A 115,343-nucleotide genomic window follows, 5' to 3' on the forward strand; every position below is an offset into this window, starting at 1 on the left:
AAAATCGTTCACATCAACCGATTCGGTCGGCTGCACCGCCATGGTGTCCTGAACCTGTTGCGCCATTTTCGGCGCCACCCGATAACCGGAGCGGGGATAAGACACCACCCAGCCCTGGCTTTCCAGCACCTGATAAGCCTGCAAGACAGTCATCAGGCTCATCCCGGCATGTTCGGCCTGTTTGCGCAGCGACGGCAGCTTATCCCCCGCCAGCCAGACGCCGGTATGGATTTGCTGCTGGATCTGGCTGACCAGTTGTTCATATTTCGCCATGACAGGATTTCCTCGCACAGTGGGCTACAGGGGCAGGCAACAAAAATATAACAAACCATAACACAGATCTGTTATAGATAAAGCGTCCCATTCTGTATCTATGCCAAACATGTGCTACAGCCTAATATCCCGGCATCATCAATCACAATCGCAGGTCGTCTTATGTTCGATGTTGATGCGTTTATGCTGGCCCGTGTCCAGTTTGCTTTCACGGTATCATTCCACATTATTTTCCCCGCCATCACCATAGGCCTCGCCAGCTACCTGGCGGTACTGGAAGGACTCTGGCTCAAAACCCGCAATCCCGATTACAAAGCCCTCTATCAATTCTGGTCGAAAATCTTCGCCGTCAACTTCGGAATGGGCGTCGTTTCCGGCCTGGTCATGGCTTATCAGTTCGGCACCAACTGGAGCGGTTTCTCGGAATTTGCCGGGAGCATTACCGGGCCGCTGCTGACCTATGAGGTGCTGACCGCCTTCTTCCTCGAAGCCGGGTTCCTCGGCGTGATGTTATTCGGCTGGCACCGGGTCGGCGATCGACTTCACTTTTTTGCCACCTGTATGGTCGCGCTCGGCACTCTGATTTCCACCTTCTGGATCCTGGCCTCGAACAGCTGGATGCACACCCCGCAGGGCCACGAGATCATCAACGGCCAGGTGGTGCCGGTGGACTGGCTGGCGGTGATTTTCAACCCGTCCTTCCCGTACCGCTTGTTCCACATGGTCGTCGCGGCATTCCTGAGCAGCGCGCTGTTTGTCGGCGCCTCCGCAGCCTGGCATTTGCTCAAGGGCAACCGGAGTTCTGCCATCAAGCGGATGTTTTCCATGTCGCTGTGGATGCTGGCCATCACCGCACCAATCCAGGCGGTGATCGGCGATCTGCACGGGCTCAATACCCTGGTTTACCAGCCTGCCAAAATCGCAGCGATTGAGGGGCACTGGGACAACAGCGACGGCGAGCCGACACCGTTGATCCTGTTCGGGATGCCGAACATGGACACCGAGCAGACCGACTACAAAATCGAAATCCCCTATCTGGCCAGCCTGATCCTGACCCACAGCTGGGACCAGCAGATCCCGGCCCTGAGAGACTTTGCCCCCGAAGATCGGCCGAACGCCCCGGTGGTGTTCTGGTCATTCCGCATCATGGTCGCGCTGGGGCTGCTGATGATCCTGCAGGGCCTGATCGGCCTCTGGCTGCGCCGCAAAGGGACGCTTTATCACAATCAGACCTTCCTCAAATTTGTCCTGCTGATGGGCCCCTCCGGCCTCATCGCCATCCTGGCCGGGTGGGTGACCACCGAAGTCGGCCGCCAGCCCTGGGTGGTCCACGGGTTGCAACGCACCAAGGATGCGGTATCGGCCCACAGCGAGCTGCACATGAGCATCAGCCTGCTGACTTTCTTCGTGGTCTATTCCCTGGTGTTCGGGATCGGGTATGTCTATCTCATTCACCAAATCAAACAAGGCCCGGATCACAACGGTGACGCCGAACCCGGTGATGCCCTCCCTGACCACGAACCGCTGTCGATTTCCGGCCGCGTGTAACACCCGGCTTATTTGAGAAGGAGAACCCCATGGGTATTGAACTTGCCGTGATCTGGTTCGGCATTATTATTTTCGCCACCCTGATGTATATCACCATGGACGGCTTTGATTTGGGCATCGGGATCCTGATGCCGCTGGTCCGCGACAAAGACGATCGGGACTTGATGGTCAACACCGTCGCCCCGGTCTGGGACGGCAATGAGACCTGGCTGGTGCTCGGCGGCGCCGGGCTGTTCGGTGCATTCCCGCTGGCTTACGCGGTGATCGTCGACGCCCTGACCATCCCGCTTTCCATCATGCTGATTGCCCTGATCTTCCGAGGTGTGGCCTTTGAGTTTCGTTTCAAGGCGCTGCCAAACCACCGCGCCTTCTGGGACAAAGCGTTTATCATCGGCTCGATCGTCGCCACCTTCTGCCAGGGCGTGACCGTCGGCGCGGTAATCCAGGGCTTCCCGGTCGTCGGACGCAGTTTTGCCGGCGGCGCGTTTGACTGGCTGACACCGTTCACGCTCTTTTGCGGCCTGGGGCTCGTGGTGACTTACGCCCTGCTGGGCGCCACCTGGCTGATCAAAAAAACTGAAGGCGACCTCCAGCGCCGGATGTATCAGGCCACCACGCCGCTGCTGGCCGCCTTTGCGATTGCCATAGTTGTCGTCAGCCTGTGGACGCCGCTGGCCTATCCGCAGATTGCCGAGCGGTGGTTCAGCCTGCCGAACCTGTACTTCCTGGCACCGGTACCGCTGCTTTCCCTGTTCTGCCTGTGGCGGATCACCACGGCGGTGAAACGCGGCGGACAAACCAGCCCATTCGTGATGGCGCTGCTGCTGACATTCCTCGGGTTCAGCGGCTTAGGGATCAGCCTGTGGCCGAATATCATTCCGCCGGAAATCAGCATCTGGGAAGCTGCCGCACCACCACAAAGCCTGGGATTCATGCTAGTCGGGGCCCTGTTCATCATCCCGTTTATTCTGGTGTACACCTACTGGAGCTACTCCGTATTCAGCGGCAAGGTGAAAGCCGGGGAAGCCTATCACTGATGCGCTTCGTCCACAGCACCGCCTGATATGACAATGTAATTGCAGAAAAGGAGGAATTATGGAGAAAGTGACCACCCCAAAACCGGGCATGAAGCAACCGTTGAAGCAGTGGTCCTGGCTGATCTTGATTTGGGTGGGGAGTGTCGCCTCACTGGCGCTGGTATCCTTCGGATTCCGCGCCCTGATGCAAGCCGCCGGATTTAAGTCCTGAGGGATCCGCAGGAGTGACGACGCCAGTAGGTTGGTCTGCTTGGGTCGTCACTCACCGCTGGAGAATTCTCATTTTCAGAGCATTAAATCACGACAAGTGCTTATGAGTGTCTACTGGGGCGCTATTCGCTTTTCAGTGCGGCTGTCACAATGACCTCAAACTTGAGTTCTGGACTGGCAAGCTTTGCTTCACCACAGGCTCTAGCGGGAGCTGATCCGGGTTCAAACCAGTTGTCCCAAACATCATTCATGGCAGAAAAGTCATCCATATCTGAGAGCCAGACAATGGCTTGAAGGATGTGCTTTCTATCACTGCCAGCTTCTTCAAGAAGTCTATCAACTCGTGTCAGCGCTTCACGAGTTTGCGCTTCGATAGTGTCACCACGATTGCCAACCTGGCCACACAAATAAACGGTGTTGTTGTGAGTGACAATTTTGCTCATGCGGTCATTGATATGCTTGCGGATAATATGAGTCATAATCAGTTTCCTTTTGATGTTCAATTTATTAATTGGCCAAAAATTGTTTTCTTGCTCGACGGATGAAGGGCAGTAGCCAAATTAGAATAGCGAGCCATATACCAATCATTGAGATCAACATGTCAGAGTTTAAGTGTTCCTTAAACACAAGATAACCAATCGCAAAATGCAAGGTCGGCTCGATATATTGAATGATACCAATTTGCTGAAGAGGGACACGATTGACCGCCAAAGTAAGCAGCAACACTGGCACCACTTGAATACCCGTGACAATAACCGCCGTTGATTGCAGATCTAAAAGTGACTCGACTGTCCAATCTGGGTAAAAAACCAAAATACACGGAACCAAGATTAGCTGTGCCAAATGCTCAACAGCGATTGATCGGCTACCATGTAATTCAGATTTTTTCCGTAGTACGTAATAAGATGCAAAAGCGACAGCAATCATCATCGGTAACCACAAGTTTGAAGCGTTATTGATCACCAACCACAGCAACGCCAGTAACATGACACTGATTGCCAACTTTTGTGTTCGTGACAGAGGTTCAGAAAAAAACAACGCAGATACGGCAATCACCAATAACGGGCAGATGAAGTACGCCAGACTTGAACTGAGTACTAAGTTATTTGTTAGCGCATAGATAAATCCATACCACGAAATGTTGAGCACCAACCCAGCCAGAGCGGTATACCCCAGAGAAGGTAATGAAATCCGATTTAATTGACCAAAATTAAAGCCACTTAGCTTTAATGCCCCTAAAACAAAACCACATTGCCACAGGATACGTAGGGCCATCATGTGCATGATGCTGTCTATTTCGACATAGTGAAAATAGAGTGGAGCGATCCCCCACAATATAAATGCACCGATAACGAGAAACTGCCCAAGCATTTAAAACCTCTCTAGTGAATACGCTTTGCCCAGATCTTTATCTGCATTGCCTCGAATCATCTCTTTTATAAACTGACCGGAAAATGCGGCCATTGTGAGCCCGAGATGCCCATGACCGAAACATACACTCACGCGCTGCATACTCGGGAGGCGACTAATGACAGGGATACCATCCGGTGACGAGTGACGAACCCCCATCCACTTTGAACGTGTCTTCGCATCTTGAGTAAACAATGCTTTGCTCCACACCTCTAACAATTGATGGTGTTGGTGCCTTGTCTTTCGAGCACGGTCGGCAAACTCTGTGGTTCCCGCCAGGCGAATCGCATCAGACATTGGGGTTGCAAAGAAATACTTGCCCTGCCATCCAATGGGGCGATTAATTTGGAGCTCAGTAGCATCCAATTCAATGTGGTAGCCACGCTCACTCACAACCGGAATTTGGACTCCATAAGTGTCCAATAATTGATTTGTCCCGATTCCGGCACAGAGCACCAGCTCGTCGCCTTTGATTTGCTGGCTGTTTGTTTTCACCCAGACAGATTGACCGTCTTGCTCAAACGCCAATACGGCTTCGTCAATATACTTAAAACCAGAGTGTAAATTTAATCTTCTAAATAGCGCTTCAGCGTGTTTTTCTGGGCTCAACAGGCTGCGAGTCTTAGGGTAAAAAATGCCGCCGGTTACACCATCCAGGTTAACGTTTGGCTCTAATGAGTGAACCGTCTCTTTAGAGACGAATTCACAGTCGATATCAAACTTTTTCTTTTGTGCCACTATTTCTGTAAGGTCGGCTTCGGTTTCAGGACTGTTTTTGTAAAGATGAAGGCACCCGTTTTCAAGCACCAAATCCTTTAAATGAAGGCGATCTATCTGGTCAATATGAGCTTGCAACGACAAAGATAGCGTTTTTGAAAGCGTCTCTTGATTGCGCGCGAAGTTGTCACTTAATGCCGCTTGGACAAACTTCATTCCATAATGCATTAACTTGTGGGTGTCTCTGATATCGAGGCTAACACCACTGTGTTTATTCGATAGAAGAGAAGGAAGTTTACGCAGTGTATCCATGTTCGCCAGGGGTGAGTTCGCATAATCAGCGATTAACCCAGCGTTGCCAAATGAGGTTTGGCTGCCTGGGACATTTTCATCAATTAATATAATGCCGTGTCCATCTTGAATTAACGCTTCACACACCGACAACCCAATAACACCTGAACCAACAACAATAACGGTACTCATGTGAACGTCCTATATCTGAAAGGGAAGGCGCGCAACCGGTACGTTGCGCGCAAGAGATTAGTTTTCTTTGTAAAACTTGATGGCTTTCACTGCGATATAGAACACGGTTACCATAGAGATGACCACTGAACCATAAACAGCTAAGTTAAATAACATCATGACGTTTCTCCTTACTTAACGTTGCTCGCCATTAGGGTCGGTTTCTGACTGAATAGTTTTCGTGATGTAATGAAGACCGAAATGTTAGCAACGACACCTGCAATAAGCGCTGACAGTCCGGTGATACCTTGAAGATCCCAAGGACCCCACTTCCAGCATGACGTCACGACAGCGCCGGCTAGAATGGCCAGGATGGCGGAACGGTTGCACTTAATGTCCAACAGCACACCGGCCATAAAAGGAATCAAGATGGTTGGCGCCCAAAGTGCGTAACTCATGAGTAGCGCATCAATGATATCGGTCGCCATCAGCGCAAATGCGATAGCACCAAGACCAATGACAAGGTTTACCCCACGCTCTAGTTTCAGTTTTTTCTCTTCAGGGCAGTTTGGTTCATAAAAGCGGGTGTAGATGTCTTTTACAAAAACGACCGATGCTGAGTTGAGGTAAGAGTCGGCAGTCGACATCACAACAGCCAGTAAGGAAGCCAGTACTAAACCAGTAAGACCTACAGGCAGCGCATTACGAATCAGTGTCGGAAGTGCTTGGTCTGGTGAGGTATCTGGATACAAGACAAAAGATATGATGCCGATCGTTGAACTGACAAAACAAAACAGAACACCAAATGCGCCAGCAACGGTATAGCCAATCTTAGCATTGCGTGAGTCTGGCGCCGCTAATGCGCGCTGAGTATACGGTGGAACCAAAGTCTCGCCGAGAAGGAAAGCAATAAAGATAGAAAGAAAAACGCCCCAGCTGTATTCCCCCATCACAGAAAAGTGCAGTTCAGGAATACTTGCGACTAAGTTACCTGGTCCTCCGACCAACTCTATGCCAATGTACATCGTTAGTGGTAAGAAAAAGCCAAGCATCACGAATTGGATAACATCCGTTTGTATAACCGCCCACATTCCCCCCATGGTGGAGTACACAAGCACCACAACCATCCCAATGACAATACCTGTCACGACGTCGACACCCAGTAAAATGTTAAATACCGTGCCAATGGCAAGGGCTTGAGCACCTAAAATACCGACACAGAATAAAAGTGAGAAAACACCGGTAAAGATTCGTGCAGGCACGCCGTAGTGATACTCCATAATGTCACCGACGGTATGAGCATCTTTATATTTCTTCAATTTGGGCGCAATGAAAACGCCAACAATCATGGTAGCGATTGGGAAAGCCATCGCGGCAAACATGAATGCATAGCCATGATCAAATGTTTGACCTGCACGGCCCATCGATGCCCCTCCGCCAAGAAATGATGCGGCAAGCGTCGCGAATAGTATTGGCCAAGTGATTTTGTTTCCAGCGACAGCAAAGTCGTTGCTGCTTTGTACTTTTTTAGAGCTGCGGTAGCCGATATATAACATCGCAATGAAGTATATGGCGATACCTGCCAAATCGAGGATATGCACACTGATCTCCTTTCTGTGTCGTATTGAGTGAACGCATGTTTATGCTGGAGAGCAGTATTGATTATTTAACATGTAACAACAATGGTGTAACATTTATATCTACATAAATACATCTTATACCCTACTTTGGTACTACAATGAGAAGTCAGACAAAGAATTTAAGAAAGTATGAGATATTCAAAGAAGTACTCAATGCCGGAAGTTTGTCGCTAGCAGCCTTGCGATTACAACTGACCCAGCCAGCAGTGACGTCTGCGATCACAAAACTTGAAGAAGAGCTCGGTTTCTCACTGTTCAAACGCTCTCATACAGGAATCTCTCTGACTGCTGAAGCGGAATTTATGTTACCCGCTGTTGAGCGCCTACTTGCATCGGCAAACCATCTTGAAGATGTTGCCGCTGAGTTGAAATGCGGTAGAGCGGGAAAAATTCATATCGCATGTATGCCAGGGTTTCCCTCTTCAGTCGCCCCCAAAGTGATCGCGCGCGTATTGAAAGACAACCCAATGCTCAACGTTGCATTTAAAGTTGCCCCCTCAATTCAAGTACAAGATGGTGTCAGAACAGGGTTATACGATTTAGGCATCGCGGAGTCCCCTTCAAACACAAATGAATTGGTTGCAGACCGCTTAGATTTTGAGTTAGTGGGAATTTATCCTAAGGGCCACAAGTTTGAAAATATCGATATCCTTAGTTTGCAGGACTTTCATGATGAGCCGTTTATTACACTCGACCAACATCACCACATAACGCACACTTTGGAATCTCTGTGCGCACAGCAGTCGGTAAGCCTTAATGCCGTAGCTGAGGCACACTTGTTCCCGTCGATCGCAGCGATGGTCAGTGAAGGCTTAGGTGTCTCTTTAGTCGATGTGGTTACTGCACGAAAGTTTGTCACAGACACATCCGGACAAATCGGATTTGCTCCCATCGACTTCAGTATTCCCTTGTCGATATCGTTATTAACGGCAAAATCCAAACATGTTTCGCGCAGTATTCACTTGCTGAAAGGGCCACTTTGGGACGAGCTCACTCGATTACAACAAGAGTAGAGAGAAGGAGGAGTAAACTCATTCGATGTCTGCCTTCTCTCTTAACTCAAAAGACAGGGCTGTTCTTGTTCAATTATAGAATTGAAGCAGTCCAGCCATATTTTAATCAACAATTCGTTGGTTCTAGATGGTTTTACGGCAACGCAGTAGTCTATGCTGTTATTTAGCTCTTGAGGCTTCAATGCTTTCATTCGGCCTGCATCAACCCATTGCTTCGCATAAAAACTAGGAAGAAAACCAGTGAACTCGTCAGTGAGAATCAAAAATGCTGTTGCTTCTTTATCATCAGTGGTTGCTTTTGTATTGTATTTATCCCAATTGACGCAATATGAATATGAGGACTGAACAGTCGGCAGTTGCATGATCTCAGCTGTACTTAGATCAATGTGACTTCGCCTGAAGATGTGGTGGTGACTTGAGGCGTATAGATATTCTTTTTCTTTGTATAACTCAGTATAAATTAAACCTGTATCCATCGACGTTTTTTGCATGACGGTGATGTCGACTTCATCATTAACAAGTTTCTCTTTTGCCTTGGTGCTGCACCCCATAGCGAGGTAAATATTAATATTTGGAAACTTCTGACTAAGCTTTTTTAGAGTGTCGGTAATGCGCATCTTTTGATGGTTAATAAAGTTATCATCTATATAGATACTTAGCGATCCATGCGTCGATTCATCTATCGAATTAACGGCGTTAGTGAAGTTAATAATACTGTCATGTAGAGAAAGATAAGAGCGAAATACAACCTCCCCTTCCGGCGTTAGTTTAAACCCAGCTCGCCCTCGTTGACAAAGTGAAAAACCAAGCCTTGTTTCAAGATCAGATAAGGCAATACTGATGGTAGCCTTGTTCTTGCTGAGTATCTCTTGAGCGGAAGTTATTCCGTTGTTCTCCGCGACGACTTTGAAGATGTTTAACAGCCGTAATTCGGAGTGAGACAAGTGATTAATCGTCTTCTTAGCCATTGCTACCTCTGATTTGTTTGAAATATACAAACTAATGTTTCGATAAACGCAATTTAAGCTTATGAATTCTGATTGTAAAGTAAATGTTACTGTATGTTTGTATTTTTGTGGTCTTTGTCCGCGGTACCCATGTAAACAATTAAAAGGAAAAGTTGCATGAACGGAACACTAACCTCAGATAAGCTCAGCGCTTATTGGATGCCATTTACTGCTAATCGGGAATTCAAAAAAAGCCCACGTATCATTACTTCCGCCTCTGGGTGTTATTTCAAAGATGATAAGGGTAGAGATATTTATGATTCTTTATCTGGTCTTTGGACCTGTGGTTTAGGTCATAATAATAAGTATATTAACAAGGCTATTACAAAACAACTTAATACCTTGGATTATGCACCTTCATTCCAGTTCAGTCACAGCTACGCGTTCGATCTAGCAGAGAGAATCGCTAGTCTAATGCCTCATAGACTAGACAAAGTCTTCTTTACCAATGACGGTTCTGAGTCTGTAGATACTGCGCTGAAAATGGCTCGTGCTTACTGGCGTAAGAAGGGGATGGCGAGTAAAACAAAATATATTGGCCGTATCAAAGGATACCACGGTGTCAACTTTGGCGGCGTCAGTGTCGGCGGTATCGTTGGTAACCGCTCTCTATATGGCCAAGGTATCGATTCCGATCATTTATCCCACACTCTCCTCAAAGGTAACGAATTCCAAAAAGGGTTACCTCTCGAAGGTGCCTACTTAGCGGAGGAGTTAAACGATCTGATAGCTCTTCACGATGCGTCAAATATTGCAGCGGTCATCATTGAGCCTGTTGCGGGCTCGGCAGGCGTTCTTCCACCTCCTGTCGGTTACCTGGAGAAAGTGAGAGAAATTTGTACTAAGAACAATATTCTTCTTATTTTTGATGAGGTTATTTGTGCATTTGGTCGTATGGGCTCGTACAGCGCCGCTGAGAAATTTGATGTTACACCGGATATTATGACGACGGCCAAACAGCTTACCAACGGCATCATTCCTATGGGTGCGGTGATCAGCCAGTCTGAAATTTACGACACGTTTATGGAAAACAGTGGTGATGAAGGTGTGATCGAGTTTCCACATGGCTATACATACTCAGCGTCACCTGTCGCTTGTGCTGCAGCAATGGCAACACTCGATGAGATCGAACGCCAAGGCATCATGGAGCGTGTGAATAATTTATCTCCGCTATTCGAAGAGTCCGTCCATTCGCTAAAAGGCTTGCCTTTTGTAAACGATATTCGTAATTACGGTCTGGCTGCAGGGATTACTTTAGAGCACAAAGACAACACTCCTATGAAGCGCCCTTATGACATAGCGATGAGCATGTGGGAGAAAGGTTTTTATGTTCGTTTTGGCGGCGATACCGTTCAGCTTGGGGTTCCATTTATCACCACACCAAAAGAAGTGGATCTCTTAGTGAACGCACTTGGCGAAAGTATTGAAAATAGTTAATAGAAAGGAAGTAACAATGAATATTATAGGTCACTACATCAATGGTCGCGTGGTCGAAACCGGCGAGAATTTTCTGGACGTTGATTGCCCTTCAACAGGTGAAATCGAATCGAAACTTGCTATGGCTGATAAGGCGTTAGTTTATGAAGTTATTAATGTTGCTCAAAAAGCACAAGAAGACTGGCGTAAAACTCCCCCGGCTAAGCGCGCTCAAATCTTTGCCAGATTCAAAACTCTGGTTGAAAACAACTCAGAAAAACTTTGTGAATTAATTGGTAAAGAACACGGTAAGATCAGCCATGACGCTATGGGTGAATTGATTCGTGGTATCGAGAACATTGAATATGCTGCGGGTATTCCAGAGCTTTTGAAAGGGGAATTCACGAAAGATGTAGGAGGTAAAATTGACTCTTGGAGTCAGTTTGAGCCATTAGGTGTCGTGGTTGGTATCACGCCATTTAACTTCCCAGCCATGGTACCACTGTGGATGTACCCGATGGCGATTGCTTGTGGGAACAGTTTCATCCTGAAACCTTCAGAGCGCGTGCCATCTGCACAGCTGTTTCTTGCTGGCCTCTTGCAAAAAGCTGGTTTACCCGATGGTGTATTCAACATTATTAATGGTGATAAAGAAGTAGTTGATGCGCTTCTTCAAGACGACCGAGTGGAAGCAGTAAGTTTTGTCGGTTCAACACCTATCGCACAGTATGTCTACCAAGAGGCTGCACGATACGGTAAGCGCTGTCAGGCGTTAGGTGGTGCGAAGAACCACGCTATTGTAATGCCTGACGCAGATTTAGATAACGCGGTGGATCAACTGATTGGTGCTGCATTTGGCTCATCTGGCGAGCGCTGTATGGCACTTTCTGTTGCAGTCGCTGTGGGCGATGATGTCGCAGATGCGCTGATTGCTAAGCTAACCGAGCAAATGAAATCCATTAAGGTTGGTCACTACTCAGACAAAGCTAATAGCTTTGGTGCCGTTATCAGCCAAGAGCATAAAGAGCGTATTGAGGCTCACATCTCTTCAGCGGTAGAGCAGGGAGCTCGTCTTGTTGTTGATGGCCGCGATATCCAAGTTCCACCATCCTGCGAGAACGGCTACTACATTGGTGCAACACTGATCGATAACGTAACGGCGGAAATGACCAGCTACCAAGCAGAGATCTTTGGTCCAGTACTACAAGTTGTTCGCGTCGATTCCATGGAAGAAGCTGTCACTCTGATTAACGACAACATGTACGGTAATGGTACTTGTCTATTTACTCGTGATGGTGAAGCAGCGCGTTACTTTAGCGATGAGATCAAAGTCGGCATGGTCGGTATCAACATTCCTCTACCAGTACCTGTCGCTTACCACAGCTTTGGTGGTTGGAAACAATCTCGTTTTGGTGACCTTTGTATTTACGGGCCAGATGCCGTTCGTTTCTACACAGACCGTAAAACAATCACTCAACGTTGGCCATCATCTGGTGTGCGTGAAGGTATCAAGTACTCTTTCCCTAGTTAATGGCTTCTAAGCGTTATTCTCTTTCCGAATAAAACTATCAACGGCTTAGCCATCTGTTAAGCCGTTTGCTAAACAAGGAAGAAAAACATGGAAATAAATCAACTAATAAAAGCAGTTGTCCTCACATCGGTCAGTTCTTGCGTTGCATTCAATGCGGCAGCAGAGCGCTTTATCTTAGCGCAAGCATACCCAACGGATCATGTCTTTAACTTTGCTGCAGAAACTTTTATGGGGGAACTTGAGGCGACTGGATCGGAATATATTCCTCAATACCATTCAGGTGGTGATCTGGGTGATTGGCAATCTCAATTTGAGCAAGCAGTGGATGGCGTAATTCCAGTTACTATTTCGTTTGGAGCTTCAGAATTTGACAAGCGCCTTGATCTGACTTGGTTAGGTTATGTTGCTGACGATTGGGATAGTGCAAAAGAAATATATGGTCAAGAAGGTGGAATGCTCGACATCTATAACGATATCTTTGAAGATATCGGTCTTCACGCGTTGGGCATTGTACCAACAGGCTTCGGTTCAATGGCAATTCGAAAAGGTGTGGGCAAAGTACCAGTTGCATTCCCAGAAGATACGAAAGGTCTAAAAATTCGTACGGTCGATGTGCCCATCGCGGTAGAGCGTTTTTCCGACTGGGGCTTCTCAGCAGTCCCTATGCCATATGGTGAGCTATATACATCTCTACAACTCGGCGTAATCGATGGTCGGGGGTTTGGTCCTTCAATCGAAATCTGGCAGATGCGTGACGTTCTTGAAACTTACATCCTAACCAAAGATTACTTTGAACAGGGATATTTCCTGGTGAACAAAGAGTGGTGGGAGGATCTACCTGCTGAAGAGCGTGTGAAAATGCAAGAAGCTGCAAAAAATACGATGCGAATCGTTTGGGAAAAAGCAGAAAATATAGATGCTGATTATCTAGAAAAAGTAAAAGATGCAGGTATTAACGTCGTATCTCTTAGTGATGATCAAATGGATAAAGCGAAAGCAAGCATCTATGCCAACGAGTGGCCAAACATGGAAAAGACGGTTGGTAAAGACATTATGGATCAAGTTTACACTGTTTCTGGTGTGAAGAAGCAGTAGTGAGGTAATTATGAATGACTCTCTTGTGCATCATGATGCGCCCGCTTTTTATAGTGTGTGTGACTTTCTAGAAATTCTGCTTCGATTTGTAATGATTAGCTCAGTAATATCGCTTTCATTATTGATGTTCTTTCAAGTTATTTTGAGGTATGTGTTCGATTCACCTTTTACCGGTATAGAAGAAGTAGCATTGTTGCTCGGAGTGTGGGTTTACTTTTCAGGTATGGCTTATGTGACAAAAACCAAGGAACATATCACAGGAGGAGTTATTCACCTTTTAGTGAAGAAACAAAAGCATATTGAATATATCAAGTTGTTTGGTTATGTTGTCTCTTTGGTTGCCCTTTTGTTCTTCTCTTACTTAGCCATTGAATATGTATTGAAAATATATGATAGAGGTAGATTAAGTACTAATCTTGGTTGGCCTCGTTGGGTCTGGTTTTCCTCAATGATCTTCGGGTTTATCATTTCATCATTGTATTTAACGTTGGATATTTTTAGAGACCTACGAGAAGTATATAAACAGGAGGATAAATAATGGGACCCTGTAAATAATTCTGTGTAACTGCTCTGGGTTACAAGTATTCAGTTAATCGGTCTTCGAACATAATCATAAAGCGGTTCAGGGCTTGCCGCCAGTTTCTAATTGGCATCGTCCATTTCTTGGAGGCATCCTGGATCGCCAGATAGATAACTTTTCTCGCTGATTCATCGGTCGGGAACAACTTGCGCTTTTTAATCGCTTTCCTGATGACGCTGTTGAGTGATTCAATCGCGTTGGTCGTATAAATCGCTTTTCGTATGTCCTGTGGATAGTTGAACAGAGTATTCAGGTTATCCCAATGAGCTGTCCAAGAACGGCTGATTTGAGGGTATTTGGCGTCCCATTTATCAGAGAAACGCTCAAGCGCTAATAAGGCTTCATCCTCGGTTGCTGACTGGTAGATTTGCTTAAGGTCAGCCGTCACTGCTTTGTAGTCCTTCCACGGTACGTATTTAACCGAATTTCGTACCATGTGCACGATGCATAGCTGGATTTGGGTTTCAGGGAACACGGAGTTGATGGCATCGGGAAAGCCCTTCAAGCCATCGACACAAGCGATAAGGATGTCTTTGACTCCGCGGTTTTGCAGCTCAGTCAGGACATTGAGCCAGAATTTGGCACCTTCAGTTTCGGAGAGCCACATCCCCAGCAACTCTTTCTGGCCCTCTAAATTGACGCCTAGAGCGAGGTACACGGACTTGTTTATTACCTGCTTATCCTGACGAACTTTGACCACGATACAGTCCAGATAAACGATAGGATAAACCTCATCGAGAGGGCGAGATTGCCACTCGACAACTTGTTCTAAGACAGCATCAGTGACCTTGGAAATGAGTGTTGGCGAGACGTCGGCGTCATACATTTCTTTGAAAGTGGCGACAATTTCGCGTGTCGTCATCCCCTTGGCGTACAGGCTTAAAATCTTGTCATCCATTGACTGAAAGCGGGTTTGATGCTTTTTAACGAGCTTGGGTTCAAAGCTGGCGTGACGGTCACGTGGCGTATCGATTGAGACCTGGCCGTCATCAGTAATGAGCGTTTTGCTGGAGTAGCCATTACGACAGTTTGTCGACGGGTGTTCAGCGTTTTTGTCATAACCAAGGTGCTCGTCTAATTCAGCATTGAGCGCAGTTTCAACGGTCACCTTGGTTAGCATTTGGCGAAAGTCGTTGAGGTCACTTTCCGTCTTGATGGACTTCGCTGCTTCACGAGCAAGCGCTTCGAGTTGTTTTTTATCCATGAGCCTATCCTTAGCCATTACTGGCTTTAATAATAGGCAATTACACGAAGTTATTTACAGTCTCGATCAATTATCGCGGTTCTGTTCTTTCTATTTGTGATGAGCCGGGCGATGGTATTTCAACAAATACCGAACCAAATTGCTGACGTACTACTACAGATCAGTGAAGATAAACTTGTTTTACTGCTTCTCATTAATCTTCTATTAGTGTTGATTGGGATGATTGTTGATGATATATCAGGCAGTATTCTGGCTGCCGTAATATTCTTACCAATAATAAAAGCATTAGGAGTAGATCCTATTCACTTTGCTGCGATTGTTGGTGTGAACTTAGGGCTTGGTAATATTTCTCCTCCTTGTGCCCCAATGCTATTTATGGCCGGTGGCGTTGCTAAGTTGCCATTAGATAAATATATCAAGCCAACGATGAAGCTCATCTTGTGTGGTCACCTCCCAATGGTTCTGATAGTGACATTTATTCCTCAACTATCACTTTATTTACCTAACTTATTATTATCATAGATCAGATTGACCGTTTTTGCGTAAATCGAACCTTAGAGAATATAATTCGAGTTTCATTTGGTACAGAGAACACGTCTTGTAAACTGCCCCTAACTTGCTACACACATAATGCCAGGTATTCCCATGGCGTTCCAACTCGAAAACCCTGTTATCGCGCTTAGTACCGCTCGCTTAACAGCGAGTGGTTCTTTTTCGATGAGGGTTACGGGCAGGGCGACCACATGAGTTAATTTTTTGTTTCGGTCGCGGTAGGATTACCATTCTTGTTGCTTCAGATAAGGTGTGGTATTCAAAACCACACCTTATCGCCCAACATTGCATTCCATAAAGCGCAGACGCTGCCTTGGCTGCCAATGACGCTCGTGTTGCCTTGCTAGGCCGTGGACCGGGTTGCGGACAAGTCAAATCTGCAGCGCCATTCGACGCCGGCCAGAACGGTGACGAATAAAGCCTCAGACAAAATGAACAAAATACCGAGCAGACTTGCACTATCCATGAATCGATAAACGAGGAATAAACAAGTCAACGCCCAAAAACAATTGCCGAATACCAGTACCTGAATCTTTCGTAGCGAGACTTTCCGGCTCATCGCAAGGCTCGACGAATAGAGACCATAGAGTAAATTCGCGCTCGCCAGAAAGAGCACAACCTTTTCCGGCATGCTGTAAATTTCACCAACAAACGAATGAAAGCTGATTAATATAGACCCGACAAACAGCGCGGCAAGGCCATCGATCCATAAGACTTTATCCATCCACTTCACTGGGTGTTCTCCTCTGTCAGCCGAATGAGGCGGACTCTCCGCATCACACATTTCAAACAATCAACCCAGCCCTGCTTTCGCTCGGGCAATAGCCGCTGTAATGGCTGCCTTGGCTTGGGGGCTATTCTTCCAGCACGTGGTTCGCAGCATGGAAGCCACCATTTCAGCAATGTCATCCGCCTGATACGTGGCTAAATCAGACAAGGTGTCGATGCCAATTTCCTCGAACCTTTTCAGGACGGTAGGGCCCACCCCTTTCACTGCCAGCAGTGCTTCTCTTTCGGAATCCGAAAACGCCATTTTTCCTCCTTAAAAAACTGATCAAGTGACAAGCGCCATGCGATCAGATGTTGCCGCACCGGATCTGCCAGACGGTGGTTGAACGCCACTGCATCCTGGCATCATCTTTCATTGACTTTAATTTAGCCAGATCGGGGTTCAACATCTGCGGTATCGATCGCCAAGGCAAGGCCTTGGTCCACAAGTATCCACACGATCAAAATCCTGCAAAGTTTTGTCGACATCCGACCTTACGGCCATGTGGTCTCGTGCAGCCAGTCCGTTCTTTCACCAAACCTTCGTCAATAACCGAATCAACCAACCCATTCGGATGCTGATTCAGATTCACGATTAAAAACATAAGACAGCCCATCGATGATGCCCCCCCGCCAACATAAGCGTTCATGGCCGCCATCAAAGACTCTGTATTGAATTCGGTGTTGCTGCGAGACCAGCTGGTTGTACATATCCCGACTCAGGTCGATCATGATGTCTTCACCACTCCCCACTTCTAAAAAGAGGTTTAAGCGCACGTTCGCGCCAAGCCCAACGTGTACCTGACGACTCATGTCGCTGATTAAATCAGAGGGGTAAGGGGGAGAATAATCGCTCGGCAGTTTCACCAGAGAAAAGTCAGGCCACCAGAATGAGCCCGACTGGCACACAACGGCACCAAAGCGCTCCGGCCAGTGAAGCGCGGCGTACATGGCCGCTAATCCACCCAGGCTCTGCCCGACAATGGCGGTTTGCCTGGGATCTTGAGTCACCGGAAAATAGTCAGAAACCCGCGGCAGCAGTTCAGTGATCACCGCCTGCCAGAATATGGGATTACAACTTAAATCCTCACTGCGCTGACGGACATTGACTTCATCGACCAGCACATAAATTGCTTCGGGCAATTTTCCATGTTGCGTAGCCTGTGACAGCGCATCATAGATCGGTAACGATTGAGACCAAAAACGGCCATCAAGGATCAGCACCAGAGGCAAATGACGGCACGCTGTTGTTAAATTCGTAGAATAAAGCCATATCTCGCGGGTGCTGTTTAATCGTTGGCTCTGCCAACGGAATGTGAGATCGGCACTGGCCCGGCATTGCCCGCACAAACCATCAAAGCTTTGCCATTCGGGTTGCGGCAGGGCATTTGGCATCTGTAAAGGGGTCTTATTTTTCCCCCACTCGCAGTTGTTTAAATTTTTCCGGCTGAATTCATCACGACAACTTAGTGGAAAAATCGTCCGCAGCCATTGCCGGTGCTGGACTCTCTTCGCTTCAGCACTTCCTGTGTATTTCGGCTGCACCTGCTGCAACGTAACCGGAATAAATGAATAGCCCCCACGCCAGGTTGGTTTGATGTTGTTGACATAAAACCAGACGTCCGTCCCTTCTAAACGGGTCAGTTTGGCCATATCAAAACTGTGGTGATCGGTCACGCCATTAATGTCGATATAAACTTCTTTGATAGAACACTCATGATTAATCGGAATCTCCCGCCAAAGAAACAGCACCTCACGGTATTCCCCATCATGGGTGAGAATTAATGGCAAACCTTCCGATCGAATCTTTCCCCACCATTGTTCATCACCCACACAACAGTTTTTACGGGCAAGAAAAGAAAGTATTCCTGAAAGGGATTTATCGGTTTGCATTAGGCTTTTTCCAGTAAATATCATGATTCTGGCTCATTGAACGCGTGCTCATTTTCAAAAATGGAAATCAGTTAACATAAAATCCCCCGAACTTAGTTGCAAATAAAAATAATTATCATTAGCATCATCGTCGCGTTAAATTTTGCATAACTGTGACTACAACTTCAAATGTTTTTCTTCATTTTGTAATTAAGGATTTATTCGGTCATGAAGCCCATGGATTTAAGCAGTCGTATTTCTATCAGTCATACCCACAAAACCAAACTTGCCACACTCATCAGCATTATTTGTCTCGGCACCAGCATGTCTGCCTCTGCCAGTGAGCAAGACAACAATAAGAACATGGAAACGATTGTTGTGACCGGTGAAAGGCTGGGGGGCACGCTCGCGGAAAATACCAGCTCGGTGACCGTATTCACGGAAGAAGCGGATAATGGTGAAGACCGAACCTACTACGACTTGCTGGATCGCGTCCCGAATGTCCTGAATGCCCCTTCGGGGATCCCGCATATTCGGGGTGTCGACGGACGCGGTGCGGGTGAAGGATTCCTGAGCTATATGACCGGTGCAACGCCCCGTGTGAACACAACGGTGGATGGTGTTGCCGAGTCCTGGACCGGTGAGGCCTTCGGCAAAGCCGGGCTTTGGGACACTGAGCAAGTCGAAATTTATAAAGGCCCTCAGTCAACGAACCAGGGTCGGAACAGTATTAGTGGTGCCGTGGTCATCAAGACCAAGGATCCAACCTTCTACACCGAAAGCAAAGTTCGCGCCGGCTATGAAAATGAAGATGATAAATACCATCTGGCAGGCATGGTTTCAGCTCCGATTGTCGACGAGAAACTCGCTTTCCGCCTGGCCGCGGAAGGAACCAAGGGCAACACCCCGATAAAATACTCGTTGCCGAACAACGACCAGTATCCTTGGGATCCGTCTGACATTGAATCCTACAATGTTCGAGGCAAGTTGTTATTGAGACCTTGGGGGAATGACAAGCTCACCGCAAAACTGACACTCGGCAGCCGAAATGAAGAAGGCCAGTATACCAATCTGGTATCAGCGAAAGACTCTTTAGAATATACCGACAAAAATGGTACACGTCGTCAGGAAACCAATAGTTGGAACATCAATTTCGATGTCGCTTACCTGATTAACGACGAGCTGGCTTTGGATGTATTGCTGGCCAAACGTTATTACTCAACCGAATTTGAGTCATACCCACTGGTGGACTGGTGGGGTGACGTCGACGAAGACAATTATACCGCTGAAGCCAAGCTTTCGTATGACTCGCTCGATGACAAATACAAAGTCGTTGTCGGCATCAGCAGCTTCTTCAAAGATCAGGATACCCAAACGGACTCATTAACGCGTAAAGACGAAGTACAGACTCACGCGATCTACTTTGATTCTAAAGTCAAACTCACCGACCGTTGGGGGCTCTTGCTTGGCGCGCGTTATGAGCATGATGAACTCAAACGTGATTTCGACCATGTAAACCCCTCGCTCGATTTTAACGCAGATGAAGACAATAACATTCTGCTGCCGAAAGTCGGGGTGACGTATGACATCTCTGACACGTCAATGCTTGGCTTAACGGCACGTAAGGGGTATAACGCCGGCGGCCTGGGTTATAACAGATTCAAAGAAGAGGTGTTTGTCTTTGAGCAAGAAGAAGTGTGGACCTATGAGCTCAGCTCCCGCTCAACCTTCATGAACAATAAACTAGGGCTCACCGCCAACATCTTCTATAACGACTATGAAAACTACCAAACCGTCGTTGATGGTGACAGTGGTGAGCGTGGAGATACTTTCATTGCCAACATTCCGGAAGGCCAGACTTACGGTACAGAAGTCGAAACGACGTACTGGTTTGATTCCGGCCTGGATATTTTTGCCTTTGTCGGTCTGTTAAAAACCGAAATCAACGAAAGTCCAGCAAGAACCCTTGGGGATCTCAAAGGCAACGAGTTTAGCTATGCGCCGAAACTTTCTGCCGGACTTGGCTTCACCCAACACTTCGATTCCGGTCTGTTCTTCGGCGCGCGTGCCAATCACGTAACGGACTACTATACGGATCTGGAGAATGATGAAAGCAAGACCGCAGGCGATTATACGGTGCTCAACCTCAACGCGGGTTATGCCGGTGATAACCTGACGGTTCGCGCATACGTTAAGAATGCTGCGGATACCGATTACGTCCTTCGTCAAAAGCACCGCATGTTTGAAGTTGGCGGACCACGGACCATGGGTATCGTTGCTGATTATCAATTTTAACCCACTTTTACCTGGCACCGACTTATTGCCAGGCAATGGTTTCAGTTAAAATCAATCAGGGCAATTTTATCTTCCTCGAAGACCCGGTTATGAATGGGATTCGTTGAAATAAAATTGCCCTGTTCTTCACTCACTCAAAATACGGTTGTCAATCGCTACTTATTCCGCCATTCAATAAGCGGCCAACGTGGTTCAAAATGACAGAAAATAATTGTGTAAGCGCCGCTAAAGTACATTCAATGTGGCCTTAACACGGTCCAGCACCACAATGGTTCTAAACCATTTCACATTCGCATTACTGTGAAACAAATTATCGCAAATCTCCTGAAAACGCTGCATATTCGGCACCAGCAGCACCAGCATGAAATCTGCCTCGCCCGTGACATAGTAGCATTGCTGAATTTCCGGCCCAGAGAAGCTTTCTTTTAAGGCCTGAAGATCGTGTATGTGCGTTTTCTCGGCCTGAACTTCCACCAGGACAGTGATGACCTGATCAAGCTTATTCGGATCCAGAACCGCAACGTTCGCTTGAATATAACCGTTCTCTTTGAGTTTTTGGATGCGCCGCTGCACTGAGGCGGTCGACAGGTGAACAGCTTCAGCGAGTTCGCGTAAGGGCGTCTGGCAGTTCTGCTGCAACAACTCCAACAGGGCGTAATCATATTTATCCAGTGACATATGCAGTCCGTGCGAGAAATTTTCTCGCTTACCGTATGTTTTTAGAGCACCTTTATCAAGGGATACGCAATAAAATACTGTCATCTAAACATTTACTTTATATAAACGTATGCAGACTCGCGCTAATACTACTGTCGGCGTCACTCTCAATGTGATTGCTTCGGCACTTTTTGCCCTCATGTTCGCCTATACCTCACTGTTGAACGAGCTCAAAGGGCTGGAGATTTATGGCTGGCGTATCTTTCTTACCTTCCCGCTTTTAACATTATTTATTGTCATCAAGGGTTACTGGCCGCAAGTTCAAATCATTTTTCAACGATTGCGACATGAGCGCTATTTTGGCCTGACCCGTATCGTCTCATCCTTTCTGATCGGGATTCAATTGTGGCTGTTCCTGTGGGCTCCCGGCAATGGCTACGGCCTTGCCGTCTCCCTTGGCTACTTTATGATGCCCATCACCATGGTGGCTGTCGGGCGATTTGTCTTTCAAGATCGGATGTCCCGGCTCCAGCAGCTCGCTTGTTTATTTGCGGTGCTTGGTGTGTTGAATCAACTTGCGATCTCCCAAACTCTGGCGTGGCCAACCTTGGTCGTCTGTTTGGGTTATCCGATCTATTTTGCGCTACGACATAAAACAGACACCAACAATATCGGTGGCGTCTGGTTTGATATGATGCTCAGCCTACCTTTCAGCCTCTACTTTATCCTGCAGAGTGGCTACGTACTCGATGAACTTCAGGTGAGTTTCGACTTACTGTGGTTGGTGACAGGCTTAGGGGTGATCAGTGCCCTGGCTCTCGCGTTTCAGTCTCTTTCCGCTCCACATCTCAATCTGAGTCTTTTTGGCTTACTCGTTTATGTTGAACCCGTCTTGCTCCTCGTGGTAGCCCTTCTGTTCGGTGAAACGATCAGCGCAAAAGAATGGCCAACTTATATTGCGATTTGGCTGGCAGTTGCGGTCCTCATGCTGGAAGGTGCCAGAAGCCTGAAAAGATCAAAACACTAGCTGGGACTTCTTTCTGAACGTTCCAAAAAATCAAAGCCTGACCGGCGTCAGGCTTTGATTCTTATTACCGGCACCACAAGGATGCATCAGAGAATTTTCGACAAGAACTGCTGCAGTCGCGGATGCTTGGGGGAGTCAAAAATATTCGCCGGGGTATCCCCCACCAGCAGCTCACCATCTTCCATGAATAGCACCCGGTCGGCCACTTCGCGGGCAAAGCCCATTTCGTGCGTCACCACCACCATGGTCATCCCTTCCGCGGCCAGATCTTTCATCACGTCCAGCACCTCGCCGACCATTTCCGGGTCGAGCGCCGAAGTCGGCTCATCAAACAGCATCACATCCGGCTGCATCGCCAGTGCCCTCGCAATCGCTACCCGCTGCTGCTGGCCGCCGGAGAGCTGCGACGGGTAGACATCCATTTTCTCGGTCAGTCCGACCCGCTTGAGCAGTGCCTCAGCTTCCGGCTCCAATTCAGTCCGGCTGCGGCCCAGCACTTTCTCCGGCGCCAGTATCACATTGCCCTTCACGGTTTTGTGCGGGAACAGGTTGAACGACTGGAACACCATACCAACATTGGCGCGCAGATCATTGATATTGGTCGACTTGGCATACATGTCCATGCCGTCAATCTGGATCGATCCGGAGCTGATCACTTCCAGCTGGTTCAGGGTTCGCAAAAAGGTCGACTTGCCGGACCCGGACGGGCCGATAATCACCACCACTTCGCCGCGCTTGACCGTGGCGCTGACATCTTTCAGCGCATGGCACTGGTTGGGATACACTTTGTTGACATCGGTTGCGACAATCATCTCATCGCCTTCATACGCTCTAGTCACTGCTCGCCATCCTCTTTTCAATCCGCTGAACACCCCACGACAGGCTCGTGGTCAACACCAGGTACAGACCGGCCACCACGAACCAGACTTCGAACGTGGCAAAGCTGCCGCTGATCACTTCCCGTCCGGCTTTAGTCAGATCGGTAATGGAAATCACCGACACCAAAGACGAGTCCTTAATCAGAGTAATTAGCTGCCCGGCCATCGGCGGTAGGGTGCGCTTAAATGCCTGCGGCAAAATCACATAGACCATGGCTTTGGGATAACTCATCCCCAGCGAGCGCGCGGCTTCCATCTGGCCCGGCGGAATCGACTGAATCCCCGAACGGATGATCTCCGCAATATAAGCCCCGGTGAAAATTGACAGTGCCACCACCCCTGCGGTAAAGCGCTCCAGCTCAAAAATAGTGCCGAGGAAAAAGTAGACGATAAAAATCTGTACCAGCAGCGGCGTGCCTCGGATCAGTTCGACATACAGCAGCGACAGGTTCCGGCTGATCGGGTTGTGGGAGATCCGCATCAATCCGGCCACCAGCCCGAGCATAATGGCAAAGCACAACGACAGCACTGAGATTTTCAACGTCACCCACAGCCCTAACGTCACCGGACCTATGGTCCACTGGTCACTGCGGGCAATCACGTCGCCCTCAAAGACCAAATCACCGGGTTGGACCAGCCGCTCGTCATAATCACTGATCTGCTGCGGGGTGTCGTTGTAGTCAAGCAGGATAGTCAGGCTGTTGTCGGCATTGATCACCACAGTACCATCGCCCTGGGCCCGGATTTCCTGCGGTGAGGTGTCGACAATAAACGGCAGCACCCGTTGCCACTGCCAGTTATAATTAATGGATTTGGAGGCCTGATAAAGGCCCAGCATCAGCGCCCCGACAATGGCCACAGAAGCCAGGTGCCAGAGCCAGCGGTGAGTCGTCCTAATCATACTTCTTCCTTAGGCGTACGGTAGAGTCACAATCAACAGCGGCCGCTCGCGCAGCCGCTGTTCAAACGGCTTATTGCACCTGGCTCAGCCAGCTGTCGCTCTTGAACCACTTGTCGTAGATCCGATCGTACGTGCCGTCACCTTTGACCTGGCGCAGGAAGTTATTGAGGAAATTCAGCATATCCATATCGCCCTGAGCGACAGCCCAGCCCAGCGGCTCATAGGTGAACGGCTGCTCCAGGTGCACCACTTTACCGGCATTCTGCGCGGCATAAATCGCATTGAACGGCATGTCATACACCAGGGCATCGGCTTTGCCGTTGGCCACTTCCAGTGCGGCATCAGCCTGAGTTTCAAACACATTCATCTTGGCGCTGCTGATCATCCGCTTGCTCGCCTGCTCCCCGGTCGTGCCGAGTTTGGTGGCAATGGTGTACTTGCTGTTGTTCAGATCGCGGTAACTGGTGACTTCGCCTTTCAGCTTTGGATTGAGCAAAATACTCTGGCCGATCACGATGTACGGGTCGGAAAAGTTCACCCGCATGTTGCGCTGGGCATTGATCGTCATCCCGGCATTGATCATGTGGCACTTGCCGGTCAGCAAGGTCGGGATGATCCCGTCCCATGCTGTGTTTACCGGCACGTATTTCACCCCCATCTGGCGGGCCATCAGCTTGCCGAGATCGATATCAAACCCGATATAGGCGCCGTTTTTGCTCTTCATCTCAAACGGCATGTACCCAGCATCAAAACAGACGCGCAACTCACCCGACTCAACGATATCATCCAGAATTGGCCCAGCCATTGCTGTTGTTGACACCCCAACCAATGCACACGTCGCAATCATGCTTTTCACAAACTTTCGTATAGACATCCTTGTACCCTTTGTTATGAATAAAAATATACTTCTTCTGCGCGATACAACTAGGTTATAGCAAAGATAATATTGTGAACTCAAACCGGGCCGAATAGAAAACAATCAACCCAGTCCCCTGAAACACATACGATAAAGGGATAAAACACCACCTAAGAGCAAGTTATTAGAACATTAATGCAATCTATACATATAACACCAGACACAAAGACCAAAAAGAATAACAATTCACAATTTATGATTTTTTAGTTTATTATTTGAGAATATTGCCACGTATTAACCAAATCAACCAAAACCGGGCCTCCTGCCGAAATCGACTTTGGTCCTGCACAGTTCCTGAACAAATCCTGAACAGTTCCCGAATAGCTTTTGCCCACGGCTCGACCTCGTCTCGCACCGTAATTGGCAGATTGATCGTACGTCGGGCCATAAAATATGACACCGATGCAAATGATAATAATTGCCATTTGTATTAATACCGTTATTATTTCTGGCATGGCGTGTTCTGAGTCTGGCGTGTGTACTGCAATCTCTGCGAGAAACTTTCTGCCCGCTGACCAGAACACAAATGGATACTGCATAAAGGAACTGGCGATCACGCCCTCTGCTTTATCTCCCCCGATCACAAGGTACGAAACATGTCGGAAAACACCCTGAACTGGATGCCACTTACCCTGCCACAACTGGACTTCTGGGAAGAATTTGCCTGTCATCCGGATGAACCCCTGTCCACCGTTGCCCATTACATCGACATCCGCGGTGCCATTGATGAGCAGGCCCTCAGCCAGGCGGTTGAGCAAGCCGTGCGGGAAACCGATGTTCTGTCGCTGCGTTTTCGCCTCCGTGAAGACGGCCACACGCCGGAGCAAGCGCGGGATCCGCAGCGGCTGCCGCAACTCCAGCTGATTGATCTGCAAAGCAGCGCGAACCCGGAGCAGGAAGCCAAAGCCCTGATGCAGGCCGATGTCGACGCCCCATTGAATCTGCTCAACCAGCCCCTTTCCGCGCAATGGCTGATCAAACTCGATGCAACTCGCTACCTCTGGTATATCCGGGCTCACCATATCGTGATGGACGGCTTCGGCATGACACTGCTGGAGCAGCGCTGTGCCACCCTGTATTCCCACTTCCTGGGCAAAGGGGAAGCTGGCGCGCCGTTCAACGCCTTCGCCAGTTTCCTTGACGAAGAACAGAGCTATCGTAGCAGCCGCCGTTTCGAGCAGGATAAAGCCTTCTGGCAGGACTACCTGGCGAGCAGCAGCGATCTGACGGTGCTGAATAAAGAGGATGATTACGGCGACGAAACGCTGCATTTCAGTTGCGAACTCTCCCCGGCCCTGAGCGGGCAGCTCAAGGCAGTGGCAGGCGAATTGAAAATGGGCTGGCCGGATCTGCTGGTCAACCTTTCCGGCCTGTACCTGTTCCGTTTCCTGGGCCAGCCAGGCGACCAACCGCGTACCGCGATACCACTGTGGGTCCCGTTCATGAGCCGCTGGGGCAGCGTCGGTGCCTACATGCCGGCTTTGCTGGTCAACATTCTACCGCTCCATGTCACCGTCAACCCGGATGACACCCTGGCCCAGTACCTGACCACCAGCGGCAAATCGCTGCGTCAGCTCTACAGCCGTGGACGTTACCGGATCGAGCAGATTGCCGCCGATCAGGGACTGACCGCCAACAGCCGTTATTTCTTCTCACCGTTTGTCAATGTACTACCGTTCGATCCACCGGAATTTGAAGGGTGTGAAGTCAAACACCAGGTGATCACCAGCGGTCCGGCGGATGGCTTCAATATTACCTTCCGGGGCCGGACCAACGCCGATGCACTTACCCTGAGTCTGGATGCCGATCCCCTGGCACACCCACGGGAAGAGTTTGAGCAGCACCAGCGCCGTCTGCTGCAGTTCTTGGAAGCCGTGTTAACACCCGGCAGCCTGCAACTGCCGATCAACGCGCTGTATCAGCGCTTTGAGCGCGATAGTGCATCAACATCATAATTATTATTTTTATTTTTTAGCCCGTTCAGAAAGACCTGTCTCGTGAGGGGGACACATGCAAATGCTCCGAAAAGTGATGCGCTCAACTGCCGTTGAGCCACTACCGTATGTTGAAGATCTCCAGGGCGATATCGCCCTGGATCACAGCAGCGAACAACTGATCGCCGAGAAAAGACAAGCCATCAGCAACGTCCTGCGTGGCGACGATAACCGCCTGATGCTGATCGTCGGCCCGTGCTCGATCCACGACCCGGTAGCCGGGCTTGAGTATGCAGCCCGGCTGGCCGAGCTTCAGCACGACTATCACGATCAGCTGCTGATCGTTATGCGAACCTATTTTGAAAAACCAAGAACAAGAGTGGGCTGGAAGGGGCTGGTGGTAGATCCGGATCTCGACGGCAGCCATAACATGGCCAAAGGGCTTCGGATCGCCCGCCAGTTTCTGCGTGATGTGATCCAGCTGGAGCTGGCCACCGCAACCGAGTTTCTTGATACCACGGTGTATCCGTATATCAGTGATCTGATTTGCTGGGGCGCCATCGGCGCACGTACCACTGAATCGCAAATTCACCGCCAGATGGCCTCCGGGCTGCCGTGTCCGGTTGGATTTAAAAACGGCACCGACGGCAATGTCAATATTGCCATTGATGCGATCCACGCCGCCAGCGCGTCGCATCATCTGTGTGTCTCCGGGCTGCGCAATGGTCCGCAGATGGTGATGACCGGGGGCAACCCGGACGGGCATGTGATTTTACGCGGCGGTAAAACCCCGAACTACAGCTCTGAGGATGTGGTTACCGTAACCCAACAGCTCGAAGCCAGCCAGCTCTCCCCCCGCCTGGTTGTCGACTGTAGTCACGGCAACAGCCTGAAGGTAGCGTTAAACCAGCTCAGTGTCGCCGACAATCTGGCCCGGCAACTCATTGACGGTGAACAGTATATCGCCGGGGTGATGGCAGAAAGCTTTCTGGTCGGCGAAAGCCAGAAACTCGGCGGGCAACCGCTGCGCTTCGGGCAGTCGATCACCGACGCCTGCCTCGGCTGGGACGATACCCGCAAGCTGATCGATACCCTGGCCAATGCCAAGGAAATCGCGCTGAGCCGGCAGTTTTCAACCGTCGCCTGAGGCTGTGCTTGAACCTTGAGACAGCCGATAAAAACGCCGGTTCGGAATCCCCGAGCCGGCGTTTTGCTGCACTTTTCATTGATCAAGCGTGATTCATACCAATCGTAGTCAATAAGGGGTCGTCCTAGCTTGTTAAAACGCTCGATAACTGCGTTAGATTTTTTGATTGTAGAATAATTAATTATCCAGGGTCGCCCCGCCGTCGACCCGCAAATCATGCATGGTGATATGATTGGCCGCTTCGGAGAGCAAAAACAGCACAGTATTGGCGATATCTTCCGGCTCGGCAATTTTCTGCAGCGGGATACCCAGCCGGTACTGCGCCGTATCCCCGGCAATCACCTGCGATTCGCCGTAACTTTCGGTCCAGAGCTGCTGCTGCATCTCGGTCCGGGTCGAGCCCGGGCTGACGAGATTACAGCGAATCCCATGCGGTGCCAGTTCAATCCCGATACTTTTGACCATCATATGCAACGCAGCTTTCGACGCCGGATAGGCGCCCATATTCGGCCGCGGGGTATTGGCAGCATTCGAGCCCACCACCACCATCGCACCGCGCCCGGCCTGTTTCATCGACCCGCTCAAGGCCTGCATCACCGCCAGCGCGCCGAATGCATTGACCATGAAAGTATCCTGCACCGCGGTAAAGTCCATCTCACTCAAGCTGCCTAAATGCAGGATCCCGGCGCAACTGGCCAGATCTGTGATGGGGCCATACTTGTCATTGAGTGAAGCAATCACTGCGGGAATGGTTTGCGGCGATTTCAGATCCAGCCGATCGCATTGCAGCTGTGCCGGGTGTTGCGCTTGCAGTGCCTCTGTATTGGCCAGCAATAAGTCCAAGTTCACATCCGTGGCGATCACGTTCGCCCCGGCTCCCAACAGCGTTTGGGTCACGCTCAGGCCAATGCCCCGTGCCGCGCCGGTCACCAATACCGTTTGCCCGATAAGTGACAACTTCATCTTTATAACCTCATGATTTATATGTTCTTAGTTGGGCTCACTGCATGAGATTCAACCAATGGATGAAAAAAGTGTGAGCTTACATCAAAAATAGCGATATTTATCAAACACCAATGATAACCATTCGCATTTTTATTATTATCAATGTAATCTGAGTCACACAATTTCGCAATAGATCGCGTTTGATATTCAAGAGGGAACACCATGCAACGTGAAGTCATCGGCTATTCTAAAATGGCCCAAGAGCTCATCGAGCAGCAGCTGACCACGTCACCTTTCTTTTTTGCTTCACCGTCCAACACCCTGTTCGGCGCTGGTGTGGCACAGGAATTTCACCAGCCAATCCCATTTGCCGACCTGGCGAACCAGGCCACGACAATGCTTCAGGCTGCTAAAAAAGACGATGCCGATAATCCGCTCCTGTTCGGAATAGTCCCGTTCAGTGACGATAACCCGACCCGGTTTGTGATCCCGGAAAAACTGTATGTCTCCAGCAGTACGCGCGGTAACCAGCCCCGCCCGAACATGGTGTCGCAAGCCAAACTGATTTCATCCCCGTCAGGTCAGCAATATCGCCAGGGCGTGGAAGATCTGCTGGAAATGTTTGCAACCACAGGACTGTCGAAAGCAGTGCTCTCTCGCGCCGTGGAAGTGGCGACCCACGAAGATATTCCACTCCAGAATCTGCTCAACAACCTGCTGGCTATCAACAGCCGGGGGTATACGTTTGCTGCCAATACCCAGGACGGCGCCAAACTGATGGGCGCCAGTCCTGAATTGCTGGTGGCCAAAAAAGGCAGCCACCTGATCTCCAACCCGCTGGCCGGCTCACGACCGCGTTCGGAGTCCGAAGCGCTCAACGAGGCATCCCGCCTGTCGTTGCTCAATACCCAGAAAGATCTGCACGAGCATGGCCTGGTGGTCGAAGAAGTCGAGCGTGTCCTGAGTCGCTACTGCCATAACCTCTACACCCCGATGGTGCCGTCGGTGATCGAAACCCAGACCATGCTGCACCTGTCGACGGTGCTGGAAGGCCAGGTGAGCGATCCGCACCTGAACGTGCTGCAAATTGCCGCAGATCTGCACCCGACCCCAGCCGTGTGTGGCTATCCGCGCGAAGATGCCTATCAGGCCATCCGCAAAATTGAACAGTTTGATCGCGGCTACTTCACCGGCATGGTCGGCTGGTGCGATGCCCGCGGTAATGGCGAATGGGTGGTTACCATCCGCTGCGCCGAAGTTCAGAAACGGCAGATGAAAGTCTATGCCGGGGCCGGCATTGTCAACGAGTCTGTACCGCAAAGTGAGCTCGATGAAACCGGCGCCAAAATGGGCACCATCCTCTCCGCCGCCGGAATCCAACTCAACGACTTGCTGACAGCCTAGGAGCGACCATGAACCACAACACCGATCTGACCGTCTGGCCTGACGCGCAAGCCAGCCAATACCGCGAACTTGGCTACTGGCAGGATCGAACCCTGCTGGATTACTTCCGCCAGACCGCGGCGCAGTATCCTGAGCAACCGGCCGTCATTTGTCAGGACCGCACCTTCACCTATCGCGACATGGATCAGCACATTGGCCGCCTCGCTGCCGGATTTAAAGCCCTGGGCCTGATGCCGGGCGATAATGTCGTACTGCAGATGACCAATGTCGCGGAATTCTACACCTGCTTCTTTGCCCTGTTGCAACTGGGCGTTCGTCCGGTGCTGGCGCTGCCGGCCCACCGCCAGGCCGAGATCACCTATTTCTGTGATCATGCCGAGGCCAAGGCCTATCTCATTGACGGAGCTAGCGCCGCATTCGATTACCAGGCGCTGGCCCGCGACGTTGCCGCCAACTGTCCGGGCCTCCAGCATGTGATTGTGCGCGGTGAGCTGGCACCAACGGACGATCCGCGTTTCATTCGCCTCGCCGACTGCGAGCAAGTGCCCGACACCGCGCAAAACGCCAATCCCTCGGATATCGCTTTCTTCCAGCTCTCCGGCGGCACTACTGGCACGCCGAAACTGATCCCCCGCACTCACAACGACTACGCCTACAGCGTCACCGGCAGTGTGGACATTTGCCAGTTCAGCCCCGAAACCCGTTATCTGTGCGCCCTACCGGTCGCCCATAACTTCCCGCTCAGCTCTCCCGGCGCCCTGGGCGTGTTCTGGGCCGGTGGCTGCGTGGTGCTGACCCAGAACCCAGCGCCTCAAGCCGCCTTTGAGCTGATTGAAAAACACCGGGTGACGGTCTCGGCCCTGGTCCCGCCGCTGGCACTGCTGTGGATGGATCACGTCGATAACACCCGACACGACCTGTCGAGCCTTAAGCTCATCCAAGTCGGTGGGGCTAAGTTCAGCGAAACCGCGGCCAAAGCACTGCCGGGCAAGCTCAACTGTCAACTCCAGCAGGTATTCGGCATGGCCGAAGGGCTGGTCAATTACACCCGCCTCGACGACCCGATTGAGGTGATCACCCAGACCCAGGGCCGACCGATCTCCCCTCATGATCAGATCCGTGTCGTGGATGATGCCGGCCAGGATGTCGCTATTGGCGAAGAGGGCTTCCTGCTGACCCAAGGGCCTTACACCATTCGTGGTTACTACCGGGCCCCGGCCCATAACGAGCGCTCCTTCAACCAGGACGGCTTCTACCGGACCGGCGACATCGTCAAGCGCACCGCTGAAGGAAATTTGATCGTTACCGGGCGGGATAAAGATCAGATCAACCGCGGCGGCGAGAAGATCGCAGCGGAAGAGATCGAAAACCAGCTGCTGCGCCACGAAGGGATCCATGATGCGGCCCTAATCGCGATCCCGGATGAATACCTCGGTGAGCGAAGCTGCGCAGTGATCGTAACCCGGCCGGGCATTGAACTGCGCCCGATCGCGCTCAAACGGTTTCTGCGCGACTTAGGGATCGCCGATTACAAGATCCCGGATAAGATCGCCTTCAGTGAAGCGCTGCCGAAAACCTCGGTCGGAAAAATCGACAAGAAAGTGCTGCGCGCAACCTACGCCTGAACCGCTTGAAGCACCAGCCGCGCAATAAAAAGCCCGAGGCGTTCCTCGGGCTTTTTTCAATCTCTTGGGCTACAAGCAAGGTGTTAAGCCATAGCCGGCTCCGCTTGTGCCACGGCTTGCGGGGCCGCCATCAGTTCATACCATTCACGCAGGGTCACTTTTTCCATCAGCTGGGCAAAGGTGACACTCGCCCCCTGCTTGTTCCACTGCTCCAGCAGCACCATGGCCCGAATTGAATCCAGTCCCAGGAACATCAGGTTTTCATCGGCATCGACCTCTTCCAGATCCAGTTCCAGCGCTTCAGCCACATCCTGCTGCATCGCTTCCAGGGTCAACGCCGGCTTTGCAGCCTTCTCCATCGCCATCAGCGCCACAGACAACGGCTGAATGTTCCCGGCACGGCCAGCCAGGTAGCTCATCGCAAACTGGTGATCGGCCAGCGAGAAATCAGCGATCGCATCGCCAATCACAAACGGCTTGATGTCCAGCATGAAAGCGTCCAGCGCCGTCGACAAAATGCCAATATGGCCGTAAATACCGCATATAATCAGCTGATCTTTGCCCTGCTCCCGCATGTAGTCCAGCAACGGGGTCTTTTTAAACGCGCTGTAGCGCCATTTCACATACTGCAGATCGTCACTTTCCGGGGCGAGCTCAGCAATAATGGCCGTCTCTTCCTTCAGCCCCGTTCCCCAGAAGTCGGTCAGCAAGGCGCGATCTTCAGGGGCCTGGTTCGCTGGCTGCGCCGTATACACCACCGGGATTCCAGCTTTCTTGGCCGCCGCTTTCAGGGTCTGAATATTTTGTCTGAGCTCCTTCATCGGCGACTGATCCGCGGGGTAGAAGTTGACAAAATACTCCTGCATATCGTGGATCAGCAGCACCGCTTTGGCCGGGTCAATTTGCCAATCCGTTTTATTCTTCGGGTAGCTTTCAGTTGCAGGGAGTGCATAACTCTCGATGCTTGGAATCGCCATTGTTGCTTGATCCTTATTGTTCTTCTTCCAATCGTGATCGGCTGTGTTGTCCATCTTCCTCCCCATACAATCGTAATGACAGGAAGCCATTTTGAACCCTGACCGCGCAATTGGCTGCCAGGCACAGGCCGACCTAAAACAAACATAAATGATATTTATTATCATTGCTTTTTACAATAATAAACCAGGTACTTTTTGAAGCAAGAACGAAGATTGACAAAAAAGTCACAAACGCAATGGACAGCAAGCCCTTCATAAACAGCAGGAAATGCCACGCCACCCGAACAATTGACATACCTTATTGGTATAAAGGGTTAATTAAACCAAGTTCATATGAATCAATCTATGCTAGATTTTCAGAAGATGTACGGTTTTCTGCGCGGTTGCGTCAAGCGTTTCAAGCACTCGGTACACATGCCGTTTCACACCGATGCCGGCCAGGCGGCAACCCAGTCGCGAAGACCCCTTCTCAAAGGCTTAGCAGGATGCAGGAGCGAGACTATGTGGACCTCAAGCAAACATTTCCTGATGATTTTTGCCCTGTGCGTCGTCTCCACCGCAGGGAATGCCGCGCCCCTGGTGCAGCCACAAGATACCGTGGTGCTGACTATCCGAGGTCAGATCGAACACACCAACCAACCGAATCAGGCGCTTTTTGACCGCCAGATGTTACTGCAACTGCCCCAGGCAACGGTAACCACCCAAACCCCCTGGACTGACTCTGCACATACCTACGAAGGGGTGTTATTGCAGGACCTCCTGCATTACGTCGGTGCCCACGGTCGCACCCTCTCGGCCACCGCCCTGAACGATTACCAAACCCAAATTGACCTGAGCACGATTGAAAAATACCCTATTTTGCTGGCTCTAAAAGATAATGGTCGTCTGATGCGAGTCAGGGACAAAGGTCCAATCTGGATCATCTATCCCCTTTCTGAGCATACCGAGCTGGATCAACCGCAGCACCATGAAGATATGATCTGGCAACTCCGTACGCTGGACATTCTGCCATGAGAAGAGTGAAGTTGCTCATATTGGCCTGCGTGGTGCTGCTGTTTGCCATCAGCTCCGTGGTCAGCACCCAGCGCAATCACCAGGTCTCAGGCCTGATTTCCCAGTCCATCAAAACGATCAGCTGGTCATCTTCAGAGCTGGAAATGGAAACCCTCAAGTTCATGCAAGCGCTACGGCGACTCGCCCTGAACGATCTCAGTCGGGATGAACTCCTGCTCCGCTTTGATTTACTCTGGAGCCGCATTGATGTGCTCGCCACCGGCGAAGAGTCCCGTCCCTTTCGCGACTATCCCGGTGCAACTGAGCTGTTACAACGCTTTAAGCTACACATGATCGCCATAGAACCAGACATCCTTAGCCTGAGGCCGGGCGATCAAGCAGCAATCGCGTTGGAACAGTCTCTCACTCCGTTGCAGCAGCAAGTCCGGCTCCTCAATGTCCAGACCGCGGCCGGTGAAAAAAGCTGGCGCAAGCTGCGGCAAATTTCAGGTCTGCAGGACGAAGCCAACCTTTATTTACTTGGGCTGTTGTTGAGCGGTAGTATCCTGATTTTTCTGTTGATCCGTGAAAGTACCACGAATCTCACGCAGGCTATGCATGACAGCCTGACGGGCCTTGCCAACCGCCATGCATTTCACCTCAAACTCAAGCAGACCATCAATAGCAACCGCAAACGCCATATGGTGGCTTTCATGCTCGATATGAATAACTTTAAATACGTCAACGATCAACTCGGCCATGCGATTGGCGACCAATTGCTGCAGGCGATAGCCGCGCAACTGCAAACCACCTTTGGCCCCAAAAGTACCATTGCCCGACTGGGCGGCGATGAGTTTGGCATCTTTATCGAGGGGAACCATACGCCAGCAGCTTGTCACCAGCTGGTACGTCAGTTGCACTCAGAGTTCAACCAGGGGCTCACCATTCAGGGGCATCGACTCTACCCACAGCTCAGTATCGGGAGTAGTGTTTTCCCGGAAGATGCAACAGAGCCGGATCTTCTGATGCGCAACGCCGATCTGGCCATGTATTATGCCAAGCATGATCCCAAAGCCAATTACTATGCGTTTGAGCAGCCCATGGAAGACAAGCGCCAGCGGTATCACACCCTGGCAGAAGATCTGGTTTCAGCGCTGGCCAACAATCAGATCCGGCAAGTCTACCAGCCGGTTGTCTGTCTCAAGACCCGGCGGATTGTGCTAGCGGAAGCCCTGTTGCGCTGGCACCATGCGCAATACGGGGACATATCGCCTTTAGAGGTCGTTACCGTGGCTGAACGTGCCGGTCTGGCGGAACAACTGAATGCCTGGGTCCTGACCACCGCCAGCAGCCAAAACATGGCCTGGCGCAAAGCCGGGCTGCCCGCCATCAAAACTTCCGTGAATATCTCGCCCGCGATGTACACCCGCTACGATTTGGCCGGGATGCTGACGCGAACCCTGGCACAAACCGGCCTTCCGGCCGATCAACTGGTGCTGGAGATCACCGAGGACACCACCATGCAGGATATCGACAGCTCTCCGCAGATCCTCAGTCAGCTGCGCCGCCTGGGAGTCGAGTTGGCCTTGGATGACTTTGGCACTGGCTACTCCTCCCTCAGCCACCTCAAATCCATGCCGTTTCAGAAAATTAAAATTGATAAAAGCTTCATCCAGGCATGTTCTTCGGCGCCTCAGCGGGCACACAGTGTTCTCCGGACCATTATTCACCTGGGCCAAAGCCTGGGAATGCAGGTGGTTGCCGAAGGCATTGAAACAAGGGCACAATACGAACATCTGTTCGCCGAAGGCTGCCAATTCGGCCAGGGCTTCTGGTTCCACCGCCCCATGTCCGGCGATGAGCTTGCCGGTCTCCTCCACAAGCACCTGCAACAGGATAATGTCAGTTACCTGAGCGACAAGGCAGCGATGGAGCGGCAGGTGTGAGGTGCCGCGCTGCAAAATACAGACAGAAGCAACCTCACGCTTATACTAATCACAGCCACGGAAACCTGATAGAATACAAGCATCGGTCTAAAGACTGCGTTCGCTGTTAGGCAGGGTTGGCGGCGACGACATTGTTGTCGCCGCCAACCCATGATACTCCGGCCCTGCTATGGCTTTCTATTATTAAGTACATTGAGGACCAAGGATGCAACAAACAACACAATGAATATGTAGAATAATAATTGTGCAATGCCTGCCGCAGTACCGGCAATCCCTCCAAAACCTAACACTCCTGAAATTAAAGCTATCACTAAAAATATAACAATCCATCTAATCATACTAAGCCTCAACTGTATTCGACAATTGACCTTATTTTACTCACTCGTCTTTAAATTATTCACAACCTCTTTTACATCAGACACCTTCTTAGCTACTTCTTCTGCCAAATCTTTTTCCGCACTGTTCTGAACCCGACCGAGTAAAGTCACGATGCCGTTATTCACCTCAACATTAATATCCGTCCCACTGACATCGGGCTCAGCCAATAGTTGTGTTTTCACCACAGAGGCTATCTTTGTATCAATCAATCCAGAAACTACTGCTTCCTCAATATTTTCATTGATAATTACCAGATTGTTCTGCACGCTTTTAACACCATCAATATTCATCACCAACTCTTCGGCTAGTGACTTCTCGACACTGCTATTGACATCCCCAGTTAATATAACAACACCATCTCTGACATCTGTATTAATATCAAAGGAATTTAAATTCGTATTTAATAGCAATGTTGCTTCTGCTTTACCATCGATCCAGGCATCACTCGCCTCTTTTTCCCACCGGTCACTAGCATATACACCAGATGTTGCAGTCAGTGATGTGGTTAAAATAATCATTGCATAAGGTTTCATTTCAGCCTCCGTTTTTTCTAATGATGATAACTCACCCAAGAAGCAAGTTTCATATTATCAAGGAACAGCATGAACCAATTGAACATATTAACATATAGTTGAGATTATACTTTTTTCAATCATGGCGAATTTTATTCCATAGCGTACTCCGGAGCACAAAAGCTATGGGTTATTGTTTCAGTTATGTTTTTCATTCCCTCTATCATTTCAATATTAAATTCAAAGAGCACTCTAGAAATTTCATCATTAGATAATTTTAGATATTTCCATGATAAACCAGAAAGTAATTCTGAAAGCAATCAGACTTAATATGAGATTTCAGCAATGTCTATTATCCGAATAATGGCGGTATTTGTTTAATCAAATGTCCCCAAGCATTCAATTTTAAATAGCTGCCTAAAGCATCCGGAGAGCGTGCAGAGCGGCCTTAGCTCCTTCTGCGATTTTTCGTATCAACTCGAACAGTTACGCAGCTTTGGATTATCAGTGAGATATTCAACAAACTCGACTTCAAAACCTGCGAATCAACAAAGTAAACATTTTCGATAGGTTTCATCCGCACTTGGTTTTGCAATGGGAGAGCCGGCATCAACCAGCCGGCCGATCATAGCGTTAATGCTATGGGCCACATAAGCTAAATGAGCAAGGCTAACCTAATGATCCGGGAAATCTTTCACGACTAGATTCACACGCTCAAGTTGGATCATTGCTCTCTCCTTCTGAGTTGCCGGGCCAACGAAGACCATGCTAAAACTTCAACTTAAGCATAAGGTAAAGCGTTCCTTAAATTTTAATACTAATTACCGTAAGTAAGTGCTCAGTAACAGCACAGGAAAAAGCTTGAGAACAAGGCAGAATTCTTCAATAAGTAGTTACTCTGCAATCAAAATTTCTAACGCAGTTATCGAGCGTTTTAACAAGCTAGGATGACCAGTTATTTACTACGATTGGTATTGGCAGTAACGAGAACATCCCGGTTGGCTTTTGACTAAAGTCTTGAATACGACGGGCCGCTTCTGGTGTGGCGGTTTTCAGACGTAGAAACTGTTTCTACGTCTGAAAATAAAAAAAGCAGTGCCGAAACAAGGGATTCGAATGTGGCGAAACGCTGTGGGTATAGGAGGATTTTTCAAATCCCGACACCCGGCACATCAGCTGAAACGAACAAAGCCCTGTCTAACGACAGGGCTTTGTAATGTGGCGGAGAGATAGGGATTTGAACCCTAGATACGCTATTAACGTATGCCGGTTTTCAAGACCGGTGCTTTCAACCACTCAGCCATCTCTCCGTAAGTGCGGCGTATAATACGCAAGGCAGAGGCAGCTGTAAACCCCTGAAAAACTCAAACGTTTATCTTTTCGCCAACCGGGCCGACTGCGGCGACACTTTCAGCAAAATGGCAGGAAAAAGCCGGTAATAATCCACTACTCCGGGCTTGATTTGGTCGTGGCAGCGGATTTTTCCACAATGTGGGTCTCAAACCCGTTCAGGCTGATCTGGTTACGTTGTTCCCGGTAGGCTTCTATACCCGCCGGCCCTTTCTTCTCGGCCCAGACTTTCAAGCTATCCCGCTCCCCGACATAGTCAAACAGCGGCACCGACATTCCGCACGATGATTGCACCTGGTCGATATCAAGTAAAAACAGCTGGCGGGTGCCCGGTAACTCGTTAAATAAACCGATGTCGTTCTGCCAGACCGGATCGCCGCGGTGAATTGCCGTGGCCTGACCATACAAACGGAGGATTTCCGGCGCACCGTGAAAGGCGCAGAACATCACCGTCATCCGTGAATTTTGCTGGACATGGGCCGCGGTTATAAAAATACGCCCATCACTTTGCCGATAAGATTGTGCTGTTTACAGTGTAAAGCGGCGGATCAAAACAGGAGGAAAACCTGGCTAAGAACCGCCCATTCAGGTGAATCACGCTTAAAAAAGCAGCGCAATGACCGAGCTATTACAGCGCGATCACCGACCCGTTTAGCCCGAGAGACATGATGTGCCAGCTCGGGCAAGTGTTATCCAAATGTCACAATCGCCCCTTAGATTGATGAGGAGACACAGATAACGAGCTTATTCACGATGATCAATATCGAACGTGCGGTAAATGAGAAGTTTCCATCTTTCTCCCAGAAACCAAACCTGATCCGCAAACCTACCCTCAGCATACTGCGTAAACTGGTCAATGAATCAGAAATCAATCGCTTTCTCGATCAGCATCAAGATACGCTGGGGATCGACTTTATCGATGCCGTGTTTGATTACTTCAACTTCAGCTACGCGGCCTCCAGTCGCGACAAGGAAAATATTCCGGCCCATGGTCGGGTCGTGATTATTGCCAACCACCCGCTGGGCTCGCTCGATGGCCTGGCCCTGCTCAAGCTGATCAGTGAAGTGCGCCGCGATGTCCGCATTGTCGCCAATGACTTGCTGACCAACTTTGACCAACTTGAATCGCTGTTCATCCCGCTCGATAACATGACCAGCACCAGCTTTCGCCGCAGCTACAAAGAAGTGATCAACGCGCTGGAAAATGACGAGGCCGTGATCATCTTTCCGGCCGGTGAGGTTTCTCGGACCAGCCCGACCGGGATCAAAGATGGCAAATGGCGCGGCGGTTTCCTCAATTTCGCCCGCAAAACCCGGTCGCCGGTACTGCCGATCCATATCAACGGCAAAAACTCAGCCCTGTTTTACAGCGCTTCTCTGCTGGCCAAACCGCTCTCCACCGCCATGCTGGCCGGTGAAATGTTCAAGCAACGCAACGGCACCCTGCTGTTTCGCATCGGCGAAATGATCCCCGCCAGCGAGCTGCACTCCGATCAGGTGGCAGACAAAGCACTGCTCAAGCGGCTGAAAAAGCATCTCTATAACCTGGGTAAAGCCCGTAAGCCCTTTCGCAAGCGAGCGTTTGTGACGGAAAAAACCGTCGCCCACCCGGAAGATCGCCAGGAAATCCGGCTCGAGCTGAAAGCCTCGCAACTGCTGGGGGAGACCCGGGACAGCAACCGGATCCAACTCTGTGATTTCGACCAGGCCCCGGTGGTGATGCGGGAAATCGGCCGATTGCGAGAGCTGACCTTCCGCAAAGTCGGCGAAGGCACCGGGTCGAAACGGGATCTGGATAAATACGATCGCTACTACCAGCACCTGATTCTGTGGGATGAAAACCAACTCGAAATTGCGGGCGCTTACCGCCTGGGCCGTGGTCGCGAGATCCTCAAGCAATACGGTCGCCAGGGGCTCTACACCGACGAGCTGTTTCACTACACCAACGCCATCACCCCGTATCTGCCAGCCACGGTCGAGTTGGGCCGCAGCTTCGTCAATCCGACCTACTGGGGCAAAGCAAGCCTGGATTATCTTTGGCAGGGGATCGGCGCTTACCTGCGCCATAACCCGGACGTCCGCTACCTGATTGGCCCGGTGACCATGAGTAATGAATTCCCGCCAGCCTTGCAGGCGATGCTGGTGTACTACTACACCCGTTACTACCGCGGTGACGCGCAGCTGGCCGAAGCCAAGCGCCCCTATCCGTTAGATCCGGACACCGAGCAACAACTGGACACCCAGTTCACCGGGCTGGATCGCCAAGCCGGATTCGAGCTGCTGCAACAAGCCTTCACGGCACAGAACTGTAAGGTGCCGGTGCTGTTCAAGCAGTACGCGTCGCTGTTTGAAGAAGGCGGCTTCCAGCTGATCACCTTCAGCGTCGACCCCGATTTCGGCAACTGCATCGACGGCTTGTTTATGGCGGATCTCACCCAAATGAAACCGTCCAAACGCAAGCGCTACCTGGGCGAATAACCCGCCGCATCAAGCGTTTCCACAGCGATTCGGGCAGCGTTCGATGATCGTTCGCTGCCCGCGTTATTTCGGGTCTTTATCATACGGTTTATCTGACTTGTTGTTCTTCTAAGCACGCCCATACCGGCAGAATGCCCTGTCATCAAAGCTTCTCAACCCTGTCACGGCGCTGCCATGTCAAAAATCCACACTGCTGTTATAAGGGCAGCGGATCGGATACGGTCGCGCCTTGAGAGGAGATGCTATGCACTACAACACAATATGGCTGTCAGACATTCACTTGGGGTTTCGCGATTGCAAGGCGGAGTATTTGTTGGATCTGCTGAGCAACACCCGCTGTGATACCTTGTATCTGGTGGGAGATATTATCGATATCTGGGCGATGAACCGCTCGTTTCACTGGCCGCAGTCGCACCAGGAGGTGCTGAAAAAACTGATTGAAATTGCCAGCGGCGAGACCCGGGTGATCTATATTCCCGGCAACCATGACTACCAGCTCCGGGAAATCATCGGCTCCATTCTGCTCAATGTGGAAATTCAGTCCCGCCAAGTCCACACCACCGCTGCCGGCAAACAATTTCTCATCACCCACGGCGATGAGTTCGACCATGCCGTCATGTGCAGCAATCTACTCAAAACCATCGGCGATGCCTCTTACTACCAGCTGCTCCGCCTCAACCGGGCGATTAACCGGCTCAGAAAATGCTTTGGTCTGCCGTACTGGTCGCTGGCGTACTATGTCAAAAACCGGGTTGGCAATGCCCGCAAGGCAATTGAGCATTACGAGGAAGCCGCTGCCAAGGAAGCGGCCAAACTGGAGTTGGACGGCATCATTTGCGGCCACCTCCACCAGCCGGAGCTACGCGCCATCAACGGCGTCCTCTATTGCAATGACGGCGACTGGGTCGAAAGCTGTACCGCCCTGGTCGAGCACCAGGAGGGCCGGCTGGAGTTGGTGCACTGGGCCGATCTGAAGCAGCCGATCAAATGCGACCAGGCGGCCAATGACAAAGCATTTTGCGCGCCCTACCCGCTACCAGGGCTACAAAGCCGGCAAAATCTGCTCAGCAGCGAGTAACCCAATCACGACGTCACTTCCGCCCTCCCCCCGCAGTCAACCAAAGACCCGGGCACGCCGGGTCTTCTCTTTCACGTTGTCGTCATGATGGGCGGTTTTACATCGGACTCTGCACGAGGTTTTAAGCAACCGAGTATAACGCTGCCTGGCATTAACGCTGCATCGTCTGGTAAATCACCTCGGTCAGCTCACCGTCAGCATCCCCCGACAGCTCCCAGGTAAATACCCCGGCCAGCCCCTTCTGCCTGGCCCATTCAGTTTTGGCCTGGACCGAGCGCTTGTCGTCAAACGAGATATACACCTGCTTTTGCGGATGCCAGAGGAAAGGGGCCTGCGATGCCTGATCGTAGCCGTACTGATAGCCCTGTTCAGCGGTATAGTTGCGCTTCAGATCCCAGTACATAAAGTAGCCAGGCTCGGCGCTGTCGGTGCCGAAACTGGCGCCTTTTTCCGAAGACAGGTTGGCAGTCGGCAGCTTGCCGTCAAAGCCCTGGGTGCCTTCCCAGCCACGCCCGTAATAGGTCGCGCCGAGCACCAGTTTCTCTGCCGGAACGCCCAGCTCAATCATCTGGTCGATATACACATCCGCTCCCATGCCCCACCAACTGCGATCCGTCGCGTGCAGGTTGGTCAGGTGACCGGTTTGCGACCCCCAGCCGCCGAGAAAGTCGTAGGTCATGGCGAACATGTTATCCATGTACGGGGCGGCTGATTGCCAGTCGATTTGTGCCGCTTTCGTTCCGACCCCAATTGCCGAAGAGAGCTCATAATAACTACCCGTGGTGGCCGCGAGTTTGTTCAGCTCCAGCCGGATTTTCTTAACCAGATACGAAAACGCATCGCGTTCCGCTGCTTTTTGTGCTTCGCTCAACTTGGTGTTCGGATCCCAGGGCGACGTGGTTAAGCCGCCACCGCCCGGATATTCCCAGTCGAGATCAATGCCGTCGAAGAAATCATACTGAGCGATCAGGGCCACCGCTGTTGTGGCAAACTGATCCATATGCTTGGGATCTTTCGCCATGGCATGAAACGGCTCCGACATCGTCCAGCCGCCAAAAGAAGGCAGGATCTTCAGATCCGGATACTGTTTTTTCAGTGCAGACAGCTGGGCAAAGTGGCCCTTGTAAGGCACATCGGTGCTGACGGCGCCAAAGTCCACCTCCAGTGCCGCTTTGCGATCCACGACAATTGCGCTAAACGGCGCCTTCCCTTCGCACGCCTGGGCGACTTGCCGGCGAACTTTTTCACTCGCCCCCTCATGCGGCCCACACATACTGAGGAAGGCATAAATGACATGGGTCAGCTTGTCTGCCGGAATATCTGCAACCGTGTAGGGGTTGGCGGCATTCTCATACTGCCAATCGGCAAAATAGCCCGCCACCACCGGCGGCTGAGCCATTACCGGTGCCGCCATCAGGCTACCTGCCAGCGCGCCAAGTACTAACTTTTTCATATCCACTCCTTGTCTGTCTGTTTGGCCTCATTATTGATGCAATTGAGCCACAAGGGCAGACAAGGTGATGACAAAGTAAACAATTCTCGAGTCACTTCATGGAAATACGCCGCAGCGACATGCCGGGTCATCAAAACAAGCGAGCCCGATACGAATGCATAAATGGCACAGCAACTCAGGCTCAATACATTACACTTGCAGAAGGACCGCGAGAAGATCACAACGTCGCGTATTCATCATGGAACGCTCGGGGGGGGAGATTATGTTCAAAACAATTATGGTACCCGTGGATCTCAGGCACGAAGAGAATCTCAGACACTCACTGGATGTGGTCGGGCACCTGGCCAAAGCCGATAACGCCAAGGTAGTCTTCGTTGGCGTCTCACTTTCCGCACCGACTGAGATTGCCCATAATCCCAAGGAATTCAAAGCCAAGCTGGCCTATTTCACCCGGGAGCAGAGTCGCCATTACGGCTTTGAGGCCGAGTGTCACCCGGTGTTCAGTGTTGATCCGACTGCCGAACTGAACAAGAAACTGCTTCAAACCATTCAGGAAGTCGGTGCAGATCTGGTGCTCATGGCCACTCATATTCCCAACGTCAGCGACTATCTCTTTGCCAATCACGGCAGCTATATTGCGACCCACTGCAAAACTTCGGTATTCTTAGTCCGCGCGCCCTGAAGCTGGTGCGCCGCTTACCCCGGCCCAGTTCAAAGAACATACCGCCCTGTTTCGCAGCCTGGAGCAGATCATGCGCGAACATCAGGGCGTCGGGATCGTCTTTCTCGACCGGGCCGACAGCCGGGACTACGCCACGGAAGCGCAATATCGCAAGCAGATTATGGCAACCGACTCAGGACTTGATCGCTAACCGATTGGATTTCATTGATAAAAACGATTTGCATTGTGATAAATCTCTCATCATTTCGCCATGAGACTGTCATATTCGGCCGCCACAATGCCCGACATCCAACAGTAACAATTGTTGTCCGACGTAAGGCTGTAGAAGAAATGCAAACTGTGAAACGCTCCGAGGTCAATCCGGCGCCCGCAAAGCAACAACGCCCTATGGGATTCAGTGAGTTCAACCACTGCGTTGATGTGCTGCTCGGCAGATCACCAGGAACAGGCCACGCGACCCAGACGACAGCAGCCAAACTTGATCGAGCACCTTCCCCGGCCAGCGCTTGCTGGGAACACAACCGCTATTTTTCCGGCCAGCAGGCTGCCTGAGCGCCCTGCTCCGCGGTTTGGATTTGTTCACTTGATTTATTATCGTTAGCCCTTCAGCAACCATCCTGCCACCAGAGCAAGAGCCAGCCACGCCAGGGGCCTTGGGGCAACACGCCCTCGCCTATCTTCTATGAGCCCGGTTTATCCTCTCGCGCTAACTGCTGCGCCAGTTGACGCGCCACGAACTCCGGACTATGCGTGCGGCGGGCCAGCAAGCTGTAGACCACCGGGATCACCAGCAGGGTAAACACGGTCGCCACCGTAATCCCGACCATCACCACAATCCCGATCACCAGCCGGGTTTCCGCCCCGGCCCCGGTGGCAAGGATCAGCGGCACCGCACCGGCAGCTGTGGTGATCGCCGTCATCAGGATCGGACGCAGCCGCGCCGCTGCCGCATCAATGATTGCCTGTTCAAAGGCTTCGCCCTGATCCCGGAGCTGGTTGGCAAACTCAACAATCAGGATCCCGTTCTTCGCCGCCAGCCCCACCAGCATGATGATCCCGATCTGTGAATAAATATTCAGACTCTGATCGGTGAAGTAGAGCCCGAGCAAGGCGCCGAACGTCGCAAGCGGCACCGTCAGCATGATCACAAACGGGTGAATGTAGCTCTCAAATTGGGCGGCCAGCACCAGGAACACCACCACCAGCGCCAGCAAAAAGACAAACAGTACCGAAGTGCTCGAGTCCTGATAATCCTGGGACGGCCCCTTGTAGTTCACCACGGCGTCAGGCGGCAACAGCTGCCGGGTCAGGGCGTTTAAATAATCGAGCCCTTCGCCCAGGGTGTAGTCATCGGCCAGGTTGGCCTCAATGGTAATCGCCCTGACCCGGTTGTAGCGGTTGAGCTGCGGCGCATCGGCAAACTCGGTCACGCTGATCAGGCTCGACAGCGGGATCAGCTCGCCGCTGCGATCGGAGCGGACATAGAGGTTGCTCATATCCGCCGCGGTATTCTGCCGCTCGCGCTGGCCTTCAATCACTACGTCATACTCTTCGCCTCGCCACTGATAGGTGGTGACCAGCCGGGAGCCGAGCATCGACTCCAGCGTGCGGCCGACATCGCGCAGCGACACCCCGAGATCGCCGGCCCGATTGCGATCAATTGCCACCCGGAACTGCGGTTTGGTCTCTTTGTAGTCGTGATCCAACCCGGTCAGGCCGGGATTGTTGCCGGCCTCTTCCAGCAGGATATCCCGCCACCGGGCCAGCTCTTCGTAGCTGCCGCCACCGAGCACAAACTGCAACGGTTTACCGACCCCGCGGCCGAACGGCTGGCGCATCACCGCAAAAGCCCGCACCCCAACCAGATCGCCCAGTCGCTGCTGAATGTCGCGGGTGATGGCGCCGGCACTACGGCGCTGGGCCCAGTCTTCCAGTACCACAATCGCAAACCCGTTGGAGAAATCCTCAATCCGTCCCCAACCCCGGGGCGCCCGGACCAGCAGGCGCTTAATTTCCCCGGCGTCCACCAACGGCATCAGCCGGTGCTCGATTTCATTCATGTAAGGTTGCATAAACTCAAAGCTGGCCCCCTGCGGGCCGTTGATGATGATAAACATCGCCCCGCGATCTTCTCTGGGGGCAAATTCGGAGGGGATCCGGCTCGCCAGCCAGCCACTGCCGGCCAGCGCCACCACAATGATCCCAACCACCCAGACAGGCCGGCGGATCCACTGCCCCAGCGCACGGCGATACGCTTCCGTCGCCCGGGCCAGCAAGCCGGTCATCACCTTCACCAGCCACGGCTCAGATGAGACCGGACGCATCAGTTTCGAGCCCATCATCGGGCTCAGCGTCAGCGCAACCAACGAGGACAAGATCACTGCCGCACTGATGGCAATAGAGAACTCACGAAACAGCTTGCCCAAATCCCCCTGGAGAAAGCCGATCGGCAGGAACACCGATACCAGCACCACGGTGGTGGCAATGATGGCGAAACTGACCTGGCGTGCGCCGAGAAACGCCGCCTTGAGCGGCGGCTCCCCCAGCTCGATCCGGCGGTGAATGTTCTCCAGCATCACTATCGCATCGTCAACCACGATCCCGATCGCCAGCAACAAGGCCAGCAGAGTGAGCAGGTTGATGGTATAGCCGAGCGCGAACAGGACAATAAAACTGCCGATCAGCGAGACCGGCAACGTCAGGGCCGGGATCAGCATCGCCCGAACACTGCCGAGAAACAGGTAAATCACCAGCACCACCAGGCTCAGGGCAATCAGCAGGGTTTTGTAGACTTCATCAATGGAGGCCTGGATAAACACCGAGGAGTCATAGGAGCGCTTGATCTCCATCCCTTCCGGCAATGTCGGATTGAGTTGATCTACCAGGGCATTGGCGGCATTGGCAACGGCCAGGGTGTTGGCCGTCGACTGGCGGGTGATACCTATCCCGATCATATCCTGGGTATTGCCGCGGAAAGTGATCCGCTCTTCTTCGGCCGCCAGCGACACCCGGGCCACATCCCCCAGCCGGATCAGGTAACCGTCATCACCGGCGCCGACCACCAGCTGGGCAAAGTCTTCCGGGGCCACAAAACTACGCTGGGTGCGGATGGAAAACTGACGATGCCGGGACTCCAGCGAGCCGGCCGGCAGCTCGACATTGTCCGAGCGCAGGGCATCTTCCACATCGGCCACTGTCAGGCCGCGGGCCGCCAACTTCTGGCGGTCGAGCCAAATACGCAACGCGTACTGCTTGCCGCCACCGATGCGGATATTAGCCACCCCGTCGATCACCGAAAAACGATCCACCAGGTAGCGCTGGGCATAATCGGTCAGCTCGAGGGTGTTGAGGCGATCGGAGACCAGGTTAAGCCACATGATCACCTCTGAGCTGCCAGCCGCTTTTTCCACTTCCGGCGGATCCGCCTCTTCCGGCAAGCGATTGAGCAAACCGGCGATCCGATCCCGGACATCATTGGCCGCGGCATCAATATCCCGCCCGATCCCGAATTCCAGGGTGACGCTCGAGCGCCCGTCGCTGCTCTGGGAGCTGATATTGCGGATCCCGGCGAGGCCCGAAACCTGATCCTCCACCACCTGGGTGATCCGGCTCTCGACGATCGCCGCCGAAGCCCCGCGGTAATTGGTCGAAACGGTAACTACCGGCGGATCAATGTTGGGATATTCCCGTAAAGGCAATTGCTGGTAGGCCACCAAGCCAAAAGTGATCAGCAGCAAACTGATCACCGAGCCCAGCACCGGCCGCTTAACGGCAAGATCGGTCAGCAGCATCAGCCGGCCTCCTGGTAGGTGAAGCGCTCAGCAGCGCGCGTCTCGACTGTTTGTCCCGGCCGGACCCGCTCAATACCTCGGGTAATGATTTGCTCGCCTTCTGCGACCCCACTGACAATCTCCGCGCGGCCGCGACTGCGGTAACCAACCTCAACCAGGCGCTGCTCCACCATCTTGTCCGGCGTTACCACAAACAGGTAATGCGATTGCTGCCGGGCTACCAAGGCCTCTTCCGGCACCACCAGACCAGCATGCTGATCCACAATCAGCTGCAGCGTCATCAGCATGCCGGGACGCAGCAGCAACTGAGGATTGGCAATTTCAGCCCGGACCACGATCGCCCGGGTTAGTGGATTCACCCGGCTGTCGACCCCGCTCACCCGGCCGGTAAAGCGTTGCTCCGGAAAAGCCGCCACACGGCCTTCAATGGCAGAGCCGACGCTCAACTGGCCGATATACTGCTCAGAGACGGCAAAGTCGAGTTTGACGATTGCCAGATCATCGAGTGTGCTGATCACAGTGCCCGGCGTTACCAGGGCGCCGGGGCTAATCTGGCGAAACCCCAGCAATCCGGCAAAAGGCGCGTGAATAAAACGGGCCTCCAGCTCCGCCTGGTTCTGAGCCAGCACTGCCCGGGCCACTTCGATATCCGTCTGGAGCCGATCCAGCTCGGAACGGGCAATGGTGTTGCGCCGCACCAGCCCTTCAATACGCCGGTATTCCCGCTCCTGCTCCCGGAGGTTAGCCCGGGCCGCCCGCACCTTGGCCTGCTGCTCCCCCGCACGCAGGGTCACCAACAGCTCACCCCGGCGCACCTGCTGGCCGTCACTGAAGTGGACCTGCTCGACTTTTTCGGTCACTTTGGCCGACAGTACCACAGATTCGCGAGATTTCACCGTACCGAGCGCTTCCACTTCTCGTCGCACAGATTCACGTCGTACGCTGGCCACCACCACACTGGGCACCCTGGCGGAATATACCGCCCCCTGACTGCCACCGAGCTCTTTGTACCACACCCCAACCGCCAGAGCGGCCAGAACAATCACGCCAATAATCAAGGTCGATTTCATGATCCCTGCCTGATACCTGCGCCACAGCATCGTCAATAAAAAGGCTTACTGTCTCCGCTACGCCTGTTCCGGCGACGGAGATCATTATTGAATTGGTATAAGTATAGGCAGCAGGAAACCCCGGGAGGCCGGGTAAATCAAACGACGGGGGTAAACGACAGGCAAAAAAAAGCGAGCCGCAGGGGCTCGCAAAAACTCATATATGCTTTTCGAAGGGTGGCAGATGAATGACTCCGACAACCATTTCAGGTCTTTCATCGCATTTCGAAAGGGACAAAGGTTATATCACGATCAAGTATGCCGGATAACGCGACTGTCATGTCAGGGTTATGTCAGAACTCTGTTCGAGTTTTGTCAGCCCCTGAAAATTGGACTCAATATCACGGTATAATTTAAATTCCGCGCGCCATATCATCCAGCGCCGTCATCACCTGCTCATTCATATGGCCCTGATGAACCAATTTACATACCTTACGCCGTACCGCCAGGCCAGAGATCAGGCGCTCAATTGACAGATGACGTTCTTCCTGCTGGGTATTGTAGAGCTCAATGGTCTGACTGAGCGTTTCGTACGGCACCACCTCTTCACCGACGCGTAGCCAGTCAAGCTTCTCCAGAAGCCCGTGGCACTCTTCAGAGATTGAGGCGGCAGAATGCCCAGTCATCGCCGATAGCGCCGTGATACTGCGCTGGAGCGCCTCTGAGGAGGTATATTTAGACAGGATGATGGTCAGCTCGTCGGCATTGATCTCCACCAGATGCTTTCTCAGTTTCACCCTGCGGCCGAGACGGCCCTTGCTACGGCCCTCCTTGCGCTGGATCGGCTCAAACTCACCGTCGATGATCTCGGAAAGCTGATCAAGTTCCTGTTTGGGCAATATTTCATTGCGCAGCGGGTTCGGCATGGTCGGGGCCATGGTCCGCTTGCCCTCATTGGTGGTTTTGGCGCGGGAGTAACGGATCACCTCATCAGCATCGCAGCGGATATCGATCCGGTAATCACAGTAGCGCTTCTCCTGATCCTCGGGGCTGATCGTCAAGTGGTATCCCCACAGGTTCACCGCAAACACGTGATCGGTGATCTTCCCTTCCGCCAGCTTGCGCAGCTCGCGGATCAAATCGGTGGAAAAGCGCCGCCACTCGATATTGCGCGCCAGTTTCTGATTCAGCTCGCTCAACAGCATTGAATCATTGGCCCGGCGCGACATCCGGCTTCTGAAGAACGAATACAGCTGGAACACCAGGGTATGCTGGCGCAGGATTTCCGGCGGGAACAAGAAGAAATAATCCCGGGTCAGCAGCTCATCAAAAAACGACGGCTCCCAAACCAGGATGTAAAGGTTCGGTTTGATCCGGATCTCGCCGTCTTCCCCTTCCTGCGGGGCTTCTTCGGAAGCGGTGATTGTTCTCGCCAGGAAGCGGAAGCGATCACTCTTAAAGCCTTCCGGCATGTTCTCGCTCAGCCAGCGGCCGGTCAGCTCATGAAGCTGGAAATCGGTAAATTCAATCCGATCAATACTTTCGCGGATTGAATCCCGGGCCGGACCGCTGTCTTTCTTGCCACGCAGCGCCAGGATATCTGTAATGTAAATTGGGGTTTTATTGGCCATATGCCGAGACTGCAACTCATAGTCCGGCAAATGATGATCATGATATTGCACCGTCAGGGTAAACAACGCGAACAAGGTCATCAGATCATCGACGGTCATGATCGACTTGGCAGATCGGGTTTCGATGATCGCCTTGGTACCGCTGATCGCGACCATCGACTTTTGGTAACTTTTCTTGGTTCGCGGCGGTGCCAGGGCCTGATCGATGATCCCAGCCCAGCTGGTGGGCGAAACCACGATCTGATCCGCTTCATCCGGCATCGCCGGTGGCGTCCCAAGGCCGTGCTCAGTCAGCAGGCGCCGGTTGACCTGGTTCTGAGCCAGGGCTTTGGATCGTTTCTGTTTTTCCTTGACCTTGCTCTGTTCGGAATTGAGGCTGCCGGCTCCGAGCTGGGCAATCAGGGATGCCGGATTGATGAAGTGGTGCAGCATGGTTTTGCCGGCCAGACCTTCTTCAAAACGAACCGGTTGTTGGGTAAACAGGCCAATATTGACCGCCGCACGAAGTCGTTGCTGTACGGCTGCTCGCGTTAATTGCCCCTCGGTTGCTTCAACCAGTTCAGTGGTGGAAACCATGCCGTCCCGGCTGGACAAGCCTCGCAGGGAAATCAGATTCAGTAATTCGATGATGCTTTTGGTGACGCCTTTGAAATGCTGATACTGCGGTAACCAGTCCACCAGGGCTTCCGGGATCGCAAACAAGTGGCCGTCTTTATGGGATCGTGGCGCGGGGATCAGGATCTTTTCGTTGTGTTTATTCTCGTGGTGATCTGGAGCGTTCATCTCTCAATAGCCGTAGAATCATCATCTTTCCGGAAAGAGTAATCGAAAAAAAACAAGAAAGAAAGTTCTTTTTATTGAATCAGTTAAATACTGATCTTTTTTGATTTAGATGATTTAAATGATGAAGTGATCTTATGATCCGGCATCGATTTTCTTTGTAACTCAATGAAAAATAAAGACTTTAAAATCACCCATGACGGAACGATGATCAATGCGGGAGCGGAACGTTGATCAATAGTGACTTGAAACGATGATCAAATACAACTCGCAACAATGATCATCGGATCCTCGCATTCATGATCATCATCTCCCTGAAACCATGATCATGAATTGATCACCGCTTATCCACAGGGTTATCCCGCTTGATCGGGGGCAATCTATGTTTTGCTCCGATCAGACGGTCCAATCGACCCGATTTTGAACCGGAACAATGATCATGTTGGGGGGGGTTCAACATCCTGGCGGCGAATCGTTCATCGTTACGGTGGGAATGTCAGCAAAGTTGAAATGACATTGCCCGTAACAGACCGGTGCCTTTGCATCTATCCGGCGTCACACCTGAGCGGAAGACAAACTACGTCAATCCGGAAAAATGATCAAGTGGTGAACGCTGCATTTCAATTTTATTTCAAATGGGTATCACGAGGGGCGATTCTTGCCCTATCATGCTCCGATTGATGAGCATGGAGCCAGATACAGCCTGCATTCGCCGTAATTTGGCCGGGATTTTCCATGCTTCCGGGACAGATCCGGATTGGGTGGCGGTCCTGATCGCTTACTTGATCATTTTTCCGGATCTTGCAGGCAGGCGATCCGGGTTGTGTCAGTCCAATTCCGGGGGATTGAAGCCCTTGATCATCGTTTCAGATCCGGGCTCAAGGCTTGGAAGGATGATCAAGAGAGTGACTTGTGACCCGCTTGGTATTCGGATCAGAGCGGCGCTTGGAAGCAACCAATTTCAGTCTGATCGCTATTGTTTGATGAAATAAGTTGATTTCATGGTTTAAATGATGGGTTTTCTTATTACAAGGGCTGAGAGTGATTTTAAGTTGAAATGACAGTGACCGTAATCTTGCCATACGATAATACGCTTCCGGCGTAGGTCCGGCTGGTTCCTAATTTACATTGTAAAATAGTGACGCCGTAACACTTTTATTCTGCGTTTTATAGCTTGCCATTGTCGGCTTATTTTTTCGGTTTTAGCGCGCTGCCGTGCGTGGTTTTTGCCTGAAAAACCGGATTTTTACTTGAGACTAACATCACACAACCCTGTTCAGCTTTTTATTGTATGAGGTGTATATTGCTGTACAATAAGGCAAAATACTAATCATGGCGAATAATACGAATGAATAGGGAACAGACGATTCAAAACTTGCTGCATATTGCAGAGCAGACGAAGCAGGTTCAGGCGGACCGGATCGAGATTGTCCTCGAAGAGCGTCGCGAAGAGCTTTTTCCGCCGATGTCAAAAGCATTAATGGAAACCCGCTCTGGCCTGACCCGCCGTAAACTCGATGATGCGATTGCACGAATGGAAGCGAACGGTCATCAGTTCACCAAAAACAATGCCAACCACTACTCGATCACCCTGGAAGAAGCGCACCAGTTGATGACTGCGGCCAAGAAGCCGGCGTTTCATGAACGCGAAGGAGCTGGCCGCAAGCCCTGGATTGTCAATGTGCAAAACCAGAAAGGCGGGACCGGTAAATCGATGACCGCTGTTCATCTGGCTGCATGCCTGGCGCTGGATTTGGATAAACGCTACCGGATTTGTTTGATTGACCTTGATCCCCAGGGCTCATTGCGGTTGTTCTTGAATCCGCAGATCAGCGTCGGCGATCAAGAAACCATTTATTCTGCGGTTGATGTGATGCTGGGGAATGTGCCGGAAGGCCAGGCGCTCGATAAGCCATTCATGATGGAAAATGTGGTGATGCCAACCCAGTATCCGAACCTGAAGACCATCGCTGCGTTTCCGGAAGATGCGATGTTTAACGCCGATGCCTGGCAGGATCTGGCGGTGAATCAGGATCTCGATATTGTTCGTTTACTCAAAGAGCGGGTGATTGATCCGATTGCCGATGAGTTTGACATCATTATGATTGATACCGGCCCGCACATCGATCCCCTGGTGTGGAATGCGATGTATGCGTCAAATGCACTACTCATCCCATGTGCCGCAAAACGTCTGGACTGGGCATCCACCGTGAATTTTTTCCAGCATCTGCCGACGGTGTACGAGATGTTCCCGGAGAAGTGGCATGGGCTGGAGTTTATTCGCCTGGTGCCAACCATGTTTGAAGATGATAACAAGAAGCAGGTCTCGGTGCTGACCGAGATGAATTATCTGATGCGGGATCAGGTGATGATGGCGACAGTGCCGCGTAGCCGGGCGTTTGAAACCTGCGCTGATACCTACAGCACCGTGTTTGACTTAACCGCGGCTGAGTTTGAAGGTGGCAAGAAGACATTATCTACGGCTCAGGAGGCGATTCAGCGGGTCGGGTTAGAGCTGGAACGTGTCATGCACAGCCATTGGGCGAATTTGAATCAGGAGTAATTTAGCAGATGGCAATTAAAACCACAGATCTCAATGCGCGTCTGTTCGGTAAGGCGGATAAACGCCGGGCAACGACCCCGGCGGAGGCGCAAACGGCGGCCCGTGACAAAGCGGCAGTGATTGAACTGGCGGTTGCCGGGGAACAAACTGTTGCTTTTGAACTGGTCAAAATTAATGCCGCGGAAGTTGCAGCAAAAACTCAGGTGTTTGCAGAAAATGCGCGTGAGCAGGCATTTCTGACTGAGCATGCGCTGGCGGATATCTTAAATACCCTGAAAGAGCGTGGCCAGCAATATCCGGCCGTTGGTCGCTGGCTGGATGACGGGCGCATCGAGGTCCTTGATGGTAGCCGTCGCCGGATGTCGTGTATTCTGGCGGAAAGAGATTTTCTCATTTATGTTGCCAAAGGGATCAACGGCGAACATGCCAAGTTCCTGTCTGATGTGGCCAACGCCCATAAACCGCTGTCGTTGTATGAGCGCGGTAAAGAGATGCAACTGTTGTTGAGTTCCGGTAAAGTTGCGGATCAGAAAGAGTTGGCAAAGTATTGCCAGTGCAGTGAAGCCCTGGTCAGTGGCGCCTTGAAAGCCGCGAGCTTGCCGATGGAACTGCTGATGGCATATCCGAGTGTCGGGGAGCTTGGGCGACCGACGATTGTGAAACTTCATCGTCTTTACTTTGGGCTGGATGAAACCCAACGCGAACAGCTGCTCAGCCAGATCAACCACGGTGGTGAAGCGTTGTGGAAATCGATTGATGCCCAGGGGATCACCCGGATCACCCGTGAGGTGACGCAGCAGCTGGAGGAACTTGGCGAGACTTTTAAGCCAAAGGTTGAAGCTGAGAAGCCCAAGCCGCAAGAGCTGATCAAGGGAAAAGTAAGCTATACCCGTGATGGTGACAAACTGCAGCTGAAACTGAAAAGGCTGACGGAGCGCCAAAGCGACGAAATTCTGGCTTACCTGGCCGACTACCTCAAGTAGCGCCAAGCCGATAAAGACCGCAAACCACGCCCGGTAGCAATGCTCGGCGTGGTTTTTTTGTGCCTTTTGATTGGCGCCTGAGCTTGTGTCTTTGTGCTGCTTAGCGCTCTAATTTATCCATGCTATGATCAGTTGCGATTTTCATCATCGAGTAAAAGCATGTTAGATCTGACCGACTATGCCACGGCACTTTATCTGCAGGCGAAGCAGGCCAATGTTCGTTACCTGGTGGCTATTCAGGGCGACTGGCAGTGGAGCGAGCCGTTAGCCCGCCAACTGTACCGGTTGTATGACGATGTATTGTGGGCCGGGGAGCAGGCTCCGGTCGGGATACAGGCATTACCGCAAAAAAAAGCGCGGCAGTGGCTGGGGCAGGAGTGTGAGTGCTTGGTGTTTAATGCGCACCAGGCGTTGTTGCCTGATGCACTCGGCGCACTTTCAGGTACAGTGACCGGTGGCGGGATATTGATTTTGCTGTTACCCCGGAGTTGGGGTCATGCCCAGGCGCGGCCTTCTCACCAACGATTGAATCGTTTGTTGCAAACGCCGGACGTGATTTATCTGCGCCAAGGCCAACCACTGCCGCCGTTACCTGCTGCTTGCCCGCCATCGGCTGTGTATGCGGATCCGGAGTTTGGTTGTTTGAGCGCTGAGCAGACTGAGGCCGTTCATGCCATTCGCCGGGTCGTCACGGGTCATCGCAAGCGGCCGTTGGTGCTGACGGCAGATCGCGGTCGCGGTAAATCCGCCGCACTTGGCATTGCCGCGGCCAGCCTGATGCGGGAGCGGCCACTGCGGATTGTGGTAACAGCCCCTTCTTTTGCCTGTGCCGGAACCCTGTTCCGCCATGCTGCCCGATGTCTTGATCTGGCGTATCAGCAGCAAAGGTCTCTCGATTATCTGCACAGCTCAATCGAGTTTATGGCGCCGGATGCGCTCCTCAGCGATGCGCCGGTTGTCGATTTTCTGATTGTTGATGAAGCCGCAGCGATTCCGGCCCAGTTGCTTCAGCGGGTACTGGCCCGTTACAACCGGATTGCGTTTGCCAGCACCATTCATGGCTATGAAGGAACAGGGCGGGGCTTTGCGATTAAGTTTCGTCAGCAGCTCGATATCATGATGCCGCAATGGCGCGCCCTGAAGTTATCGGCGCCCATTCGTTGGGCCGAAGGCGATCCGCTGGAAGGCTGGATCTACCGGGCATTATTGCTCGATGCTGAATATCCGGATTTGGTGAGCTCTCGGCAAAAGGTGACTTATCGTGCGGTGGCCGCGTCAGAATTACTCAATGGTGAGTCATCATTGTCTGCGCTGTTCGGGTTATTGGTGCATGCCCATTATCAAACCTCGCCTGCTGATCTGAGCCAGATACTTGATGATGAGTCTGTCCAGGTGATTGTTGCTGAAGCTGAGCAGCAGGTGATCGGGTGTGTACTCCTCTCACTTGAAGGTGGCTTTAGCGAGAGTCTGGCCGCGCAGGTTGTGCTGGGGAAACGTCGTCCGCGGGGCCATTTATTGGCACAGTCGATTGCCGCGCACTTGGGGATTGCGAGTGGTGCAGAGCAGCGGTGTGGCCGGATTATGCGCATTGCCGTTCATCCGAATTGCCAGCAACAGGGGGTTGGCCGTGGTTTGTTGGACTATTGCCGACAATGGGCTCAAGCTCAAGAACTGGATTATCTTGGGACAAGTTTTGGTTTAGTCCCGGAACTGTTCGACTTTTGGCGGCGCGCCGGTTACCAGCCGATCCGGTTAGGGATCACGAAAGATGCCGCCAGTGGGGCACGTTCTTTGCTGACTGTGCTGCCGCTCTCGGATGATGCGCAGTGTTGGTATACCCAGGCAAGATCTGTCTTTGCCGCAAATTTTTTAGCCCAGCGAGTAGAACAATTTCGTGATTTGGAGACGGACCTGTTTTGTCAGCTTTATCGCAATGTACTTCTCAATTTGCCGAGCCCCCCGCCGGTTCCAACAGCCGTAGTTGAGCATCAGTTACAGATCTACGCTCAGGGAGGTCTGGGGTATGACTTGATTATCGCCGTGTTGGAGTATTGGATTTCTGCGCGGTTAATGCAATCGGAGACTATCGAGCCCTACGTACAGATGGCGGCTGCTAAAGTGTTGCAGCGTCAGTCCTGGGAACAGGTCATTCAGGAATTCGGCCTGAGCGGCAAGAAACAGGCTGAGGCGATCCTGCGCCAACTGGTCGCCGAATCACTTGAATAGTGCTTTGTTCTTATCTTTACACTGTAAATTCTTGATGAATGGATCAGAGACGCGCTTAGTTTACATTGTAAATCCTTTCTGAAATCTTCAACGATGAACGGTCGCACAAAAGAGCACGCCATAATGAAACGATGTTTTATTATGGCGTGCTTTCATCATTTATTGAAGCCTGGACCTGCATTGTTGAAAAATAGTCTAAAGTTAGAGAAGGAAGGAAGACTTTTTTGCGGATAAATTTGCCCATCTGTGGCACTGGACTGGAATCGGGGGAAAGAGATGAGTTTTGTCAAAGTTCATAGCAAGACCTTGGAAAAGTTGACGTTGCCCGTATTTCACCCAGTACAGCCCGATCTTTTTTACTCTCCGGGTAAGGGCGGGTTAGCTGCACGGCTGTATAAACATTCGATAGCTGCCGATGATCAGCTGTTTGATATGGGATGTCGGATCAGCGTGGCACGGTTGAGTAAGCGAAGCCTGTATCTACGAGCAGCCTCCCCTTTGGAAATGACCGCTGTGTATGAGTTGGCGTTACCGGGAATGCATGCCTTGGCCGGGTATTTGACCCCTGTTGAGCGAGGTGATAGCCAAGGTCGCGGATGCCAGTATCAGTTTCATTTAAATCATTGGCTGACTGACGAACAGCTGATGTATTTAGTCGTCGATCTGGATTAAAAAAAGCCCCGGGCAAGCCGGGGCAAATCAGGACGCTTGATACACTGCGAACTTGGGGGAACGCAGTACGGGATGTATGCCGTCCAATTGTTTCAATCGTCATCGCGACCGAATGGTTGCCATATCGGTAGTGCGAGTTTTGTGCCAATCTGTCTGCACTAGGACTATTTTTATTTATTGTTCTAAAACAATTGGTTATGTTAGTCCCTTCTGGGCCGCTCTATTGCGTAGAATTGTCCGGCGGGTGGAATACTACCCGTGTGGAAACGCGGAGTGGGTCAGATCTTACCCGAAAATATCATCGCAATATCTCAAACCGTGGTCCTCACATCACTCTGATGTCTGCTTTATTTGCTCTAATGAGTGGTAAATCTGCGAGGTTTCTTTTATCAATAAAGTTGCAAATAGAAGTGTGACTGGGGCGCGATCCACCTCATTGTGGCAGAGGTAAGATGAGTGGTAGGGTGTCTATTGAACGTATTTTTTATAATGCATATTCAGATACTGAATCGCTGGTGTCAGAGGTAATTCATGCCCCTTCTTCAATTATCACAAGATGGCTGTTCGCTTTCTCTGATCACAAACTCAGGTCAGTGCCAATATGATGTGCCGATCACGCGTGAGTTGATCGATACCCAGCTGCATGAATTGGGTGTCGAGAATTTTTATCGGTTTGAACCTGCGATCACGGAAGCACTCGAGCTGTTAAATGTTGCGGTATCGAATGAAGAGCAAGACAGTGATGTTGCCGTTGAAATCCGCCAAATCGTTATCGCTGAACGTCGGGATGCCGGTTTATTGGTGAAGACCGAGCCTGATTTGATGACGGCATCGGTCACCGTCACCGGTGCTTTTGGTGGTGCGCAAGTAACCGGCCAACAATTGATTACGGCTTTACAAGAAAATCATATTGTAAAAGGGATCAGCAAAGCTGTACTTCAGGAATTGCTGGTGCAGGCGCAGCAATTGGCGCCGGGAGAAAAATTAACCATGGGGGTGGCATTTGGTCGCGAGCCGCAGCATGGTCGGGAAACTTGGTTTGAGCCTCTGGTTGCGGATGCCAGCCAGCGGATCCTGTGTCCTCAGGCGACGGAGGATGGCAAAGTGGACATGCTGGATCTGGGCGCTTTGATCACTGTTGAGGCCGGGCAAGCGGTCATGAAACGACATCCACCAACCCAGGGCGTGGATGGGTTTAATGTGCTCGGTAAGCTGATCTCTGCGCTCCCGGGTGAGGAGAGGCCCTTTGAACCCGGTGACGGCACTGCAATTGATGAATCGGATGACAGTCTGTTGATTGCAGTGAAATCCGGAATTCCGCGCCGCATGCCGTGCGGAGCCCAAGTCGATGATGCGTTAACCCTGGCTGGCGTGGATGTTTCGACGGGGCATATTCAGTTTGACGGCAGTGTTGTGATTGAAGGGGATGTGAAGCCTGGAATGAAAGTCTCGGCAACGGGCAATATTACTGTCAGTGGTTTTGTCGAACTTGCCACGTTGGAAGCCGGCGGTGATATATTCGTGGCGCAGGGCATTATTGGCCGCCAGCAGGAGAATAAAACCTTACCGTGCCGTATCCAGGCCAAAGGCAAAGTGGTTAGTAAATTTGCTCAATATGCCGAAATTGTCGCGCATGAATCTGTATCCTGTACCCTGCATGTCCTGCACTGCCAGATCAAAACTTCCGGCTTAGTTTCTGTGATGGATCAGTCCCGGCGGCAAGGGACCCTAAGCGGTGGTACGGTTGATGCTGGCCAGGGGGTGATTGCGGTCAATATTGGTGCTGCGGCCGGAGTGACAACGGAGATTGTTGTCTTCAGTCACTATCAGCAATGGCGTGATCGGCTCGGTGAACTTTATCAAAAAATCGAGCATGAACGCCGCAATGGCCGGAAGTTGAAGCAGGCCAAGTTGAAGTTACTGAAAGTTACGGCAGCGAAGCGGCCGCCGGAGTTGATTGAAAAGCTAAAAGCCGCATCGGCGTCTCACCAGCAAACAATGGCTGATTTGAAGCACCGCTATCAAGTATTGCGGCAGCGCTATGATCAGACACTTAAGAATGCAAAAATCACTGCGACTACTCATTTTTACGCCCATATTCGCTGTCAAATTGAAAAGGAATTCATGATGGTGGATGAGGAACACGGACCGAGTGTCGTTTGTTATGATGAGCGGCGCTTACAGCGTTTAGCTTATCATGCCTGAAAATTTACACTGTAAATATCCTTCCCATACTGAGTCTGTTGCGCCACTGGTATCCCGTCCTACTAAAAGTCTCTCCGGATCTTCAATTTACACTGTAAATATTTGCCGTTATGAGCTGAGCATGATTTGCGATGGCTTCGAAAAACGTCGTTGCGGTTGAGTAATAAAGCCCTGGAAGCCGTCGACAAAAAGCTCGGATAATCGCTCAAGCTGAGTTTCCGTTTCGACGCGCGTGGCGATGGTCATGATATCAAGGCTGTGCGCTGTGCGTGAAATGGATGAGAGCACTTGAGATTTGGTTGGGTCGTTCAGTTGATGGGTGTAAGCGAAATCAATTTTGACATAGTTAGGACGAAAATCAGTTAAGTAATCGAGCGACTTAAAATGGCGGCCGTAATTGTCGACGCCAAAGCCGAATTGATAAAAACGGATCGCAGCGCAAAGCAAACTGGTTGCGTCAGGTTGATGAATGAAGCTGGATTCTGATATTTCAAAAAAGAGTCGCCCGGCCAATGCCTGGTTGTTATCGAGCAGCTTGTTGAGCCAGTGAATAAATGCCGGATCACAGGTGCTGTTGTTGGTCAGGTTGATCGACAAAGGGCCGAGTTGGGGATCGGCATTGAGCCGGTTCACCAATTGGGCGATAACGTGACGGTCAAATAAAGTGCCGACGCCGAGATCTTCAATGGCGCCGAGAAACTGACTGGCAGCATAAAGCTGGTCCCCTTTCTGAATGGCGCTGAATACTTCATGATGATAAATCTCTTGCTGACCGGCGATGACTGGCTGAAACCGATAGCTGAACAGATCGTTGTCAATCGCTTCGATTAGCAGAGACTTCCATTGCTGTTTTCCCATCGCAACCTGGCTGGCCGGCTCGGACATCAGGGCGATAAGTTGCGATGACTGCGCCGCCTGACTCAGCGCATTATCTAGCTGTGTCAGCAAGGTGCTGGCACTGGATGCCTGGTGATTGAGGATCAGGCCGACGTGAGCGGGGGCGGCTTGCTGGCTACCAACGCGCGTTTGCTGTTGGGTGACGACGCTGAGCATGACCTGGCCGATTTCAGATAACTTTTCCTGGCTGATATCCGGCGCCAGCAAGGCAAATTCATCATAGGAAAGTCGGGCCAGAGTGAGATCACTGTAGATGATCGCTTCATTGAGTTCGTCAGCGATATCACGTACCAGCTGATCGCCCGCTGTAAATCCATGCTGCCGATAACATTCATCAATGAGTGAGGTCTTCATGAGTGCCAGCCCGCCTTTGGCTGAATTGGCCAGCCATGAATTGAGCTGGCTGATGAAGAAACTGCGGTTTCCCATTCCCGACACCTGATCCCGATAGACTTGTTCCCGCAATTTCATGGCTTCTTTCGCCTGGCTCTTAAAGTTTTTCTCCAATTGCACCGTGACATGGTTAATGGCCTTGGCCACCTGCTTTAAGTCGCTGGGCGCGGGGAGCGCCAGCGGCGCGCCAAACTGATTGCGCAGCAATGCATCGGCGCGCGTGGCCAAAAGGTGCAGCGGCTTGAGTTGATGATGAAGGACCAGGTAGAGGGTACTCAGTGCCAGGATCAGGCTGAAAGTTAAGCTGAGCAGCGCATTGCTGGCGGCTTGCCACCCATGCAGATAAAGCAATTGCGGATCGGTAGAGACCGTCAATCTGGCCACCAGGCTTTTGTGATCGGCTATGAGGTAGGACTGGGTTTGGCTGGGGAAAAAATCAAGTGCGCGGAACCAGTCGGGTGTTTGCACGACTGGGGGAAGCGCGACTGAAACAGTCATCTCCTGCGCCAGCAGTTCCAGTTGGGCGTTCTGCCAGTGAGCTGTATGGGCCAGCTCAGATAACCGCTGTTGCAGTTGGTGCTGATCCGGTTGTTGTAATTGCGGGTGCAGCGCTTGGCCAGCCAACTGGATATTGCGACTTAACTGGGCGGTGTGATCTTGTTTGAGTTGCTGGTATTGGGCGGCGATAAGCCAGGCTGTGATGGCAACGTGAATTACCAAGAAGATGGCAACCAGTGGCTGTAGCAACTGTTTCTTTAAAGTCATAAGGCACACTCATGCAGTGTTCAAATTCAGGCTCCGGTCTGCTTGTATGATTGTGGCGCTGAGCTGTTGAAGAATATGAATCACTGCGTCGACAAGATTTAGCAACATGAAATCATCTGGCTGGCGCAGGTTGCCCGGCCGCGACTTCTGACGGAAAAGGATAACCAAATTTAACAAAGTTCCACTGTGATGATGGGGAAAGATGATTGCGGGTGAACGGTTTCGGAAGATACATCGAAAAATTCGTGTACGAGCGATGTGATTTCAGCGTAAAGATCTGCGCCCGAGGGACCTTGCTGCATGTGGCCGGCACATCAGCTGTGTGCCGGCAGGGTGTGGAGAGGGCGCAGGGGCGTTAGCTACTCAGCTTGAAATCATCTTTATCAATATTGTGTTTTTTCATCTTGTCATATAGCGTCTTGCGCGCTAATCCCAATTCTGACTGTACTTCTTTTAAGCGGCCATGATGGCGTTTAAGCGCATCAATCAGCAGGGTGTATTCGAACTGGTGGATACGCTCGGCGAGGCTGGCGGTTTGTGGGCTGTCGTCAAATGTGTTGGTCTCATTCAGGCTCGATATATCGCCCATCAGGACCATACGCTCAGCGAGGTTGCGGAGTTCACGAACATTCCCTGGCCAGTCATGCGCCAGCAGGCTCTGGAGCTGCTCCAGACCGACCTGCGGTGGTTCAATTCCGTAACGGGTTGCGGTGGTGCGGATAAAGTTCTGAAACAGCATCGGAATATCGTCTTTGCGCTCGCGCAGCGGTGGAATATGCACGCTCACCACGTTGAGCCGGTAGTACAGGTCGTGACGAAACAAGCCGCGCTCACTGAGCTGCTGTAAATCGGTTTTGGTAGCAGCCACAATACGCAGATCTAAATCGATAGCTTTATTGGTGCCGAGCGGTTCGACCCGGCGCTCTTCCAGGACCCGCAACAGCTTGACCTGCAGTGACATCGGCATGGATTCGATTTCATCGAGAAACAGGGTTCCGCCATTGGCATGGGTAATCTTGCCCACCCGTTTTTTCTGAGCGCCGGTAAAAGCGCCGGGCTCGTAACCGAACAACTCACTTTCAATCATGGTTTCCGGAATGGCGCCACAGTTGATGGGTACAAAAGGTTGATGCTGGCGGACACTGTGGTCGTGGAGGAAACGGGCGACCAGCTCTTTGCCGGTGCCGGTTTCACCGTGGATCATCACATCGGCCGGCGTATCTTTGATATGAGACAGAATACGGCGTAGTTGTTTGATTTGCGGGGTATTGCCGAGGATGCGTTGCCCGGGGCCGCTTTGCGCTTCGAGTTCGCGGCGCAGCTCGCGGTTTTCCAGGATGAGCTCACGTTTGTCCGAAGCGCGTTTGACCACATCAAGCAGGTTATCGGTCGAGAACGGCTTTTCGAGAAAATCGTAGGCCCCGAGGCGCATAGCTTCGACTGCCATCGAGATATCGCCGTGTCCGGTCAGTAGGATCACCGAAAGCTCAGGGTCGATTGCCAGCGCTCGCTTGAGAAACTCCAGGCCGTTGATCCCCGGCATGTTGATATCGGAAATGATCACCCCCGGGTACTGGTTATCCAGCGCCTCCAGCGCAGGCTTGGCCCCGGAATACAGGTGGACCTCGTAATCTTCCAGCGCCAGGGTTTGTCCCAGCGCGTCGCGGATCGACTTTTCATCATCAATAAATATTACTTGTGGCTTCATACGCTATCCTCAGTACTACGGGGCAAGGTGATCACGAACTCCGCGCCACCACCGGGGTGGTCGGTTACGGTGAGCTGGCCGGAAAAGGCGTCGATGATCCGGTGGGAAACCGTTAGCCCCAGCCCCAGTCCGTCATCTTTGGTGGTAAAGAAGGGGGTGAAAATCTGTTGTTTCTGCTCAGCGTCCATGCCCGGGCCATTGTCCCAGATCCGAACTTCCACCCAGTCGCGATCTGCCTGAAGCTGGATCCCGATTTGTGGCTGCTGTCGGCCCGCCAGTGCCTGGATAGCATTATGCAGCAGGTTGACTAGTACTTGTTCAAACTGGATGGCGTCGGCGTTGACCCGGATGTCCGGAGGCAACTCACTGACCCGCAGAATGATCCCTTCTTTGATCAGCTTATTATGGAGCAAGGTGGTGGCGGCACGAATGGCATCAGCGACAACGGTCCGGTTACTGGTCTCACTGCCCTGGGCTTTGCGTGCAAAAACTTTGAAGCGGGCAATGATATCAGCCACAGTCTGATTGAGGTGAATGATTTCATCTAAGTTGCTGGCAACGGCTTCATAGCGTTGTTTTGCCAGCAATTTGCGCGAGTTTTCTGAATAGGTGCGCATGGCGGCCAGCGGCTGGTTTATTTCATGGTTGATACTGGCAGACAACTCGCCGAGTGTCGCCAGTTTGGCCGCCTGGATCAGCTCACTTTGGGTTTGTTTTAATTCGGCCTGGCTCAGCTCATATTGCTTGACGGTATCGCGCAGCCGCTGGTTGCTCTCAAGTAAATTATTGGTGCGCTTAATGACCAGTTGCTCGAGTCTATCATTGAGCTGTGCAAGTGCCTGCTGGGCGCTGCGGGTCTGCCACCAGGACGTGATCGCCAGACATAACAAGGTGTAGATCAGGCTAAACATCAAGAGTGCCAGGAGGACATAACGATAGGCCGCATTGACCGGGCTGAATCCGTATATCGTCCAGCCAGCCTGAACCATATCGCGGCTGGCGACGACAAATGAAGCCTGGTGATCCTGTGCCGGCAGGGTCATCTGGTTAATGTTGTTTTGTTGAAACGTCGCCAGCTCTCGGTAAGCTGTCAGTGGCGTGAGTGGCGCATTGCCATATTGGCGCGATGCAAAAATCTGGGTTTTTTGTTGCGGTGTCAGCGGAACCAGCGCGTGATAGAGCCAGCTGGGCTCCGAGCTGTAAAAAATGACTCCGAACGGATCAGCGATGGCATATTCCAGATCTTCGTACTGCCAAATGTCTTCAATCAGCGACAGGTCGACTTTGATGGTCAGCACCCCAATGATCTCCGACTGGTGGTAAACCGGCGAGGAAAAATAGTAGCCGCGCTTATTCGAGCGTACGCCCAGGGCAAAGAATTGTCCTTTGCCACCGATGATGGCATCCCGGAAGTAAGGACGATAGCCGTAATTGTGACCGACGAAGCTGTCGGCCTGCTGCCAGTTACTGGCGGCCAGGGTGGTGCCGGATTGGTTGAGCAGATATATCGTATCAGCGCCGAGAATGGACGCCCACTGCTCAAGCAGTTCACTGGTCGTCTGGTATTGATCGACCTCGGACTCGGAGGGGAGCACTGCCGCCGTATCAATCAGCAAAGGGTTCAGCAGGCGCGGATCCCGGGCCAGCACTTCCGGTAACTTGCTGTATCGCATAAGTTGGGCATCGAGTTTTTGTCCCAGTTGATTGACTTTGAGGGTCAGCTTTTCCGTGGTATGCCGGCCGACCTGGTGGTAAGTCAGATAGCCCAGGGCGGCGCAGAGCAGGCTCCCGATGCCTGCCATCACAATCAGATATTTGAATTTATGCACGTTAATCATCCGGCTATGTTGAACCGGCTTGTATAGCAAACTTTGGCAACGGAAAAAACGAGCTGGCTTGCAGAGCTGTAAGACAGGATGAAAATAGAGGCTAAACAGCTGAAAATCAGGTCATTTTGTTTTCTGAACTTGTTTTTCTGTCCCCCTGGGCGCACAATTTCCTCAGCATAACCAAACGCGGAGTTAACAATGGAACTGTCTGATATTCGTCGTGAGTATACTCGTGGCGGCTTACGGCGTGATGATTTACCTGAAGAGCCATTGCGCTTGTTCGACAAATGGCTTCAACAAGCGGTGGAGGCTCAGCTCACCGATCCGACGGCGATGACCGTTGCAACGGTCGATCCGCAGGGCCAGCCTTATCAGCGAATTGTATTGCTGAAACACTTTGATCAGAACGGGTTCGTTTTCTATACCAACCTCGGCAGCCGCAAGGCGGCGCAGTTGGAGGAAAACCCGCGCATCAGCCTCCATTTTCCCTGGCACCCGCTCGAGCGTCAGGTGCATATCACCGGCGAAGTCGAAAAATTATCAAAAATGGAAGTCATGAAGTACTTTTCGTCCCGACCGAAGGAGAGTCAGATTGCAGCTTGGGCCAGCAAGCAGAGCAGCCGCATTTCAGCACGTCAGGCCCTTGAGGGTAAATTTATGGAGCTTAAACAAAAATTTGCCAAAGGAGAGGTGCCATTACCGACATTTTGGGGCGGTTATCGGGTCAAAGTGAGCAGTATTGAATTCTGGCAGGGGGGTGCCAACCGGCTACATGACCGATTTTTGTTTACCCGTGAAGGGGAGCAGTGGCAGATTGAACGCCTGGCACCCTGATCGGGGGCAGCCTAGTAGTCACAGCGCGAAGCATAACAAAAAAGGTGTAGCGAAAGCTGCACCTTTGTTGTTATGTGCACTCACTCTGATCGGTTGAACCCGTGATTTAGCTATTTTCATGAAGTGAGTACTTACAGATCTTGTGATTGAGATATGATATTTCCGGGTTTAATGCCTTTGTTTTCTTTGTGCTATCTACCAATCAAGCGTAAAGTAAACGAACTCTATAGAAAGAGTTATTTTACTTTATTCTAAATTATTATGAATTAATAGCAGGCAATACAGTGTGGTTGCTTGTTTTTAAATTTATTTATCGTTTTTCAGTCAATTTGATCCGTTGTTTGATATGCCAGTTTGGAAAAACACGATGTTCCGGATCGGGATATGCGTATCGTTATTCTTTTAAAATAACCGAGAGCTGCCGCTTGAGCATACTTTCCGGAATATTAGATCCATAGCCTAAATCCAGTGCGAGATCGACTAACTCATTTTTTGAGTTAGCATTAAATTTTTCGCGCAGCCGCAAGACATAATTTTCGACTGTCTTGACAGAGACATTGAGGACCTTGGCGATGTACTGCGGCTTTTTGCCGTACAGCAGTAGAAACAGCACCTCGGATTCACGGGTGTTTAAGGCGATAGGATGGTTGGTGAGATCCAGGTTGAACGAGGCCTGCTCTTTGGTACTGAGGCCGGCTGCGCGGCAAATCCAGTGACCCACTTCCAAAATTGCCGTGTCTTTGAGTTCGACCCCGGAAAAAATCGTTCCCACCGTTTCATTATCCTGATTTTTCCAGGGGGTCTTCGTGAATAAATGTGCACGCCAGCTACCGTCGGAATAGGGGTGGATATCTAATATCCGCATCCGGTTTCCGGTGTTCATCACTAAATGGTCCTGCTCTTGAAATGAATCGGCGCATTCAACGGTTGGGCTTGGCATATCAAAATCAGTTCGGCCGATACAATCCAAATGATGGTCGACACCAATAATTTTTCCGTATTCTTCATTGGCATAAACAAATACAGAGTCTTCATCTTTACATCCCCAACATCCGGGAAGTTGATCAAAAAGATGGATAAGTGAGGGATCGACTTTTTCTTTCACGGTGCGTCGCCTGGTATATAGCGGATTGATTCACGGACTGGACAAAGTGTAATTGAAAGAAGAAATCTTACAATATCCGAATGCCGGATATTTGGGCATAAATCCAGATAAAGCAAAAAAAAGCCGGTCCAAGATGACCGGCAAAGACAAGAGTTTGACTCCGAAGAGCACAATCCTGTACGACGTGTAGAAGAGGTATCCAATTTAGTTCATATCTCTGATATGAGGGTGTATATCAAAGAAAACTCAATTGGCATGTATCCGATTGGATACTGCAGACAGTGAACTGTGTAGTTGCTCCCTGTCTACGAAATGAAATATAGCGAATAGCGCGTCGTGAAAGAAGGGGGGAAATCACCTATTGACAACTGAAAGAGTATGTGAAAGAGGAGGGTTTTCTCAGTGTGGTCATATGGACGAAGAAATTATGCATTATGTTGATTCTTTTGTGAAAATAAAAAATGGAGCAAAAGCTCCATTTTTTATTAACTATTCATCTTCGCCGCATGAACCTGATTGACTCACATCGTCTGAATCTCGGGGCATCATGGTTGGGTGCGTCATTCCGTCTCCCCGGCTTTAGACAAGCTCAAACCACATAAAGTAGCCGTAAGCAACAATTAAGGCCGGCAGTGTTGAGTACACGGTTGCCATCAGGGCTGCTTTCGGTGCCAGGGCGATGGCCGGGAACAGGGCATCCCCGTCATTGCTGATGGCATTACCCAATTGTGCAGATAGCGGTACTGCGCCGGTAAGATATAAACTGGTGACCAAAATTTGCGGTCCGCAGCCAGGAAGCAGCCCGACCATCACCCCCATCAGTGGCAGCAACAGATACCACTGGGATAAAAATGTGGCAGGCTCCAGCCCGGTCCAGAAAAGGGTTAGCTCAAACAGCAGGAATGCGCCAATCACCCAACTGGTGACGAAGTTGGTATCCTGGGCAACGCGCTGAAACAGGCTGTTGGTGGTGGGTTTGGGATCTTCGGAAACTGCCGACTGATAGTCCGTGACATCCCGGCTGGTTGCCCACAGGAGCATGGCGGTGAGGGCCGCAATGGCACCGATGATGCTGGTTGTGCCGCTGCCAAGGTGCCACACCTGATCGATATCGATCTGAAGTGAGCCCATCACGGCAATGATCGAAGCGGGTAACAGCGCCCATTGCCAGAACAGCCCTTGCAGCTTCATTGCTGAAGCCGTCGTTGGTTGAACGGTGGACTGACAGGCGGCAGGTGTGACTTTTTTGGCGGTTGCCGGGCGCATAAAATCAGCGCCGTGGATTCGATCCACCACCAGGCCGGAGATGAGGCCCACGACAAAGCCAGTAGCAACAATGGCCAGGCCGGTACTTGGTTGGGCTGCGAGGAGCAGGAAAGCGGCATCACCCATGGTGGCGGTCAGCACAGCCACCACGGCCCCAAAGCTCAGCTTGCCACTGACAAACTGAGTGATCACCACTATCGCCCCACCACATCCGGGCAGCGCCCCCATAAAAGAAGCAAACAGCACCTGATAGCGCGACCGGCCTTCAAGCAGATTTGTTAAATGACCCTGTCGGGTCAGCCGGTCGGCGATGACGTGATAGAGCGCCAGGGTTGCTGCGACATAACTGGCCACTTGCCAGAATGCATCGGCAAGGACGCCGACTGTGAGTTCGTTTGTGCTGGGGGTGAGCAACAATGCGAACAGGCAGACGGGCAGGATCAGTCGTTTATTTGCCAGCCGCCAGCCATGTGAATGCAGCTGTTGGCTGAATACTTTTTGTAGCGATGCCATAGGGGCTCCCGAAACACAGAAAAGATCAAGCTTGATTATTCTCCATACTAAACGCTAATGAGAATGATTATCAAGTGCTTTTGTGTGTTTTGGGAGCCGTTGACTTAGCGCAATAACCCGGAGCTGCTCAGAACGCTGATCCCGACGCTGCAGGTGAGCAGGGATCCCAGCGTCGTCATCGCGATCACATTGGCGGCTAGTCTGGCATTGGCGCCCATGGAGCGGGCCATCACATAGCTGGCTGCAGCGGTGGGGGCCGCGCTCATCAGAAAAATGATCCCCAACTCCATGCCGCGAAAGCCGATCAATCCGCCGGCCAGAGTGATCAACAGCGGAGCGATGATCAAGCGGCCGCAGGTTGAATAATTGGCATGGGAGGAATCCTGGCGTAGCTGGTTGAGATCCAGACTGGCCCCGGTGCAAAGGAGTGCCAGTGGTAGGGTCATGTCGGCAAAATAGCGTCCCGACTGCACCAGCACAGCCGGCACCTCGATCTGCAGCAGGGAAAAGGGAAGGGCGACACAAATACTGAGAATCAAAGGGTTTTTCAGGATTGAGCGCAGCAGTCCGCTCAGGCTGAGCCCTCGCCGGCCACTGGCACGGGTCAGGGTAATGACGGCCAGAATGTTATAGAGCACGGTGATCACCGCGACATATAAAGAGCCGACCACCAGCCCCGTGGTGCCAAAAGCATTGCTGACATAAGCCAGTCCGATGATCCCGGTATTGGCACGAAATGCGCCCTGGACCACAACACCGGTTTCCCGCTTATCTTTCACCAGCCAGGGCGCGATGAGTTCAAATAACAGGAAAACCAGAATGTTGGCAATGACGGCGAAACCGAGCAGGCTAACATTGCCGATTTGCTGCAGATCAGCCCCGACGACACTGAGAAACAGCAGGGCGGGCAGGGTGACGGTAAACACCAGCCGTGAGCCGGACTCGACGAACTTTTCCTCGATCAGGCCGCGGCGGCGTAGAAATACTCCGAGTCCAAGCATGATGAAGATCGGGCCGGTCACGGAGAATGAATAATCAAGCTGGGTCAGAAATTCGTCCATGATTCTGTATCCTTATTGTTTTAACTATTTGTATCACAAATCATTGAATCGCGGTATTTTTCTCTGGAACAATGATCAAGTGTGGCTAGATAACGGTGAATGTCATTTCAATTGGAACGATGATCAAGTAAGGCCTGGCTGGGATCATAGTGCTCGGAAAAATGATCAAGGTTACCTTCGGCGATCTTAATTTTCCGGATTGGATTTCAGCTTGGCTCTTGACGATAGTTGTTGGAACGATGATCAAGTGATCTTTATTGTAAGTGATTGATATATTGTGATAGAGACATTTAGAAATGCCGCTGAGGATTGACTGGTGGTTGGCAGAACACCCCAAAACACCGGGCTTTTTTGTACTGAATCGCAACGGGAATAAATTGAAATGACACTCACCGTAAAGATGACAGGCTTGATCATAGTTCCATCGGCACTTGATCATCGCTCCGTGCTTTCAGATCCAGGCTCTTTGAACCATGACGCGATCCACGAGGGTAGCAGCAAGATCTTGCTATTGTTATTGTGACAGAGCAGAAATTATGTCCAACCCGCAGTGTTTCCCAACGAAAGGATAAACACAGGGGACTGTACTTGGGGAGGGTGGCTGCCTAGTTGTGGTATTCTTCGCCAATAATGGAAATGTAAACCTTACTGAGTTCGATGCGGTATGAATGATAATCACGATCCAACCGTATTTAAGCCGTCTGAATTGATCAAGTTGCCGGAGCAGATGGCGCACCACAACCATGGTTATAACCAGGTGGTGATTGGGTTATCCGGGCAGACAGAGTTTGATATCGAAGGGTACGGGAATCTCGTTTGCCCGGGGCAGGGCTGTCTGGTGACCGCTGAGTCAGAGCATGCTTTTTCCGGGTTGGGCCGGAATGAAATTCTGGTACTCAATATTCCGGTCGACCAGGTGCACCCGAGCTATGCTGGCGATCGGATGATGCGTTTGTTCGAGCAGTCCTCCTATTTTCATCTCGACACTCAGGCCCAGAACCTGATCCAGGCCCTGACGGCGGAAATGGCCGCGCACCCGGATGATTTGCTGCTCAGCAAAGCTTGTACCGATACCCTGATGTGCGTGTTGCAGCGTCACTTTAAGCCGCAGCATGGCGAGCGACAGTTGCAGCGGCTGAACATGGAAATTATCGATCAGTACATCCTTCAGCATCTGACGCGCAAAATCTCTGTAACACAGCTGGCCGGACTGGTTTTTCTCGGCGAGAGCCAGTTTCATTTTTTGTTCAAAGAACAAACAGGAGTGACACCGCACCAGTATGTGCTTAAAAAACGGCTGGAGCTGGCACGGCAGTTGATCGCAGAGACCCAGCTCAGTGTGGCGCAGGTCGCTCAAACATCGGGATTTGCCAGCCAGAGCAGTTTTACCCAGGCCTTTACCCGGCTCTACGGGATGCCGCCGGCCCGGTATCGAAAACTGCATCACTGATGTCATTAACCTATTGAATTTAAAGGCCTGGTTGGGAACGTCCGGGCCTTTTTTATGCGTGGTTTCTGACTGGTTATGAAACTTCCGCCGGATTGGGAGACGATGGATACGCCGGTTTTTGCCCGATAGATACTTGATCATTGTTCCGGAAAACGGCCAAAAATGGAGGGTGTGGGGAAGGGGTTCTTTCCGGCTTGTGTCATGTGATTTTTGCAATAGGCTATATGAAACTGAATTTTTTGCTGTGGTTTTGTGTCAATTTCTGTTAAAAAACGGAGCTTTTATAAAAACTATCGGAGAAAGTAGCAAGACGGCGAGTGCGGCGGAAAAATACAATCCACCTCAATCCTAACACTGGTGTAACATTTATGGGTGAGTCTATCGCCTTTTAAATGGCTTACGCTGGTCTTCAATCAGGTTCTTAATTGAGGGAATGATTATGTTCAATGCGGCAGATGTACTTCAGCCATCTTTTATTGAGCGACCATTGGATGAAATCTGGCAACTGATTTCCCCGCTCTATTCTGTTGATGAGTCTCAATGGCTGGATCAACTCTTGCCGATGGCAGAGCCAACTGAGCAAGAGCGTCAGTTTACTGAGGCTCAGGCAAGCACGCTGATTGAGCGTGTGCGTGCCGATCAGAATGCGATTCAGATGATCGATGCGTTGTTGCTGGAATACAGCCTGGATACCAAAGAAGGTATTTTGCTGATGTGTTTGGCAGAAGCCCTGATGCGTATCCCGGATACTGCCACTGCAGATGCATTGATCCGCGACAAACTCAGCGTCGCCGACTGGAAGTCGCACCTGAAAAGTTCTGATTCGCTGTTTGTCAATGCCTCCACCTGGGGCCTGATGCTGACTGGTAAAGTAGTCACCATGGATGCCAAAGAAGACGGCACGCCAAGCCATGTGATTAACCGACTGGTGAACAAGATGTCTGAGCCGGTGATCCGCCAGGCGATGAACCAGGCGATGAAGATCATGGGCCACCAGTTTGTGCTGGGCCGCAGCATTGCCGAAGCGATGAAAAACGGGAAAGAGAAGCGCGATCAGGGCTTTACTTACTCGTTCGATATGCTGGGTGAAGCTGCGCTGACCGCAGAGGATGCCCAGAAGTACTTTAAAGATTACATCATGGCGATTGAAGCAGTCGGCCGTGATAACTATGGCAACCAGAAAGGCAGCAACACCCGTTCACCGGATCCGACGGTGTCGATCAAGCTGTCGGCACTGCATCCGCGTTATGAAGTGGCGAATGAAGCGCGGGTGCTGGACGAGATGTATGAATCCGTGCTGGCGCTGCTCAAACGCGCGCGTGAGCTGAACGTCGGGATCACCATCGATGCGGAAGAAGCGGATCGTCTTGAGCTGTCGCTGAAGCTGTTTGAAAAACTATACCGTTCGGATGTGGTCCGTGGTTGGGGTCGCTTTGGTCTGGTGATTCAGGCGTACTCTAAGCGTGCTCTGCCGGTTCTGGCCTGGCTGGCCGCACTGAGTAAAGCGCAGGGGGATGTGATCCCGCTGCGTCTGGTGAAAGGAGCGTACTGGGACAGTGAACTGAAACTGTGTCAGCAAAGTGGGTATGACGGTTATCCGGTCTTTACCCGTAAAGAAGGCACAGACTGTTCGTACCTGGCCTGTGCCCGCTTCCTGCTGTCAGATCACCTGCGCGGTTTGATTTACCCGCAGTTTGCCAGTCATAACGCCCACACGGTGTCGGCAATTGTGGCTATGGCCGGTGACAGCCGTAACTTTGAGTTTCAGCGTCTCCATGGGATGGGCGATGCCCTGTATAACCATGTGATGGAAATGCACAAGGTGAATGTCCGGATTTATGCGCCGGTCGGCAGCCACAAAGATTTGTTGCCGTACCTGGTACGTCGTCTGCTGGAGAACGGGGCCAACAGCTCGTTTGTGCACCGTTTGGTGGATGCTGATTGCCCGGTAGAGACCCTGATCCAGCATCCGGTTGATCAGCTGCGCTCGCGTGCCACGCTGCACAACCACCTGATCCCGCTGCCACCGGCAATTTTCGGTGACGAGCGTAAAAACTCCGCCGGGATCAATATTGACATTGAGTCACAATGGCAGCCGTTCTCTGAGGCGGTACAAGGCTTCAAAGAGCATCAGTGGACGGCCGGACCGATCATCAACGGTGAGCACTTGGACGGCAACGAGCAGCCGGTCACGGCGCCATATGATCGCCGCGAGTCGGTGGGTATCGTGGCCCATGCCAGTGCTGCGCAGGCAAGTGCTGCGATTGAAGCCGCCGCCGCCGCGTATCCGGCGTGGTCGGCGCGCCCGGCTGCCGAGCGTGCAGAATATCTGCAGCGCCTGGCGGACTTGCTGGAAGCCAATACCCCGGAGCTGGTGTCCCTGTGTCACCGCGAAGCGGGTAAGACGATTCAGGACAGCATTGATGAAATTCGTGAGGCGGTGGACTTCTGTCGTTTCTATGCGCATCAGGCAGCGACTGAGTTTGCTGAAGCGAAGGAAGTGACCTGCTTTGACGGTACGTCGAAGCTGCTGAGCTACCAGGGCCGGGGCGTCTTTGTTTGTATTAGCCCGTGGAACTTCCCGTTGGCGATCTTCCTCGGTCAGGTGACTGCGGCACTGGCCGCCGGTAACACTGTGGTGGCCAAGCCTGCTGAGCAGACCTCGCTGATTGCCCACCGCGGCATCGAGCTGATGTTGGAAGCCGGCTTGCCGGCAGGTGCAATCCAGTTTGTTCCGGGCACCGGGGCGACCGTTGGGACGCCGCTGACCTCTGATCCGCGCATTGCCGGCGTGGCCTTTACCGGCTCGACGGAGACGGCGCAGCGGATCAACCGCACCCTGGCGGCCCGCGATTGTGAGCCGGCTGTGCTGGTGGCTGAAACCGGAGGTCAGAACGCGATGATTGTTGACAGTACCGCGCTGCCGGAGCAGGTCGTCCGTGACGTGGTTCGCTCAGCCTTTGCTTCCGCCGGTCAGCGTTGTTCGGCACTGCGGGTGCTGTATGTACAGGCTGATATTGCCGATCGCATTATTAGCTTGATCAAAGGCGCGATGGCAGAGCTGGCGGTGGGTCGTCCGGAGCTGCACAGCACAGATGTTGGCCCGGTGATTGACAAAGGTGCCCGTCAGAAGCTGCTGACGCACATTGAATCACTGAAGAACCAGGCCAAACTGGTTGCGCAGGCGAAGCTGGATGAAACCTGTCAGCACGGTGATTTCGTGGCGCCATCGGCGTTTGAAATCAGCGGTATTGATGTGCTGGAGAATGAAAACTTTGGTCCGATCCTTCATATCGTTCGCTTTAAGGCCGACGAGCTTGATCAGGTGATCGATCAAATCAACAACACCGGGTTTGGCCTGACAATGGGGGTTCACAGCCGTAATGAGCGGACTTACTGCCACATTGAACGCCGTGCCCGGGTCGGGAACTGCTATGTGAACCGGGATCAGGTCGGTGCCGTGGTCGGGGTTCAGCCGTTCGGCGGCCAGGGCCTGTCCGGAACCGGTCCGAAAGCGGGTGGTCCACACTATCTGTACCGCTTCACCAAAGATGTGTTTAACGCCTGATGGTTGTTGAGTTGAGAAGGAATAAATGATGACGACACGTATTCAAACGCTGATTGATAGCAGCTCAGCAGCCTGGGAAGGCTGGAACGGACTGGGTTATGAGGCTCGTATTCAAATTCTGGAGCGCTGGACGGAAACGCTGGCGCCGGAAGTTCGGGCGATGGTGGACTTTCAATGTCGTAATGTGGCCGAGCATGTGGCGGAAACGCTGCTGATGCCGGGGCCGACCGGTGAAACCAATGAGCTGTACTGCGCTGGTCGCGGCAGCTTTGTGGTTACGGCTGAGTCCGGGACACCATTGGTTGCGGTGGCAGGGCAAATTGCCGCCGCGCTGGTCACCGGAAATACAGTTTTGGTTTGCCTGCCGTCGGATTTTGAAGTCTCGGCAGGTGAGCTGGTGGCACAGCTGGAAAATTGCGGTTGTGTGGGCGGTGTGATCGCCGCAGTTGATAGTGACGTGTTGGACGAGCTGATCAGCCACCCATCCATTGCAGGGGTGGCTTATGCCGGAGAGCTATCAACATCTCAGACGCTTGCGCGTCAACTGGCTGCCCGTGACGGTTTGCTGGCTCAACTGATCTGTGAAACAGATTGTGAGTCACTGCCTGTGATTGGGAGCCCGACGTATTCACTGCGTTTCGTGACCGAACGGACACGAACCATCAATGTCACAGCAGTCGGGGGTAACGCAACACTGCTGGAACTGGGGAGTGGTGAAGAACATTAACGAGCGTTGTCGCGGCGATACACAGGCGGGAACTCCCGCTGGCGTATCGCCGCTACAGCACAGCTGATAGATTCAGCGCCATAAACAAAGCCCCTGCTATGGACAGGGGCTCAAAGTGAGGGAACTCAAAAATGATAGAAAATAGCTTTGCTATTACAGGAACGTTTATCGTCTACCTGATCGGCATGATGGCGATCGGTTATTATGCATACAAGCGCACATCGGACTCGTCTGACTATTTCCTCGGTGGTCGCTCTCTGGGACCTTGGCCTGCGGCCATTTCGGCTGGTGCCTCTGACATGAGCGGCTGGCTGCTGCTGGGCCTGCCGGGCTACGCTTACGCGGCAGGTATGGAATCCCTGTGGCTGGCGGGTGGCCTGATGCTGGGGACCTGGCTGAACTGGCTGATCTGTGCCAAACGTCTGCGTACATACACCATCACAGCAGATAACTCCATCACACTCCCTGAATATCTGTCTCGTCGTTTCAATGACAACTCGAAACTGATCCAGACGATTTCTGCCTTTTTCATTCTGCTGTTTTTCCTTTTCTATACCAGCTCGGGCCTGGTGGCCGGCGGTAAACTGTTTGAAACCGTCTTCGGCCTGGATTACACCATCGCAGTGATTGTCGGTACCGTCTGCGTGGTGTCCTATACCCTGTTTGGTGGTTTCCTGGCGGTTTCCTGGACTGACCTGGTCCAGGGCCTGCTGATGGCGGCGGCACTGCTTATCGTGCCAATTGCGGCGATGGAAGGCGGTTTCGGTGATCTGAGCGCAGCACTGGAGGCGAAAAACCCAGAGCTGATGACCCTGTTTAACGATGTGAAAGGTGAGCCACTGTCGGCCATTGCGATTATTTCGCTGGCAGCCTGGGGCCTGGGTTACTTCGGTCAGCCGCACATTCTGGCGCGCTTTAATGCGACCCGCTCCAATGCGGATATCGGTACGGCACGCCGGATCGCGGTGACCTGGACGGCGCTGTCGATGGTTGGTGCGGTTCTGGTTGGCCTGGTGGGTATCCTGTATGTTGATAATCAACTGGCGGGCTCGCTGGATGATGGTGAGCGTATCTTCATGCTGCTGGTGAACGCCATCTTCCACCCGGTGATTGCCGGTATCCTGCTGGCAGCGATTCTGGCGGCGATCATGAGTACTGCGGATTCGCAACTGCTGGTGTCGTCCTCTGCCCTGGCGGAAGACTTCTACAAGCAGGTACTTCGTCCGCAGGCATCGACTGAAGAGATCGTGCTGGTTGGCCGTGTCGCAGTGATTGTCCTGTCTGTGATTGCCCTGATGTTGGCGATGAACCCGGACAGCACGGTGCTGGGTCTGGTATCTTATGCTTGGGCCGGCTTCGGTGCAGCCTTCGGTCCAGCCCTGCTGCTGAGCCTGTACTGGAAGGGCATGAACCGCAACGGCGCCCTGGCGGGTATTGTTGTTGGTGCGCTGACCGTGGTGATCTGGAAACAGCTGAGCGGCGGCCTGTTCGACCTGTACGAAATTGTACCGGGCTTTATTTTCGCTATCGTAGCCATTGTTGCGATCAGTAAGGCGACGGGCGGTGCTTCGAAAGAAGTTGAAGCGCAGTTCGATACTTACGAGAAAAACCTGGTTGAGTTTGACTAAGTCAACCTGAGCGAGATAAAAAAGCCAGCTGTCTTGCAGCTGGCTTTTTTTATGTGTGCCGTTTGGGTGTTTCGCGGTAATCTGATTGGATCTTTAGCGGATCAATGATCAAGGAAGAGATAGTTCTGCCAGCTCTTCATTCGGATCAGCACTTTGCGCATCACCGAGACGTGTTCGAAACTATCCGAGTAGACTGCAATCTCAACACTGGCACCCTGCGGCAGCTGATAGGGGCTCAGGTCATCAGTGATTTTTAGTTTCACCAACGGCCGCCCCTGATTTTGCAGCAAGGTACTGCTGTAAAGCGCACCGGCTGCCTGGACTTGCCCCTCTCCAATGGCCGGCAGCACTTCAACCACTTCGCCGGCGAAGGTCTTACCGGGCAGGGCACTGAAAATAAAGTCAGCTTTAAAACCCGGCTTCAGGCGCAGCAGGGAGTTCTGACGAAATGCCCCGACATAAAATTGTTCTTCCTGGTGAATAAAGGTCATCACCGGGCGTAGCGGGACCGGAACCGCCATCATCCCCGGTCGGAGCGCGACCTGGGTGGCGTAGCCATCGGTTGGCGCTTCCACCACGGTCTGGCTGAGGTTAAATTGTGCCTGGGTGAGCAGGGCACGGATCTTGGCGACGGTGGTATTTTCCCCCCTTATTTCAGACTCGAAAGCCAGTTTGGCCCGGCGCTCTTCGGCCTGGGCTGCTTCCAGTGTTGCTTCGGCACTGAGATAAAACTGACGTCGGTTGTCGACATCGGCCCGGGTAAAGGCGCCGCGTTTGAAGCCCTTTTCATAACGCCTGAACTGCTGCAGGGTCCGATCCCGTTCGGCCTGGGCTTTGGCCGTGGCGGCCTGGGCCGACTTGTAGCTCGCTTCCAGTCCGAGAACTGTCTGTTCGGCTTCGGCCAGTGCCGCTTCCTGCAGGCGGACTTCCGCTTCAAATGGGGTCGGGTCAATCTTGAATAAGATATCGCCTTTTTTCAATGGCTGGTTGGCGGTAACGGGCACTTCAATCACTTTGCCCCTGACACCGGGGACAATGGGGGTCGAGACATAGAACTGGCCGCCGAAATTGGTATGTGGATGGTTATAGTTCATCAAGAGGATCAAGGTGCCGATGAGAATGATTCCGCCCAGTACCGCTGTCGGTACGGTCCACTTGTTCAGGGGGATCTTGAATATTTTGAAGATGGCAACGCACAACGCCGCGTAGGTTAGAATCAGTAAGAGATCCATCAGCGTTCTCCTCTCGTTTCGGAGCTGCTTTCGGTGGTATTGGCGGCGGCTTGCCGGGCCTGGGTGAGTTCGAGTTGGGTGACTTTCTCGCTGAGTTTCTCGATCTGCTTGTTCAGCTTGAGGACTTCATGATGTAGCTCATGCTGCTCGTTCTGGATCTGGGTAAAGCCCCAGCCGCGATCTTCGCGCCATAGCGTGGCCCAAATCCACAAAAACGGCCACAGTACATGCAGGGTAAACAGGCTCACCCAACCGGCATAGTGAATTGCATCCTGATGGGGATGATTGCGCTTTTTGGCAATTTCATAGGGAATATCGTGGAGCGCGATGATGCCGTAAAACAAAAAAATTGCGACAAAAACCAAGACCCCTAATGCAAAATAATCGAGAAACATGGCGGCTCCTTCTGATGCGGTAGTCAACCCGCAAGTTGGTCAGGCCCGGTAAGATCCGGCTGTCAGGTGACGGGCCTGAGGGTCGTTTCGGACATACATAAAAAGTAGCACTAAATCACGGTGTTATTATCGTGCTTGCCGGTTGGCACGGGCGCGGCGCTGAACGAATGGCAAAGCAGCGGGAGAACGCGACTATTTTTACGATTTTGTTGCAGTTTTACGGTATCCTGCCGCTATATAATACAAATCGTAGTAAATAAGGGTGCATCCTAGCTTGTTAAAGCGCTATTTCTGAGCACTTGCTTACTGTGATTGGTATAACAAGATCAATATTGTTTCTATGAGGGGTTATGTCGAACCTGGTTATTGGTTTAAGCCTGGCTGGTGGTGCACTGGTGGCGGTGGTGGCGCATTATTTTGCGGTCATGAATCGCCAGCGCCGCAACCAACAGGCGCAGGTCCTGAAAGATCAGAAATACAAACGGGTCCTGGAAAAGGCCAAGATTGCCGAACGCGAGGAAAAAATATTTAAAGCCAATACCGGTCACATTGCCAGCCAGCTGTCGCTGGCCAAAGAGTACGAGATGATCAGTCTCGGTAAGGCGATTTTCTGGTATCACAAGGCGGCGGAGCTGGGTAATGAGATTGCCCAGAATGCGCTGGCACGCCTGTGCCGAATGGATCCGTCCGACTCGGAAGGGGAGGCCAAGTCCCGTTATTGGGAGCAGGTGGTTCGGGCCAAGCAACGCGACCCGGAAGCATTATTCAAACTCGGATCATACCAGTACCAGGGCTACGGGGTTGCGGTGGATCTGGCATCGGCAATTGAACACATGACGCAAGCCGCCGAGCAGGATCATGTCGACGCGCAACTGTTTCTGGGAGACTGGTATGTGGCGGAGAGTAACCCGGATAAAATGCCGCTGCTGGCGTTCGGCTGGCGCGCCCGGGCGGCGCTGAATGAGAGCGTCAAAGGTTACATCAAAATGGCTTATTGCTATCAGGCCGGGATTGGGGTGGCGAAAGATCGGCGCCGGGCGATTTACTGGCTGGAGCGGGCAGCGGAAGCTGGCAGTACCGAGGGCCAGTACCTGGCGGCGAAGATGCACCTCAGCAGTGATCCTCATGACAGCGCCATTGCGTATGTCTGGTATTCGATTGCACACGCCTTCGGTCACCCGGAGGCACGCACAGAGCGGGATGAAGCGGCCCAGTCGATCGCGATAGATGCGATTCTGTCGGCGCAAAGCGTGGCGAACTCGGTGTACAAAACACTCAAGCATCCGCCGGTCGCGCGTCATGGGGTGATTGCCGTGCTGGATAAAGTCTATGACCGCCAGCGATACCGGCCGGATGAGCAGGTGCTGGGATCGTTGTCAGCCGGTGAGTTGGCCGGCAATGCTGAACAGGCCGATACCCTGGCCAGTCGGGATGGGGAGCCAGGGTCCGGTGAAGGAAGGGCGTCTGATGAGTCGAACTTCGGTGCTGCACCAGCAGCTGAGCTGACTGGCGTACCAGAGGTGAATCAAACGGCTGCCAATGAATACCGGGAGCAGGGCTGGGCGACGTCCTGGGATCAACTCACGGCAGAAACCCAGCCATATAACGCACCGAAAGATCCGTCGACGGCCCGCAACTCCTGAGTGAAGTTGCTGCGGTGAGTTGAGGTCACGACAGATAATGGAGTAACTGCGGCATCGCGGTAATGGTGGTGACCTGAGGGTGTTCGATGGGGCGGGTGTAGGGATTCGCCGCAAAATGGAAGGTGCGGATCCCGGCGTTGATCCCCGCCTGAACGCCTTTCGGGGTATCGTCGACAAACACGCATTCGGCCAGCGTCATGCCCATATGCATGGCGGCAAAATGGAGGATATCCGGCTCCGGCTTCCAGCTGTTGGCTTCAAAGCCACTGAACAGTTTCCCCTCAAAGTAAGGTAACAAATCCGTCAGGCTGAGGGTGTGCTCAATTTTACTGACCGGGGCGTTGGAGGCGATACACATTTCACAGCCCTGGGCAGCCAGGGTGGCCAGCATATCCGGTACACCGGGGATCGGGGACAACCCCTGTTCAAACAGACGCCGGCACTCTTCCCGGTACAAGGGCTCCAGCGTGTCGACGGACACAGCCACCCCGGCTCGCTCCCGGGTTGCTGCCAGGATATCAGTGAGCTTGCCGCCCTGAAAGTGGCGCAGGCATTCCTCCAGGCTCAGCCGGGCATCAAAGCGGTTGAATACATTGACCAAGGCCTGGTTCCCCAGCGTCTCGCTGTCGACCAGGGTGCCGTCACAGTCAAAGATGACGCAGCGAATATCTGACTGTTCCGTTACTGTGTCGTCTAATCCATTCATCATGGCCGTCCAAATGGGCTGCTGTCATATACATCTCATTGTTAATACCTCAACTCTGGTTCTACAACTGGCATATGAAGGTTTTGCTATCTTTATCGTACTTAGAGTGGGATTTTTGTGCGTTCTGAGAGTTGGCGCTCATGCTATGCAGAGGTGTGGGCGTTCATTGTCAAGCAGGGGAAACGAGACGGAGCCATGGCCCCGCAGGTTTCGCATCAGATAGTCCGGATAATAAAGGCCGCTGGATGGGGCGGGCTCGCTGCGGTTATCCTTGTTGGGTTATTTGTCAGTGAATGATGGGAACCTGAAGTAAGATGGTATTGTGCTATCTGTTGGCTGGGCCGTGGTCGCTTCCAGCAAAGGCTGCGGCTCATCGATTGTGCGGCTGGGTTGTGACAGTTCGCAGTGGTTCAGGATAAAGACGACAATAATAAGGGGTGGCCTATGTCATCATCCATTTTTCCTTCGTGGCTTGGTGGCTATGAAGTTCGTGAGCATATCAAAAATCCGAATATTACCGTTGGTGAGCATACCTACTATTCCGGGTATTACCACGATAAACATTTTGAAGATCACTGTGTCCGATACTTGTTGGGCGATCATTCCAGCCGGGCGGTGTGGGAGTCCGGGATCTTTGGCGATGTAGATAAACTCGAGATTGGTAAATATTGCTCCATCGCCTCCGGAGCAATATTTATGCTAGCCGGAAACCAGGGACACCGACATAACTGGATCTCTTCATTTCCGTTTGATGTCAGCAAGTTTGGCAATAAAGTGAAATCCGGGTTTGAGCGGGCCGGTGATACCGTGATTGGCAACGATGTCTGGATTGGCACTGAATGTGTGATCATGCCGGGAGTCAAAATCGGTGATGGGGCCGTGATTGGTGCCCGGGCGGTGGTCACTAAAAATGTTGCGCCTTATGCTGTGGTGGTCGGCAACCCGGGTCAGGAGGTGAAAAAACGCTTCAGTGACGCGGAGATCGCGATGTTGCTGGAAATGAAGTGGTGGGACTGGCCGCTGCAGAGATTGCAGGCGAATATGGACTTGATGTGCAGCTCGGATATCGAACCGTTGTTTGAGCGCTTTCGTCACTTTCCCAGTGATGATTGACGTCGGCTCCATCGTTCTCGGCTGAAAAAACTCCCGGATGCGATCTAACAATGCCCGCATGTGTTTGCGGGCTTTTTTGAGCGGTTAGTTGAGCCAGGAAGTGCCCCGCAGATCAGGGCTTCAGGCGGACGAGTTCTTCCGGGCTGATTGGCCGGGTGTAGTCGATATTGTCAAACCCGAAGCCATTCAGGTTCAGGAAGTCATTCAGGTAGCCGTCCATATCGCCCAGCTCACGGAAGTTCTTGGCTGTCATTTGTGTCAGTAAGCGGCTGACTTCCTGCTGGACATCCTCACTGAGCTCCCAGTCATCGACTCGGATCAGCCGCTGGTGGTCAGTGATCACCGGTCCGCTATCCGGATAGAGGCGGTGGCTGAGCAGGCGCTGCATCTGCTCGATACAACCTTCATGTAGCCCTTTGGCTTTCATCACCTGAAACAGGGCCAGCAGATAGGGGGAGAGGCCGGGAATAAAGACGCTGGCTTTGGTGATCAGCGCTTTGCAAACCGCCACATAGGCTTCGCCGCCAACCGTGGCCAGTTGCTGGTGGAGCTGATCGGCTGTTTGGTGCAGATGTGCCTTGGCACGACCCAGCGTACCGTGATGATAGATCGGGTTCGTATGCGACGAGCCGATATAGGAATAGGCCATGGTTTTACAACCGGGCGCCAGTACATCGGCCTGGATAAGGGTCTCGATCCAGCTTGCCCAGTCCTCTCCGCCCATCACTTTGACGGTGTTATGGATCTCCTGCTCTGTCGCTGGGGGCAGGATGGTTTCAGTCAGGATCTGCCGCTCCAGATCCAGCGTTGTGCCCTGATAGGGCTTGCCGATCGGCTTGATACTGGAGCGCCAGAACTCGCCGGTTGCCGGATCAGGGCGGACGCCGCTAGCCAGGCTGTAGACAATCAGATCCACTTGACCGTCAAATTGCGCGCGTAGGGTATCAATCACTTGTTGGCGGATGGCCGGTGAAAATGCATCGCCCACTAAGTTGACGGCCTTGATGCCAGCTTGCTCAGCGGCCTGCCGGAAATAGATATTGTTATACCAGCCGGCACTGCCGGTGCCTTTTTCTGACGGGCCGCGCTCGAAAGAAACGCCCAGGGTTTCGGTTTGTGCGCCGCCGAATGCCAGTGCAATCCGGGTGGCGAGGCCAAAGCCGGACGAAGCGCCGAGGATCAGCGCCCGTTTCGGTCCCTGGCTGATTGGGTTTGCGGTTCGGCAATAGCTGATTTGGCGGCGGATTGCTTCTTTACAGCCGTGGGGGTGTGCGGAGCGGGCGATCACGCCTTGAATCATAGGTTTGATAATCATCGATTTGGATATCCTGAATCATTGCATATGCATTCGGATTGACCTGGCTTATGAACCGAATGTATACGTTAATAGTTGAGTGATCACTCTTAAAATTGAATGTACAGACCCACCCAGATGGTATTTTGACCAAGAGTAAACGTTTTCGGTGCTTGAAATTTGATCTCCCCCAGTAAAAACTCAATTTTTATTAATTTTTTAAGGCTAAAAGTTGAGTTATTCAAAAAAAATTGAATAATGTAATCAAAATACATAATGCTGAGACCATGCTGCTCCACACATGACTCAGTGATTATACCAACGTGTTACGGGATGCCGCCTTGATCAGGGCGCTCCCTGAGCCAACCTAAACTGATGAGATAACGATGAGCAATTCTCTTGTACTGGTAATCAACTCTGGTAGCTCTTCACTGAAGTTTGCACTGATTGATACTGTCAACGGTGAAGCGACCCTAAGTGGCTTGGGTGAATGTTTCGGTTTGCCTGAGGCAAACGTGAGCTGGAAAATCAACGGCGAAAAACAGCAAGTGCAACTGGAAGCGTCGGGTAACCATCACCAGCAGGCTGTCGATCGGATTGTTGCGCTGCTTGATGAGCTGGGTATGAAGCAAGATATCGTTGCGATTGGTCACCGTGTGGTTCACGGTGGCGAGAAGTTTACTCAGACGGTGAAGGTTGACGACACGGTTTTGGAAGAGATTGAGAAACTGAGCGATCTGGCACCGCTGCACAATCCGGCCCACGTGATTGGCATGCGTGCGACCATGAAAGCCTTCCCGGCCCTGTCTCAGTACGCTGTATTCGATACGGCCTTCCACCAATCCATGCCGGCCAAAGCCTACACCGGCGCCATCTCCCGCAAACTGTACAACGACTATGGCATTCGTCGCTACGGCTTCCACGGGACCAGCCACTACTTCGTCAGCCGTGAAGCGGCCAAAGTGATCAACAAGCCGGTGGAAAAAAGTAACTTTATCTCAGTTCACCTCGGCAATGGCGCTTCGGTTTGTGCGGTGAAGAACGGCAAGAGCGTTGACACCAGCATGGGCTTCACCCCGCTGGCCGGCCTGATGATGGGTACCCGATGTGGCGACCTGGACCCGAGTATCATTGAGTTCCTGCTGAAAAAAGGCTGGAGCCAGGAAGATGTGTTCAACGAGCTGAACAAGAACTCGGGTCTGTTGGGTGTTTCCGGCCTGACCAGCGACTGCCGGGGCATCGTCGAGGCGATGGAAGAAGGCCACGAAGGCGCGACGCTGGCATTCGAGATTTTCTGTTACCGTGTGGCCAAGTACATTGGTTCTTACATGGTGGCGCTGGATGAGCTGGATGCGATTATCTTCACCGCCGGGATTGGTGAAAACTCCCTGCCTGTTCGCAGCAAGATTCTGGAAAACCTGAAGATCTTTGGTTACCGCGAAGATGCAGAAGCGAACGCGGCAGCGCGCTTTGGCAACAAAGGTATTATTACTCAGCCAAGCACTCCGGTTGCCATGGTGATCCCAACCAATGAAGAGTGGGTCATTGCCAAGCAGTCGATGGAAATGCTGCATAGCTAACTCTGGCGCAGATCACAGACGATACAGATAAACCCCCGGGCTCCTTGAGCCCGGGGTTTTGTTATCTGGGGTTCCAAAACATTTCGTTTACTGTTTTGATTCCAAGTCCGGTGGCCGGATAATTGTGACCGGGTTGTTAGTTTTTGAAGTGTTTGCGAAAGAATATTATTGCTTGACGTGTTCGGGCAAGGGTGTACTCAAAGTACCATGTTGCAGTTTTTAATTTCTAACTTTGATTTATTTTAGAAATATAAAACCATATCAAATCAATATGGCAGAGTTATATTTGAGATCTGGGATCAATTCATAATACGAAAGTATATTCATATCGTTTCTTTTGTGTCAGCCTCAGCACTGATCTTGTACGACAAGGAAGTTACTGATGAATAACCTGATTGTTTTATGTCCCCCGAAAATTTTACTCCAGCACTCAGCTTCGGATCTGCTTGCGGCTGCCGGTGAAGCGGCGGTGTTTTTTACCTGTGCGAGCGGTCGCGATGCGCTGACAAGGCATCTGCCCGAGTCATTCGTCGTACATTATTCCGAGCGTTTTAACGACAATCCGCAGGTTGAACTTGAGGTTTACCAGGCCGCGCGGCAGATGGACAACCCGCTGGTGGTGGCCCTGGCTGAAATTGACTTGTTGCGGGCCGCGCGGGTCAATGATCGGCTGGGTGTGACGGAAGGCTGTGAGGCGCGGGTGCACTACTACCGGGACAAGTTCCTGATGAAAACGCGGGCGGCGGAGTCCGGGATCCCGGTGGCGGCCATGTCGACGCTCAATCATGCCACCGAGCTGGATCGGTTCATTGAGCAGCATGGCTATCCGGTGGTTGCTAAGCCGCGCGATGGCCGGGGATCAAACGGGGTGACAGTGATCCGCAATGATGAAGACGCCAAGGCCTACCTTGCCCGGCAGGATGGCACCAGTTTCTTCAACCTGATGGTCGAAACGTTTGTTAAAGGAGAGCATTACCAGACCAATGGCTTGTTTGTCGGCGGTCGTCCGGTGTTGATCTCCACCAGCAAGGCCCTGTCATCTTGTCTGGACTTTCTTGCCGGTGAAGCGCTGGGCTTGCAAATGCTGGAGCCGGACTCGCCGCTGGCACAGCGGATTGCGTCGTTGGCAACCAGGCTGATCACCGAGGTTCTGCCGTCCGAGCCGACCATGCTGTTCCATCTGGAAGTCTTTGTCCGGCCAGACGGGGAAATTGTCCTGGGTGAAATTGCCTGTCGCCTCGGTGGCTGCTTCGTCAATGATGAGCACCGGGCCGCCTGGGGACTGGATCTGCGGATGGCGTATCTGGCGCACATGCGAGATCCCGAGAAGCTCGCCGTGCCGATACAGCGCCCTGCGGTGCTGGCCGGACAACTGCTGGTTCCGCCGATGGCCGGCAAGCTGCTGAGCGCACCGACGCAGTGTGATTGGGACTATGTTGAGAAATACGCCTTCACCGGCCGGATCGGGGAAGTGTATACCCCGATGGCCTTTACCAATGGTGAGATCATGAGCGCGATTGTACTTGGCCGGACGGAGTCGGAAGTTGAGTCTCGCCTCGGTGAACTGCATCAGTGGTTTGTGGGGCAGGCGGACTGGGCGCCGGTGTGAGCCATTGATGATAGCCGGTGTTCTGCGCCATCGCTGTAAGCAAGCATTGCGGTGCAATATGGCGCTAACCGGCGGCGGAAGTAATACAAGGGTGCTTGAGAGTTTGCGCCCTGAAAAAGAGGTTGTTGTATGATCGGTGCTCTGGTGTTGTCACTGTGTGGATCCATTTTGTTTTCCTGGCTCCAGCTCCCGCTGGGCGCTATGTTCGGGGCCATTGTGTTCCTGATGGTTGCTGGGAAAGCCGGGCTCCGGCTTTCCCTGCCTGCCCCGACCCTGACCTTCGTTCAGCTGGTACTGGGGATAGGCGTCGGCGTCATGGTTCCGAGTGATTTATCGGCGGTGAACTTTCCTCCTCTGATGCTGCTTGGGTTGGTGGCCTGCATGATCGGCCAGGTCACCATATCTTATCTGTGGCTGCATAAAAGAGAGCAGTGGTCGAAAACGGACAGTTTGCTGGGATCGGTGCCGGGTGCAATGGCGGCTGTTCTGGTGCTTAATGAAGCGCAGCAAAAGCCATCAGGCAAAGTGGTGTTTACCCATACGGTTCGCCTGATCACCCTGGTGATCCTCTCCGGGGTGATTGCTGCTGATAATCAGCCGGTCGCATTCAGCTTTTTCACCGGCCAAGAATCCTATTGGTTGCTGGCTGTGGCTGCTGTGGCTTGGGGAAGCGGCGTACTGCTGGAGAAAATCGGCACACCGGCGCCCTATATGGTGACCGGAATGCTGACAGCGATTGCTGTCGGCAGCATGATGCCGGCGGCCAGCCTGGCTATCCCACCGGGGCTAGTGTTCATCGCAACGTCTGCGCTGGGTGCTCTGATCGGGATCCGGCTGGTGGATGTCAGCGGTGGGGAATTCATTACCCATATGCGCTCGGGCGTGATTGCAACGGCCCTTAGTTTGGGGGTGACGTTGCTCTTTGCGTTTGTGTTTAGCCAGGTGCTGGCGCAGAGCTTTGTCGTGTTGCTGATGTCCTGGGTACCGGGCAGCATTGAAGCGATGACTGTGGCAGCCATTTACTTGGGGCTTGAGCCGGCACTGATCATGCTTAACCATATTACCCGGATGGTGATCCTCCACTCACTGCCGTTGGCGGTGAAGCCGTTTCTTCGCCCGGGCCGTGAAGTCCGACGTAGCGAAGGATGATGTTAAGGCTTTGTGCTATTCATGCTTGAAGTCGTATCGGTGCCTATCGCTATGGAAGCAAATGGCGCCGTTTAGCTGTGAGTATGGCTTTGGTGGCTGGTGTTCCGTGATTGGTATAGGCCATTTCCAGATGTTTTAGCCCAATCCGCTGGTCAGCACAGCGCAGGATATTGATTAGTCCCCATCGGGCATCAAATGACTTTGTCATCAGCATCGCTTTAGGGGGGAGCGATATGCTCGTCTCTGTGTTTAGCGCTTGTCTTCCCGGCCGGGGCCGGGAAGACAAGGGATCAATTGAGACTGCAGGCGGGCTGAGGTGCGTGGTCGGGCCGCATTTCAATCTCGACGAAAGAGCGCAGATGCAGTTGGGACATTGCATCAAGCAGCAACTCAACATGTTCCGGCCGGGCTCCGTTACCCATCAGTCCGATCCGCCAGACTTTTCCGGCCAACTCGCCAATTCCGCCGCCGATTTCAATCTGGTACTCATTCATCAACTGCTCTCGGAACATCTGATCATCCATATAGTCCGGGATCAGAATGGTTGTCAGTTGCGGCAGTTGAGAGGCCTTATCAACCAGGCATTCCAGCCCCAGCGTTTCAAGTCCGGAGACCAGAAGTTCCTGGCATTCGGCATGACGCGCGATCAGTGTATCCTGACCTTCTTCCAGTAGGTTGGACAGCCCCTGGTGCAGACCGTACAGGGCATTGATCGGCGCCGTATGGTGGTAGGCCCGGGAGGATATATCCCAGTAATTGCTGATCAGCGACAGATCCAGGAACCAGCTTGGGATCGGAGATTGCCGCTGGGTCAGTTTGGTTACCGCTCGCTCGCTCAAGCTGATTGGTGACAGCCCCGGCGGGCAAGACAGGCACTTTTGGGTGCCGGAGAAAATGGCATCAATACCCCATTCATTGACTTTGACCTCGACGCCACCTAGCGAAGTGACCGCATCGACAATTGTCAGGGCACCAAACTCGCGGGCAACGGCGCACAGCGCTTGTGCGTCGTTGAGTACCCCGGTTGAGGTCTCGCCGTGAACAAAGCACACAGATTTGGCATCCGGGTTTCGGGTCAGGGTGTCACGCAGGGCATTTGGAGCAATCGGCTGGCCCCAGGCAGCACGTATTTCGACGACATTGCCGCCGATTTTTCTTGCACTGTCGGCGATCCGCTGCCCGAAAGCCCCGTTGATGCAGACCACGACTTTTTCACCCGGCTCGATCAGGTTGGCGACGCAGGCTTCCATCCCGGCTGAGCCCGGACCGGACAGTGGGATCGTCAGGGCGTTACGGGTCTGGAATAACTGCTGTAACATCTGCTTGATTTCATTCATCAGCGCAAAACACTGCTTATCCAAATGGCCGATGGTCGGCTGCGACGTCGCCGCCAGAACCGATTCATCAACCGGTGACGGGCCGGGGCCTAATAACAAGGTAGATTCCGGGATAAAGGAAAGGTGCATGTGAACTCCTAGGATTTGGCCAGAGACAGGGAATAGTCGCGTTCAGTCGTCATGAATTTCTCGACGCTGTCGGCACAGGCATGGGCGTGCCGGACAATAATGTCCAGGGCACTGGTAAACAGGAAGCGTCCGCTGGTTAACTCACCGATGGCAAAGATGCTGGTGTTCATCTTGCCGTCTTTGCAGAACAGGCCGTAATCGTACTTGCATACATCCAGGCCGCCGAACCGGTTCTCGACACTGGTGCCGCTCTCGATCAGGCTCCGGAGCAACGGCGAGTCGATTTGATTGAGTGATTTCGGGCTGCCGGTGGCATAGATCACCTTGCCGGTTGGGGCACTGGTGCCATTGCAGTGAACGGTCAACTGGCCGTCTTCGACCTTTACAGACGTAGGACCGGCAACAAACTTCAATTGCCCGGAGCGCAGGTAGCCCAGCATTTTCTCGGCATTTTCGGCCGGAATGGAGACGCGCAGCGACATGGCTGAGGAGACGAACTGCTTCATGAAGCGATCCTGATCCTCGGTGCGCAGGCGGTCCCAGATTTGATCGATGCCACTATTGGTATCGTACAGAATGGCCTGCCAGCCACGGTCTTGTTTGGCCAGTGCCAGCTCTTTGGTCAGAAATTCTTCCAGGTTGCTGATCGGCGGGTTCGGCAGCGGCAGTTCTTCGAAATAGTCATGTTCGGTCTGGGCTTGGTAGCGTTCGCGCTCCAGCTGGTACAGATCGCCCAGTTTGTAGAAGTCGAGTTCCGGGCAATGTTCGGCAATGTAATCCGGAGTCAGGTAGGCATTCTTATAGCGGCCCTGGGTGCCGCGCACGAATGGGAAGTAGCCACTGCGTGAATAAATGGTGATTGGACCGGTATGGCCGCCCTCGATTAGGCCAATTGTCGCATCAATCGCACTGAGCCGGGCACCGATGATCGCCACACTGTCTTCGGCGGCAACTTGCCGTTGCAGTTCACGCGTCGGGTACGGCGAGTGGATAATGTCGTGGCTGTACGGCGGCAGCATGGCGGACTGTTGCTGGGTACCGCAGGCCAGTACGACTTTTCCGGCATTGATCACGGTGCCGCTTTGGGTCACGACGTTGACCTGATCTTTTTCAACTTGCTCGACTTTGATTGCTTCGTCGCGGAGCACTTTGACCTGAATCCCGCTGCGCCGGGCATCGGCGCAGACGACGGAAAACGCATCTTTCATGTACATGCCGAACAGGGCCCGTGGGGCGTAGGTATCGCGGGTTATTTCCAGCTCAGGATAATCGGGTTTCCATTTATATTCGTTACATTCCAGCCACTGATAAAAATCGCCGGGATGATCTTTAAATACCGTAATATAACCGGCCTTGGTATTTAAAAGGTTTGACTTTAAATCACTGAAATACGCATTTCCCGGCCCGATTTCTTTGGATTTCTCTAAGATAGTCAGTGACAGTTGATTTAATTTTTCTTTTAGGTTTTTTTTCAGCAGGGCATCCATAAAAGAGATGCAGGAAGCCCCACCGCCAACGATGACGATGTTTGTTTTCACGGTAATATCCTTATTAACTTGCTACAGCGTAATATTCGGAGAAATCTTGATGGCGAACGGAATTGCCTGGCGTACTGCGTCGAGGGTGATCCCTTCGGTTAGCTCTTCCAGGATAAATTCCCCCCGATGCAGGGAAAATACCGCCCGCTCGGTAATGATCTTGATATCTTTGTCCCAAAAGTCCGGGTGGTTGGTGGCAACTGTCACTTGCTGGACGTGCTCAACAAACTTCGGTACTGCCCCTTCCTGCCGGATGGAGACGTTAGTTCCGGTTCGGCCGAGTTGCAGGCCTTTGGTGGTCAGGGTGCCGCAGAACACCAGTTTCCGGGCTGAAGCCGCAATATTAATAAAGCCGCCAGCGCCGGTCAGCTGCTCGCCAAAAGCACTGGCGTTGATATTGCCCTCGCGGTCAATTTCGGCAAATCCCAGAAATGCCACATCAATCCCGCCCCCGTTATAAAAGCTGAACAGGTCGGCCTGTTGAATCACGCTACTGAATTCCGTTGCCTCGCCGAAAGCGATACCTTCTTTCGGCTTGCCGTTGATCACCCCGGATTCGACTGAGGTATCGATCCGGTCGTTCAGGCGAGCTAGCTTTTCACCGACCAGTGCCGGGATCCCAATCCCGAAGTTGAGGAAAGCCCCGTCCGGGATCGGCTCCTTGCAGGCTCGCTCGACAATCAGTGTTTTTTTCCAGGGTCAGAGATATCTGATGATTGGCACCAGTGGCCCGGGCCGAGCCGTAACTCGGATAGTGGTGCTCGTTGCTTTCGATCACAAAGTCGACCAGGTGCCCGGGAATATCGACTTGCTTCGCCGGTAGTTCATCGACAACTTGCGCCACCTGAACGGCCACTTTGCCGCCGCTGTTACGGGTTGCCATTGCCTGCCAGAGTGCATCATGCAGTGCAGCTTCTCCTGCCATGGATATATTGCCTTGCTGGTCGGCTACCGTGCCTCGCAGCAGGGCGAAATCGGCCCCCGGACTCGGGTAGTACAGCTGCTCTTTTTCCCGAACTGTGACGACTTCGACCAGGGGTGCCGTGTCTGTTGCCAAGGCGCCACCTTCAAGGCGCGGGTCGACAAAGGTATGCAGTCCGATACGGCTGAAATGGCCGTCCAGCCCGGAAGCCATGTCACGAAACAGGTGGCTCATCACCCCCATTGGCCAGTTGTGGGCATCGATCACCCCCATGCGGCCGAGTCGGGTCAGTGCGGGACAGAATCCCCAGAATCCGCCGATTGCGCGTTTGACCAGTCCGGGATGGGCCAGTTTATCCAGCCCTTTACCCTGTTTATCGCCGGCCCCTGAAGCAAAAAGCAGCGTGAGCCCTGTGGGTTGTTGCTCGCGGGCAAATCGCTCTGAGAGCGCTTCGGTCAGCAGATCCGGATGTCCGCAACATCCGAATCCACCAGGGATCACCACAGCGCCATTGTTGATCAGTTCAGCTACGGCTTTTGCTGTTGTCTGCTTCATGGGATCACTCGACCAGTTGCTTGACTGGTTGGTAGCGGGAAGCCAGGATCACACAACCGTTCTTTGAAGCCATACTGTGGCAGGTGCCCGGTGCGCGCACAATCAGTGAGCCCGGCGTAAAAGTCTGGCCATTTTCGATATAGTCGCCCTGCAGAACTAAGACGGTCTCAAAGCCCATATGGACATGGCCGGGGACATAGGCGCCGGCTTCATAGCGCAGGAACGCCATATCCGCACCTTTAGGATCGTTGACGGTTTCATCGAACAGGACGGCAATGTCCACCCCTTCACGAAGGCCGCGCTGATACGGCTGGAAATCCAGATCGGCTGGCAGGCTAATATCATTGTCAAAGCCCAGCTTCAGAACGACATCTCTTGACTCTGGTGGAACGGTGAACTCCATGTGTATTACTCCTTTTGACTGATAGTTCGAATGTCTGTTTTAACGGTTTCTGGCAAATTGGCTGAGGCCGTTGTAGCCCCAGTCGCGGGCATCAAGCTCGTGTATGGAGATATAATTGGGCAGTTGCGGCGCCCCTTCGCCCAGCACATCGTTGAGCAACTGGTAAGTTGCCTGTAGCCATTGCGCTTTTTGCTCTTCCGTGTTTGTTCCCTCAGTGATGTAAATGGCCAGATTAAAGGCGCTTGGCCCGGTTACTTGCGCCGCGTTCACATAGCAAAGACTTTGATTTTGGTGAACATGGATCCGGGTAACATCCGGCTGCTTGTTGAGTAGCGTTTGGGTCAGCTCGGTCAGCCCGGTAACCACTTGGCTCACGGTTTCTTCCGGCAATTCTGTGTTCAGTGTGAGATCGAGTTTTGGCATTGTTATTACCCCTTCTGACGACCAAAGCCGTGCCAGTACACTGGCCAGTTACCTTCTTCACCGTAGTTGTTGATCACCGAGGCGATCACAACCAGCGTAATACTACCGAGCAGAACCGGCGTGACCAGGTAGTCAAATCCCACCACACCCTGGCCGGCAAGAATGATCACTAACGGGTTGGCTCCGGCTGGTGGATGAACTGCACGGAAGTATTGCATCAGCATGATGGCGACCCCGACGGCCAGTGACATCACGATAATTGAGTCCCCGAGTCCATACAGAGCAGCCAGGCCCACGGTGGCGGTGATCAGGTGACCGGCGATCACGTTACGTGGTTGTGCCAGCGGTGATGCCGGTGCGGCAAACAGGATCACGCAGGTCGCGCCGAATGGCGCCATGAGCCAGGGCACTCCGGTGGATTGGCCCATCACACTGAGTGTGAGAATGCCGAGGAAGCCGCCGACCAGGCCCTTCATCAGTTGAATCAAATTTGGTTTTGGCGGCAGTGCGCCACCACCTCGTAGTTTCTTCATTTTTTTCATTTCCTTACGAATAGTATTTACGAATGGTATGCAATCTTGTGGATCAACTGTGTTATACTTTTATGAACAGATCTGTACACCTCGGTTGGCGATGATACAGACCTGTACACCTCAAGGCAACACCTAAATTATGAAATTTAGTGAATAAGGATCGTGATGAGTAAGAAAGAGCACATTCTGAATGTGGCCGAAGGGCTGTTTAATCAGCTTGGCTACACCGCAGTCGGTGTCGATTTGATCCGGGATAAGGCGGAAGTTTCCAAAACGTCGATGTACCGGCATTTCGGCTCAAAGAATAAATTGATTGAGGCGGTGCTGATCCGGCGCCATCAACGCTTTGAGGAGGAATTGAATGCTGTGGTCTCTGCCGCGACGGACACAGATAGTCGTTTAAATGCTATTTTGGACTGGCATTTTTCCTGGTTCCGGGCTGTGAACTTTAAGGGGTGCATGTTCATGCATGCTTTGGCAGAGTTTCGGGGCCATGATGAGGCCCTGGCTCAGCAGGCTTTAAAACATAAGGCCTGGCTAAAATCGCTGTTGTTCTCAACGTTCGAGCCCGGTGAGCCGGGGGCGGAAGCCAAAACTGAGGCCATTATGACCTTCCTTGAGGGGATGATCATCCGGGCGGAATTTGGCGAAGTCTCTGGATACGAGGAAATCTATCGTCTGGGCGCTCGGGCGCTGGCCGTGGCTGATTTCACCGGTAGCAAGGCCAAGGCTGTGCCCGTAATGGAAGCTAAGGCAGGCGCGTCAAGCTAACGCCGTGACGCAAGATAACTTGCCGGCTGCTTCGCGCTGTCGGCTCATTACTTTTGATATGAAGGAGATACAAATGGATTTGCCGTTAACACAAGGGGTACATCACATCGGTTTGACCGTCGCTGACCTGGAAGAAAGTGCGCAATTTTTTACTGCGCTGCTGGGATGGCAGGAGATTAAGCGAAGAGATGATTATCCGGCAATCTTTGTCAGTGACGGTGCGATCATGTTGACGCTGTGGGCTGCGCAGACAGACACGCCAACAAGGTTTGATCGGAAAACCAACGTTGGCCTGCATCACCTGGCTATCCGGGTCGATAGTAAAGCCACGCTGTTTGAAATCCATGACAAACTCTCGACGCATGGGGTTGAGATTGAGTTCGGGCCTGAGCTGATCCGTGAAGGACCGGCGATGCACATGATGTGCTATGAGCCGAGCGGTATCCGGATTGAGTTTCACTGGACCGGGGTCTGACGCGCTGCGTACAAGGCAACCCTTGCTGCGGGAGGCTGATCACCTCCCGTTTTTTGATCATGTTGTAATTCTGCCATTTCTGACCAGTGATCGCCGAACATTTTTGCACAGCTTTCCGAACCGGTGAATTTCATCAAAGCCGGGCGGCAGCCTCTGATTTAACTGGTGTTGCCAGTAGTTGAGCTCCGTGTCGACCAGCTCCATGAGCTTTTTCGGGCAACCGATGCAGGTGTTATCCGGCCCACACTTGAAGGTATCGTCCTGATATAACGGGAACTCGGCCTGGACAGCATCAATTATTTGCTGCATGGCGGTGATTCTATCGGGTTTTCGGGTCATCTGGATTTTATGGGCTGATGATGTTGGTTGAAGAGCGTCGCTGAAGCGGGTGGCAAGGGGCGGCAGAATATGCCGCCACCTTGACGGTCATAGGGGACAGCTCAGGAGCATGAGCCGCAGCAGAATCCCGGCTCACCATGTTTTCCTTTCTTCTGCTCGCTCTCGTCGGCGTGTTGATGCTGGATCGCCTCGTCAGTGGCGTGTTCAGCATTTGCTTGCTCGTGTTGGGCATCGGCTTTCTTGAAAATCTTCTTCACTGAGAATGTCATTCGGAGCTCCTTCGCTGGCTTTAATGTTTCATCTTAAATGCATGTTAAGTCTTGTTCTGAGGACAGTCAATACGTGTGGCGGTGCGGGAGCGTCGCAGAACTGTTATTTTGTGATGCATGGCGCTGTTCAGTATCTTGAAGCAATACCTTGAAACAAAGCCCAGAAGTATCGCCTTGGAGTAACACCTTGAGAGGGTGCCTTGAGACAGTACCCTGAGGGCATTGCTTCGGGCCCTGAGCGTAACATTTCCGGCGAGGAAGAAATTTGACTCAAGTGCTGGATGTATATACAGTTAATCTCTCAGCAATGAATTTTAGGTCCGCTCAGACAATTTGTCCGGGAAGACATGGGTTTAGAACAAGGAGAGAAGATGATACTTCAGCATATCGATGGCTTTGAGGTTAGCGGATTTTCAGTCAGAACAACCAATGCCGATGAAATGAATCCATCGACAGCCAAAATCGGCCAGCTTTGGGAAACGTTTTACGCCCGGGCTTATCCCAAGTTAACGGCTGGAGCGAACGTTTATGGGGTTTATACCCACTATGAATCTAATGTTACCGGCGCGTATGATGTGATGGCGTGCTCAGACCGTTTGGCCGCAGATGCGCTGAAGGGAGCGGTGACAACGAAGATTATGTCTGGGAAATACCTGACATTTACCGCCCAAGGTGAAATGCCCCAGGCTGTGGTCAGTTTGTGGGGAACTATTTGGGATTACTTCCGTGCTGATGACTGCCCACACACCCGGGCCTATACCACAGATTTTGAACAGTACCTCAGTGCCGATGAAGTCGCGATCTCCATCGCCATCCAATAGCGGACTCCTATCATTTTATGTTGATCGCGCATGAGCTCATCGGATTTGATGAGCCTGTGACAACCCCGGGGAAACACCCAACCTGCCTGCACCTTGAAAGTTTGAATCATGGTTGCCTTCTGTAACATGTATATTTCGTTATCTTCTGACACACTTTTTATGCCAAGATGCTGTATTCACCCCTGTTTATTAACTCAACAACCTCAAAGCCAGGCCACTGCCGCCGGATGGGTTGAGTCGAAGTTGTTCTTTCTGTTTACAAGGAAGTAAAGATGAATCTTGCGTTGTTAAGTCTATTTATTCCCACCTTCTTTTTTGTTTCGATTACGCCGGGAATGTGTATGACGCTGGCCCTGACGTTGGGGATGAGTATTGGTTATCGACGCACCCTCTGGATGATGCTCGGCGAAGTGATCGGTGTCGGGCTGGTGGCGGTTGCCGCGGTCCTGGGGATTGCCTCGGTAATGCTGAATCATCCCTGGTTATTTACCCTGCTTAAGTCGTTCGGGGCAGCCTACTTGTGTTACCTGGGGATATCGATGTGGCAGTCGAAAGGCAAGCTGGCCCTGAGCGAGGATAATACCGAAGTCAAGGCGGGCCGAAACTGGGATCTGGTGATGCAGGGTTTTGTCACAGCAGTGGCGAATCCCAAAGGATGGGCATTCATGATCTCCCTGCTGCCGCCTTTTATTGACAGCAGCCAGCCGCTGGCTTCGCAATTGGCTCTGCTGGTGGCAATTATCCTGCTGTTTGAATTTATCTGTATGACCATCTACGCCACCGGCGGTAAGGGACTGAAGCGGGTACTGGGTCACGCCAAGAACATCCGCCTGATCAACCGGATTTCCGGGAGCTTGATGATCGGGGTGGGCGTGTGGTTGTTCGTGAGCTGAGTTATCGAGCGTTTTAACAAGCTAAGATGGCCCCCTTATTTACTACGACTGGTATTTGCAGGATTGGGACAGTGTGAGGTGAGCCAGCCCGGCGACCGAGGTTATTGTGGCTCCTGAAGATGGCTCAGGAGCATGCTCCATTGATCATCTGACTGTTGGTTTGCGGTATACGGGGCATTTATACGGCTGAGAACCTCGGTTATGAGTTGCGTGCTCAGGCTGCTCACGACGCATAACTCAATAATGAGCAGCAGGCCGATTGCCAGGATGTTTCCCCCTTGCTTAAACCATTTCTGCATTGACACCATAGACAAAGCGGCCTGAACCGTGTGGTGTCGTGTTTGCTTTTGATATTTATTGTTCATGGTTAAGCCCCTCATCAACGACCTTTTCGAGTTGTGTATCTAAGTTTTCGGGCAGTCTAAAACCTCTAGTAAGGTTAAGGTAAAGCGGAAAATGAAAAAAAAATCGTCTGCCTGCTGATGGGGGAACGCTCCCGTTTTCTTCTATGCTTGCGTTTTCTTCTATGCTTGAATGATGCTCGTCATACGAGCAGCTACCGTCAGCCATGAAAACGCTGGTCGGTCTGATGAGTGAGCTGTTGCAATGAAGGCGAAATTTTCAGCGCGAAGCTGGCTGCCTTTGACAGATTCGTTAGTGCCGGCGTCAGCATCGATAACTGTTGTTTTACCCGCTGACGTAACAAATCGAGCGGCTCTGGCGCGCCAAGCCGTTTCCCGTTTCGTATCACAGGTTGCAGCAAGGGCTGTCCTTGCTCTGGCGTTTCTGTGGCTAAGCAAAGTTGATCATAGTCTAGTTGCCCATTGCTTCGCAGGTGGCGATAAACCTGTTTGCTACCAGGCCAGGTCGCTTTACCCTGAGAGCGCTTACGGCGCGCGATGCCCGCGTATTCCTGGAGTTTGTAAGCACAGTTCAGAAAAGGCGCATCTTCCGAGGTCGTCAGGTTGGTTCCAATCCCATATCCGTCAATGGGCGCCTCTTGTTGTTTCAATTGCTCGATCAAATACTCATCGACACTGCTACTGGCAAAGATTCCGATTTCCGGATGACCGGAACGGTCAAGCTGTGTCCTCACTCTGGCGGCTTCATGCCCCAGATCGCCGCTGTCGATCCGCACCGCTTTGATTGCTTGATTTTTGGCTTTTAACTGCTTTGCCAGTTCAATCACCCGTTCTGCGCCGCGGGAACAATCGTAAGTGTCGATCAGTAACACCAGATTATTCGGTTGGCTGACGGCAAAGTTCTGAAATGCTTGCGCTTCTGAGTCATGGGCCTGAATATAAGCATGCGCCATCGTGCCGTAGACCGGAATCCCATATTGCTGGCCGGCAAGGACATTGGATGTCCCATCAAAACCGGCAAGATAACTGGCCCGTGCAGCCAGCACACCCGCTTCTGCGCCGTGGGCGCGACGCAGGCCAAAATCAATCAATCGCTTGTCAGCCGCGGCAAGCCGACACCGGGCGGCTTTCGTCGCGACCAGGATGGGGAACTGCAACAAATTAATGAGCCGCGTTTCGATCAACAGTGCTTCCGGCAATGAGGCGGTGATCCGTACTACCGGCTCATTGGCAAAAAACAAAGTTCCTTCCGGCATCGCATCGACTTGCCCGGTAAACTGAAATTTGCTCAGGTAATCAATCAGATTACGCTGGAAATAACCACTGCTGGCGAGATATTCCAGTTCATCGTCACTGAAATGAGCATGTGTCAGGAAATCCAGTAACTGCTCTAAGCCCGCCGCAACTAAAAAATTCCTTTGGGGCGGCAACTTGCGGACAAAAAACTCAAAAACGGCTTTATCTTCCATGCTATGGTCCAGATAACTCTGCACCATCGTCAGCTGGTAGAGATCCGTTAACTGCGGGCTTTCATAGGCTGTCATTTTCCAGCACCTCCACACGCCTGTCCGTAGACCCGAACATTCTCCAGAGGGGGCGCATTGCTCAACTGTCCGGGATTCAAGTGTACAGATCGTATTGCATACTTCAGTTGAGCCTTTGAAATCATCCTCTGAAATTTGCTCGCTCCTGTACTCAAGAATAGAACACCGACGCAGTCGTCCCCAGTCCCATCGATACTTGACTATGCTAGTGAAGCATCCAATTTATCTTCAGCCAGGCTGATTCACGGCGGCAAAGTGCCCCGGTTGATGCTACATCCGAGGAGGTTCTATGAGCTTTCGTCACCTGCTGCTTCCCGTTGCCCCGGAACAACCCCTAAGGGATGACTTCCAGGCCGTGCTGCAAATTGCCGACACCCTGTCGGCGAAAGTCACGTTGGTCACGGTGATTGAAAAACTTGATGAATTAAAAGAGATTTCCCAGTATTCCTGCACCGCGCTGGGCCTGTTGGATGAGGCGACGAAATCATCTCATCAGGCCCTGGAAAAGCATGTTCAGCTTTTGAAAACCAAATATCCGAATATCAGGTTCTCGGCGGTTGTCCGGCTGGGGATCCCGTTTATTGAAATCATCAAGGCGGCTGATGAGTTTGAGGCCAGTATGATTGTGATTGATACCCATCGCCAGGATAAAACCCAAGCCTGTCAGCGGGGGAGTACCACGCGTCACTTAATGCGGAAATCAGCCCTGCCAATCTGGTCCAATAGCACGCACGATGCTCCGATCCGCCGGATTGCCGTGGCGGTTGATGTCGCCTCCCAGGAGCAAACCACTTTTAATGAAAAAATTCTGTCACTTGCCTTGGAAGTCTGCGCGTTAACCGGGGCAGAGCTTATCCTGCTGCATGCCTGGCGATTAGAGCTTGAGGGATTCTTCCGCAAGTGGGGGAGCTATCGCGAGCTGGATGTTGATTTAATTTCGAAAGACATGCGTACCGATCGCGCCGAACGGATGAAATCGTTACTGGCACCGCATAGCCACTCGCCGGTGAAACAGCAGATGAAACTGTTGGAAGGGGAAGCCAAAGCCGTGATCCCGCGTTTTGTGACAGAGCAGGCGATCGACATGGTGATCATGGGCTCGTTGTCCCGGACCGGGATTGCCGGCTTTTTGATGGGCAATACCGCTGAATCCATGCTCGATAAACTCACCTGCTCCGTGCTCACTCTCAAACCCGATGCGTTCCGCTCGCCGGTGCTCGGGGGAAAATAAAACAACCGGTGAGCTGCTGGGTGTTATCTACTATCTCCGCTGAGTTGCGCGTGGTTGCGGCTGACTAAATCGACCAGAAAGTCAGCCACCGCCCGCGTGCGGCGTGACTGCGCCAGATCCGACTGGATGGCCAGATAAATCGGCTGATCGACCCCGAGATCTGACGCCACACAGATCAACCCGGCCTTCACGGCAAGGAAATGGGGTAACACTGCCAGCCCGATCCCGGCTTGGGCTGCTGCGATCTGAGTGGCAACTGAGGTGGTGGTCAGCACCGGCTCTCGCCCTTGCAGGACTCGCTCGACCCATTGCGCGGCAGGCAGATGGGCGTGCATCTCGCTCCAGGTGATGAAGGTGTCCTGATCAAAGTTGCCTGAATCAGGATGGATGTCGCGCTGCGCCAGATAGCTCGGGTGGCCGTATAGCCCGTAGCCCAGTGTGCCCAGACGCCGCAGGGTGACGTTGCCCCGTTCCGGTTTCACCATCCGCAACGCCAGATCAGCATCGCGCCGATGCAGGCTGACTGTCGTGATATCTGTGATCAGTTCAATCGTTATGCCGGGGTATTGCCTGTGGAATTCAGGCAGGGCCGGGAGGATGAGCGCTGTTGCCAGGTTTTCGGCAGTGGCCAGCCGTACTTTCCCCGTCATTTGTGCATAGGTGGAAACCCCGGTGGTGAATGCCGCCGCCGCGGCCTCCAGTGCTTCCGCTTTCTCAACCAGCCCCGCGCCTTCCTCCGTCAACTGATAGCCGGACTGCTGGCGCACGAATAGTGGCAGGTTGAAGGCTGCTTCCAGTCGCTCAATGCGTCGGGACAGGGTGGCAATACCGAGGTTGAGCTCGGAGGCGGCGCCGCTCAGCGTGCCGTGGCGGGCGACGGCAAGAAACGCGCGGGTGTCGTCCCAGACCCAGGTTCTCGGCATCTGTTTTTCAAAACTGGAAATCGGGTTACCTAAATCGTTCATTTTTTTCATTCCCGGATGGTGCCACGATGTCACTACACGATTCAAGAAAAACGGCAAAAAGAACGAAAAGGAGAACGATGATGGAAAAACGTAAGCTGGGCGCCAAGTTATCGGTTTCGGCCATTGGCCTGGGCTGCATGGGCATGAGTGAGTTTTACGGCCCGCGGGAAGATCGCGAATCGTTGCGGGTTCTTGCACGCGCCGTCGAGCTTGGGATCGACTTTTTTGATACGGCAGACATGTACGGACCGCATCACAACGAGGAACTGCTGGGGCGTTTTCTGGCGCAACAGCAGCAACCGGTTCGCATTGCGACCAAGTTCGGCATTGTGCGCCGCCCCGGTGAATATCGGCGCAGTCTGAACAATAGTGCTGCATATGCCCGCCAGTCCTGTGAGGCGTCGCTGAAACGGCTTGGCGTAGAGCAGATTGATCTCTATTACGTGCATCGCATCAATCCCGAAGAGCCGATCGAAGAGACTATCGACGGGCTGTCGGCCTTGGTCAAAGAAGGGAAGATCGCCCACATCGGTTTGTGCGAGGTCAGTGCCGACACCCTGCGCAGGGCGCATGCGGTCCATCCGATCACCGCGCTCCAGACCGAATATTCCCTTTGGACCCGCGATGTGGAGCAGGACATTTTGCCGACTTGCCGTGAGCTCGGGGTGGGATTTGTGCCTTATTCTCCGCTCGGCCGCGGCTTCCTGACCGGCCGGTTCCAGGACACGGCGGCGTTTGAGGAAGGGGATTTCCGTGCGCATCTGCCGCGCTTTGCCGAAGAGGCAATAGACAGCAACCGCCGGATCGCGGACGTGATTGCCGGCATGGCGGCAGAGAAGGGCTGCACCCCGGCGCAGCTGTCGCTGGCCTGGCTGTTGTCCAAGGGGCCCGATATTGTGCCGATCCCGGGGACTAAGAAACTGCGCTATATCGATGAAAATGCAGCGGCGACACAAGTGACGCTCAGTGCCGCGGAGCAGCATCAGCTTGAATCCGCGACCGAACGCCTGCCGGTGATGGGGGAGCGCTATACCCCGGAAGGCATGAAGGGGGTGAATGCATGAGCGACGAGTTTTCCGCGAGCCATGCGGGGCAACCGGCATCTGAGATGGCTGCTCAAAAGACGAGCTGGCGGAACTGGGTTGCCGTGACGGCACTCGGCATTGGCAGCTTCACCATTGTGACTTCTGAACTGGCACCGATCGGGTTGCTTTCCGGCATCGGCGATGATCTCGGGATATCCACCTCACAAGCGGGGCTGATCGTGACGCTCTATGCCTGGATCGCGGCCGCTGCGGCATTGTTCTCGGCGATGGTGTTGTCCCGGGCGCCGCGGCGACCGTTGTTGACTGCCCTGATGTTGATCTTGGCGGTGTCCAGTGGTGCTGCCGCGATGGCCGGGTCTTTTCCTGAGTTGATGGGCGCACGGGTGATTGGCGCGCTTTCCCATGGTGCGTTTTGGGTCTCCATTGGTATTGTGAGTACCCAGTTAGTCCCGCCTCATCGGGTTGGCCTGGCGACGTCGATTATCTTCGGAGGCGTTTCGGCTGCCAGTGTGCTGGGAGTGCCGCTGGCGAGTCTGATTGGTACCGGCGAAGGGTGGCGCACTGCTTTTGCCGCGGTTTCCGCATTGTCTTTCGCGGTGGCGCTCATCTGTGGCATGACGCTGCCGAAGCTGCCCGGGAGTCAAAGTGTCGGTTTTTCCGATATGGGCCGGGTGTTGTCGAACTCACGTTTCTTACGCATTTTCGCTGCGGCGGTGCTGGCGATCACCGCGCATTTCATGGCGTTCACCTATATCGAGCCTTACCTTCATGTACAAAGCGCGATCAAGCCTTCATTCATCGCGCCGTTGCTGCTCGCGTTTGGTGGTGCCGGGCTGGTCGCGAATATTGTGACCGGCGGCCTTATCGATCGCAGGCTCAAACAGGTACTCATGGTCTCGCTTTCTGTCGCTTCGGGCGCGCTGTGGCTGTTGTCCTCGTCGGCAAATATGCTCGGGCTTTCGGGGACGGTGCTAATGCTGATCCTGTGGGGTGGGGCAATCGCCGTTGTGATGGTGAGCTTCCAGACCTGGATTCTCAAAGAAGCGGGTGTGGATGCTTTGCCGGCCTCTGCGATTTACGTGGCGATCTTTAATCTCTCGATTGGTCTGGGTGCCATGATCGGCGCTTTCATCCTGACGTTGGCCGAGCTCTCACAGATCTTTTTTATCGCAGCCACAGCAACAGCGATGGGAGCGTTCCTGATTGTTCTCATTGCCGCCCCGGCGACTGCGCCGAGTGATCAACAAATGGCATCAGGTTCGGATGGGACAGCGGACATGTGACATAAAAGGAAAGCACCTGAAGTTTGCAGCCTGCCAGTCGAAGGGACTGTCATCAGTTAGATCTTCATGTTTGTTGATGGAATCGAGTAACAGCCTTGATTATCGGGTCACTCTTATCAATTCGTAGGTTGCCCTCTCCTGACATGACACTGCTCGCGATTAACTTACGAGCAGTTTGTGCCGGGTGAATGATTATAAGCGGCTGATCCGGAAATCGTATGTCTGATTAGAGTCTTCTGGCTTTGATTTGCGAAAATGTCACAAGCGTCTGACAAAATGCCACAACATCGCTGAGGCTTCTCAAAGAATGTAGGGCTGCCCCGAAGTCATCACACTCCCATTGATGAACCTGGAGCCAGTTTTCTTGCCGGGCTCTTTCATGTGTTGAGTCAACAATTTTAAAGGCAACTCCGTGTTTATCTCGTTCGAAATAGATTTGAAGCTGCGTGTTATCTTCATACACATGATAGCCTTGTTCCCTGCCAATTTCCGCAATGAGTTCTTTAGCCTGCTGCTTATCCATTGTTTTTTCTACTCTTTATAAACATGCGATAAACGTTAATATGCATGGTTTATGAGATAAAATCCATATGTTATCTTCTTATCTATCTTATATGTCACAATATGAAACTGGGCTATGGAACTAGATATTAAACTGTCGGGAACGCCGGAGGAAATTGCCAGATTCCTGCGGGAAGGTGGGTATGGCAGTCTGAGTGAGAGAGTTATCAGCTCTATGGTGGATGGTAAAAATATCTCACTGGAACTGAACCAGCCGGATGAATCCCGGTACATTGAGGCGATGGAAAAGGTCAATATGCCGACGATATTTCTGGCCTATCTGATCCTCCGTGATGGTGTGCAGGAAGAGAAGGTGACATCAATTTCATTTGATGAGCTGATGCTAATGACCGACCTGGATAATACAAGGAATATCTCATCAAGAATTGGTGGCCTGAGAAAAGTTACCGATAGCCTAGGATTGAAACCGGTGATGGAGGTTCAGCGTCGCAGAGGGGAGCGGTATGCTGCAGTTCATGCATACGCTTATCCATATTTACTAGATTTTTTTAATCGTAACGATCACCTGCTTGACGAATATGCTGAAGAGCAGGGGGAATCGCTGGAATTTGATACGCTTGATATTCCTATTTCAGTTGATGGCTAACGACAAGAAGCAACCCCTTGAGGGGGTGCTTCCCTATAGGGTTATTTAGAACTCATCATCATCGAGTTCATCCAGGTCACATTCAAACCTTGCTAATTCTTCCAACTCTTCTTCAGGCCCTGAATCAATCGGAAGGGTCCGAATGAAATCACTCAATCGGATAGATTCCATCCAAGTCAGGTCTAGAGGTAATTCAAGCTCATAATCAAAGCCCTTCCTCAGCGGCAAGTCATAGACCCGGACTTTTCGCAGGTTATCTCGGTCTAGCTCAATGCAAAGTCCCTGTATAACAGATGCAATGCGCTCCGCTTCATCAGCTGTCAGGTCTGTTGGCAGTTCGATTTCAAAATCGTAACCATGCCTAAGTTGCAGAGTATGAACATAGGTTTCATGATTTACCTCAACTGACGGGAACAATTCAACGATGTCTTCATCGTACGCTAAGGCAATATTAGCAATTTGAATCATTCCAATGTCAGCCCATGAAAAGCGGGTCGGATGTCCGTGTGCTCCTTTTATCAGCCGGCCAGCACCACATTCCTCCATCTGCCTGAACGCTGAGATGATTTGGCGTCGACTCATATCGGAACCATTGTAGCGGTTCAATTGAGTTACCAGTCTGGACACATTTGTCTCTGCCCGGTTAACGACTCTTTCTTGATAAATATAATCAAGAATTTCGTATACAACGGAGTTGTCCTCAGTCAGAGAAATGAGTGATTTTTTGTTCAGTTCCATCTTTTTCTCTCCAGTTTCATATTGAAACAATTGAACTTGATTGAGATTATTAAAGCACTCGTCTTTCTAAATAGCAACTAAAGTTCATATGCTATTCGTGAGTTCAATTGGAAAAAAGGTATAGGAAAGATGCTGAGGATTATTATTATACTTTTACAAACAATGGCTTATGGTTATTCTGAAAGGAAGGTATTACGAAGAAAGTAGAGACGAAATTGTCAGAGTGGATGTCAATGCTTTGATTGTATTGTTTTAATTTTGAGAGAGTCGCTGCGATGATGAGTTGAGAGATGGCAGCTTCACCACCGGTAAGTTAAGCGAGTGTTGCGAAATTCATCTGCGCAGGGCGGGAACACAAAAACTTGAAGCCGCGACCGAACGCCTACCGGTGATGGGGGAGCGCTATACCCCGGAAGGCATGAAGGGGGTCAATGCATGAGCGGCGACTCAGTTCACAGTTGAAAGGCCTTGACGCAATGCCGATACGCCGTTCAGGTTGCTTTCTGCCACCGCTCATCCAATGACTCTCCCTCATTCCTGAAGTTCCTCTTCAAAAATTTCCGGCATGGATTTGGCGGCGTTTTTGATCGACTCGGTAAAGCTGTGGAGCGATTTATGATGCCGGGTGTTGGTCGGGTAGGCGAGGTTATAGGGGTAGTAAATCGCCGGTTCAAATGGGCGGGTGACGACGCCGTTGGCGGCCCATACCCGGGCGGCGAAGGGCTCCAGGACGCCGACGGCCAGCCCGGCGGCGATCATCGAATAGCCGGTGTGTGAGGTATCGATAAACAGCTGCTTGCTGACCTTGGTTTCAACCGGCTCCAGCGCCTGGCTCAGTTTGCTCCAGTAGGTCGGGTTGGAATCGAGGACAGTGAGCACCGACTCACCGATCAGATCTTCTGCCGTAATGACGCTTTTTCGGGTCAGGGGATGGTCATGCCGGGCGGCGAAAACAAAGCGCGCATTGCCGATAAATTCCTGCTCAATGCCGCTTAATTGCGGCAGTTGCAGCCCCACGGCCAGATCGACCGAGTTGGTTTGCAGCTTCATCACGATTTCCGCCATGCCGTCGGTGTGCACCACGATCCGCTCGTTTGGAAAATATTTCTTGTGCTCGCTGAGCGCCAGCGGGAGCAGGGTACTTGCAATTGCCGAGGTGCTGGCAATTTTCAGCTCTTTCGGTGCCCGGGTCCGGATATGGGCCGCTACCGATTGCAGCTTTTCCAGTCCTAAAAAACTCTCTTCCACCGAGCGGAAAAACTCGGCTGCTTCGTGGGTCGGGTGCAGGCGTCCCTTGCGCCGTTCAAACAGCAAGAAACCGAGCGAGTGCTCCAGATCACTGATGAGTCGGCTGACCGCGGGTTGGGTGACATGCATTTCCGCAGCGGCGGCAGCGGTGGTTCCGCGTAACATGATGTAGCGAAAGGCTTCAATCTGTCGAAACTTCATGGGTTGTCCATAACAAGTGCTTGGCCGTAACAAGTGTTTATTCACAACAAGTGCTTATTCATCCCAAATGTTCATCCATAACATTTGTTTATCGACCATGCCTGAATATAAGTGGATGATATTACATTTAGTTTACATGATGGACTTAGTTACACAATGCTCAGAAGGCACCGCCTCCCTGAGTTTTAGCCGTGGTTTCCTGTCATGCATGGAAGTGTGAAGGAGCCAACTCGCAGCCCAATGTACTGTCAGCACAAGGATGAACACGTGACCGATCCGTCTACATCTCAAATTCTTTCCGTTGAAAACTTATCGGTGGCCTTTGGCCCAAATCAAGTGATTGAGGACCTGAGCTTTTCCGTCGCGCCTGGCCGGACCCTGGCGATTGTCGGTGAATCCGGCTCCGGGAAATCGGTGACGTCGCAGTCGATCATGCGGTTGGCCGATATGAGCGGTGCCCGGTATGTTTCCGGTCGGATCCAGTATCGCGGGGCAGCGCAACCGGTCGATTTGTTGTCGCTGACCCAGCCCCAGATGCGGCAGGTAAGGGGCAAAGAGATTGCGATGATTTTCCAGGAGCCGATGACCTCGCTCAACCCGGTGTTTACCATCGGCGATCAGCTCTGTGAAGCCTTGCTGCTGCATGAAAATATCTCAAAATCCGAAGCGATGGCTGAAAGTCAGCACTTACTTGAAATGGTACGTTTGCCGGATGCCAAGGAGATGCTTAGTCGTTATCCGCACCAGCTGTCGGGCGGGATGCGCCAGCGGGTGATGATTGCAATGGCGTTGGCATGCAAGCCGAAGATCCTGATTGCCGATGAGCCGACCACCGCGCTCGATGTGACCATTCAGGCCCAGATCCTGGCGATTATGGCGGATTTGCAAAAAGAGCTGAATATGGCAGTGATTTTCATCACTCACGACATGGGCGTGGTGGCTGAAATTGCCGATGACGTGGTGGTGATGTGGCAAGGCAAGAAAGTGGAGCAGGGCACGGTGCAGGACATTTTCGCCCGGCCGCAGCATCCGTATACCCAGGCGCTGCTGGCTTCGGTGCCTCGCCTCGGGAGCATGGCGGGCGAGCCTTTGCCCAAGCGTTTCCCGGTCACCGTGATGGAAAGCGGGATGCCGACCGTGGTCGGCGAAGAGCAGGTACAGGACACCGCCGATTACAATCAGCCGCCGCTGCTCAGTGTCCGTGATCTGGTGACCCGTTTTGATGCCCGCAAAGGCTTCTGGGGCCGGGTCACCCATCGCATTCATGCGGTCGAGCAGGTGAATTTTGATATCTACCCCGGTGAAACTCTGGCGCTGGTCGGGGAGTCCGGCTCCGGCAAATCCACCATCGGCCGCACTATTCAGCAATTGCAGGCGGCAACCAGCGGCACCATCAGCTTTGAAGGTCAGCCGTTAACGGCGCGGAGTAAGGCCGAGCAGCGCCGGTTGAAACAGGAAATTCAGTATATCTTTCAGGATCCGTATGCCTCGCTGGATCCGAGAAAAACCATCGGCTTCTCCATTGCCGAGCCGATCAAAACCCACCGCCTGATTCAGGGCGAGCAGAACATTCGCCGGCGGGTGGCCGAGCTGCTGGAACGGGTCGGGCTGAGTCCCGAACACGCCTCGCGCTATCCCCATGAGTTTTCCGGCGGCCAGCGCCAGCGGATCTGTATTGCCCGGGCCTTGGCCTCGAACCCGAAATTAATCATTGCCGATGAAGCACTGTCTGCGCTCGATGTCTCCATTCAGGCGCAAATCATCAACCTGTTTATGGCGCTGCAGGCGGAGTACGGCATTGCGTACCTGTTTATCAGCCACGATATGGCGGTGGTGGAAAAAATGAGTCACCGGGTCGCGGTGCTCTATCTGGGACAAATCGCAGAAATCGGCTCGCGCCGACAAATTCTGGAGACGCCGCAACACCCGTATACCCAACGCTTGCTGAGTGCGGTGCCCGTGGCGGACCCGAACCATGTCCGCACCAGCGTTCGTTTGACCGGAGACATTCCCAGCCCGGTTCGGGCAGTCGGCGATGAGCCGAGCACCCTGGCTTATCTCGAAGTCGCCCCCGGCCACTTGGTCGCACAAGCCCCACAGGAAGGGGCACTCCAACCTACTTTTGACGGAGAATATTTCAATGATGAAGCACAACCCTCAACCCTGGCTTAAGACCCTGTCGCTCACGGCCGGACTGACTTTTTCTTCTTTGGCGATGTCGGGCGGAACGCTGACGGTCGCGTCGCCGCAGGACCCGGGCAGCTGGGATCCGGTGGACACCTTTCTGGTCAACTGGGCCTCGGTCGCCACCAATATTTATGACGGCCTGACCTATCGTGGTCCGGATCTGAAACTCCAGCCGGGTCTGGCAACTGGCTGGGAGCAGCTCGATGACGGGCGGCGGATCCGCTTTACACTGCGCCAGAACGTGACTTTCCATAACGGCGAACCTTTTAACGCCAACGCGGTGAAGTTTACCATTGAGCGCCTGCTGGGCGAGGAAGGGAAAAAAGGCCCGCAACGCTCGAACTATACCGCGATTGAGCGGGTGGACATCGTTGATGAGTTCACGGTGGATTTCTTCCTCAATAAACCTGATCCGGTGCTGCTGACCAAGCTGGCGGGCTACGGCGCGATGATTGTGCCGCCGAAATATATTGCCGAGAAAGGTGAGCAGTATTTCAATACCCATCCTGTCGGCACCGGGCCGTTTCAGTTTGTGAACTATGAGCCGAAAGTCGGCATTGAACTCAAAGCGTATGACAATCACTGGGGCAGCGCACCGAACATCTCGGAGCTGAACTATCGCTTTATTTCCGAGCCGTCGACTGCAGTGGCCGAGCTGCAGGCCGGACGGGTGGATCTGGTGATCCCGCCGACCATTCCGATTGCGATGATCCCGACCATTGAGGCCAACCCGAAACTGTCGGTGGTGACCACACCCAGCCCGACGGTCTATGCGCTGCGCTTTAACTCGAAAAGCGGGATCACCAAAGATGAGCGGGTGCGCAAAGCAATGATCTACGGGGTGGATCGCAAGGCGATTATCGACTCGATCCTTGGCGGCCAGGCGGAGCAGATCGCCAGCTTCCAGAGCTCGATTTCGTTCGGCAATGATCCGGCAATGAAGCCGCTGCCGTACGACCCGTCCAAAGCGATGCAGCTGCTGAAACAGGCGGGGGTGAAACCCGGCACCAAGGTGCAGATTGATATCCGAGGCAACAACGCGACCTTTAACGAAGTGGCGCAGGCGGTGGCCAGCTACCTGCAAATCATCGGTCTGAATGCCACCATCAAGCCGTATGAAACCAATGTGCTGCTGAACGATATTATCCCGGCGGGGAAAACCGGGGCGATGTTCCAGCAGTCCTGGGGCGGCTGGACCTTAGATTACGACAATACGGCGTACTTCATGTATCACACCGGCGAGAAGTGGAACCCGTATGACAGCGATCCCGAGCTCGACCAACAGCTTGAATCGCAGCGCACCCTGCTGGATCCCGAGCAACGGGAAGCCATCCTGCAGTCGATTGCCCGCTATACCGCCAATCGTGCGCTGGAAATGCCGCTGTACAGCCTCAACGCCATTTACGGCGTGTCGAACCGGGTCAACAACTTCACCCCGGTGCCGGACAGCCGATTGCGTTTTACGGACGTCACCGTCGACTAAACCGGACGCGTGCCCTTCAGAGTTGAAGGGCACGGATTGCCGTTTCAAGGAATTCTCATGACCAACTTTATATTAAAACGCTTGTTGCAGGCGGTGTTCGTGCTGTTTGCGATCACCCTGGTGGTCGCCTACGCGATCCGGATGACGGGCGATCCGGCGCTGATGCTGACGCAGGGCGCAGGCAGTATTACCGAAGCCGATCTGGCGCTGATCCGTGAGGCGCTGGGGCTCAATAAACCGTTTCTGACCCAGTATGGCGAGTTTATCACCGGGCTGTTTGTCGGCGATTTTGGCAACAGCTTTATGGGGGGCACGCCGGTGTCACAGCTCATCGGGATGTCTCTGCCGGCCACTTTTATGCTGGCGATCTCGGTGATGCTGGTGTCGATAGCGATATCGATTCCGCTTGGGATCAAAGCGGCGACGGCGCGCGGCAAATGGGCCGATCAGCTGATTCGGATCTGCTCGCTGATTGGCTTGTCGTTCCCGAACTTCTGGCTGGCGCTGATGATGGTGCTGGTGTTTTCCATCACCCTGCAATGGCTGCCGCCAAGCGGCATGGACGGTTTCGCCAGCTTTGTGATGCCGTCGTTGACCATGGCGATTATTCTCACCGCCACCAATGTGCGGCTGGTCAGAACGGCGATGCTGGAAACCCTGCAATCTCAGTACATCATGGTGGCCCGCGCCAAGGGCGTCAGCGAAACGGCGGTGCTCTACAAGCATGCGCTGCGCAACTGTGCGATCCCGTTGATCACCTATTTCGGCCTGCAATTCGGCGGCCTGCTCGGCGGGATTGTGGTGATTGAAAAAGTCTTCAACTGGCCGGGGCTCGGCACACTGGCCTTTGAAGCGGTCGGGTCGCGGGATTACCCGGTATTGCAGGCGGTGATCACCGTGCTGTCGATGCTCATCGTCGGGGTAAACCTTCTGGTCGATATTGCTTACGGCCTCATTGATCCACGCATCAGAACGGAGTAAGGCCGATGTCTACTGCAATCTCTTCTACACGATTTCCCGGGCTGAAAAACCTGGAGTTTATCCTCGGTGCCACGCTGACGGGCGGCATTATTCTGCTGGTGTTGCTGTCGGATGTGATTTTTCAGGATGCCGCGAGTCAGATTAACTTATCGGCCCGGCTGATTGCGCCCTTCACCGATGCCGGGCATTTCTTCGGTACTGATCCGCTAGGCCGGGATGTACTGGCCCGCGTTGTGGCCGGGGGCACGGTGTCGCTTCAGGTTGGCTTTTTGTCGGTGCTGGGGGCGGTGATTTTCGGCGTCATCATGGGATTAGTGTCCGGTTACTATCGCGGGTTCTGGGATGTCATTGTGATGCGCTGCGCGGATATCCAACTGGCGATGCCGTTTATTCTGCTGGCGATCACCTTCATTGCCATTGTCGGCGGCGGCCTGACCAACATGATTATTTTGCTGATTGTGTCGCAGTGGGTGCAATATGCCCGCCTGGTGCGCGGCTCGGTGTTGTCCTTGCGGGATCGGGAGTTCATCCAGTCGGCCAAAGCGATTGGGGTCAGTCATTTCAGTATCCTGTTCCGTCATCTGCTGCCGAACCTGATCGGCCCGGTGATTGTGCTGATGACGCTCAACGTGGCGAACAACATTCTGCTGGAAAGTAGCCTGACGTTTCTGGGCCTGGGCGTCGACCCGCTGACCCCGAGCTGGGGCGGGATGCTGGCCGATGGCCGGACCTATATCCAGACGGCGTGGTGGGTGAGTGTGTTCCCGGGACTGGCGATTTTGCTCACGGTGCTGGGGCTGAACCTGCTCGGGGATTGGCTTCGCGATAGCCTGGACCCGACCGGGAGAACATCACGATGAGCCAGATTTTTACGACCACTATTTCATCCTCGCTGGTGGCCCTTGTCGAGCAACTGCGGGATACCCGCTATCACGGTTGCACGGTCGAGGCCTGGGTATTTAGTGATCGCGCGTCACGCCGGGCAGCGGAAGCGTCGCTGCGAGCGATTGGGGTTCAAGCACGGATCCGCAGCGCCTATAAGCCGCTGCTGCATTTTTTCCTCGAAGATGTGCTGCAAGACGGGCTGCTTGAGCCGACCGCGCCAAGTGAATCGGCCGATTCGCTGGAAGCGGTTGAGATCACCTATCCGGTCCGCGAGCACGCCGAACCCAAGCGGTTCCTGTTGGAAGCGTACCCGCTGGCGGCGCTGATCCGCTGCGATAACCTGACGTTTACCCCGGTTGGTGGGCAGCAGGAGTATTACACCGTGACTGCACATTTGGTGTCGGGTGAGGTACGTCGCTTTCAGGTGTTTGCGCCTAACCATGTCCATGTGTCTGCTTGCGAGACGACTTACCTGTCCCCGACAGGCTGGCTGCGGGTTGATGATCGCGCGGGGAGTCTGATCCGCGATGAGCATTTCGTTACCGACTATGAAAAGGCGTTTACCACGGTGATGACGCAGATCCAGAACCATGGCTGGCCGGCACAGGGTCCTTACTTCGAGCAGCTCGAAATTCATGTGGCTGTCCCTGCTTGCGATGAGCCGATGGGTTACGGGCATGAAGTGATCAGCCTGAAAGAAGCGCTGCATGAGGATCTGTATTTTTCGGTCCAGGAGTGGTTTAAGTTCCGCGAAGGCAAAGACCTGAATGCTCGGAACAGCCAACCCGGACAAATCATTCCGCTGATCGATGCTGCGGAAGGGCCGGATTATGCGATTGAGATCCGGCTGGGGCACCATGATGCGGGGTATGCGCGTGACGCAGAATGTGACGCGCCGACGCTGGCGTTGGACACAATCGGTGCGCCTTTGCCGGTAGCATTGGTTGAGCAGGCTCTGGCTGACATTCCGGGCCAGGTCATCGAAGCGAGTGCCTACTCCGGCAGGACGGTACGGGCGAAGTATCATCCGGGTGCGGACAAGGCGGTGATGATCAGTGGGGGTCAGCATGCCAATGAAACCACCGGGGTGGTGGGCGCTTTGCGCGCGGCGACAGTGTTGGCGCAACAAGCAGATGCGCATTTCGTGATTTCGCCGCTGGAGAATCCCGACGGTTATGCGCTGCATCAGGCGCTGATCCAGGATAATCCGCATCACATGCATCATGCCGCCCGTTATACGGCGCTGGGGGATGATCTCGAATATCGCACCGGGGAGGCGTTGTATGAAAAGGCCATTCGACGCCGGGCCGTTGAGCACAGTGGTGCCGGGCTGCACCTGAACCTGCACGGTTATCCGTCGCATGAATGGACGCGGCCTCTGTCCGGGTATGTCCCGGCCGGTTTTGAGATGTGGACCATCCCGAAAGGTTTCTTCTTAATCGTCCGCCATCGGGACACCCCTGAGTGGACAGATTATGCCGAGCGTTTTATCCACGAGCTGACGCTGGCGCTGGGTCATCTGTCAGAGGTGCTGGCGCTCAACCGGTTTCAGACATCGCTGTATCAGCAACATGCCGGAGAAACCGGATTTCGGATCATCAATGACTTTCCGTGCCTGATTTCCGCTGTTGGCGAATATGATGTCCCGCTGCAAATCATCACCGAATACCCGGATGAAACGATCTACGGTGCGGATTTCATTGCCGGGCATGACGTGCAGAGCGCCACTGTACTGGCGGCCTATCAGATCCATCAGCGGTTATCTCAGCCGGAGTGCTGAGGTGTTTCTGAAGCGATTGAATGACTGAACAACAGCAGTACTTCGGTGCTGCTGTTTTTGGTTGTGCGGTCAAACTGGATTAAGTGTCTGTATTGGCGGAAGTATTCCTCGCCGTTGTGGCTTCACTATTCATCGCGTTCGATCCAGAGTGTCATTGCATTCGATCCTGAGTGGGCGCTGGTGGTGATGACTAGCTTCAGACCAAATATAGTCTGAATATTGACTGGTTCTACCTTGTCCGCCATACTGTCACGGTAACCAATGCCACCCTTCCATGATGCGATAAAGCATCTTTAGGTTATCACCTCGCAGGAATTTTTTGCTTTTCCTGAGGGGCCCTACCCAAAAGGATACTGTCATGAATATTCAAACCGTGAGTTATTTGAAAACACATGCGGCCAAACTGGATTTGGATGAGCCGATGGTTATTACGCAGAACGGTAAGCCTGCTTATGTGATTGAGTCTTATGAAGCGCGGCAGCGGCGAGATAATAGCATTGCGATGATGAAGCTGCTGGCGTTCTCTCAAGAGGACAAGACCCAGGGCCGCGTGATGT

98 protein-coding genes, 1 tRNA gene and 1 pseudogene (2 of these 100 only partly in view) are annotated in these 115,343 nt (G+C 52.6%); 50 read left to right on the forward strand and 50 right to left on the reverse strand.

Going from position 1 to position 115,343, the window contains the following annotated elements; genetic code table 11:
* Positions 1 to 273 carry the start of an aminotransferase-like domain-containing protein gene (locus NNL38_RS19405; protein ID WP_255392090.1) on the reverse strand. It extends 1,131 nt beyond the left edge of the window, so only the first 273 of its 1,404 coding nucleotides appear in the window; the start codon lies at positions 271 to 273; its stop codon lies beyond the left edge, outside the window.
* A gap of 162 nt (positions 274 to 435) precedes the next feature.
* On the opposite strand from NNL38_RS19405, the gene NNL38_RS19410 reads away from it, so the two are divergent.
* The 3 genes from NNL38_RS19410 to NNL38_RS19420 are packed head-to-tail and all read left to right on the forward strand — an operon-like array spanning position 436 to position 3,069.
* Positions 436 to 1,821, forward strand: coding sequence for a cytochrome ubiquinol oxidase subunit I (locus NNL38_RS19410; RefSeq protein ID WP_255392091.1), 1,386 nt, complete (start codon positions 436 to 438; stop codon positions 1,819 to 1,821).
* 29 nt (positions 1,822 to 1,850) lie between these two features.
* Positions 1,851 to 2,858, forward strand: a complete 1,008-nt coding sequence (gene cydB / locus NNL38_RS19415) for a cytochrome d ubiquinol oxidase subunit II (RefSeq protein ID WP_255392092.1) — start codon at positions 1,851 to 1,853, stop codon at positions 2,856 to 2,858.
* 58 nt (positions 2,859 to 2,916) lie between these two features.
* Positions 2,917 to 3,069, forward strand: coding sequence for a DUF2474 domain-containing protein (locus NNL38_RS19420; protein ID WP_439651417.1), 153 nt, complete (start codon positions 2,917 to 2,919; stop codon positions 3,067 to 3,069).
* A gap of 121 nt (positions 3,070 to 3,190) precedes the next feature.
* Here the strand turns inward: NNL38_RS19420 and NNL38_RS19425 are convergent, their stop codons facing one another.
* From NNL38_RS19425 to NNL38_RS19440, 4 genes are all read right to left on the reverse strand, one after another.
* On the reverse strand, positions 3,191 to 3,547 hold the full coding sequence (locus NNL38_RS19425; protein WP_255392093.1) for a RidA family protein: 357 nt from the start codon (positions 3,545 to 3,547) through the stop codon (positions 3,191 to 3,193).
* A gap of 28 nt (positions 3,548 to 3,575) precedes the next feature.
* Complete coding sequence (locus tag NNL38_RS19430) at positions 3,576 to 4,439, reverse strand: EamA family transporter (protein WP_255392094.1); 864 nt, start codon at positions 4,437 to 4,439, stop codon at positions 3,576 to 3,578.
* Positions 4,440 to 5,678: an NAD(P)/FAD-dependent oxidoreductase gene (locus NNL38_RS19435; RefSeq protein ID WP_255392095.1), complete on the reverse strand. Its 1,239-nt coding sequence runs from the start codon at positions 5,676 to 5,678 to the stop codon at positions 4,440 to 4,442.
* A gap of 170 nt (positions 5,679 to 5,848) precedes the next feature.
* A complete protein-coding gene (locus tag NNL38_RS19440) occupies positions 5,849 to 7,258 on the reverse strand; it encodes a sodium:solute symporter family protein (RefSeq protein WP_255392096.1) in 1,410 nt (469 codons plus the stop codon).
* A gap of 137 nt (positions 7,259 to 7,395) precedes the next feature.
* Here NNL38_RS19440 and NNL38_RS19445 point away from each other — a divergent pair, with 137 nt between their 5' ends.
* Positions 7,396 to 8,310: a LysR family transcriptional regulator gene (locus NNL38_RS19445; RefSeq protein WP_255392097.1), complete on the forward strand. Its 915-nt coding sequence runs from the start codon at positions 7,396 to 7,398 to the stop codon at positions 8,308 to 8,310.
* 41 nt (positions 8,311 to 8,351) lie between these two features.
* On the opposite strand, the gene NNL38_RS19450 is transcribed toward NNL38_RS19445, so the two are convergent.
* Positions 8,352 to 9,278 (reverse strand): LysR family transcriptional regulator, encoded by a 927-nt coding sequence (locus NNL38_RS19450; RefSeq protein WP_255392098.1) that lies wholly within the window; start codon positions 9,276 to 9,278, stop codon positions 8,352 to 8,354.
* A 156-nt stretch (positions 9,279 to 9,434) separates the two neighbouring features.
* Between NNL38_RS19450 and aptA the strand changes: the two genes are divergently transcribed.
* The 4 genes from aptA (at position 9,435) to NNL38_RS19470 (ending at position 13,897) form a co-directional block, all read left to right on the forward strand.
* On the forward strand, positions 9,435 to 10,754 hold the full coding sequence (aptA, locus tag NNL38_RS19455; RefSeq protein ID WP_255392099.1) for an omega-aminotransferase AptA: 1,320 nt from the start codon (positions 9,435 to 9,437) through the stop codon (positions 10,752 to 10,754).
* A gap of 16 nt (positions 10,755 to 10,770) precedes the next feature.
* Complete coding sequence (locus NNL38_RS19460; protein WP_255392100.1) at positions 10,771 to 12,264, forward strand: CoA-acylating methylmalonate-semialdehyde dehydrogenase; 1,494 nt, start codon at positions 10,771 to 10,773, stop codon at positions 12,262 to 12,264.
* Between the two features lie 87 nt (positions 12,265 to 12,351).
* Positions 12,352 to 13,359 (forward strand): TRAP transporter substrate-binding protein DctP, encoded by a 1,008-nt coding sequence (dctP, locus tag NNL38_RS19465; RefSeq protein ID WP_255392101.1) that lies wholly within the window; start codon positions 12,352 to 12,354, stop codon positions 13,357 to 13,359.
* A gap of 10 nt (positions 13,360 to 13,369) precedes the next feature.
* Positions 13,370 to 13,897 carry a TRAP transporter small permease gene (locus NNL38_RS19470; RefSeq protein ID WP_255392102.1) on the forward strand — a complete coding sequence of 176 codons (528 nt, stop codon included), beginning with the start codon at positions 13,370 to 13,372 and terminating at the stop codon, positions 13,895 to 13,897.
* Positions 13,898 to 13,934: 37 nt separating this feature from the next.
* Here NNL38_RS19470 and NNL38_RS19475 read toward each other — a convergent pair whose 3' ends face one another.
* Positions 13,935 to 15,143 carry an IS256 family transposase gene (locus NNL38_RS19475; protein WP_255392103.1) on the reverse strand — a complete coding sequence of 403 codons (1,209 nt, stop codon included), beginning with the start codon at positions 15,141 to 15,143 and terminating at the stop codon, positions 13,935 to 13,937.
* Positions 15,144 to 15,215: 72 nt separating this feature from the next.
* Here NNL38_RS19475 and NNL38_RS19480 point away from each other — a divergent pair, with 72 nt between their 5' ends.
* Positions 15,216 to 15,665, forward strand: coding sequence for a TRAP transporter large permease subunit (locus NNL38_RS19480; RefSeq protein WP_255392290.1), 450 nt, complete (start codon positions 15,216 to 15,218; stop codon positions 15,663 to 15,665).
* Positions 15,666 to 16,038: 373 nt separating this feature from the next.
* Here the strand turns inward: NNL38_RS19480 and NNL38_RS19485 are convergent, their stop codons facing one another.
* The 3 genes from NNL38_RS19485 to fes form a co-directional block, all read right to left on the reverse strand.
* A complete protein-coding gene (locus tag NNL38_RS19485; RefSeq protein ID WP_255392104.1) occupies positions 16,039 to 16,428 on the reverse strand; it encodes a hypothetical protein in 390 nt (129 codons plus the stop codon).
* A 60-nt stretch (positions 16,429 to 16,488) separates the two neighbouring features.
* Positions 16,489 to 16,728 carry a hypothetical protein gene (locus NNL38_RS19490; RefSeq protein WP_255392105.1) on the reverse strand — a complete coding sequence of 80 codons (240 nt, stop codon included), beginning with the start codon at positions 16,726 to 16,728 and terminating at the stop codon, positions 16,489 to 16,491.
* A gap of 293 nt (positions 16,729 to 17,021) precedes the next feature.
* Complete coding sequence (gene fes, locus NNL38_RS19495; RefSeq protein WP_255392106.1) at positions 17,022 to 18,356, reverse strand: enterochelin esterase; 1,335 nt, start codon at positions 18,354 to 18,356, stop codon at positions 17,022 to 17,024.
* A 207-nt stretch (positions 18,357 to 18,563) separates the two neighbouring features.
* Between fes and NNL38_RS19500 the strand changes: the two genes are divergently transcribed.
* Complete coding sequence (locus NNL38_RS19500) at positions 18,564 to 20,630, forward strand: TonB-dependent receptor (protein ID WP_255392107.1); 2,067 nt, start codon at positions 18,564 to 18,566, stop codon at positions 20,628 to 20,630.
* A gap of 225 nt (positions 20,631 to 20,855) precedes the next feature.
* Here the strand turns inward: NNL38_RS19500 and NNL38_RS19505 are convergent, their stop codons facing one another.
* Positions 20,856 to 21,392 carry an Lrp/AsnC family transcriptional regulator gene (locus NNL38_RS19505; protein ID WP_255392108.1) on the reverse strand — a complete coding sequence of 179 codons (537 nt, stop codon included), beginning with the start codon at positions 21,390 to 21,392 and terminating at the stop codon, positions 20,856 to 20,858.
* A 25-nt stretch (positions 21,393 to 21,417) separates the two neighbouring features.
* Here NNL38_RS19505 and rarD point away from each other — a divergent pair, with 25 nt between their 5' ends.
* Positions 21,418 to 22,314 carry an EamA family transporter RarD gene (gene rarD, locus NNL38_RS19510; RefSeq protein WP_255392109.1) on the forward strand — a complete coding sequence of 299 codons (897 nt, stop codon included), beginning with the start codon at positions 21,418 to 21,420 and terminating at the stop codon, positions 22,312 to 22,314.
* Positions 22,315 to 22,400: 86 nt separating this feature from the next.
* Here rarD and NNL38_RS19515 read toward each other — a convergent pair whose 3' ends face one another.
* From NNL38_RS19515 to NNL38_RS19525, 3 genes are all read right to left on the reverse strand, one after another.
* Entirely contained in the window at positions 22,401 to 23,126 is a 726-nt protein-coding gene (locus tag NNL38_RS19515; RefSeq protein WP_255392291.1) for an amino acid ABC transporter ATP-binding protein, read from the reverse strand.
* A 19-nt stretch (positions 23,127 to 23,145) separates the two neighbouring features.
* Positions 23,146 to 24,093 (reverse strand): amino acid ABC transporter permease, encoded by a 948-nt coding sequence (locus NNL38_RS19520; protein WP_255392110.1) that lies wholly within the window; start codon positions 24,091 to 24,093, stop codon positions 23,146 to 23,148.
* 70 nt (positions 24,094 to 24,163) lie between these two features.
* A complete protein-coding gene (locus tag NNL38_RS19525) occupies positions 24,164 to 24,940 on the reverse strand; it encodes a transporter substrate-binding domain-containing protein (protein WP_439651425.1) in 777 nt (258 codons plus the stop codon).
* Positions 24,941 to 25,605: 665 nt separating this feature from the next.
* Here NNL38_RS19525 and NNL38_RS19530 point away from each other — a divergent pair.
* Positions 25,606 to 26,964 carry a condensation domain-containing protein gene (locus tag NNL38_RS19530; RefSeq protein WP_255392112.1) on the forward strand — a complete coding sequence of 453 codons (1,359 nt, stop codon included), beginning with the start codon at positions 25,606 to 25,608 and terminating at the stop codon, positions 26,962 to 26,964.
* Positions 26,965 to 27,019: 55 nt separating this feature from the next.
* Positions 27,020 to 28,090: a 3-deoxy-7-phosphoheptulonate synthase gene (locus tag NNL38_RS19535; RefSeq protein WP_255392113.1), complete on the forward strand. Its 1,071-nt coding sequence runs from the start codon at positions 27,020 to 27,022 to the stop codon at positions 28,088 to 28,090.
* A 177-nt stretch (positions 28,091 to 28,267) separates the two neighbouring features.
* On the opposite strand, the gene NNL38_RS19540 is transcribed toward NNL38_RS19535, so the two are convergent.
* A complete protein-coding gene (locus tag NNL38_RS19540; RefSeq protein WP_255392114.1) occupies positions 28,268 to 29,053 on the reverse strand; it encodes a 2,3-dihydro-2,3-dihydroxybenzoate dehydrogenase in 786 nt (261 codons plus the stop codon).
* Between the two features lie 204 nt (positions 29,054 to 29,257).
* Here NNL38_RS19540 and NNL38_RS19545 point away from each other — a divergent pair, with 204 nt between their 5' ends.
* Both NNL38_RS19545 and NNL38_RS19550 read left to right on the forward strand, forming a co-directional pair.
* Positions 29,258 to 30,439 (forward strand): isochorismate synthase, encoded by a 1,182-nt coding sequence (locus NNL38_RS19545; RefSeq protein WP_255392115.1) that lies wholly within the window; start codon positions 29,258 to 29,260, stop codon positions 30,437 to 30,439.
* Positions 30,440 to 30,447: 8 nt separating this feature from the next.
* Positions 30,448 to 32,064, forward strand: coding sequence for a (2,3-dihydroxybenzoyl)adenylate synthase (locus tag NNL38_RS19550; RefSeq protein ID WP_255392116.1), 1,617 nt, complete (start codon positions 30,448 to 30,450; stop codon positions 32,062 to 32,064).
* A gap of 83 nt (positions 32,065 to 32,147) precedes the next feature.
* On the opposite strand, the gene NNL38_RS19555 is transcribed toward NNL38_RS19550, so the two are convergent.
* Positions 32,148 to 33,041, reverse strand: a complete 894-nt coding sequence (locus NNL38_RS19555; protein WP_255392117.1) for an isochorismatase — start codon at positions 33,039 to 33,041, stop codon at positions 32,148 to 32,150.
* 501 nt (positions 33,042 to 33,542) lie between these two features.
* Between NNL38_RS19555 and NNL38_RS19560 the strand changes: the two genes are divergently transcribed.
* Together NNL38_RS19560 and NNL38_RS19565 are read left to right on the forward strand one after the other, a co-directional pair.
* Complete coding sequence (locus NNL38_RS19560) at positions 33,543 to 34,055, forward strand: putative pterin-binding protein (protein WP_255392118.1); 513 nt, start codon at positions 33,543 to 33,545, stop codon at positions 34,053 to 34,055.
* A gap of 5 nt (positions 34,056 to 34,060) precedes the next feature.
* Positions 34,061 to 35,980, forward strand: coding sequence for a putative bifunctional diguanylate cyclase/phosphodiesterase (locus NNL38_RS19565; protein ID WP_255392119.1), 1,920 nt, complete (start codon positions 34,061 to 34,063; stop codon positions 35,978 to 35,980).
* A 167-nt stretch (positions 35,981 to 36,147) separates the two neighbouring features.
* On the opposite strand, the gene NNL38_RS19570 is transcribed toward NNL38_RS19565, so the two are convergent.
* The 5 genes and pseudogenes from NNL38_RS19570 to NNL38_RS19590 all read right to left on the reverse strand — a co-directional run bounded on the left by NNL38_RS19570 (position 36,148) and on the right by NNL38_RS19590 (position 38,667).
* The gene (locus NNL38_RS19570) at positions 36,148 to 36,318 is read right to left on the reverse strand and encodes a DUF1328 domain-containing protein (protein ID WP_255392120.1); all 171 of its coding nucleotides are present in this window, start codon (positions 36,316 to 36,318) and stop codon (positions 36,148 to 36,150) included.
* Between the two features lie 36 nt (positions 36,319 to 36,354).
* Entirely contained in the window at positions 36,355 to 36,891 is a 537-nt protein-coding gene (locus NNL38_RS19575; RefSeq protein WP_255392121.1) for a BON domain-containing protein, read from the reverse strand.
* A gap of 452 nt (positions 36,892 to 37,343) precedes the next feature.
* A pseudogene (locus tag NNL38_RS19580) lies at positions 37,344 to 37,544 on the reverse strand (VOC family protein); the annotation flags it as partial.
* A 545-nt stretch (positions 37,545 to 38,089) separates the two neighbouring features.
* Positions 38,090 to 38,180, reverse strand: a tRNA-Ser gene (locus tag NNL38_RS19585).
* Positions 38,181 to 38,316: 136 nt separating this feature from the next.
* Positions 38,317 to 38,667 carry a hypothetical protein gene (locus tag NNL38_RS19590; RefSeq protein WP_255392122.1) on the reverse strand — a complete coding sequence of 117 codons (351 nt, stop codon included), beginning with the start codon at positions 38,665 to 38,667 and terminating at the stop codon, positions 38,317 to 38,319.
* A 306-nt stretch (positions 38,668 to 38,973) separates the two neighbouring features.
* On the opposite strand from NNL38_RS19590, the gene olsF reads away from it, so the two are divergent.
* Together olsF and NNL38_RS19600 are read left to right on the forward strand one after the other, a co-directional pair.
* Positions 38,974 to 40,698: a bifunctional ornithine lipid synthase OlsF gene (gene olsF / locus NNL38_RS19595; RefSeq protein WP_255392123.1), complete on the forward strand. Its 1,725-nt coding sequence runs from the start codon at positions 38,974 to 38,976 to the stop codon at positions 40,696 to 40,698.
* Between the two features lie 244 nt (positions 40,699 to 40,942).
* The gene (locus NNL38_RS19600) at positions 40,943 to 41,776 is read left to right on the forward strand and encodes a UDP-2,3-diacylglucosamine diphosphatase (RefSeq protein ID WP_255392124.1); all 834 of its coding nucleotides are present in this window, start codon (positions 40,943 to 40,945) and stop codon (positions 41,774 to 41,776) included.
* Between the two features lie 151 nt (positions 41,777 to 41,927).
* On the opposite strand, the gene NNL38_RS19605 is transcribed toward NNL38_RS19600, so the two are convergent.
* Complete coding sequence (locus NNL38_RS19605) at positions 41,928 to 43,229, reverse strand: glycoside hydrolase family 18 protein (protein ID WP_255392125.1); 1,302 nt, start codon at positions 43,227 to 43,229, stop codon at positions 41,928 to 41,930.
* Positions 43,230 to 43,491: 262 nt separating this feature from the next.
* Between NNL38_RS19605 and NNL38_RS19610 the strand changes: the two genes are divergently transcribed.
* Entirely contained in the window at positions 43,492 to 43,911 is a 420-nt protein-coding gene (locus NNL38_RS19610; RefSeq protein ID WP_255392126.1) for a universal stress protein, read from the forward strand.
* Between the two features lie 330 nt (positions 43,912 to 44,241).
* Positions 44,242 to 44,463 carry a hypothetical protein gene (locus tag NNL38_RS19615; RefSeq protein WP_255392127.1) on the forward strand — a complete coding sequence of 74 codons (222 nt, stop codon included), beginning with the start codon at positions 44,242 to 44,244 and terminating at the stop codon, positions 44,461 to 44,463.
* Between the two features lie 128 nt (positions 44,464 to 44,591).
* On the opposite strand, the gene NNL38_RS19620 is transcribed toward NNL38_RS19615, so the two are convergent.
* The 3 genes from NNL38_RS19620 to NNL38_RS19630 form a co-directional block, all read right to left on the reverse strand.
* Entirely contained in the window at positions 44,592 to 47,702 is a 3,111-nt protein-coding gene (locus tag NNL38_RS19620) for an efflux RND transporter permease subunit (RefSeq protein ID WP_255392128.1), read from the reverse strand.
* The gene (locus NNL38_RS19625; RefSeq protein WP_255392129.1) at positions 47,702 to 48,772 is read right to left on the reverse strand and encodes an efflux RND transporter periplasmic adaptor subunit; all 1,071 of its coding nucleotides are present in this window, start codon (positions 48,770 to 48,772) and stop codon (positions 47,702 to 47,704) included. Before NNL38_RS19625 ends, NNL38_RS19620 begins: the two co-directional genes overlap by 1 nt.
* A gap of 392 nt (positions 48,773 to 49,164) precedes the next feature.
* Entirely contained in the window at positions 49,165 to 51,165 is a 2,001-nt protein-coding gene (locus NNL38_RS19630; RefSeq protein ID WP_255392130.1) for a replication initiator protein RctB domain-containing protein, read from the reverse strand.
* Positions 51,166 to 52,510: 1,345 nt separating this feature from the next.
* On the opposite strand from NNL38_RS19630, the gene NNL38_RS19635 reads away from it, so the two are divergent.
* The 5 genes from NNL38_RS19635 (at position 52,511) to NNL38_RS19655 (ending at position 59,811) form a co-directional block, all read left to right on the forward strand.
* The gene (locus NNL38_RS19635; protein WP_255392131.1) at positions 52,511 to 53,725 is read left to right on the forward strand and encodes an AAA family ATPase; all 1,215 of its coding nucleotides are present in this window, start codon (positions 52,511 to 52,513) and stop codon (positions 53,723 to 53,725) included.
* Between the two features lie 8 nt (positions 53,726 to 53,733).
* Entirely contained in the window at positions 53,734 to 54,708 is a 975-nt protein-coding gene (locus NNL38_RS19640) for a ParB/RepB/Spo0J family partition protein (protein ID WP_255392132.1), read from the forward strand.
* Positions 54,709 to 54,867: 159 nt separating this feature from the next.
* A complete protein-coding gene (locus tag NNL38_RS19645; protein WP_255392133.1) occupies positions 54,868 to 56,934 on the forward strand; it encodes a tRNA(Met) cytidine acetyltransferase TmcA in 2,067 nt (688 codons plus the stop codon).
* A gap of 276 nt (positions 56,935 to 57,210) precedes the next feature.
* Entirely contained in the window at positions 57,211 to 57,606 is a 396-nt protein-coding gene (locus NNL38_RS19650; protein ID WP_255392134.1) for a hypothetical protein, read from the forward strand.
* A gap of 531 nt (positions 57,607 to 58,137) precedes the next feature.
* The gene (locus NNL38_RS19655; protein WP_255392135.1) at positions 58,138 to 59,811 is read left to right on the forward strand and encodes a flagellar assembly protein A; all 1,674 of its coding nucleotides are present in this window, start codon (positions 58,138 to 58,140) and stop codon (positions 59,809 to 59,811) included.
* Between the two features lie 108 nt (positions 59,812 to 59,919).
* Here NNL38_RS19655 and NNL38_RS19660 read toward each other — a convergent pair whose 3' ends face one another.
* The 3 genes from NNL38_RS19660 to NNL38_RS19670 all read right to left on the reverse strand — a co-directional run bounded on the left by NNL38_RS19660 (position 59,920) and on the right by NNL38_RS19670 (position 65,412).
* The gene (locus NNL38_RS19660; RefSeq protein WP_255392136.1) at positions 59,920 to 61,866 is read right to left on the reverse strand and encodes an EAL domain-containing protein; all 1,947 of its coding nucleotides are present in this window, start codon (positions 61,864 to 61,866) and stop codon (positions 59,920 to 59,922) included.
* Positions 61,867 to 62,221: 355 nt separating this feature from the next.
* A complete protein-coding gene (locus NNL38_RS19665) occupies positions 62,222 to 63,574 on the reverse strand; it encodes a sigma-54-dependent transcriptional regulator (RefSeq protein WP_255392137.1) in 1,353 nt (450 codons plus the stop codon).
* Complete coding sequence (locus NNL38_RS19670) at positions 63,571 to 65,412, reverse strand: sensor histidine kinase (protein ID WP_255392138.1); 1,842 nt, start codon at positions 65,410 to 65,412, stop codon at positions 63,571 to 63,573. Before NNL38_RS19670 ends, NNL38_RS19665 begins: the two co-directional genes overlap by 4 nt.
* 189 nt (positions 65,413 to 65,601) lie before the next feature.
* Between NNL38_RS19670 and pdxH the strand changes: the two genes are divergently transcribed.
* Positions 65,602 to 66,237 (forward strand): pyridoxamine 5'-phosphate oxidase, encoded by a 636-nt coding sequence (gene pdxH / locus NNL38_RS19675; protein ID WP_255392139.1) that lies wholly within the window; start codon positions 65,602 to 65,604, stop codon positions 66,235 to 66,237.
* A gap of 394 nt (positions 66,238 to 66,631) precedes the next feature.
* On the opposite strand, the gene NNL38_RS19680 is transcribed toward pdxH, so the two are convergent.
* The 3 genes from NNL38_RS19680 to NNL38_RS19690 all read right to left on the reverse strand — a co-directional run bounded on the left by NNL38_RS19680 (position 66,632) and on the right by NNL38_RS19690 (position 70,182).
* Positions 66,632 to 67,342: a helix-turn-helix transcriptional regulator gene (locus NNL38_RS19680; RefSeq protein WP_255392140.1), complete on the reverse strand. Its 711-nt coding sequence runs from the start codon at positions 67,340 to 67,342 to the stop codon at positions 66,632 to 66,634.
* Between the two features lie 579 nt (positions 67,343 to 67,921).
* Positions 67,922 to 69,121 (reverse strand): putative manganese transporter, encoded by a 1,200-nt coding sequence (locus tag NNL38_RS19685; RefSeq protein WP_255392141.1) that lies wholly within the window; start codon positions 69,119 to 69,121, stop codon positions 67,922 to 67,924.
* A gap of 104 nt (positions 69,122 to 69,225) precedes the next feature.
* Positions 69,226 to 70,182 (reverse strand): AEC family transporter, encoded by a 957-nt coding sequence (locus NNL38_RS19690; RefSeq protein ID WP_255392142.1) that lies wholly within the window; start codon positions 70,180 to 70,182, stop codon positions 69,226 to 69,228.
* Positions 70,183 to 70,846: 664 nt separating this feature from the next.
* Between NNL38_RS19690 and NNL38_RS19695 the strand changes: the two genes are divergently transcribed.
* From NNL38_RS19695 to putP, 4 genes are all read left to right on the forward strand, one after another.
* Positions 70,847 to 71,632: an AraC family transcriptional regulator gene (locus NNL38_RS19695; RefSeq protein ID WP_255392143.1), complete on the forward strand. Its 786-nt coding sequence runs from the start codon at positions 70,847 to 70,849 to the stop codon at positions 71,630 to 71,632.
* 439 nt (positions 71,633 to 72,071) lie between these two features.
* Positions 72,072 to 75,200: a bifunctional proline dehydrogenase/L-glutamate gamma-semialdehyde dehydrogenase PutA gene (gene putA / locus NNL38_RS19700; RefSeq protein ID WP_255392144.1), complete on the forward strand. Its 3,129-nt coding sequence runs from the start codon at positions 72,072 to 72,074 to the stop codon at positions 75,198 to 75,200.
* 28 nt (positions 75,201 to 75,228) lie between these two features.
* Positions 75,229 to 75,927 (forward strand): aldehyde dehydrogenase family protein, encoded by a 699-nt coding sequence (locus tag NNL38_RS19705; protein WP_255392145.1) that lies wholly within the window; start codon positions 75,229 to 75,231, stop codon positions 75,925 to 75,927.
* Between the two features lie 131 nt (positions 75,928 to 76,058).
* A complete protein-coding gene (putP, locus tag NNL38_RS19710; RefSeq protein WP_255392146.1) occupies positions 76,059 to 77,555 on the forward strand; it encodes a sodium/proline symporter PutP in 1,497 nt (498 codons plus the stop codon).
* Positions 77,556 to 77,656: 101 nt separating this feature from the next.
* Here the strand turns inward: putP and NNL38_RS19715 are convergent, their stop codons facing one another.
* Together NNL38_RS19715 and NNL38_RS19720 are read right to left on the reverse strand one after the other, a co-directional pair.
* A complete protein-coding gene (locus tag NNL38_RS19715) occupies positions 77,657 to 78,787 on the reverse strand; it encodes an HlyD family secretion protein (RefSeq protein ID WP_255392147.1) in 1,131 nt (376 codons plus the stop codon).
* Complete coding sequence (locus NNL38_RS19720) at positions 78,787 to 79,182, reverse strand: DUF3302 domain-containing protein (protein ID WP_255392148.1); 396 nt, start codon at positions 79,180 to 79,182, stop codon at positions 78,787 to 78,789. The genes NNL38_RS19715 and NNL38_RS19720 overlap by 1 nt, the downstream gene beginning before the upstream one ends.
* 350 nt (positions 79,183 to 79,532) lie before the next feature.
* On the opposite strand from NNL38_RS19720, the gene NNL38_RS19725 reads away from it, so the two are divergent.
* The gene (locus NNL38_RS19725; protein WP_255392150.1) at positions 79,533 to 80,825 is read left to right on the forward strand and encodes a tetratricopeptide repeat protein; all 1,293 of its coding nucleotides are present in this window, start codon (positions 79,533 to 79,535) and stop codon (positions 80,823 to 80,825) included.
* 25 nt (positions 80,826 to 80,850) lie between these two features.
* On the opposite strand, the gene yieH is transcribed toward NNL38_RS19725, so the two are convergent.
* Positions 80,851 to 81,531, reverse strand: a complete 681-nt coding sequence (gene yieH, locus NNL38_RS19730; protein WP_439651426.1) for a 6-phosphogluconate phosphatase — start codon at positions 81,529 to 81,531, stop codon at positions 80,851 to 80,853.
* A gap of 444 nt (positions 81,532 to 81,975) precedes the next feature.
* On the opposite strand from yieH, the gene NNL38_RS19735 reads away from it, so the two are divergent.
* Positions 81,976 to 82,644 carry a CatB-related O-acetyltransferase gene (locus NNL38_RS19735; protein WP_255392153.1) on the forward strand — a complete coding sequence of 223 codons (669 nt, stop codon included), beginning with the start codon at positions 81,976 to 81,978 and terminating at the stop codon, positions 82,642 to 82,644.
* Between the two features lie 112 nt (positions 82,645 to 82,756).
* Here NNL38_RS19735 and fabV read toward each other — a convergent pair whose 3' ends face one another.
* On the reverse strand, positions 82,757 to 83,959 hold the full coding sequence (fabV, locus tag NNL38_RS19740) for an enoyl-ACP reductase FabV (RefSeq protein ID WP_255392154.1): 1,203 nt from the start codon (positions 83,957 to 83,959) through the stop codon (positions 82,757 to 82,759).
* A 365-nt stretch (positions 83,960 to 84,324) separates the two neighbouring features.
* Here fabV and NNL38_RS19745 point away from each other — a divergent pair, with 365 nt between their 5' ends.
* From NNL38_RS19745 to NNL38_RS19755, 3 genes are all read left to right on the forward strand, one after another.
* Positions 84,325 to 85,518 (forward strand): acetate/propionate family kinase, encoded by a 1,194-nt coding sequence (locus tag NNL38_RS19745; RefSeq protein ID WP_255392156.1) that lies wholly within the window; start codon positions 84,325 to 84,327, stop codon positions 85,516 to 85,518.
* A 382-nt stretch (positions 85,519 to 85,900) separates the two neighbouring features.
* Entirely contained in the window at positions 85,901 to 87,127 is a 1,227-nt protein-coding gene (locus NNL38_RS19750; RefSeq protein WP_255392157.1) for an ATP-grasp domain-containing protein, read from the forward strand.
* A 129-nt stretch (positions 87,128 to 87,256) separates the two neighbouring features.
* Positions 87,257 to 88,276, forward strand: coding sequence for an AbrB family transcriptional regulator (locus tag NNL38_RS19755; protein ID WP_255392158.1), 1,020 nt, complete (start codon positions 87,257 to 87,259; stop codon positions 88,274 to 88,276).
* Positions 88,277 to 88,566: 290 nt separating this feature from the next.
* Here the strand turns inward: NNL38_RS19755 and NNL38_RS19760 are convergent, their stop codons facing one another.
* From NNL38_RS19760 to NNL38_RS19790, 7 genes are read right to left on the reverse strand one after another with little or no spacing between them, the layout of a single operon-like run.
* Entirely contained in the window at positions 88,567 to 89,742 is a 1,176-nt protein-coding gene (locus tag NNL38_RS19760; protein ID WP_255392159.1) for a pyridoxal-phosphate-dependent aminotransferase family protein, read from the reverse strand.
* An 8-nt stretch (positions 89,743 to 89,750) separates the two neighbouring features.
* Positions 89,751 to 91,280 carry an FAD/NAD(P)-binding protein gene (locus tag NNL38_RS19765; RefSeq protein WP_255392160.1) on the reverse strand — a complete coding sequence of 510 codons (1,530 nt, stop codon included), beginning with the start codon at positions 91,278 to 91,280 and terminating at the stop codon, positions 89,751 to 89,753.
* A gap of 21 nt (positions 91,281 to 91,301) precedes the next feature.
* Positions 91,302 to 91,964 carry a CoA-transferase gene (locus NNL38_RS19770; protein WP_369414637.1) on the reverse strand — a complete coding sequence of 221 codons (663 nt, stop codon included), beginning with the start codon at positions 91,962 to 91,964 and terminating at the stop codon, positions 91,302 to 91,304.
* Entirely contained in the window at positions 91,879 to 92,757 is an 879-nt protein-coding gene (locus NNL38_RS19775; protein WP_255392161.1) for a malonate decarboxylase subunit alpha, read from the reverse strand. Before NNL38_RS19775 ends, NNL38_RS19770 begins: the two co-directional genes overlap by 86 nt.
* A gap of 4 nt (positions 92,758 to 92,761) precedes the next feature.
* Positions 92,762 to 93,160 carry a cupin domain-containing protein gene (locus tag NNL38_RS19780; protein WP_255392162.1) on the reverse strand — a complete coding sequence of 133 codons (399 nt, stop codon included), beginning with the start codon at positions 93,158 to 93,160 and terminating at the stop codon, positions 92,762 to 92,764.
* Positions 93,161 to 93,199: 39 nt separating this feature from the next.
* Positions 93,200 to 93,583 (reverse strand): tautomerase family protein, encoded by a 384-nt coding sequence (locus NNL38_RS19785; protein WP_255392163.1) that lies wholly within the window; start codon positions 93,581 to 93,583, stop codon positions 93,200 to 93,202.
* A gap of 5 nt (positions 93,584 to 93,588) precedes the next feature.
* The gene (locus NNL38_RS19790; RefSeq protein WP_255392164.1) at positions 93,589 to 94,125 is read right to left on the reverse strand and encodes an HPP family protein; all 537 of its coding nucleotides are present in this window, start codon (positions 94,123 to 94,125) and stop codon (positions 93,589 to 93,591) included.
* Positions 94,126 to 94,281: 156 nt separating this feature from the next.
* Here NNL38_RS19790 and NNL38_RS19795 point away from each other — a divergent pair, with 156 nt between their 5' ends.
* On the forward strand, positions 94,282 to 94,887 hold the full coding sequence (locus NNL38_RS19795) for a TetR/AcrR family transcriptional regulator (protein WP_255392165.1): 606 nt from the start codon (positions 94,282 to 94,284) through the stop codon (positions 94,885 to 94,887).
* Between the two features lie 73 nt (positions 94,888 to 94,960).
* Complete coding sequence (locus NNL38_RS19800) at positions 94,961 to 95,362, forward strand: VOC family protein (RefSeq protein WP_255392166.1); 402 nt, start codon at positions 94,961 to 94,963, stop codon at positions 95,360 to 95,362.
* A gap of 57 nt (positions 95,363 to 95,419) precedes the next feature.
* Here NNL38_RS19800 and NNL38_RS19805 read toward each other — a convergent pair whose 3' ends face one another.
* On the reverse strand, positions 95,420 to 95,701 hold the full coding sequence (locus tag NNL38_RS19805) for a hypothetical protein (protein WP_255392167.1): 282 nt from the start codon (positions 95,699 to 95,701) through the stop codon (positions 95,420 to 95,422).
* 101 nt (positions 95,702 to 95,802) lie between these two features.
* Positions 95,803 to 95,970, reverse strand: a complete 168-nt coding sequence (locus NNL38_RS19810; RefSeq protein WP_255392168.1) for a CCGSCS motif protein — start codon at positions 95,968 to 95,970, stop codon at positions 95,803 to 95,805.
* Between the two features lie 371 nt (positions 95,971 to 96,341).
* Between NNL38_RS19810 and NNL38_RS19815 the strand changes: the two genes are divergently transcribed.
* Positions 96,342 to 96,791 (forward strand): GyrI-like domain-containing protein, encoded by a 450-nt coding sequence (locus tag NNL38_RS19815; protein ID WP_255392169.1) that lies wholly within the window; start codon positions 96,342 to 96,344, stop codon positions 96,789 to 96,791.
* Positions 96,792 to 97,063: 272 nt separating this feature from the next.
* A complete protein-coding gene (locus NNL38_RS19820) occupies positions 97,064 to 97,684 on the forward strand; it encodes a LysE family translocator (protein WP_255392170.1) in 621 nt (206 codons plus the stop codon).
* Positions 97,685 to 97,785: 101 nt separating this feature from the next.
* Here NNL38_RS19820 and NNL38_RS19825 read toward each other — a convergent pair whose 3' ends face one another.
* Together NNL38_RS19825 and NNL38_RS19830 are read right to left on the reverse strand one after the other, a co-directional pair.
* Positions 97,786 to 98,049 (reverse strand): hypothetical protein, encoded by a 264-nt coding sequence (locus NNL38_RS19825; RefSeq protein ID WP_255392171.1) that lies wholly within the window; start codon positions 98,047 to 98,049, stop codon positions 97,786 to 97,788.
* A gap of 197 nt (positions 98,050 to 98,246) precedes the next feature.
* Positions 98,247 to 99,590: a nicotinate phosphoribosyltransferase gene (locus tag NNL38_RS19830; RefSeq protein WP_255392172.1), complete on the reverse strand. Its 1,344-nt coding sequence runs from the start codon at positions 99,588 to 99,590 to the stop codon at positions 98,247 to 98,249.
* Between the two features lie 289 nt (positions 99,591 to 99,879).
* Between NNL38_RS19830 and NNL38_RS19835 the strand changes: the two genes are divergently transcribed.
* The gene (locus tag NNL38_RS19835; protein WP_255392173.1) at positions 99,880 to 100,821 is read left to right on the forward strand and encodes a universal stress protein; all 942 of its coding nucleotides are present in this window, start codon (positions 99,880 to 99,882) and stop codon (positions 100,819 to 100,821) included.
* A gap of 23 nt (positions 100,822 to 100,844) precedes the next feature.
* Here NNL38_RS19835 and NNL38_RS19840 read toward each other — a convergent pair whose 3' ends face one another.
* Positions 100,845 to 101,786, reverse strand: coding sequence for a LysR family transcriptional regulator (locus tag NNL38_RS19840; protein ID WP_255392174.1), 942 nt, complete (start codon positions 101,784 to 101,786; stop codon positions 100,845 to 100,847).
* A gap of 77 nt (positions 101,787 to 101,863) precedes the next feature.
* On the opposite strand from NNL38_RS19840, the gene NNL38_RS19845 reads away from it, so the two are divergent.
* Both NNL38_RS19845 and NNL38_RS19850 read left to right on the forward strand, forming a co-directional pair.
* The gene (locus tag NNL38_RS19845; RefSeq protein ID WP_255392175.1) at positions 101,864 to 102,850 is read left to right on the forward strand and encodes an aldo/keto reductase; all 987 of its coding nucleotides are present in this window, start codon (positions 101,864 to 101,866) and stop codon (positions 102,848 to 102,850) included.
* Positions 102,851 to 102,894: 44 nt separating this feature from the next.
* On the forward strand, positions 102,895 to 104,115 hold the full coding sequence (locus NNL38_RS19850) for an MFS transporter (protein WP_255392176.1): 1,221 nt from the start codon (positions 102,895 to 102,897) through the stop codon (positions 104,113 to 104,115).
* Positions 104,116 to 104,341: 226 nt separating this feature from the next.
* Here the strand turns inward: NNL38_RS19850 and NNL38_RS19855 are convergent, their stop codons facing one another.
* Positions 104,342 to 104,638 carry a hypothetical protein gene (locus NNL38_RS19855; RefSeq protein ID WP_255392177.1) on the reverse strand — a complete coding sequence of 99 codons (297 nt, stop codon included), beginning with the start codon at positions 104,636 to 104,638 and terminating at the stop codon, positions 104,342 to 104,344.
* 114 nt (positions 104,639 to 104,752) lie between these two features.
* Here NNL38_RS19855 and NNL38_RS19860 point away from each other — a divergent pair, with 114 nt between their 5' ends.
* A complete protein-coding gene (locus NNL38_RS19860) occupies positions 104,753 to 105,283 on the forward strand; it encodes a hypothetical protein (RefSeq protein WP_255392178.1) in 531 nt (176 codons plus the stop codon).
* A 45-nt stretch (positions 105,284 to 105,328) separates the two neighbouring features.
* Here the strand turns inward: NNL38_RS19860 and NNL38_RS19865 are convergent, their stop codons facing one another.
* Both NNL38_RS19865 and NNL38_RS19870 read right to left on the reverse strand, forming a co-directional pair.
* Positions 105,329 to 106,021, reverse strand: coding sequence for a hypothetical protein (locus tag NNL38_RS19865; RefSeq protein ID WP_255392179.1), 693 nt, complete (start codon positions 106,019 to 106,021; stop codon positions 105,329 to 105,331).
* A 531-nt stretch (positions 106,022 to 106,552) separates the two neighbouring features.
* On the reverse strand, positions 106,553 to 107,470 hold the full coding sequence (locus tag NNL38_RS19870) for a LysR family transcriptional regulator (RefSeq protein ID WP_255392180.1): 918 nt from the start codon (positions 107,468 to 107,470) through the stop codon (positions 106,553 to 106,555).
* Between the two features lie 267 nt (positions 107,471 to 107,737).
* On the opposite strand from NNL38_RS19870, the gene NNL38_RS19875 reads away from it, so the two are divergent.
* The 6 genes from NNL38_RS19875 to NNL38_RS19900 all read left to right on the forward strand — a co-directional run.
* Positions 107,738 to 109,642, forward strand: coding sequence for an ABC transporter ATP-binding protein (locus NNL38_RS19875; RefSeq protein ID WP_255392181.1), 1,905 nt, complete (start codon positions 107,738 to 107,740; stop codon positions 109,640 to 109,642).
* Positions 109,611 to 111,140, forward strand: a complete 1,530-nt coding sequence (locus NNL38_RS19880; RefSeq protein ID WP_255392182.1) for an ABC transporter substrate-binding protein — start codon at positions 109,611 to 109,613, stop codon at positions 111,138 to 111,140. The genes NNL38_RS19875 and NNL38_RS19880 overlap by 32 nt, the downstream gene beginning before the upstream one ends.
* Before the next feature lie 57 nt (positions 111,141 to 111,197).
* Positions 111,198 to 112,121 carry an ABC transporter permease gene (locus NNL38_RS19885; RefSeq protein ID WP_255392183.1) on the forward strand — a complete coding sequence of 308 codons (924 nt, stop codon included), beginning with the start codon at positions 111,198 to 111,200 and terminating at the stop codon, positions 112,119 to 112,121.
* 5 nt (positions 112,122 to 112,126) lie between these two features.
* Positions 112,127 to 112,981 carry an ABC transporter permease gene (locus NNL38_RS19890; protein WP_255392184.1) on the forward strand — a complete coding sequence of 285 codons (855 nt, stop codon included), beginning with the start codon at positions 112,127 to 112,129 and terminating at the stop codon, positions 112,979 to 112,981.
* Positions 112,978 to 114,786, forward strand: a complete 1,809-nt coding sequence (locus NNL38_RS19895) for a M14 family zinc carboxypeptidase (RefSeq protein ID WP_255392185.1) — start codon at positions 112,978 to 112,980, stop codon at positions 114,784 to 114,786. The genes NNL38_RS19890 and NNL38_RS19895 overlap by 4 nt, the downstream gene beginning before the upstream one ends.
* A 358-nt stretch (positions 114,787 to 115,144) precedes the next feature.
* Positions 115,145 to 115,343, forward strand: partial view of a type II toxin-antitoxin system Phd/YefM family antitoxin gene (locus NNL38_RS19900; protein WP_255392186.1) — the 5' portion only. Its footprint extends 71 nt past the window's final position; 199 of the gene's 270 nt are visible here — the first part of the coding sequence; the start codon lies at positions 115,145 to 115,147; its stop codon lies off the right edge, out of view.

This window comes from Photobacterium atrarenae (genome assembly GCF_024380015.1).
Lineage (GTDB): Bacteria > Pseudomonadota > Gammaproteobacteria > Enterobacterales > Vibrionaceae > Photobacterium > Photobacterium atrarenae.

Coding starts and splice junctions, on each gene's coding strand:
- NNL38_RS19650 (WP_255392134.1), top strand. CDS start 57,211: ATGAGTTTTGTCAAAGTTCATAGCAAGACCTTGGAAAAGTTGACGTTG.
- NNL38_RS19785 (WP_255392163.1), bottom strand. CDS start 93,583: ATGCCAAAACTCGATCTCACACTGAACACAGAATTGCCGGAAGAAACC.
- NNL38_RS19490 (WP_255392105.1), bottom strand. CDS start 16,728: ATGGCGTTTTCGGATTCCGAAAGAGAAGCACTGCTGGCAGTGAAAGGG.
- NNL38_RS19895 (WP_255392185.1), top strand. CDS start 112,978: ATGAGCCAGATTTTTACGACCACTATTTCATCCTCGCTGGTGGCCCTT.
- pdxH (WP_255392139.1), top strand. CDS start 65,602: ATGGAACTGTCTGATATTCGTCGTGAGTATACTCGTGGCGGCTTACGG.
- NNL38_RS19620 (WP_255392128.1), bottom strand. CDS start 47,702: ATGCTGCTGACCGATCTTGCCGTTAAGCGGCCGGTGCTGGGCTCGGTG.
- NNL38_RS19775 (WP_255392161.1), bottom strand. CDS start 92,757: ATGAAGCAGACAACAGCAAAAGCCGTAGCTGAACTGATCAACAATGGC.
- NNL38_RS19615 (WP_255392127.1), top strand. CDS start 44,242: ATGCAAACTGTGAAACGCTCCGAGGTCAATCCGGCGCCCGCAAAGCAA.
- NNL38_RS19450 (WP_255392098.1), bottom strand. CDS start 9,278: ATGGCTAAGAAGACGATTAATCACTTGTCTCACTCCGAATTACGGCTG.
- NNL38_RS19880 (WP_255392182.1), top strand. CDS start 109,611: ATGATGAAGCACAACCCTCAACCCTGGCTTAAGACCCTGTCGCTCACG.
- NNL38_RS19625 (WP_255392129.1), bottom strand. CDS start 48,772: ATGAAATCGACCTTGATTATTGGCGTGATTGTTCTGGCCGCTCTGGCG.
- NNL38_RS19840 (WP_255392174.1), bottom strand. CDS start 101,786: ATGAACGATTTAGGTAACCCGATTTCCAGTTTTGAAAAACAGATGCCG.
- NNL38_RS19790 (WP_255392164.1), bottom strand. CDS start 94,125: ATGAAAAAAATGAAGAAACTACGAGGTGGTGGCGCACTGCCGCCAAAA.
- NNL38_RS19795 (WP_255392165.1), top strand. CDS start 94,282: ATGAGTAAGAAAGAGCACATTCTGAATGTGGCCGAAGGGCTGTTTAAT.
- NNL38_RS19800 (WP_255392166.1), top strand. CDS start 94,961: ATGGATTTGCCGTTAACACAAGGGGTACATCACATCGGTTTGACCGTC.
- NNL38_RS19520 (WP_255392110.1), bottom strand. CDS start 24,093: ATGATTAGGACGACTCACCGCTGGCTCTGGCACCTGGCTTCTGTGGCC.
- NNL38_RS19430 (WP_255392094.1), bottom strand. CDS start 4,439: ATGCTTGGGCAGTTTCTCGTTATCGGTGCATTTATATTGTGGGGGATC.
- NNL38_RS19640 (WP_255392132.1), top strand. CDS start 53,734: ATGGCAATTAAAACCACAGATCTCAATGCGCGTCTGTTCGGTAAGGCG.
- NNL38_RS19860 (WP_255392178.1), top strand. CDS start 104,753: ATGGAACTAGATATTAAACTGTCGGGAACGCCGGAGGAAATTGCCAGA.
- NNL38_RS19830 (WP_255392172.1), bottom strand. CDS start 99,590: ATGACAGCCTATGAAAGCCCGCAGTTAACGGATCTCTACCAGCTGACG.
- NNL38_RS19805 (WP_255392167.1), bottom strand. CDS start 95,701: ATGACCCGAAAACCCGATAGAATCACCGCCATGCAGCAAATAATTGAT.
- NNL38_RS19695 (WP_255392143.1), top strand. CDS start 70,847: ATGAATGATAATCACGATCCAACCGTATTTAAGCCGTCTGAATTGATC.
- NNL38_RS19855 (WP_255392177.1), bottom strand. CDS start 104,638: ATGGATAAGCAGCAGGCTAAAGAACTCATTGCGGAAATTGGCAGGGAA.
- NNL38_RS19460 (WP_255392100.1), top strand. CDS start 10,771: ATGAATATTATAGGTCACTACATCAATGGTCGCGTGGTCGAAACCGGC.
- NNL38_RS19725 (WP_255392150.1), top strand. CDS start 79,533: ATGTCGAACCTGGTTATTGGTTTAAGCCTGGCTGGTGGTGCACTGGTG.
- NNL38_RS19660 (WP_255392136.1), bottom strand. CDS start 61,866: ATGACTTTAAAGAAACAGTTGCTACAGCCACTGGTTGCCATCTTCTTG.
- NNL38_RS19505 (WP_255392108.1), bottom strand. CDS start 21,392: ATGACAGTATTTTATTGCGTATCCCTTGATAAAGGTGCTCTAAAAACA.
- NNL38_RS19445 (WP_255392097.1), top strand. CDS start 7,396: ATGAGAAGTCAGACAAAGAATTTAAGAAAGTATGAGATATTCAAAGAA.
- NNL38_RS19645 (WP_255392133.1), top strand. CDS start 54,868: ATGTTAGATCTGACCGACTATGCCACGGCACTTTATCTGCAGGCGAAG.
- olsF (WP_255392123.1), top strand. CDS start 38,974: ATGATCAATATCGAACGTGCGGTAAATGAGAAGTTTCCATCTTTCTCC.
- cydB (WP_255392092.1), top strand. CDS start 1,851: ATGGGTATTGAACTTGCCGTGATCTGGTTCGGCATTATTATTTTCGCC.
- aptA (WP_255392099.1), top strand. CDS start 9,435: ATGAACGGAACACTAACCTCAGATAAGCTCAGCGCTTATTGGATGCCA.
- NNL38_RS19665 (WP_255392137.1), bottom strand. CDS start 63,574: ATGAAGCCACAAGTAATATTTATTGATGATGAAAAGTCGATCCGCGAC.
- NNL38_RS19655 (WP_255392135.1), top strand. CDS start 58,138: ATGCCCCTTCTTCAATTATCACAAGATGGCTGTTCGCTTTCTCTGATC.
- NNL38_RS19780 (WP_255392162.1), bottom strand. CDS start 93,160: ATGGAGTTCACCGTTCCACCAGAGTCAAGAGATGTCGTTCTGAAGCTG.
- NNL38_RS19845 (WP_255392175.1), top strand. CDS start 101,864: ATGATGGAAAAACGTAAGCTGGGCGCCAAGTTATCGGTTTCGGCCATT.
- NNL38_RS19530 (WP_255392112.1), top strand. CDS start 25,606: ATGTCGGAAAACACCCTGAACTGGATGCCACTTACCCTGCCACAACTG.
- NNL38_RS19435 (WP_255392095.1), bottom strand. CDS start 5,678: ATGAGTACCGTTATTGTTGTTGGTTCAGGTGTTATTGGGTTGTCGGTG.
- NNL38_RS19410 (WP_255392091.1), top strand. CDS start 436: ATGTTCGATGTTGATGCGTTTATGCTGGCCCGTGTCCAGTTTGCTTTC.
- yieH (WP_439651426.1), bottom strand. CDS start 81,531: ATGAATGGATTAGACGACACAGTAACGGAACAGTCAGATATTCGCTGC.
- NNL38_RS19500 (WP_255392107.1), top strand. CDS start 18,564: ATGAAGCCCATGGATTTAAGCAGTCGTATTTCTATCAGTCATACCCAC.
- NNL38_RS19555 (WP_255392117.1), bottom strand. CDS start 33,041: ATGGCGATTCCAAGCATCGAGAGTTATGCACTCCCTGCAACTGAAAGC.
- NNL38_RS19540 (WP_255392114.1), bottom strand. CDS start 29,053: ATGAAGTTGTCACTTATCGGGCAAACGGTATTGGTGACCGGCGCGGCA.
- NNL38_RS19850 (WP_255392176.1), top strand. CDS start 102,895: ATGGCTGCTCAAAAGACGAGCTGGCGGAACTGGGTTGCCGTGACGGCA.
- NNL38_RS19425 (WP_255392093.1), bottom strand. CDS start 3,547: ATGACTCATATTATCCGCAAGCATATCAATGACCGCATGAGCAAAATT.
- NNL38_RS19760 (WP_255392159.1), bottom strand. CDS start 89,742: ATGCACCTTTCCTTTATCCCGGAATCTACCTTGTTATTAGGCCCCGGC.
- NNL38_RS19750 (WP_255392157.1), top strand. CDS start 85,901: ATGAATAACCTGATTGTTTTATGTCCCCCGAAAATTTTACTCCAGCAC.
- rarD (WP_255392109.1), top strand. CDS start 21,418: ATGCAGACTCGCGCTAATACTACTGTCGGCGTCACTCTCAATGTGATT.
- NNL38_RS19590 (WP_255392122.1), bottom strand. CDS start 38,667: ATGTTCTGCGCCTTTCACGGTGCGCCGGAAATCCTCCGTTTGTATGGT.
- NNL38_RS19715 (WP_255392147.1), bottom strand. CDS start 78,787: ATGGATCTCTTACTGATTCTAACCTACGCGGCGTTGTGCGTTGCCATC.
- NNL38_RS19535 (WP_255392113.1), top strand. CDS start 27,020: ATGCAAATGCTCCGAAAAGTGATGCGCTCAACTGCCGTTGAGCCACTA.
- NNL38_RS19890 (WP_255392184.1), top strand. CDS start 112,127: ATGTCTACTGCAATCTCTTCTACACGATTTCCCGGGCTGAAAAACCTG.
- NNL38_RS19885 (WP_255392183.1), top strand. CDS start 111,198: ATGACCAACTTTATATTAAAACGCTTGTTGCAGGCGGTGTTCGTGCTG.
- NNL38_RS19815 (WP_255392169.1), top strand. CDS start 96,342: ATGATACTTCAGCATATCGATGGCTTTGAGGTTAGCGGATTTTCAGTC.
- putA (WP_255392144.1), top strand. CDS start 72,072: ATGTTCAATGCGGCAGATGTACTTCAGCCATCTTTTATTGAGCGACCA.
- NNL38_RS19690 (WP_255392142.1), bottom strand. CDS start 70,182: ATGGACGAATTTCTGACCCAGCTTGATTATTCATTCTCCGTGACCGGC.
- NNL38_RS19525 (WP_439651425.1), bottom strand. CDS start 24,940: ATGATTGCGACGTGTGCATTGGTTGGGGTGTCAACAACAGCAATGGCT.
- fes (WP_255392106.1), bottom strand. CDS start 18,356: ATGCAAACCGATAAATCCCTTTCAGGAATACTTTCTTTTCTTGCCCGT.
- NNL38_RS19835 (WP_255392173.1), top strand. CDS start 99,880: ATGAGCTTTCGTCACCTGCTGCTTCCCGTTGCCCCGGAACAACCCCTA.
- NNL38_RS19475 (WP_255392103.1), bottom strand. CDS start 15,143: ATGGATAAAAAACAACTCGAAGCGCTTGCTCGTGAAGCAGCGAAGTCC.
- NNL38_RS19720 (WP_255392148.1), bottom strand. CDS start 79,182: ATGTTTCTCGATTATTTTGCATTAGGGGTCTTGGTTTTTGTCGCAATT.
- NNL38_RS19570 (WP_255392120.1), bottom strand. CDS start 36,318: ATGATTAGATGGATTGTTATATTTTTAGTGATAGCTTTAATTTCAGGA.
- NNL38_RS19605 (WP_255392125.1), bottom strand. CDS start 43,229: ATGAAAAAGTTAGTACTTGGCGCGCTGGCAGGTAGCCTGATGGCGGCA.
- NNL38_RS19825 (WP_255392171.1), bottom strand. CDS start 98,049: ATGAACAATAAATATCAAAAGCAAACACGACACCACACGGTTCAGGCC.
- NNL38_RS19865 (WP_255392179.1), bottom strand. CDS start 106,021: ATGGAACTGAACAAAAAATCACTCATTTCTCTGACTGAGGACAACTCC.
- NNL38_RS19745 (WP_255392156.1), top strand. CDS start 84,325: ATGAGCAATTCTCTTGTACTGGTAATCAACTCTGGTAGCTCTTCACTG.
- NNL38_RS19560 (WP_255392118.1), top strand. CDS start 33,543: ATGTGGACCTCAAGCAAACATTTCCTGATGATTTTTGCCCTGTGCGTC.
- NNL38_RS19820 (WP_255392170.1), top strand. CDS start 97,064: ATGAATCTTGCGTTGTTAAGTCTATTTATTCCCACCTTCTTTTTTGTT.
- NNL38_RS19470 (WP_255392102.1), top strand. CDS start 13,370: ATGAATGACTCTCTTGTGCATCATGATGCGCCCGCTTTTTATAGTGTG.
- NNL38_RS19685 (WP_255392141.1), bottom strand. CDS start 69,121: ATGGCATCGCTACAAAAAGTATTCAGCCAACAGCTGCATTCACATGGC.
- NNL38_RS19550 (WP_255392116.1), top strand. CDS start 30,448: ATGAACCACAACACCGATCTGACCGTCTGGCCTGACGCGCAAGCCAGC.
- NNL38_RS19420 (WP_439651417.1), top strand. CDS start 2,917: ATGGAGAAAGTGACCACCCCAAAACCGGGCATGAAGCAACCGTTGAAG.
- NNL38_RS19635 (WP_255392131.1), top strand. CDS start 52,511: ATGAATAGGGAACAGACGATTCAAAACTTGCTGCATATTGCAGAGCAG.
- putP (WP_255392146.1), top strand. CDS start 76,059: ATGATAGAAAATAGCTTTGCTATTACAGGAACGTTTATCGTCTACCTG.
- NNL38_RS19610 (WP_255392126.1), top strand. CDS start 43,492: ATGTTCAAAACAATTATGGTACCCGTGGATCTCAGGCACGAAGAGAAT.
- fabV (WP_255392154.1), bottom strand. CDS start 83,959: ATGATTATCAAACCTATGATTCAAGGCGTGATCGCCCGCTCCGCACAC.
- NNL38_RS19630 (WP_255392130.1), bottom strand. CDS start 51,165: ATGAACGCTCCAGATCACCACGAGAATAAACACAACGAAAAGATCCTG.
- NNL38_RS19600 (WP_255392124.1), top strand. CDS start 40,943: ATGCACTACAACACAATATGGCTGTCAGACATTCACTTGGGGTTTCGC.
- NNL38_RS19575 (WP_255392121.1), bottom strand. CDS start 36,891: ATGAAACCTTATGCAATGATTATTTTAACCACATCACTGACTGCAACA.
- NNL38_RS19670 (WP_255392138.1), bottom strand. CDS start 65,412: ATGATTAACGTGCATAAATTCAAATATCTGATTGTGATGGCAGGCATC.
- NNL38_RS19870 (WP_255392180.1), bottom strand. CDS start 107,470: ATGAAGTTTCGACAGATTGAAGCCTTTCGCTACATCATGTTACGCGGA.
- NNL38_RS19755 (WP_255392158.1), top strand. CDS start 87,257: ATGATCGGTGCTCTGGTGTTGTCACTGTGTGGATCCATTTTGTTTTCC.
- NNL38_RS19810 (WP_255392168.1), bottom strand. CDS start 95,970: ATGACATTCTCAGTGAAGAAGATTTTCAAGAAAGCCGATGCCCAACAC.
- NNL38_RS19545 (WP_255392115.1), top strand. CDS start 29,258: ATGCAACGTGAAGTCATCGGCTATTCTAAAATGGCCCAAGAGCTCATC.
- NNL38_RS19705 (WP_255392145.1), top strand. CDS start 75,229: ATGACGACACGTATTCAAACGCTGATTGATAGCAGCTCAGCAGCCTGG.
- NNL38_RS19735 (WP_255392153.1), top strand. CDS start 81,976: ATGTCATCATCCATTTTTCCTTCGTGGCTTGGTGGCTATGAAGTTCGT.
- dctP (WP_255392101.1), top strand. CDS start 12,352: ATGGAAATAAATCAACTAATAAAAGCAGTTGTCCTCACATCGGTCAGT.
- NNL38_RS19515 (WP_255392291.1), bottom strand. CDS start 23,126: ATGATTGTCGCAACCGATGTCAACAAAGTGTATCCCAACCAGTGCCAT.